This is a genomic window from Ensifer adhaerens (assembly GCF_020035535.1).
Lineage (GTDB): Bacteria > Pseudomonadota > Alphaproteobacteria > Rhizobiales > Rhizobiaceae > Ensifer.
In genome coordinates, this window is sequence record NZ_CP083349.1 from 3,643,912 (window position 1) to 3,759,254 (window position 115,343).

Below are 115,343 nucleotides of genomic sequence, written 5' to 3' on the forward strand. Positions count from 1 at the left end.
TCCGGCAACAGCGGCTGTGCCGTTCTTCTGCAAACGATGAAGGACAAGGAAACGCCGGGTGCAATCGTCGGCGCAACGGCCGTGCTCGCCGGCCCGCAGGGCAAATTATAGCCCGGCGAGACGCAAGGGGGTGGTTCGGCCCGGCAGCATCGAGGGGCTGGGGCTGAGGGTTCGAAGTTACCGGACCGAACCGGCCATGGCTGCGTTCGGTGAACTCCCGCAGCATGACGACCTGACCGGACATACGGTGGCAACGACTCTGTCCGTCAGCGCCCGCGAGTTTTGCGGTGAATTGGGGCGGCGATTTGACTGAATTGGGGCAGACGTAAGAAATGCCCTCATCGTCCAACGGCTTCCGGCTTGCTTTTCGGCTCATGTCAGGCACACTGTTATCGTTCTGTCACAACAGAAGGCCGGATTGCCGATGACCGATGAGCCGGATTTGCCGCAAGGCGAGGCGCGCCATCAGCGCGAGACCACTTCCGAAGTGGTCGTCGATCTTCACGAATACAAGAACGCCAAGAACCCTCCCCCCATCACATTCCATCGTCGTGAGTTGGACCAGATCCTCTGGGTCTACGGGCGCATGGTCGGCGAAGGCGAGTGGCGGGACTACGCCATCGACCACCTGAAGGACCGTGCGGTCTTCTCGGTGTTCAAGCGCTCAGGCGAAATGCCGCTCTACCGGATCGAGAAGAGCCCGAAACTGGCGGCGAAGCAGGGTGCTTACAGCGTGCTGAACATTCACGGCACGATCCTGAAGCGCGGCCACGAGCTCGCCCAGGTGCTCAAAGTGTTCGACAAGGTTCTGAAGCTGGTGGAAACCTGAGGCCTGTTTCACACCGGCGTTCCGGTGAGATGCGCGGCGACGTCTCCGGCGCAGCGTGTTGATCTGTCCCGGGACGGCTGACTACAAGCAGCGCATGTCGAACGTCCGCCGAACGTTCGACGATCACTGATAGAGCGTGTCCGGATAGACGTCTTCCGGCGGGTCGCTCGTCTGACCCTCTCCGAGGGCAAGCTGCATGATCGCCGTATCGAGCCAGCGGCCATGCTTGAAACCGGTCGCATTCATCGTGCCCTGATATTCGAAGCCGAGGGAGCGGTGCACCGCGATCGAAGCCGGATGGGCGCCGCCGATCACGGCCACCATCTGCCGAAAGCCAAGCTCCGTGCAACGCCGGATCAGTTCGGCGAGCAACGCCTTGCCGGCTCCCTTACCGCGCGCTTCCGGCGCCAGATAGATGGAATCCTCGACCAGGAACCGATAGGCCGTGCGCGTGCGAAAACCGGACGCATAGGCATAGCCGACGATCGTTCCACCATCGTCAACGGCAACCATATAGGGATAGCCATTGCCGATGATCGTCTCGAACCGCGCCCGCATCTCCGTTTCGGAAGGTGGGTCGATCTCGTAGGTCGCAACGCCATTCAACACGGATTCGCGATAGATCGCAGTGATGACGGGAAGGTCGGCCAAGGTGGCGTCACGCAGGCTCAGGGACATGGCGGTAGACTGTATCTCGAGGTTTCGGTGTCCTTAACTCCCACGGAGCCCGGACGCGATCAACATTTCTCCGGCAACAAAAAAGGCGGCCGAGGCCGCCTTTTTCGTCATTCGTTTCAACCTTAGTTGTTCCGGTTGCCCATGAACTGGAGCAGGAACATGAACAGGTTGATGAAGTCGAGGTAGAGCGTCAGCGCGCCCATGATCGCCTTGCGGCCGGCAACGGTGCTGTCATCGGCTTCGTAGTACATTTCCTTGATCTTCTGCGTGTCGTAGGCGGTGAGGCCAGCGAAGACCAGAACACCGATCACGGAGATCGCGAAGCCGAGGGCCGACGAAGCAAGGAAGATGTTGACGATCGACGCGATGATCAGGCCGAAGAGACCCATGATCAGGAACGTGCCGAAGCCGGACAGGTCCTTCTTGGTCGTGTAGCCGTAAAGCGACAGAGCGCCGAACGAAGCGGCCGTTACGAAGAACGTCTGCACGATGCTCTGGCCGGTGAAGACCAGGAAGATCGACGACAGGGACAGGCCCATCAGGGCCGCGTAGATCCAGAACGTCGTCTGTGCTGCGGAGACGCTCATCGAATTAATGCGGAAGCTCATGAAGAAGACCATCGCCAGCGGCGCCAGCATCACGACCCACTTCAGGGGCGAAGCGTAGATGAGCTGGGCGAATGCCGGATTGGAGGCGGCAAGCGCATAGGTTCCGTAAGCTGCCACGCCGGTGATCGCCAGGCCAAAAGCCATCAGGTTGTAGACCTTCAGCATGTACGCGCGAAGGCCCTCATCGATCACGGCACCCGCCTGAGCGCCGGCGGGCGACATTCGGGTTTGGTAGTTTCTCAGATCAGCCATTGTTTCCTCATTTAAGCTCCGGTGGAAGTTACGGTGTCGGGCGGCGAACGGTCTCGCTTTGGAAGGCAGGCTTCCACGCCCAGGCGCCGCTGCGGAGCTCCAGCATGCCTGTGGATAAATATGATGCCGAAACCTTTTCCGTACAAGACCCGAACCCCCTGGATTCGAACGCATCCGGCCGTTTCCGGCAAGGGCGACAGGGATTTACGGTTAACTTGACCGCCTCAAAGCTCCCGCAGCACCGGCGCCGCCTTCTGTCCGAGAATACGCCACGTGCCGGCAAGACCGATGCCGACGGTCACTACCAGCGCCCCGAGGACCGTCAGGATGGCGACATCCGGCAGGAAACTTGACGGCAGCTTCATGATACGGCTGACCACGAACCAGGCGGCAACGCCACCGGCAAACAGCGCGAAAACCGCGGTTGCGAGGCCGAGAATGGCATATTCGTAGCTGAACGCCCGAATGAGCGTCGCGCGCGTCGCACCCAGCGTTTTGAGCACGACGGCGTCATGGACGCGGGCCCGGTTGCCGGCGGCAAGCGCACCGGCAAGCACCAGGATGGACGCGACGAGCGCCACCGCGGCCGCCGCCCGGATGGCTGTTGCCAATTGCCCAAGCAGGCCGTTCACGATGTCGAGAGCATCCTTTACCCGCACACTGGTGATCGTCGGATAGGCGTTGGTGACGGCTTTCAGCACCGCCGCCTCTTCTTCCGGCGTCGCTGCCGGATCGATGACCGTCGCCAGCCACGCATGTGGCGCACCGGCGAAGGTGTTCGGCGAAAACACCATGACGAAGTTGATCGAAAGCGATTCCCACTCGACGTTGCGGAAATTGGCGATTTTGGCGGTGATGTTTCGGCCAAGCACGTTGACGGTCACGGTGTCGCCGATCTTCAGCCCGAGCTCGCCCGCCTCTTCTGCCGAGAACGAGACCAGCGGCTCACCACTATAATCGGCCGACCACCATGTGCCTTCGGAAAGCGTCGAGTTCTCCGGCTTGTTCTTGGCATAGGTGATGCCGCGGTCACCGCGCAGCACCCATTGGCCGCCAGGCGGAACATTGCGGCTGTTCACGTCCTCGCCGTTGAAGGCGACGATCCGGCCGCGCAGCATCGGCACCTCGATGACCTTGCCCTTTGGGATCGCCTGGTTCAGCACCGAGCGGAAACCTTCGATCTCGCTGCCCTGGATATCGACGAAGAAGAAGTTCGGCGCCCGCTCCGCCATGCTTCCGGTGAGTTCGCGGCGTAGATTGCCGTCGATCAGCGCCAACGTCACGAGCAGGGCGAGCCCCAGGCCGAGCGACAACACGACCGAGGACGTCAGCGCACCGGGACGATGGATGTTGCCGATCGCCAGCCTGAGAGCCGGCGAGCTGACCCGCGGGCTACGGCGCGCAAGCCAGGCTATCGCGAGCGCAACGACACGCAGGACAATGAAGGCAAAGGCGATCGCCCCTAGGAACACCAGCGAAATATAGCGGTCATAGGCCGTCCAGATGGCCAACCCCGCCAGCGCGGCAAGGCAGGCAACGGCACCGAGCAGATAGGGCCATGCCGGAAAGCCGGCGGGATCGAAGCCCTGTTGGCGGAAGAGTGCGGTCGCCGGAATGGCCCGCGCCCGGCCGAGTGGCAGGATGGCGAAGGTCAGCGCCGTCAGCACGCCGAAGAGCGCTGCGAGGCCGAGCGCGCCCGGATAGAGATGGAATTCGGTCGAGATCGGCAGCAGGTCGGCTAAGAACTGCGCCGCGATGAAGGGGATCAGCATGCCGAGGGTCAGACCGATGACGATACCGATGAGGGCGATCATCAGGATCTGTGCCAGGTAGATCATCGCGACCAGCGACGCCGGCGCCCCCAGGCATTTGAAGGTCGCGATCACGCTGCGCTTCTGATCGAGATAGGCGCGCACAGCGTTGGCGACACCGACACCGCCGACGATCAGCGCCGTCAGGCCGACAAGCGTCAGGAATTGCGAGAAGCGGGTGATGTTGGCCGTCAGCGACGGCGCGGCGTTGGCGCTGGTGCGGATCGACCAGCCGGCCGACGGAAAGCGCTTTTCGGCATCGGTACGAATGGCCGCAACCTGCGCCGGATCGGCAACTTTCACCTTGTAGCTATGCTCGACCAGGCTTCCGGTCTGCACCAGGCCACTGGCAGCCAGCGCGTCGGCCGAAACCATCAGGCGCGGCGCAAACCCGAAGCCGTCGGACAAGGCGTCCGGCTCACGTACGATCGTGCCGGCGATCCGGATCCTGGCGTTACCGAGAAGAATTTCAGCTCCGATCTGCACGCCCAGGCGGTCGAGCAGCAGCGGTGTCACGACGGCGCCGAAGGCCTCGCCATCGCTCGCCAGCAACTCATGCAGCGGGCGGTTCGGTTCGCTTTCGAGTGCACCATAAAGCGGATAGGCGGCATCGACCGCCTTCAGCTCCACCAGCGCCTGGTTGGAACCGTCGGGCAGCCGCGCCATCGAGCGCAGGCCGGCGGACTCTGAAACAGTCCCGAGACTGTCGAGATAGGTTCGCTCCTCGGTCGTCGCCACGCGATTGTTGAGCTCGAAGCGGATATCGCCGGCGAGCAGTTCCTGCCCCTGCGTGGCGATCGTCGCGGTGATCGATTGCGACAGCGAATTGATGCCGGCAATCGCTGCCGTACCGAGCGCGATACAGGTGAGGAAAATATAGAAGCCCCTGAGCCCGCCGCGCATTTCGCGCAGCGCCAGGCGAAAGGCAAGCAGCGGCCGCAGCCGAACCGATGAAGCGCCGCTCATGCCGAGGCCGCCTCCTGGCGTGGCGCCACCGCAACCGGCCCCGCCTCGCCACCCGCGACGATCTCGCCGGAGCGCACGCGCACTTGCCGCACGCACCGAGCGGCAAGTGCAGAATCATGCGTCACGAGGACGAGTGTCATGCCGCGGTCACGCTGTTCGGCGAAAAGCAGATCAGCGATCTGGCGTCCGGTTTCGGCGTCGAGGTTGCCGGTCGGCTCGTCGGCGATCAGCAGTTTCGGCGAAGGCGCCAAGGCGCGAGCGATCGCCACGCGCTGCTGCTCGCCACCGGAGAGTTGGCCGGGATAGTGACTGAGCCGCTCGCCGAGACCAACGGCGACGAGTTCCTTGCGCGCAATCTCGAAGGCGCCTGAGACATTGGCGAGTTCGAGCGGCACGGCGACGTTCTCGAGCGCGGTCATGTTGGGGATGAGGTGGAAGGACTGGAAGACGATGCCGATGTTGCGCCCGCGAAAATCTGCCACCCGGTCCTCGTTCAACCGATGCAATGGCGTGCCGTCGATGACGATCTCGCCGCTATCCAGCCGCTCGAGCCCGGCAAGCACCATCAGCAAGGTCGACTTGCCCGAACCCGACGGACCGACGATGCCTACGGACTGGCCGGCATCGATCGTCAGGTTCATGCCCTTCAGCACATGCACCGAGGCCGCCGCCTCCCCAAGGGTCAGATCCGCGTTTTTGAGTTCGATGATGGTGCTGGCCAAGCGAAACAACCCTATATGAACGAAGTGGGGAACAGAAACGGCATTCGGGATTTAGGAACAGGCCCATGGCATTAAAAGGATTTCAACGGGTTTTCTTGGCACTCATGATGACATTTGCGTTATCATCGACAGCACGCGCCGAGACGATCAGCCTCGTGGGGTTCGGCGACAGCCTGATGGCGGGCTACCAGCTCCCGCCGGAGGACGCTTTCCCCGCTCGGCTCGAAAAGGCGCTGAAGGAAAAGGGCCTGGACGTGACGATCGCGAACGCCGGCGTTTCCGGCGACACTTCATCCGGCGGACTTGCCCGCATCGATTGGTCCGTGCCTGACGGCACGAAGGGCGTGATCCTCGAACTCGGCGCAAATGATGCGCTACGCGGTATCCCGCCGGAAGAGACCCGCAAGAACATCGAGGCGATGATCACCCGCCTCAAGGACCGCGGCATCGCGGTGCTGTTGGCCGGCATGATGGCACCGCCGAACATGGGCGCCGACTATGCCGCCCGCTTCAACCCGATTTACCCTGAACTCGCTCAGAAATATGGGCTGGAGCTCTATCCGTTCTTCCTCGACGGCGTGGTGACCGAGGCCAAGCTCAAGCTTGAGGACGGCATGCATCCCAATGGCGACGGCGTCGGTGTCATGGTCGAGAAGGCACTGCCTGTCGTCGAGCGCTTCCTGGCAACACTGAATAAGACGGAGTGATGACACCATCCACAGTTAAGAGAACGTTAATATTCGTAAGCGTCAAATAGTAGTTGCCTGCAGACTCGATGCGTGATTCGCTGAGACATCTGCAAGAGATTCGGGGAGCTCGCCATGCCGAGACTATTCACCGCCCTCGAAATTCCGCGCAATGCAGCAATGAGTCTTTCGTTGCTGCGCGGAGGACTTCCCGGAGCTCGCTGGATAGATGTGGAGAACTACCACATCACCTTGCGCTTCATCGGTGACGTCGACTGGCGCACCGCCGACGAGATCATCGACAAGCTCGATCGGATCGAAAGACCGGAATTTCCGCTTCAATTGACCGGCACCGGCGCCTTCGGCTCCAAGAAACCGCATTCGGTCTGGGCCGGCGTCACCAACCAGCCGGAAATGTACGCGTTGCAGGCCGAGATCGAGCGCATCTGCCAGCGGCTCGGATTGCAGCCGGATCCACGCAAGTTCACCCCGCATGTAACGCTCGCCCGGCTGCGCTCCAGCCGCGTCGAGGATGTCGTCGAATACCTTTCCGGGCGCGGCAACTTCATGACCTCGCCCTTCAACGTCTCCCGTTTCGTGCTTCTGTCATCACGCGATTCGGTCGGCGGCGGCCCTTACCTGACGGAAGAAGTCTTCCCGCTTCACGAGGCGCGTTCGCCGAACCTTTCGAGCAACGACGAGCATCCGGCCTCGAGCATCTGGTAGAGCGCCTCGAAGGCTTCCGGCCCTTCGTAATAAGGATCCGGCACGTCCTCGCTGCGGCCTGAGGCATAGTCCAGGAAGAGACGCACCTGTTCTGCCGCACCTTCAGGCGCCAGCCGCCTGAGCGTGCGCACATTGTTCGCGTCCATGCCGAGGATCAGATCGAAATTCCGGAAATCTTCCGGGCGAACCTGGCGCCCGCGGAGCTCAGAGATATCGATGCCATGCCGTCGCGCAGCCTCTATCGAGCGGCGGTCTGGCGGATCGCCGATATGCCAGGCGCCGGTTCCTGCCGAATCCACCTCTAGTGCCGGTGCCAGCCCCTTTTTCTCCGCCAAGGCGCGCAACACACCCTCGGCGAGTGGCGACCGGCAGATGTTGCCGAGACAAACGAAAAGAACTCTGACCGGTTTCATGCTATTCAGTAGTCCAAGGTATTGCGGCGACCATCGCGTGTATTGAAAGACGCGCGGCGCTGTGGAGACGAGGCACGTTTATACGCGGCAGTTCGGCCTTCGAACAGGCTGATACGAGGGAGAGAGACGATGACAGCGGAGAAACTCGACGAGGCGACGATTGCCGAAAACCTGCACAAGATGGAAGGCTGGGTGCGGGCCGAAGACGGCAACTCGATCTGGAAGGCATTCCGCTTCAAGAACTTCGTCGAGGCGTTCGGTTTCATGACCGAGTGCGCGATCGTCGCGGAGAAGCTCAACCATCACCCCGAATGGTTCAACGTCTACAATCGTGTCGACGTGACGCTGACCACGCACGACGCCGGCGGGCTCACGGAGCTCGACTTCAAGCTGGCAGCCCGCATGGACAGGGCAGCAGCCGGCCGCATGCCCGATCATTTGAAATAGAGGGGCCGATCACCATATCAAAGCATGTCGCGCAAAAGTGCGTAGCGGTTTTGCGGTAACGATATGCGAAAAATCAAGTGCTTAAAGCGCAAGGAGCGAATCTGAATGATCTCGGCACTTTAGGAACGCTGCAACAGCGAAAGCGGGACGATGGACGACATCAAGATTGGTGAAATTCTCTTGCCTGGTGAAGAATCCGAGCAGGAGCGCAGGGAAAAGCGCGTGAAGCGCCGCTTCTGGCCGACCTTCCGCCGTGCCGCACGCCAGATCCCGTTCAGCCGCGACCTCGTCGCCGCCTATTATTGCGCCATCGACCCGCAGACGCCGACGCGGACGCGCGGCATCCTGCTTGCCGCCCTCGCCTATTTCGTGCTGCCGATCGACATCATCCCCGACATGCTGGCCGTGGTCGGCTTTTCCGATGACGTTGCCGTTTTGACCGCGGCATTCGCCGCCATCAGCGGCCAGATCAAGGAAACCCACTACACCAAGGCCGACGAGACCCTTGCCGACGCTCCGCAAGACTGAACGGAGACCGGCCTTCCGGGTTGTGGCGCCCCATTCCTGCCCGAAAGTCAAACTCTTGCCCGATTCTTTGTGGCATAGACATGCGAATGACGGCGTTCGCGCGCTTTAGTGAGTCCGACGTCATTCAATGGCTTGGGGCAGGAATCCTTCTGGAGCAGCATTCCGAAGCGCGGCAAATCCGGCATCGACCTCGGTTCGACGATAATGCGAATCACCGGTCGAAAGGCGCCGGGCAATGGAGCAAACCGCTCCGATTCGGGGCTAAACGGGCGGTTTTCGGCCATCGTTGACGGTTTGGTAACCTGAATTAAGTCAAAACAAATTCAAATGATGACTACGCGTCGCCCGTCTGACCTGTTCGGGTGATCCAAGAGCAAAAAAAGCGGCAGGACCTCATGTTTGTAAGAAAGATCGCAACCGCAATCGCACTCGTTCTGGCGACCGCCAGCATGGCTGCCGCCCAGTCTCCGACGCGCATCCAGCAGTTCAACGCCTGGGGCGCCTATTCCTACAACGCCGGCGGCGGCAAGGTCTGCTACGTGCTCTCGGTTCCCAAGGACAAGAGCCCGGCCGGCGTCGACCACGGCGACATCTTCTTCCTGGTTTCCCAGCGCCCTGGCCAGAACATCAGCTACGAGCCGCAGGCCATGATGGGCTATCCCCTCCAGGAGAACTCCAAGGTCAACGTCGTCATCGACGGCCGCACCTTCGTGATGTTCACCAAGGGCAATTCCGCCTGGGTCGAGAACGCCGCCGAAGAACCGGCGCTCGTTGCCGCGATGAAGAACGGCAAGGCCATGTCGGTCAACGCCAAATCGCGCAAGGGCACGGCAACCTCCTACTCCTACTCGCTCTCGGGCATCTCCGCTGCACTGAAGCAGATCGAGGCCTGCAAGTAATCACGAGACGACACGTCACGTGCAAAGGGCCGGCTGCAAAGCCGGCCTTTTGCGTTCAGGAAGCCTGCCTCGTGACTCCCGGCCAAAACAATGCTAAAGCGCGGCCAACTTGAGAGCCTCCGCGCCACGATTGGCCGCTTTCGATGGCTCGACCGATTTCAATTCGCGCATCAGGACGATTTCCGGACCCGCTCTCCGGACGGCCTCACGCCGTATGACAGGACATCATGAGCATGGCAGCCACTGAAATTCTGAACCGGGTGGAAATCGCCAAGGCGCCGCAGGTGCGCACGGCCGCGCAGGCGGAGAAGCCGTCGCTGATCGGCCTGCTGCGCGAGGACATGGCGAAGGCCCTTGTCGAAAAGGGCGTGCCGGAGCGTCAGGTCAAGATGCGCGTCAGCCAGCTTTGGCATTGGCTCTATGTGCGCGGCGTCTCCGACTTCGACCATATGACGAACGTGTCGAAGGACATGCGCGAGATGCTGAAGCAGCATTTCACGATCGCCCGTCCTGAAATCGTCGAGGAACAGATCTCCGGCGACGGCACCCGCAAGTGGCTCCTGCGTTTCCCGGCTCGCGGCGCCGGCCGCCCGGTCGAAATCGAGACCGTCTACATACCCGAGGAAGGCCGCGGCACACTCTGCATTTCGAGCCAGGTCGGCTGTACGCTCACCTGCTCCTTCTGTCACACCGGCACCCAGAAGCTCGTGCGCAACCTGACGGCCGAGGAAATCCTGGCACAGCTGCTGCTCGCCCGCGACCGCCTGGGCGATTTCCCCGAGCGCGACACCCCGCAGGGCGCGATCGTGCCGGCCGAGGGCCGCAAGATCACCAACGTCGTCATGATGGGCATGGGCGAGCCGCTCTACAATTTCGAGCAGGTGAAGACCGCGCTTCTGATCGCGTCCGATGGCGAGGGTCTGTCGCTCTCCAAGCGCCGCATCACGCTGTCGACCTCCGGCATCGTGCCCGAGATCTATCGCACCGGCGAGGAAATCGGCGTGATGCTGGCGATCTCCCTGCATGCGGTGCGCGACGACCTGCGCGACCTGCTCGTTCCGATCAACAAGAAGTATCCATTGAAGGAACTGATGGACGCCTGCCGTGCCTATCCGGGTCTTTCCAACGCCCGCCGCATCACCTTCGAGTATGTGATGCTGAAGGACGTCAACGACAGCCTGGAAGACGCCAAGGAACTGGTGAAGCTCCTGAGGGGCGTGCCGGCGAAGATCAACCTCATCCCCTTCAACCCCTGGCCGGGCACCAACTACCAGTGTTCCGACTGGGAGCAGATCGAGAAGTTCGCCGACTTCATCAACCAGGCCGGCTATGCTTCGCCGATCCGCACGCCCCGTGGCCGCGACATCCTCGCCGCCTGCGGCCAGCTGAAGTCGGAATCCGAGCGCATGCGCAAGGTCGACCGCCTCGCCTTCGAAGCGATGATGATCGCCAATCACGGTGAAGACTGAGACGGAACGCCACTCTGAAATCCACGGGCTCCTCGGTCCGCCGCCGCGTGATCAATGAAGAACTTTGATGGATGATGCAGATCCTATCGATTGATTTCATGTCACCGGTTTCCTAAGAAGGCGGAAATCAATTCAGGAGGACAACCCATGCGCTCACTTCTCATCGCCCTTGCCGCCACGGTGGCATTCGCCCTGCCCGCCCGTGCCGATGAGGTGACCGTTGCCGTGACCGCGATCGTCGAGCATCCGGCGCTCGATGCCGCTCGCGATGGCGTGAAGGATGCGCTGGCCGCCGCCGGCTACAAGGAGGGCGAGAACCTCAAGTTCCTCTACGAGTCGGCCCAGGGCAACCCGGCAACCGCAGCCCAGATCGCCCGCCAGTTCGCCGGCGAAGCCCCGAACGTGATCGTTCCGATCTCGACGCCGTCGGCCCAGGCGGTCGTCTCTTCGACCCGCGATATCCCGGTTGTCTTCACCGCCGTTTCCGACCCGGTCGGCGCCCAGCTCGTCAAGGACATGAACAAGCCCGGCGGCAACGTCACCGGCCTCTCGGACATGTCGCCGGTTGCCGAGCACGTCGCTCTGATCAAGGAAATCCTGCCGAACGCCAAGTCGATCGGCTACCTCTACAACTCCGGTGAAGCCAACTCCGTTTCGCTGCTCGCGGTGCTGAAGACCGAAGCCGAAAAGGCTGGCCTGACCGTCGTCGAATCCGCCGCCACCAAGTCGGCTGAAGTCCAGGGTGCGGCCCGCGCCCTCGTCGGCCGCGCCGATGCGATCTACGTCCCGACCGACAACACGATCATCTCCGCCCTCGAGGGTGCCGTCGCCGTCGCCGAAGAAGCCAAGCTGCCGCTCTTTACCGCCGACACGGACTCGGTTGCTCGCGGCTCGCTCGCAGCCCTCGGCTTCAACTACTACGACGTCGGCAAGCAGACCGGCGAAATCGTCGTTCGCATCCTCAAGGGCGAAAACCCGGGTGACATCGCCGTGAAGGTCGCCGCCGGTTCCGACCTGGTGATCAACAAGAAGGCCGCCGAAAAGATGGGCGTCACCCTTCCCGAAAGTGTCGTAAAGCGCGCAACCCGCGTCGTTGAATAACGCTTTCGACCTTTTCAGGTTCAAGTTTGTTGCGTTTTTCCCGCCTCCGTTCCATACGGGGGCGGTTCGCTATGAGGGGCCTGCATCCTTATGCACAGGGCCGCTCCAAAGTTCTAAGCCGCACATGTGCCCCATTGCAGACGGCCCTGTGCCAAGCGGGAGCGTCGCGCCCATAAAGACAACCACGCGCGACAGGTAGAAAAGAGGGTCTGGGTTTGAGTCTAATCGCTTTCTGGGGAGCCGTGGAACTGGGGCTGGTCTACGCCTTCGTCGCCCTTGGCGTCTTTCTCGCATTCCGGGTGCTCGATTTCCCCGACCTGACCGTCGACGGATCGTTTCCGCTGGGGGCTGCCGTCACCGCCGTGCTGATCATCGCCGGCGTCAACCCATGGCTCGCCGCCTGTGTCGCCATGGTGGCGGGTGCCGCCGCCGGTATCGTCACGGCGATGCTCAACGTGCGCTTCAAGATCCTCAACCTGCTCGCCTCGATCCTGACGATGATCGCGCTGTTTTCGGTCAACCTGCGCGTCATGGGCAAACCGAACGTCGCGCTGATCAATGCCGACACGATGCTGTCGCCCTTCTATGGCCTGGGCTTGCGCGATTTCTACGTCCGGCCGCTGTTCATCGGCGTGCTCGTGGTTGTCGCGGTCATCATCGTCTGGCGCTTCCTTGAGAGCGATGCCGGCCTTGCAATGCGCGCTACCGGCGCCAATGCCCGCATGGCCCGCGCCCAAGGCGTCGACACCAATCGGCAGATCTATCTCGGCATGGCGATCTCTAACGCGCTCGTCGCTTTCGGCGGCGCGCTCTTCGCCCAGACCAACGGTTTTGCCGACGTCACCTCGGGCGTCGGCACCATCGTCGTCGGCCTTGCCGCCGTCATCATCGGCGAGACGCTGCTCGGCGCCCGCGGCATCCTGATCGCGCTGATCGGCTGCGTGCTCGGTTCGATCCTCTACCGCATCGCCATCCAGCTGGCGCTGTCGACCGACATGCTGGGGCTGCAGGCCTCCGACCTCAACTTCGTGACGGCGGCACTCGTCACCTTCGCCCTCGTCCTTCCCCGCCTGCGTCGTGGAGGTGCGGCATGATCAGCGTCAACAACATCCAGGTCATCTTCGGCAAGGGCACGCCGCTGCAGAAGCAGGCGCTGAACGGCGTCAGCCTGACGATCGAACAGGGTTCCTTCGTCACCGTCATCGGCTCCAACGGTGCCGGCAAGTCGACGCTTCTCGGCGTGCTCGCCGGCGACGTGCTTCCGAGCGCCGGCCAGGTGATGATCGGCAAGACCGACGTCAGCCGCAAGGGTACCGCCGCCCGCGCCGGCCTCGTCGCCCGCGTCTTCCAGGATCCCCTGACCGGGAGTTGCGGCGCACTCTCGATCGAAGAAAACCTGGCGCTCGCCGCCAAGCGTGGCGAGGCACGCGGCCTCACCGCAGCACTCGGCCCGAAGCGGCGCGAGCATTTCCGCGAGCGCATCGCCGAGCTTAATCTCGGCCTCGAAAACCGCATGGGCGACCGCATGGATCTGCTGTCGGGTGGCCAGCGCCAGGCGGTTTCGCTGGTCATGGCGACGCTCGCAGGCTCCGAAGTGCTGCTGCTCGACGAGCATACGGCCGCGCTCGATCCGGGCATGGCCGAGTTCGTGATGAACCTCACGCAGAAGATCGTCTCCGAGCGCAAGCTGACGACGATGATGGTCACCCATTCGATGCGCCAGGCGCTCGACTACGGCCACCGCACCGTCATGCTCCACGGCGGCGAGATCGTGCTCGATGTTGCCGGCGACAGCCGCAAGGAACTGCAGGTCGAGGACCTCATCGCCATGTTCCGCCGCATCCGCGGCCAGACGCTCGACGACGACGCGCTGCTGATCGGCTGATCCGGCCGCCCTGCCCAGCCCCTACCCCTCATCTGCCTGCCGGCATTTTCTCCCCGTCAACACGGGGAGAAGAGGACGTGCCGTGCCATGCGGTAAACCATATCAGCGAATGCGAAGAAGCAACGTCTTCTAGTCCAGACCACGACCGCGCTGGCGGTTATGTGGGCCAAGGCGGGCAGATGAGGGGCCGAACCGTCGAGCGAGACTACCGCGCCGTCGTCATGAAGATCTTCACCGCAAACACCGAGAAGACGCCGGCGAAGCTGAAGTCGAGCGCCCGCATCGCACCCTTGTTGCGCTGCAGCCAGGAGGCGAGCCAGTCGGCGGTGAAGACGACCAGCATGTTCACCGGCATGCCGATGGTGATGAAGAACAGGCCAAGGAACAAAAGCTTGCCGGTGACCGAAGGATCGTCGGCGCTGACGAACTGCGGCAGGAAGGTCATGAAAAAGATGATGACCTTGGGGTTCAAAAGGTTCACCCAGAATCCGGCGGAGATGTTGGCAAGCGCCGTACCTTCCGGCGCCTCGACTTTCTGGACTGAGATGCTGGAGCCGAAGCGGATCGCCTGCACCGCAAGCCACAGCAGATAGGCAGCGCCGCCGGTCTTGAGGATGGCAAAGGCGGTCGGCGAGGCGGTGATCAACGCCGAGATACCAAAGGCGACGAGAAGCGTATGCACGACGATGCCGAAGCTGGTGCCGAGCACGACGAAGAGCGCGGCCTTCTTGCCCTGGGCAAGCGCGCGGCTGATCGAAAGCGTCATGTCCGGGCCGGGTGTGGCCGCCAGGAGCAGCGTCGCGGCCGCAAAGGTCAGGAGGGTCGGCAGGCTGGGAATGAAGTCCATCATCGTTTCCTCGGCGCGGGGGTCGCCTCCAGTAATCCCGCGCCTGCGCTTTTGCCAGCGGATTCGCTCCGTCAGGCGTTCTAGCGCTTGTATCGCCGCAGGTTCTGGCTAAAGTGCCGCAGATTTGCACGCGGCATCGCCGCCCTCCCCAAGACCAGACGGACGGAAACCATGGCATCGCATAAAGACGTGAAAAAGGTCGTTCTCGCCTATTCGGGCGGTCTCGACACCTCGATCATCCTGAAGTGGCTGCAGACCGAACTCGGCGCGGAAGTCGTCACCTTCACCGCCGACCTCGGCCAGGGCGAAGAGCTCGAGCCGGCCCGCAAGAAGGCCGAGATGCTCGGCATCAAGGAGATCTATATCGAGGACGTCCGCGAGGAGTTCGTCAAGGATTTCGTCTTCCCGATGTTTCGCGCCAACGCCGTCTATGAAGGCGTCTACCTGCTCGGCACCTCGATCGCCCGCCCGCTGATTTCCAAGCACCTGATCGACATCGCCAAGAAGACCGGCGCCGACGCGATCGCCCATGGCGCTACGGGCAAGGGCAACGACCAGGTCCGCTTCGAGCTTTCGGCCTATGCTCTGAACCCCGACATCAAGATCATCGCCCCCTGGCGCGACTGGTCGTTCAAGAGCCGCACCGACCTGCTCGAATTCGCCGAGAAGCACCAGATTCCGGTTGCCAAGGACAAGAAGGGCGAAGCGCCGTTCTCCGTCGATGCCAACCTCCTGCACTCCTCGTCCGAGGGCAAGGTTCTCGAAGATCCGGCCCAGGAAGCACCGGAATACGTGCACATGCGCACGATCTCGCCGGAAGCAGCTCCCGACAAGGCAACCGTCATCAAGATCGGCTTCGAGCGTGGTGACGCCGTTTCGATCAACGGCGTGCGCCTGTCGCCGGCAAGCCTTCTTGCCAAGCTCAACGAATACGGCCGCGACAACGGCATCGGCCGTCTCGACCTCGTCGAGAACCGCTTCGTCGGCATGAAGTCGCGCGGCGTCTACGAGACCCCCGGCGGCACCATCCTGCTTTCCGCTCACCGCGCGATCGAGAGCATCACGCTCGACCGCGGCGCTGCTCACCTCAAGGACGAGCTGATGCCGCGCTACGCCGAACTGATCTACTACGGCTTCTGGTTCTCGCCGGAGCGCGAGATGCTGCAGGCGGCAATCGACAAGAGCCAGGAACATGTCGAAGGCGAAGTGACGCTGAAGCTCTACAAGGGCAACGTCATGGTCACCGGCCGTGAGAGCGACAAGTCGCTCTACTCCGACAAGCTGGTCACCTTCGAAGACGACCAGGGCGCCTACGACCAGAAGGACGCCGCCGGCTTCATCAAGCTCAACGCGCTGCGCCTGCGCACGCTCGCTGCGCGCAACCGCTAAGCCGATACCCATTGAAAAAAGAAGCCTCCGCGACCCCGTCGCGGAGGCTTTTTCGTGTCCTTACTCCGCCGCTTGGCGCAACGGTTCCTCGCGCTCGGCCAGCGCGACCAGCGGCCGTAACCGAACCGTGCGGCGATACCAGACATAGCTGAGAATGCAGACGAGGCCGAAGCTCGGAATGATCGTACCGAGCGCCAGCGCCGGAACACCGACCGCGGCAGCCAGCGCGCCGCCAAGAAGCCCCGATCCCATCTGGATGAAGCCCATCATCGCCGAGGCCGTGCCGGCGATATGCGGAAAGGGCGCCATCGCCGCGGTCATCATATAGGGCATCACGAAGGCGATGCCGAAGGCATAGATACCGATCGGCAACATGACCGAAAGGAAGCTCGGCGAGAGCATGTGCATGGTGTAGGCGAGGATCAGGCTCGCCGCACCGATGAAGACGAGACCGGCCGGCACCAGCGCCTGCGGCGTGAAAACGCGCATCAGCAGGCGCACCACCACCGTACCTGAAAAGAACAGGCCCGACTGCATCAACATGCCGACGCCAAACTCGGTTGGTGTCAGGCCCACCTCGTTGATCAGCACGAAGGGAAGCATCGTCGCCCAGGCATAGAGCGCACCGACCGCGCCGCCGATAACGAGCGTCGAGGACATGAAGCGGCTGTCGCTGACCAATGTGCGATAGGCCGCGACGATCGGCTTCAAGTGCCCCTTGCTCGGGTCCGGCGTTACCGTCTCCGCCATGAAGAATTGCACCGTGATGCAGGCCATGGCAGCGAAGCCGACCATCAGGAAGAAGATCGACTGCCAGCCGAAGAGGCCGAGCGCCAGGCCGCCGAGCGTCGGTGAGACCGCAGGACCGAGTGCCAGCATCATGCCGATCATGTTCATGATGCGCGCCGCTTCGGTCCCGGTGAACTGGTCGCGCACGATCGCACGCGCCACCGTCATGCCGACGGAAGCGCCGATGCCCTGCACCAGGCGCCCGGCCAGAAGTACTGCGATCGAGGGCGCCAAGGCCGCCATCAGGCTGCCGACCAGATAGATTGCCATGAAGATCAACGTGGCACGGCGCCGACCGATGACATCGGAAAGCGTGCCCGACACAAGCTGGGCGAAGGCGAATCCAGCAAAGTAAAGCGACAGCGTCATCTTGATCGCCGCCTCGCTGGACGAGAAGGCGCGCACCAGTTCCGGCATGGCCGGGGTGTAGAGCGCCATGGAAACGGGCCCGAGCGCGACTAGGAAGGCGCCGATGATGCTCGTGCGCCGTTCACTCATGCGACGCGTCATCGCAAGGCTCCGGACTTACCCTCGGGCTTCTCGCCAGTTTCCTTGCCGGCGAGACACGGATCAAGCTCACGCAAGTTGTCGCGCAAGATGCGCAAATTGGCGCAGAGAACCTCGCGAGTCGCCTCGTCAAGTCCTGCGGTATAGGCGTTCATCATCTCCCTGAGCCCCGTCATCAGCTCTGTGAGCAGCGGACCGGCCTTTTCGGTGATGACGACGTTCTTGGCGCGGCGATCCGCCGGATCCGGCACGCGGGCAACAAGGCCCATTGCTTCCAGCCGGTCGAGATAGGCCGAAAGCGTCATCGGCTCGATGCCCATGCGGGTGGCGATTTCGGCCTGCTTGATGCCCTCGGTGAGCGCCACCTGGATCAGCGTGCGCGCCTCGCCGGGCGTGATGCCCAGATCCATGGCATTGACCTTGCGGTCAAAGGCCCCGCGCAACAGGCGCGAGACATCGGTCAGAAGCATTCCAATGGTTTCGGATTCGAGTTTGAATGGCATCAGCATCGTTCACAAATGATATAATAAGTTTTACTTATCATATCATTTGATGCCATTCAACGCACCAGTGGCTGTGGCTTAGCCCTCGAGCTCCTCACGCAGCATTTCGAGTTCCAGCCATTCCTCTTCCATGCGGGCAAGATCCGCACGAAGTTTCTCCAGTTCCTGCGCGAGCTTCGCAAAAGCATTTGGATCTTTTGTGAAAAGGTTGGGATCGGCCATCTTTTCTTCGCGCTTGGCGGCCTCGGCCTCCGCCTTGGCAATTTCCTTCGGCAGATTTTCAAGCGCGAATTTCTGCTTGTAGGAAAGCTTGCCCTTGGCCGCCTTCGGCGCTTCGGCGGCGGGCGCAGCTGCATCAGCCTTGGCCTTTTCCGCCTTTTCGGCCCTGCGCTTCTCTTCAATCGCACCCTTGCGCTGCGTCATCATGTCGGAATAACCGCCGGCATATTCGATCCAGCGTCCATCCGGCGCATCCGGGTTCGCCGGCGCGATCGTCGAGGTGACGGTGCGGTCGAGGAAGTCACGGTCGTGGCTGACGAGGATGACCGTTCCGGCAAACCCGGCGACAATCTCCTGCAGGAGGTCGAGCGTTTCGATGTCGAGGTCGTTGGTCGGCTCGTCGAGGATCAGAAGATTCGTCGCCCGCGCCAGGATGCGCGCCAGCATCAGCCTTGCCCGCTCGCCGCCCGAGAGCTCACGGATCGGCGTGCGTGCCTGCTCCGGCTGGAACAGGAAATCCTTCATGTAGCCGGTGACGTGGCGCTGTTCGCCATTGACCAGCAGGCTCTCGCCGCGCCCGTCCGTCAGGTAATGCGCCAGCGTGTCGTCCAGATTGAGATCTTCGCGCTTCTGGTCGAGTGTCGCCATTTCGAGATTGGTGCCGAGCTTGACCGTACCGGTATCCGGCTCGGTCTGACCGGTCAGCATTTTCAGGAGCGTCGTCTTGCCGGCACCGTTCGGACCGACAAGACCGATACGGTCGCCCCGATGCACCCGGATCGAAAAGGGCGCAACGATGGTGCGGTCCCCATAGGCCTTGCTGATCTTCTCGGCCTCGATCACCAGCTTACCCGATTCCTTGGCGTCGGCGGCCGTCGCCTGCACTGTCCCCTGCGGCCCCTTGTGGCCGCGATAGACGGCCCGCATATTCTGCAGCTCGCCGAGGCGACGCATGTTGCGCTTGCGCCGGGCCGTCACGCCGTAGCGCAGCCAGTGCTCCTCGCGCTCGATCGCCTTGCCGAGCTTGTGCTGTTCCAGCTCTTCGGCCTCAAGCACCTCGTCGCGCCACGCCTCGAAATGGCCAAAACCGCGATCGAGCCGGCGCGACTGGCCGCGATCGAGCCAGACGGTGGCCGTCGACACCTTCTCCAGAAAGCGCCGGTCGTGCGAGATCAAGACGAGCGCCGAGCGGCTGCGGGTCAGTTCGTCTTCCAGCCATTCGATCGTCGGCAGATCGAGATGGTTGGTCGGCTCGTCGAGCAGCAGGATATCCGGCTCCGGCGCCATGACGCGGGCGAGCGCTGCCCGGCGCGCTTCGCCGCCCGAGAGCTGCTTCGGGTCCTCTTCGCCTGTCAGCCCCAGATGCTGCAGCAGATAGGCGACGCGAAACGGGTCGTCGCTCGGCCCCAGGCCCGCCTCGGCATAGGCCTGCACCGTGTCGTAGCCGTCGAAATCCGGCGCCTGGTGCAGATAGCGGATGGTCGCCGACGGATGACGGAACACCTCGCCCGACTGCGCCTCTGCAAGCCCGGCGGCGATCTTCATCAGCGTCGACTTGCCCGAGCCGTTGCGCCCGACCAGGCAGATGCGGTCACCCGGCTCCACTTGCAGGTTCGCGCCGGCCAGAAGCGGCGTGCCGCCAAAGGTAAGGAAGATATCGTCGAGTTTCAGAATGGGAGGCGCCAAGGCTCAGGCTCCGGAAAGATCATAGGGGCGGGCAAGCACGATGGCGCGACCGCTCTTGAGAGTGAAGCGAAGGGGACCCTCCGCAACGTTGGAAACGGTTCGGGACGAGCCGAACGGCAGGGTGAAATCGTCGAGCGGATAGCGCGCATTGACGATCGAAAGGCCGGTAAGTTCGGTCAGACCTAGCACCGAGAAGAGGCAACCCTTCGGCAGGTCGAGCTCGAGCGGACCGGCAAGCAGCGGATAGGCCTCTTCCTCGCCCGAGGTCATCAGCACCGGAAGCCCACGCTCGGCAAGGGCGACAGCATGCAGCAGATGCATGAAGGCGTGGTCGCTGCGGGTGCCGCCGAGCGCGCCCGCGAAAATCAGCCGATCGGCGCCGCGCGATAGCGCTGCCTCAACCGCGATCTCGCCATCCGTCGCCGCCTTTGCCGCCGGATAGGGCTCGCGTGGAACGGAGGCGAACTCGGAAAGCAACGCGTCTTCGGTCGAATCGAAATCGCCGACCCAGACATCGGGTACGACGCCGAGCAAACGGGCATGGCGCATGCCGCCGTCAGCTGCAACGAAGCGGCTTCCGCTCAGCTGTCGTGTCAGCCGGTCGGTCAGCGAAAGGGCGCCGCCAAGCAGAATGGTGAAGGTCGATCGAGCCATGGCAAAGCCCATAGCGCAAAGGACCGCGGAAGGAAAACGAAGAAAACCGTTGGACGACCGGTTCTCGAAATTTTGCTGAAGCCGTCAGTGCCCTTCCGGCACCGGATCTGGAAACAGCATGCCGGCATAGATGCCCGGGGTCGAATCCGGAATCTCGAACGCACCGGCTACCCGCTCGTAGAACTTCGCCGGTCCGACGCCGCCGATGACTGCATAGCCATAGCCGGCCTCGCGCATCGCCGTCAGGCTGGCGATCAGCAGCGCCTCGCCAATCCCCTGGCCGCGCATGCCTTCATCGACGCCAGTCGGACCGAAGAAGCCGAGCGCGGTCACGTCGTGGCACGCAAAGCCGACGATCTTTTCCTCGTGCACCGCGACATGCATGCGCGTCGGGGTGGAAGAGAAGGCCGCTTCCGCCTCGCCCGCCCAGCCGGCACCAAAGGTCTTCTCGATCCAGGAGACGACCAGGCGGCGCTCCGGCGCCATGGCACGGCGAATGCTGATACCCGCTCCAAGCCTCGACTGAGGGTGAGACGGCAGGGCGTAAAGTCGAACGAGCATATCTGGCATGGCGTTTCCTCCTCGCTGCAGTGGTGTAGCGCAGTTGGCGGCTTACGCAAATACGAGCCAATGCCCCGCTCCAAGGCGCCACTTTCGGCTCCCCCCAAACATCGCTTGCCATGGAACCAGCGTGGCGGTAAATCTTTTGCCGCTCTAACGGGGTGCCTCCCGACCGCATAGCGGCCGGAGGCTGAGAGGCGTGCAACGCCAACCCGCGGAACCTGATCCGGCTCATACCGGCGGAGGGATTAGACGCGATCGGATCGATACGCCCTTTTCCCATGCAACAACGAACTTTGGGAGAGGTGCCTGCCATGTCCAATTTATCGCAACACAAACTGTTTAGCCGGCTAGCTCTGGCTGCTACCGCAAGTCTCGTCTTCGCCCACCATGCAACGGCAGCCGACAAGACGCTGACGGTCTATACCTATGAGAGCTTCATCACCGAATGGGGCCCGGGCGCCAAGGTGGCGGAAGCCTTCGAAAAGACCTGCGAGTGCAAGGTCAATTATGTCGGCGTCGCCGATGGTGTCGAATTGCTCACCCGCCTGAAGCTCGAAGGCGACGCCTCGAAGGCCGACATCGTGCTCGGCCTCGATACCAACCTCGTGGCGGAAGCCAAGGCGACCGGCTTCTTCGCGCCGCACGGCGTCGATGCCAAGGAGCTGAAGGTTCCGGGCGGCTTCTCCGACGATACCTTCCTTCCCTATGATTACGGCCACTTCGCCGTCGTCTACGATACCGAAACGTTGAAGACGCCACCGAAGAGTCTGAAGGAGCTCGTCGAAGGCGACCCGTCACAGAAGATCGTCATCGAGGACCCGCGCACCTCGACGCCGGGCCTCGGCCTGCTGCTCTGGGTCAAGGCCGTCTATGGCGACGAGGCCGGCGCTGCCTGGGCTAAGCTCAAGGACCGCGTTCTGACCGTCACTCCCGGCTGGTCGGAAGCGTACGGCCTCTTCACCAAGGGCGAAGCACCGATGGTGCTCTCCTACACCACCTCGCCGGCCTATCACATGGTCGCGGAAAACACCGAGCGCTACCAGGCGGCGGCCTTCTCCGAAGGCCACTACATCCAGATCGAAGTCGCCGGCATGACCAAGCATGCCAAGGAGCCGGACCTGGCAAAACAGTTCCTGAGCTTCATGACCGGGCCGGAGTTCCAGTCGATCATCCCGACGACCAACTGGATGATGCCGGTCGGCGTCACCAGCGAGCCGCTGCCGGATGCCTTCAACAAGCTGGTCAATCCGGAGAAGACCTTCCTGCTGCCGTCGGAAGAAGTCGCGAAGAACCGCAAGGCCTGGATCGACGAATGGCTTGCCGGCATGAGCAAGAGCTGAGGCCGGATTGTTCGCACTGCGCGAAAACCGCATGACTGTTGTCGCCGGGGCGCTCTGCCTCGGCGCCTTCCTGCTCTTCGTCGGCCTGGCGATCGTAGCCTTGCTCGCCCAAACCGGCGGCACGAACGAAGGCAACCTGTTCGACGCCTATATCTGGCGCGTCACCCGCTTCACGCTGCTGCAGGCAACCCTTTCGACGCTCCTGTCGATGCTGTTCGCCATTCCTGTGGCGCGGGCGCTGGCGCGGCGGCCCCGGTTCTTCGGTCGTATCTGGCTGTTGCGGCTTATGGCGCTGCCACTCGGCCTGCCCGTTCTCGTCGGCGCGCTCGGTCTGATCGAGATCTGGGGACGCCAGGGCTTCTTCAACTCCGGCCTGCGCTGGCTCGGCCTCGAGCAACCAATCAGCATCTATGGCCTGTTCGGCATCCTGCTCGCGCATGTCTTCTTCAACATGCCGCTGGCAGCACGCCTGTTCCTGGCCGGGCTTGAACGTATTCCCGCCGAATACTGGCGCAGCGCCGCCAATCTCGGCATGCCCTCCCGTGCGCTATTCCGCTTTATTGAATGGCCTGTCCTGCGTGGCTTGCTGCCGGGCGCGGCCGGCCTCGTCTTCATGCTCTGCGCCACCAGCTTCACGCTCGTGCTGACGCTTGGCGGCGGTCCTGCGGCTAGCACCATCGAGGTCGCGATCTACCAGGCCCTGCGCTTCGATTTCGACCCACCGCGTGCGATCGCGCTATCCGGGCTGCAGATCGCCATGACCGGCGCCCTGCTCCTCATTCTGCGACGTCTGGCAACGGAGCCGGAAGAGGGCGTGACCGGCGGTCGCGCGGTTCGCCGCTTCGATGGCGCAAGGCCCGTCGCACGGCTAAACGATAGCGCCTGGATCATCCTCGCACTGCTCTTCCTCATTGCCCCGTTGATCGCGGTCGTCGTCTCGGGCCTGCAGGCCGATCTCCTCAAGCTTGCGCGCGATCCGAACGTGCATCGGGCACTGGTGACGAGCGCTTCGATCGCGCTTGCCTCGGCGCTCGCCTCCGTCGCCATGGCAGCCGTGATGATCCGTGCTGCGGCCACGGTTACCGCCCCACGCCACACAGGTACGTTGGCACGCGGCTTTGCCGACACGATCGGCGCCAGCACCTCACTGATCCTGCTGGTGCCGCCAGTCGTGCTCGGCGCCGGCTGGTTCCTGCTTCTCCGCCCCTTCGGCGATGTCGCGCGCTTTGCGCCTGTCGTCGTCGTGGCGATCAATGCCCTGATGGCCCTCCCCTTCGTCCACCGGATCCTCGCGCCGGCCATGGCCACGCACGCGGCGCGCTCCGAACGGCTGACGGCAAGCCTCGGCATCCGCGGGTTTCATCGCCTGCGATGGATCGATCTTCCCGCCCTTCGCAAACCGTTGCTGATGGCGCTCTCCTTTGCCATGGCGCTATCGCTCGGCGATCTCGGCGCGGTGGCCCTCTTCGGCTCGCAGGACATGGTGACGCTTCCCTGGCTGCTCTATAGCCGGATGGGCAGCTACCGCACCGCCGATGCGGCTGGCCTTGCCCTCTTCCTCGGGCTTCTCTGCCTGATCTTCACCATCCTCGGCACGGCGGAAGACGTCCGCCGGCGGCAAGGACGCAAAGCATGACCGAGCCCAACCCTGCCATCGAACTGCGCAATGTCGAAGTTCGCTTCGAAACGACCACGCTACGCTTCGATTGCACAATCGCGGCCGGTGGCATCGTCGCCGTTGCCGGCGCCTCCGGTTCCGGCAAGTCGACGCTCTTTCACCTGATCGCCGGCTTTGAGGATCCCGACCAGGGCGAGGTCCATATCCTCGGCCAGCAGGCTGGCAACCAGGCACCTTCGGAGCGCCCGGTCTCGATGATCTTCCAGGACAACAATCTCTTTGCCCATCTCGATGTCGCGACCAATGTCGGCCTGGGCATCAACCCGGCGCTTCGCCTGACGGACGAAGACCGCAAGAGGATCGAGGAGGCACTTTGCCGCGTGGGACTTGAAGGCTTCGAACGACGACTGCCGCCCACGCTGTCCGGCGGTGAACGCCAGCGGGTCGCGCTCGCCCGCGCGCTCGTGCGGCGTCGCCCCATCCTCTTGCTGGATGAACCTTTTGCGGCCCTCGACCCCGGAATGCGCGCCGGCATGCGTACGCTCCTTGGCGAGCTTCACGCGGAAGAAGGCAACACCATCCTGATGATCACGCACCATCCCGAAGACGTGAAGGCGCTGGCCGATAGCGTGCTTTTTCTCGACCAGGGGCGTATCATTGCACACGATACACTCGACCGCTTCCTGGAGCGGCGTGACAATGCGGCAGTCGACCGTTTTCTTGGCAACGCCTGAAGGAGGGCCTCGTTTCTCGTCGCCCCCAGCCGATTGCCACAATTTGACCGCGGCGCCATGCGACGCGCGAAATATCCGGCGAAGGCGTGAATATTCGCGCATCCGTTGCCGTGATACCACGGGGCAACTATTTCTACCGAGACAAACTAGGCAGGTGGCGCTGAAATCAGATACAGCAAGACCAGGGCTGAACAGTCGCGGCGGAGCAACGCTGCCGGACTGAAAAAGTAGGACTTTCAACGCTGTCGCTCCATCGACCCGCCGCATGCGGGCGGAGCGGCAGACGGGAAACGGGCTGAGGCATGGAGAGGCATACAGTCACACACGACCGGTTCCCGCCGAAGCGCGGGCGGCTGCGTGGACGCGTCGTGGTTGCATTGCTTGCGGCCACGCTTCTCTCCGCATGCCAGTCTGTGATCGAGCAATCCTACGAGCCGACGGTTTCGCCCTCGTCCAATCCGCAGATTGTCGACGAGGTTCAGAAGAACGATCCCCGCGCCAAGATGGGCGCACGCGAACATCCGCGCATCGTTGCAAGCTATGGCGGCGAATACAAGGATGCCAAGACGGAACGGCTGGTCGCCCGCATCGCCGGCGCGCTGACCGCCGTCTCGGAAAACCCGCAGCAGTCCTACCGCATTACCATCCTGAATTCGCCGGCAATCAACGCCTTTGCGTTGCCGGGTGGCTATCTCTACGTCACCCGCGGCCTGCTCGCGCTTGCCAACGATGCCTCCGAGGTCGCCGCCGTCCTCTCGCACGAGATGGCGCACGTCACCGCCAACCATGGCATCGAGCGCCAGCAGCGCGAAGAAGCGGAAGTCATCGCCAGCCGCGTGGTCTCCGAAGTGCTGTCGTCCGATCTCGCCGGCAAGCAGGCGCTCGCCCGCGGCAAGCTGAGGCTCGCAGCCTTCTCGCGCAACCAGGAGCTCCAGGCTGACGTCATCGGCGTACGCATGCTCGGCGAAGCCGGCTACGATCCCTACGCGGCCGCACGCTTCCTGGATTCGATGGCCGCCTATAGCCGCTTTACGGCCGTCGACCCGGAATCCGACCAGAGCCTCGACTTCCTGTCGAGCCATCCGAACGCGCCGCAGCGCGTCGATCTCGCACGCCGCCACGCCCGTGCCTTCGGCCCGGAAGGCACCAGCGGCGATCGCGGTCGCGACTATTACCTCGCCGGCATCGACGGCCTGCTCTACGGCGACAGCCCCCAGGAAGGCTATGTCCGCGGCCAGACCTTCCTGCATGGTCAGCTCGGCATCCGCTTCGAGGTCCCGACCGGCTTCCAGATCGACAACAAGGCGGAGGCGGTTCTGGCGACCGGACCCGGCGATATCGCCGTGCGTTTCGACGGGGTGGCGGACACGGGTGGACGCAGCCTGACCGACTATATCGCCAGCGGCTGGGTCACCGGCCTGCAGCCCGACACGATCAAGCCGATCAACGTCAATGGCTTGGAAGCTGCAACCGCGCGTGCCTCGGCCGATCGCTGGGATTTCGATGTCACGGTCATCCGCATCGACAGCCGCATCTACCGCTTCCTGACCGCCGTTCCCAAAGGTTCGAATGCACTGGAGCCGACCGCGAACCAGCTGCGCAGCTCGTTCCGTCGCATGACGCAGGGCGAGGCCCAGTCCTTGAAACCGCTGCGCATCCGCGTCGTGACGGTAAGACCTGGCGAAACGATCGCGACGCTTTCCGCCCGCATGATGGGCACGGATCGCAAGTTCGACCTGTTCCGGGTGATCAATGCGATGCAGGTCACCTCGACGGTGAAGCCGGGCGACAAGGTCAAGATCGTTTCTGAATAAGCCAGTGGTCGTGAGCGTAGGCGAGGAAGCCCCACAACAGGCCACCGCGTGCGTCGAGTTTGTGCGGGGCAGCGCACCGCGAACGCATCACAGGCCGATTTGCGGCGGGGAAGCCCCTGCGAACGCTACCAATGCATGCCGCGCATGAATGCGGCCGGCTCGCGATACGGCACGTGAGCAATCAAAGGCCAAAGCGGGGTTGCGCCGGAAAGATCGCGACGCGCTTCAGTGGATGCCAGCGGTCAGGGCTGGCGCCTTTGTCGCAAGCGCAGCTCTCAGCTTTTCGAGCGCCCGGGTTTCGATCTGTCGCACTCGTTCCTTGGAAATGCCAAGATCGAGGCCGAGCTCTTCGAGCGTCGCACCATCCTCTGACAGTCGCCGTGCGCGGATGATCCGCATTTCCCTTTCGGTCAAGGCACCCAGCGCATCGCGCAGCCACACTCGGGCGCGCTCTCCGTCAATCATGTCGCTGACCTGTTCGTCCGGCAGGGGCGCATCGCTGGCGAGGAAATCCAGCCGCTCGCCGCCATCGGAATCGGCGCCGCCGACGGGCGCTTGCAACGAGGTGTCGCTACCGGAAAGCCGGGCATCCATAGTCTGCACATCGGCGATGCTGACACCCAGGGCCGCCGCGATCTCTTCATGCATCGCCTGCGATGTAAGCTGCCGGTCGCCCTGGGCCAGACGCGCGCGCAAGCGCCGCAGATTGAAGAACAGGGCCTTCTGGGCCGAACTCGTTCCGCCCCGCACGATCGACCAATTGCGCAGGACATAGTCCTGCATCGATGCCCGGATCCACCAGGTCGCGTAGGTCGAGAAACGCACTTCGCGGCTCGGCTCGAAGCGGGCGGCCGCTTCCAGCAAGCCGATATGACCTTCCTGGACCAGGTCGCCCATCGGCAGGCCGAAGTTGCGGAATTTCGCGGCCATCGAAATCACCAGCCGCATGTGCGACATGGCGATCTTGTTGCGGGCTTCCTGATCATGGTCGTTTCGCCACGCCTGTGCCAGCGCGTGCTCCTCGTCGCGCTCGAGATAGGGCGCTTCCATTGCGATCTTGATCATCCGCCGGTCTGCAGTGAGAGTCTTCATCGATCACTCCGTGACTGGCGCCGGGCGCCATTGCGCGTGAAGTCCAAAAGGCCAGACGGATGAGGCGTCCGGCAGCAGGGGCGTCTCGCGCCGCGACGTCGAAACTTGAAGAAACGACGCGGCGCCCTAACTTCCAAGTCACGAACCTGAACGGTGATGGATCACAGAACCAAGATCGCCCGGCGCGAAAGCGGCGCATTTCTGCCGGCTAATGTAAATGCGCGTTGGCGCGAAAGGTTCCATTCGGTCAAAGAAAAAGCCCGGCACGACGGCCGGGCTTTTTGCAGGTACTGATTTCGGGCGAAACGCGCTTAAGCGGCTTCGTCCTGGGCGTCGTCTTCTTCGATCGACTTGCCACGCTTCGGACCCTTGCTGAGGTTAGCCTCGACGAGGCGAACGGCTTCGGTCTCCGACATCTTGTTGACGGCAGCGATTTCGCGCGCCATGCGGTCGAGGGCAGCTTCATAGAGCTGGCGTTCGGAATAGGACTGTTCCGGCTGGTTTTCGGCGCGATAGAGATCGCGGACGACCTCAGCGATGGAAATCAGGTCGCCGGAATTGATCTTGGCATCGTATTCCTGGGCGCGGCGCGACCACATGGTGCGCTTCACGCGAGCCTTGCCCTGCACAACCTTCAACGCGCGATCGACGAAATCGGTTTCGGACAGCTTACGCATGCCAATGCTGACAGCCTTGGCTACCGGCACCTTCAGACGCATCTTGTCCTTCTCGAAATCGATGACAAAAAGCTCAAGCTTCATGCCGGCGACTTCCTGCTCTTCGATCGCGACGATCTGGCCAACACCGTGGGCCGGATAGACGATCGATTCACCGGTCTTGAAGCCCTGGCGTGTCGAAGATTTTTTCTGCTGGGTCGTCATTCGTTTCAAAAACTCCCTGTTTCGCACCCGGCCATTCTGGCCGGGGCCGGGTCAGTGAGGCCCGGGATAGACGGGGATACCGCCGGGTGGGTACATCCTGGTCCGTCCAAGGAACGCAAACAGCCTCATGAAATGCGGTCACAACAGAGCAAAGCCATGTTGCGTAAAGAGGGAGACCGCGTTTTGGAGATCGTTTGCTTTCGTGATGGTTTTCGGGCGCGCAAAAACACCCTCTGTGGATCAGTAGAAGGAACCTATCACAAAAAAGTGCCGAAATCAATAATTTGCTGCATGGCAGCCATCAAGCCACCATTCTCGCAACTGCGAGCGCAGTGCGTGTTTTCCCCAGGTTTGGCGCGCGGGGCCGCTCTTGCTTCGTCAGCCTCGACGAACGATGGAAATCGTCCGTCTCAGTCGCCCTGACCCGGCTCAGCCGAGAAGAACTTGTCATATTTGCCTTCGACGCCGTCCATCTCCTTGGCCTCCGGCATCGGGTCGCGCTTGACCGTGATGTTCGGCCACTTGCTGGCAAAATCAGCGTTCAATTTCAACCACATATCAAGGCCCGGCTCGGTGTCCGGCTTGATCGCCTCGGCAGGACATTCCGGCTCGCAAACGCCACAGTCGATGCACTCGTCGGGATGAATGACGAGAAAATTCTCACCCTCATAGAAGCAATCCACGGGGCAGACTTCGACACAGTCGGTATACTTGCAGCGAATGCAATTGTCGGTCACGACATACGTCATGAGGTACTCCAGCCAATGCTCACGTTTGATGGCAGACGGCAATCAATGGTGATGCTCGTCGTCCGCGCATGCTAGGAATGTCCGGCGCGCATAGCTGCCGAAGCAAACCCGATGCACCCTACGTGGGTCTGTCAGGTAAAGGCTTTATGGGCCCTTTGCAAGAATATTCAATGCGCGAAACGCCGCGTCAAAGGCAGAGTTTTCTAAAGCATGTTGCGCAAAAGTGCGCCGTGGTTTTTGCGGTGCGATCTGCGAAAAATCAGAACGTGAAACGCAAGGAGCGGATCTGAAAGATCGCGACGGACGTCAATCCTCGCGCGGATCGAAATCGGGTTTCAGCCGATCGGTTTCCCGCCGTTCCTTCTTCGTCGGACGCCCTGCCCCGCGGTCGCGCGTAGCGAGATCGAAAGCCGAGCGTTTCTCCTTCGGCTGCTCGGGCGTGAGATCGTCGTAAAGAAGCCGCGCTTCCTCGTAAGGGCCGCGCCGTTCCCCCGGCGCAAGAACGCGCACGATCAGATTGCGCCGGTCGAGGGCGAGTTCAAGCATATCGCCCGCCTTGACCTGAAACGACGACTGCGTCACGCGCTCGTCGTTGACGGCCACGCGGCCATCCTCGATCGCCTTTTGCGCAAGCGATCGGGATTTGATCAGCCGCGTAAAAAACAGCCACTTGTCGAGACGCTGGCGCGATGCCGGGTTGGACGCGGGCTGTTTTTCCATGACCTGCCTTACTTCTTCATCTGCTCCTTGAGCGCAGCGAGCTTGGCGAAGGGCGAATCCGGATCCACCGGCTTCTCGCGACGCGGCGGACGCGCCTCGAACTTGCCCTGGCTCGGCTTGCCGCCGCGATCGTGACGCTCATGACGGTCGCCGCGGTCCTGGCGTGGCCCGCCTTCCGACTTGCCGCCTTCGTGTCGCTTGCCGCGCGCCGGCGGGCCGCCCTTGCGTCCGCCTTCACGTCCTTCGCCCTGGCCCTGGCCCTGGCCTTGACCATGCCCGTGGCGCTGACCGCCGCGACGCTGGTCGCCCTGGTGGCGGCCACCGCCCTGGCGCTGGTTGTCCTGACGGGTGCCGGGACGCCAGAGCAGAACCGGCTTGGCTTCAACCGGTTCCCCGGCCTCGGTGAGTTGACTTTCGGCAGGCTGCGCCTCGCTCGTAGCGACTTCGCCTTCAGCCGTTTCAGTCTCGGCGGCAGGCGCCTCAGCGGCAGCAGCCTCGACTTCAACCGCGCTGTCACCAGCGTCAGCGTCATCGACGACGGCGACCGGCTCGGAAGCGGCAGCCGTTGCGGCCGGTGCACCGTCATGGCTGGCGAGGAAGGCTGCAGCCTCCTCGGCCTTGACTGCGTCGGCGCGATAGCCGAGGCCCTTCAGAATCTCTTCCATATCGTCGGGCGTCGCGCCGAGGATCGAGAGCATCGACGTGGTCGCGGTGAAGCGGCGGCCGTCATAGGCACCTTCCGGACGCGGCTGCGCGCCGGGCTTCCACTGCAGCAACGGCCGGATGAGATCGGCCAGGCGCTCCAGGATGTCGATGCGGACGGCACGCTTTCCGAGGAAACGGAAACCGGCGAGCTTGTAGAAGGTCCGCTCGAAGGACGGATCGGTGACGACGGACGTGCGACCGGCGGCGAGCATCGGAATGAGGTCGCCGTAGCCGGGCTTGTCGAGGCCGTCGTTCTTCAGTGCCCAGAGCAGCGTGATGAGCTCGGCCGGAGCCGGCTTCAGGAGCGCCGGGAGGAAGATATGGTAGGCGCCGAAGCGAACGCCGTACTTGCGGATCGAAGCGCGACCGTCCTGATCCAGCGACTTGACGTCGTCGGCGACATCGCGGCGGAAGAGCACACCGAGGTTTTCGACGAGCTGGAACGCAAGGCCCTTGGCCAGGCCTTCGAGATCCTCGGCACGCGAGATATCGTCGAGCGGCTTCAGCACCGTACCGATGTGATGGTTCACGAAACGCTCGACGCGCGCCAGGACGTGCTCGCGAGCATTCGCCTGGAGCTGATCGTCGGCAAGCAGGATGACGCGCGGGCGCATGACGTGGTCGCTCGCAGCGAGACGGGCGACGGGATCGCCGAGCCAGCGCACCAGACCGTCCGACGAAAGCGCCAGGTCGTTGTTGCCCGAGGCGTGCAGACGTGCAGCCCGCGCCTCGAACTCGAGTGCCAGCGCCTTCTGGGCAGCCCCCTGCACGGCCTTGGCATCCGGGCCGTCGCCACCGGTCGCCAGCGTAAACCGGAAACCGGTTAGTTGTCCTACGTGGTGTCCTTCGACGAAGACATCACCATTCACACTGATTTCAGCTTCCAGCATAGCATTCTCTCTCAGGCGCTTCATGAGCACAGATGTCCTGCGATCAACAAAGCGTTTCGTCAACCGTTCATGTAGTGCGTCGGATAATCGATCTTCAATTTCCCGCGTCTTTTCTTGCCAGTGTGTCGGATCGGCCAGCCATCCCGGTCGGTTCGACACATAGGTCCAGGTTCTGATCTGCGCGATTCGCGCCGAAAGTGTGTCGATCTCGCCGTCGGTGTGATCGGCACGCCTGACCTGTTCGGCCATGAAATCTTCGTTCACCGCACCCCGGCGAACGAGATCTGCGTAGATCGTCGAGATCAGATCGGCGTGCTGCGCGGGCGTGATGCGCCGATAGTCCGGCAGCGCGCAGGCTTCCCATAGTTTTTCCACGCGCTCGGCATTGGTCGTGATATCGACGACCTCCGGGTAGCGGGTCAAATGTTCGAACGCTTGCTGGTCTACCGCAGGTAGCGCCCGGGCAAGGCCAGGAACCGTTGGCGCTGCTTCGAGGCTCTTCTTCAGGGCGGGAAGCGACGAATAGTCGAACGCCTTCGAGCGCCACTGCAGCACCTTCACCGGATCGAACTCGTGCGCCTCGATGCGATGGACCAGTTCGTTGTCGAAAGGATCGACGCGACCCGTCACTCCGAACGTGCCATCGCGCAAGTGCCGACCGGCGCGGCCGGCGATCTGCGCAAGCTCGGCCGGATTCAAATTGCGGAACTGGTATCCGTCGAATTTGCGGTCCTGTGCGAAGGCGACGTGATCGACGTCGAGGTTGAGCCCCATGCCGATCGCGTCGGTCGCGACCAGGTATTCGACATCGCCTTCCTGATAGAGCGCCACCTGGGCATTGCGGGTGCGCGGCGATAGCGCGCCGAGAACCACGGCGGCACCACCGCGCTGGCGGCGGATCAGCTCGGCGATCGCATAGACCTCGTCGGCGGAGAAGGCGACGATCGCCGAGCGATGCGGCAGGCGGGTGATTTTCTTCGAGCCGGCATACAGAAGCTGCGACATACGCGGCCGCTCGACGACGGTGATGCCGGGCAGCAGCTGCTCGAGGATCGGCCGCATCGTTCCGGCGCCCAAGAGCAGCGTCTCTCCCCGTCCTCTCAGATGCAAGATCCGGTCGGTGAAGATGTGGCCGCGCTCGAGGTCGCCGGCAAGCTGCACCTCGTCGATTGCGACGAAGGACGCCGTGGTCTCGCGCGGCATCGCTTCGACGGTGCAGACCGAAAAGCGGGCGCGATGCGGCGTGATCTTTTCCTCGCCGGTGATCAGCGCGACATTGTGGTGGCCGACCCTTTCGACAAGGCGCGTATAGACCTCGCGCGCCAAGAGGCGCAGCGGCAGGCCTATGACGCCGCTCTCATGCGCGATCATGCGCTCGATCGCGTAGTGCGTCTTGCCGGTATTGGTTGGCCCGAGCACCGCGGTTACGCCGCGGCCGCTCAGGATCATGGGGTGAACGGACACGTCATCGATCCCGGGCATTCAGAAATTACGGCAGCGTCTTTTCACGCTGGCGGCAAACACATGCCCACGCACCGAGCCAAACGCAAGGGGCGCCGACAACTAAAACCATCGTTCTATGCTCTCATCCCATTGCACCACCTGTTGTGGTTGGCGCAATCGAGAATCGGAACAGCCATGGAACGAATCGGCGACGAATCGAAGACTTATCGCGATTCACTGTATGTTCACGACTACATATAGATTTCAACACCCGACGTTGCACCACATGCTGAATCTGGTGCGGATTCCATGCCATGGGGCTCACGACTCGCCTCGATCCGGGCTGTACCATTGCCAGACAGGTCCAAGGATTCGGAATCCAAGACTCTGGAAAGCTTGGAAAATTTTTCACGAAATTCGTCGGAGATTCACCGGATGGGGAGAATGAGAATCGCATTCCGCATCCTCGACCAATGCGAGCGTATCTGATGGCGACTCGTGATCCGCGCATCATTCCGCTTTTGTTCTCCACAAGATATAGTGTCTACGCCGTGCGCCGGCAACACGATCGGGGGCGCAACTTCGCGATTCAAGCCCGCGGGTGAACAGGCGCCTGCTTCCTCCACCCCGCATAAGAACGGCGCCCCGAAGGGCGCCGCTTGAAAACGCTAGAGAGATGGGAAGATCAGACGACAAACTGTCCGCCATTCGCCGAAATCGTCGAGCCGGTGATGAAGCCGGCATCGTCGGAGGCCAGGAACACCACGCAGCGGGCGATTTCTTCCGGTTCGCCGAGGCGACCGACGGGGATCTGCGGAATGATCCGCTCGTTCAGCACCTTCTCCGGCACCGCCCGCACCATTTCCGTGCCGATATAGCCCGGGCAGATGGCATTGACTGTGATGCCCTTGGCAGCACCTTCCTGGGCGAGCGACTTCGTGAAGCCGAGATCGCCAGCCTTGGCCGCCGAATAGTTGGCCTGGCCCATCTGGCCCTTCTGGCCGTTGATCGACGAGATGTTGATGACGCGGCCGAAACCGCGGTCGCGCATGGCGGACCAGAGCGGGTGGGTCATGTTGAAGAGACCGGTAAGGTTGGTGCCGATCACCTCGCCCCATTGTTCGGGCGTCATTTTATGGAACATCGCATCGCGGGTGATGCCCGCGTTGTTGACCAGTACCTCGACCGGGCCGAGATCGGCCTCGACCTTGGCGATCCCCTCGGCGCAGGCCTGATAACTGGAAACGTCCCACTTGTAGACCGGGATGCCGGTTTCCTGCTTGAAGGCCTGGGCCTTCTCGTCATTGCCGGCATAGTTGGCAGCCACCTTGTAGCCGGCATTCTTGAGTGCGATGGAAATTGCAGCACCAATGCCGCGCGACCCACCCGTGACCAATGCTACCCTGCTCATGCACGCCTCCCACTTGATCAATTCAGTTTCTCAAAGGCCTTCTTCATCAGCTTTTCGCCGATCTGTTGCCCGTAGAGCTCGGCGGCCGCCTGAAACTGCGGCGTCGCGAGCATAGGCATTCCCACCTCGCACTTGGTGAGCGCGAGTTCCATCATCAGTGTACTGAGTTGTTCCAGCGACGCCTTCAGCGCACCACTGTCATCGTTCAAGGCGGCAACCATCACGTCCTTGAACACGCCCTCCTCATCAGAAGTCGTATGTTCCAGCATGCACTGAACCAACCGCGCCTCCTCGAGAGGCGCGGGATTGGCATGTGCAGAAACGATCGGCGAACCGGCCAGCAAGAGGGAAAACGGAACCCACCTGGCGCTGTTCATGCCGCCAAACCGACTAGAGCCGTTCGACGCACATGGCGACGCCCATGCCGCCGCCGATGCAGAGCGTTGCAAGCCCCTTGGAAACGCCGCGGCGCTTCATTTCGAAGAGAAGCGTGTTGAGCACGCGCGCACCGGAAGCACCGATCGGATGGCCGATGGCGATCGCGCCGCCGTTGACGTTGACGATCGACGGATCCCAGCCGAGGTCCTTGTTGACCGCGCAGGCCTGGGCAGCGAAGGCCTCGTTGGCTTCCACAAGCTCGACGTCACCGATCGCCCAGCCAGCTTTCGCCAGCGCCTTGCGCGATGCCGGGATCGGGCCGGTGCCCATGACCTGCGGATCAACGCCGGCCGTTGCCCAGGAAACGATGCGGGCAAGCGGCTGGATGCCGCGCTTGGAAGCCTGCGCTTCGGTCATCAAAAGTGTGGCGGCGGCGCCGTCATTGAGGCCGGAGGCGTTGCCCGCGGTGACCGTGCCTTCCTTGTCGAAGGCCGGACGAAGCTTCGTCATCTGGTCGAGCGTTGCACCGTGGCGGATGTATTCGTCCTGGTCGACGGTGACGTCGCCCTTGCGACCCTTGACGATGAACGGGATGATCTCGTCGGCAAAGCGCCCGGCCTTCTGGGCCGCTTCTGCCTTGTTCTGCGAGGCGAGCGCGAAGGTGTCCTGCTCTTCGCGGCTGAGCTGCCACTGGCGGGCGACGTTCTCGGCGGTGATGCCCATGTGATAGCCGTAGAAGGCGTCGGTCAGGCCGTCCTTGATCATCGTGTCGATCATCTTGAAGTCGCCCATCTTCACGCCGCCGCGAAGATGCGAGCAATGCGGCGCCATCGACATCGACTCCATGCCGCCGGCGACGATGATATCCGCATCACCGGTTGCAATCTGCTGCATGCCGAGTGCGACCGCACGAAGGCCGGAACCGCAGAGCTGGTTCATGCCCCAGGCGGTCTTTTCCTGTGGGACACCCGCCTTCATCGCTGCCTGGCGCGCCGGGTTCTGGCCCTCGCCGGCCTGCAGGACCTGGCCGAGGATCACTTCGTCGACTTCGCCCGCTTCGACACCTGCGCGCTCGAGCACGCCCTTGATGACGGCGGCGCCGAGCTCATGTGCCGGGGTGTTGCCGAACGCTCCGTTGAAGGATCCGACCGCGGTGCGGCCGGCGCTGGCGATCACGATGGAGGGGTTGCTCATGGGACGTTTCCTCAGATCTTTCTTGCCTAATGAAAGCAGACTGGCAAAGCGCGCGACGCAAGTCAAACGCCTTGATGCAGTGCCACAAAACCGTCACTCAAGACGCAGCCGCAAGATTTCGCACTTGCGTCGTCGCAACGCACAAAGACATTGTCAGCGGCGCTCTTTTGCGGATACTCTGAAAAACGCAATAAAGACGGGATGATGGGTGAGAGGAGACCCTGATGGCGAAGCACGAAGGCCAGATCGTTATAAAAAAATATGCGAACCGGCGGCTCTACAACACCGGGACCAGCACCTATGTCACGCTCGACGACCTGGCTGTCATGGTGAAGAAGGGCGAAGATTTCATCGTCCAGGACGCGAAGTCCGGAGAGGACATCACCCATTCCGTGCTGACGCAGATCATCTTCGAGCAGGAATCCAAGACCGGCAATACGCTTCTGCCGATCTCGTTCCTGCGCCAGCTGATCTCGTTCTACGGCGACCAGATGCAGATGGTGGTGCCGAGCTATCTCGAGCACTCGATGCAGGCTTTCACCGAACAACAGTCGCAGATGCGCGAGCAGATCAACAAGGCCTTCGGCGACACGCCGCTCGGCAAGAACCTGCAGGCTCCGTTGCAACTTGTCGAAGAGCAGGTCCGTCGCAATACCGAGATGTTTCATCAGGCGATGCAGATGTTCTCGCCCTTCATCACCGCTCCGCCGGTGAAGGAAACCAAGAAGGCCGAGGCTAAGGATATCGACGAGCTCAAGGAGCAGCTTCGCGCGCTCCAGACCAAGCTCGACAATCTCGGCTAAGCACGCCTTTTTCGCAAAGGCGGGTGAACCACCCGCCTCATTTGCTTGCGTTCGTACGTGCCCTGGACTGGGTTACGCCCAGGATCGGGTCGGCTCCTAAAGACCGATCGAGACGTCGCGGCCGGCCGAACGCATCGAGACGGCAAAACCGGCGATGACATCGATGAAGCTGATCGTCATCAGGATGAAGAAGAGCTGGGTGGCGGCCGGTGCCAGCAACAGGAATTCGATCAAAAAGACGATGAACAGGATCATCGACAACAGGTGATCCATCAGCGCACGCGTGCTCGTGCGGGTCGCCTTCAGCAATTCGACGAAGAGCAACAGCAGTGCAACGACGATCAGGAGGTCGCCGAAGCGCATCGTCCAGGTCGCGCCCGACAGCATGGACAACGACAACATCTCGGCATTCAGCCCGGCAATACCGCCGAACATTCCAATCATCGCGAGATTGTAGATAACGAAAGGCAGGATCAGCAGCGGCACGGCAGCGAGCATCGGGCACGAACTCCTTTGCCGCGTCTTGCGGCGTCTTCAGGCCTAGGGCGCTGTGCGGTCGTTTGAACGCACCAAGGACGCTCCAGCACTTAGGGTGTAAAGCACCTCTCCGCTTCCAGCGACTTCACTTGCAGCGTGATGCTCTAGCTCCTGCGGATAGCACAGGGTCCAAGCGAGAAAATGTCAGACGCAAAACAAAAGGGCCGGCAGAGCCAGCCCTTTGAACCATTCCACGAACGGAAACGCTTATGCGCTTTCCTTCGGGGTCAGAACCTGACGGCCACGGTACATGCCGGTCTTCAGGTCGATGTGGTGCGGACGGCGCAGTTCGCCCGAGTTCTTGTCTTCGACGTAGGTCGGAGCCTTGAGGGCGTCAGCGGAACGGCGCATGCCACGCTTGGACGGGCTCGTTTTTCTTTTAGGTACAGCCATTTCATTCTCCACTTATCGGGCAAACACTGTTCAGCAGCCGAAATGGCCGTGTTAAACAGATGTCAATCACGGAAATTTGGCGCGCTTATACATGGCCAACTCCCGCTTGACCAGTCCCCAGCCGCAATTTTTCGACTCAAGATCTGGCGGAACCGATTCAGACCTCGTCTTCGGGAACGACCCACGGCTCGGCGCGGGCCGCCTCTTCCCACTTTCGGTAGGCGGGATGCGCCTTCATCCGTTGCATGTATCCGAGCGATTCCTGATCCGCAACGAGATCATAGACGTCGAAACGGCTAACCACAGGAGCGTACATCGCGTCTGCTGCACCGAAGGCGCCGAAGAGGAACGGGCCGCCGGATCGGGCAAGCGCTTGCTTCCAGATTTGCTCGATGCGGGCGACATCGGCGCGAACGTCGGCATCCACCTCAAGAGCCTGCTTCTCCCGGCGGACATTCATCGGGCAGGCACCGCGTAACGCCCGGAAACCGGAGAGCATCTCTATGGAATAGCTGCGCGCCCGGGCGCGGGCCTCACGATCCGCGGGCCAGAGCCCGGCATTGGGAAAGAGCTCGGCGACGTATTCGATGATCGCCAGCGATTCCCAGACGAGCAGTTCGCCATGCCGTAGCAACGGCACACGCCCCGTCGGCGAGACCGCACGGATTTCGGGATTGCCCGCCGCAAAGTCGAAGGGAATGACCACGTCCTCGAAATCGATGCCCGCGGCGCTCATCGCCATCCAGGGCCGCATCGACCAGGATGAATAGTTCTTGTTGCCGACGTAAAGGATAAGTCCGGTCATTTCTGTTCCTTGGCTAAGGTCTGTCCGAGAAAACGATCAGTTCCTCGAAATGGTTCATGTCCTCGAAGGAGCAGAAAGCCGGCGGATCGAGCTCGATCACCGGCACCCGTTCCCTGAGATAGGCAAGTTGGTCGCTCAACATCTCCTGCCAGCGCGGCAGTGCCGCGTCATCGAGCCAGTCGATGACATAGGCGAAGGTGATGTGAAACGCGTAGTTGTCATGATCCGGATGCCGATAACCGAAGACCGCGGCGAAAGCATCTCGCCAAGCCTTGAGATGAGCGCGATCGGCAGCGCTATCGCCCTCGAGCGCAAGACCGGTCGGCGTCACATCCGTCACCCGCGCCCGGAAGGGCTGCAGCGGCGCAAAATTCTTGAGCCGTGCGCAGTAGTGTTCGGTCATCGCGTCGATCGACGTGTCGAAGGGCATGTCAACGGGCCAATAGGGCAGCCTGCGGCGATACTCGATGATGCCCTGGAAGATCGTCATGTGCAGGCTGGACGGATCGGTGAAGGCGAACTGCTCCGCCTCGGGCATCGCCAGCAGACGATCGCGCACTGCGAGCACGGCAAGCTCTGACGGCGATCCGGCGGTGACGTGGGAGACAACCGTGTTGCCCGGCTCGCGCAGGAAACAGCCGTCGGTGCCGTAGCGGGTTCCAAGATGTTTCGGCGGAGCATCATTGGCGCTGCGGCCGAAGGCGAGAAGCGAAGGAGAGATCGAAATCATGGCAGAGACGAGGCCTTTCAAACGGAGAGAGGCCCAGATGGCAGAACTCTACTACGCGAGGATGACATCGGCCGGCGACGGCATCCAATGAAAAGGTCTGATCCTAATCATAAAGGCAGGTGATGTAGCCGCCGGAGCGGCTGGCGCGGCGCTCGATCAGGTTCGCCAGACGCTTGAGCCCGCGGCCCGGCTTGCCGGCGTTGCGCTCCTTCGGGTTGGGCAGCGAAACCGCGAGCAGTGCTGCCTGCCGGCGCGAAAGCTTCGACGCGGAAACCCCGAAATGGTGGCGAGCCGCAGCCTCGATACCGTAGATCCCGTCGCCCCATTCGGCGATGTTCAGGTAGATCTCCATCATCCGCCGCTTGCTCCAGACGAAATCGGCGGCGACAGCCAGCGGCAATTCCATGCCTTTGCGCAGGAAGGAGCGACCGTTCCAGAGGTAGAGGTTCTTGACCGTCTGCATCGGGATGGTGCTGGCGCCGCGGGTCGATTCCCCTTCGAGCGCATCTTGGACCACGCCGCGCATCTGGCCCCAGTCGACGCCGTCATGGGCGCAGAACTGGCCGTCCTCCGACATCATCACCGATTGCACCAGCACCGGCGCGATGTTGTCGAACTCGACCCACTGACGATCGTAGCCGCGAAGCAGGACGAGATCTCGCAGCATCAGCGTCGAAACCGGGTGAATGAACTCGACAAGATAGAGAACGATCAGCACATAGGGCAAGGCGACAAAGCCGAGGACGGCCAGGATGATCTGGCGGCGTCTCGTGCGTAACGTGCGGCGAAGCGAAGACCAGCGACTGGAAGGCACTTCGCCCTCCTCGCGCGCTTCCGGAACGACGTTCACGGCCTGACTGTTCACCTCGCTGTCCATCCGCTTCTCTTAGTGCATGCGCCGGCAGAGTTGAACGGGCTTTATGGCAAAACGCAAGGCGCCCACACAGCTGTCCCAGGGAAAGCGCGCGGCTGCGACACGAATCCCCGTTGAAAGCCCTCTTCGCCCGTGCCAAAGAGCGCGCATGAGCCAGGAAACATCGCCTTTCATCCTCCGTCTCGCCGGCAATGCCCGCGCTGTCGAAGCTCTACTCGAGCGCCTGCTCGGCCCGACGACGGCGGCGGGCGAGATCACGCGACCGGCCAACCTGCTCGCCGCCATGCGCCACGGGGTGCTGAACGGCGGAAAGCGGCTCCGCCCCTTCCTGGTGATCGAATGCGCCGATCTTCTCGGTGGCAATGCCGATGCATCCGTGCGCGTTGGTGCAGCACTCGAATGTGTGCACTGCTATTCCCTCATCCATGACGACCTGCCGGCGATGGACGACGACGACATGCGCCGCGGTCAGCCGACCGTGCACAAAGCCTACGACGAGGCGACGGCGATCCTTGCCGGCGACAGCCTGCTGACCTTCGCCTTCGACATCATAGCAGCACCCGAGACAAGGCTTTCGGATGCGCAGAAGGTGGAACTGGTTCTGGCGCTCGGACGCGCCGCCGGTCACGGTGGCATGGCTGGTGGACAGGCACTCGATCTGGCGGCGGAAAAATCGGCGCCGGACGAAGCCGGCATCGTCACGCTGCAGGCAATGAAGACGGGCGCCCTCATCCGCTTTGCCTGCGAGGCCGGCGCCATCGTCGCCGGAGCGTCGAAAAGCGACCGCGCCCGGCTCCGTGCCTTCGGCGAAAAGATCGGCCTTGCTTTCCAGCTTGCCGACGACCTGCTCGACCTTACCGCCGATGCAGAGACTATGGGCAAGGCAACCGGCAAGGATGCTGCCCGTGGCAAGGGCACGCTGGTTGCGCTGCACGGCCAGGCCTGGGCGGAAGACCGGCTGGAGCAACTGGTCACAGAGGCCGAAGCCCTGCTTGAGCCCTATGGCGAGCGCTCGGCCATTCTCGTCGAAACCGCCCGCTTCATCGCCAACCGCAGGAGCTAGCTCCATGAGCAAGTACTGGTCGCCGATCGTCTCCAAGCTGAAGCCCTATGTGCCTGGCGAACAGCCGCGCATCGCCAATCTGGTGAAGCTCAACACCAACGAATGCCCCTATGGCCCCTCTGGGAAGGTGCTCGACGCGATCGGCGCTGCAGCGAGCAGCGACCTCCGCCTCTATCCCGACCCGCTGGCGCTGAAGCTGCGCCAGGCGATTGCCACGCGCTATGACGTGACGGCGGACGAAGTCTTTGTCGGCAACGGCTCGGACGAGGTATTGGCGCACATTTTCGCCGGCCTGCTCAAGCATGACGCACCGCTGCTCTACCCGGATATTTCCTACAGCTTCTATTCGACCTATGCGCGGCTCTTCGAGATCGACGCGGTCGAGATCCCGCTCAGTGATCGCTTCGCGATCGATATTGCCGACTATGACCGGCCCTGCGGCGCGATCATCCTGCCGAACCCCAATGCGCCGACCGGCATTGCCCTGCCGCTCGCCGAGATCGAGCGGCTCGTCGCGGCGCACCCGGATCATCCCGTCGTTATCGACGAAGCCTATGTCGACTTCGGCGGAGAGACCGCCGCAACGCTGGTTTCGAAATACGAGAATCTGCTGGTCGTTCAGACCTTCTCCAAGTCGCGTGCGCTTGCGGGCCTGCGCGTCGGCTTCGCCATCGGTCAGCGCCCGCTGATCGAGGCGTTGGAGCGGGTGAAGGACAGCTTCAATTCCTATCCGCTCGGCCGTCCGGCCCAGGCCGGAGCCGTCGCCGCGATCGAGGACGACGCCTGGTTCGAGGAAACCCGCGCCAAGATCATCGCGTCGCGCGAGCGCCTTGCGGCCGATCTGACGACGCGCGGCTTCGAGGTTCTGCCCTCGTCGGCAAACTTCGTTTTCGCCCGCCATCCCGACCATAGCGGTGAACCGCTGATGAAGGCGCTGCGCGAGCGTGCCGTGCTGGTGCGCCATTTCGCCAAGCCGCGCATCGGCGATTTCCTGCGCATCACCATCGGAACCGATCAGGAATGCGCCCGTCTGATCGAGGCGCTCGACGAGATTCTCTGACATCTTGTCTCGGTGACATTTCGCCGTTTCAAACCGGCGATGAACTGATCTAGCCTTCGGCAACCGAGCCGGAGCTTGTCACATGTTCGACCCTACGCCCTATCTGCCACAGCTTCTCATCGCCTGGACTGCGTATCTGATCGCGACCGCTTCGCCGGGGCCAGCGATCCTCGCGATCATCACCACGTCGGTCAGCCAGGGACGGAAAGCGGGCCTGGCGCTTGCCCTCGGCGTACTCACCGGAAGCTACACCTGGGCGATGCTCACGGCGTCAGGCCTCTCGGCTCTCATCCGCGCCTATGGCCATGCGATCGTCGTGCTCAAGATCGCCGGCGCCTGTTATCTCTTCTGGCTTGCCTATAACGCGCTGCGAGCCGCCATGCGCACCGACAGAAGCACGATCGTGCCGGTGGCGAAGGCGCAGACATCGCTGAAGCGGCTCTATCTCAAGGGGCTCGGCATCCACCTCACGAACCCCAAGGCGATCTTCTCCTGGATCATGCTGGTTTCGCTCGGCATGCCCGAAGGTGCGCCCGTCGGCGTCACTGCCACCTTCATCGGCGGCTGTATGGTTCTGGGCTTGATGACCTTCTGCGGCTTTGCGATCGTCTTCTCGCTGTCACCGGTCCACCGTGCCTATCTCAGGTCCAAGCGGGTGATCGAGAGCCTTATGGCCGGCTTCTTCGCCTTTGCGGGGCTGAAGTTGCTGACGTCGCGGCTTTAGGTCTGAGGCCGTCCAGTCTCGGACTGCACCCGTTTACTCAGCAGCCGCCTGGCCACGGCCGTAGCGCTTCTCGATATAGTCGGACACGAGCGTCTCGAAGTCACCGGCGATGTTGGGACCACGCAACGTCATCGCCTTCTCGCCGTCGATGAAGACCGGAGCTGCCGGCATTTCGCCGGTTCCGGGCAGCGAGATGCCGATATCGGCATGCTTGCTTTCACCCGGGCCGTTGACGATGCAGCCCATGACCGCGACCTTCAGCCCCTCGACGCCGGGATACTTCTCACGCCAGACTGGCATGTTGCGGCGGATATCGTCCTGAATCTTCTGGGCGAGTTCCTGGAACACCGTGGACGTGGTGCGGCCGCAGCCGGGACAGGCGGCAACGACGGGAATGAACTGGCGGAAGCCCATGACCTGCAGCAGTTCCTGCGCCACCTGCACCTCGCGGGTGCGGTCGCCGCCGGGCTCCGGCGTCAGAGAGATGCGGATCGTGTCACCGATGCCCTGCTGCATCAGGATGCCGAGCGAGGCCGACGAAGCGACGATGCCCTTGGTGCCCATACCGGCTTCGGTGAGGCCGAGATGCAGCGCATGGTCTGAACGGGCCGACAGCATGGCGTAGACGGCGATCAGGTCCTGAACGCCCGAGACCTTGGCCGAGAGGATGATGCGGTTGCGCGGCAAGCCGATCTCTTCGGCAAGTTCAGCCGACAGCAACGCCGATTGCACGATCGTTTCGCGCGTCACTTCTTGGGCGGTCAGCGGAAAGCCGTTAGCCTTGTTCTCGTCCATCAGCCGCGTCAGCAGCTCCTGATCGAGCGAACCCCAATTGACGCCGATGCGCACCGGCTTGTCGTAGCGGATCGCCATCTCGACGATCTCGGCGAACTGCTTGTCCTTCTTGTCCTTGAAGCCGACATTGCCCGGATTGATGCGGTATTTCGCCAGCGCCTCGGCGCAGGCCGGATGGTCGGAAAGCAGCTTGTGGCCGATATAGTGGAAATCGCCGACGAGCGGGACATCCAGGCCGAGGCGCTCGAGCCGCTCGCGGATCTTCGGCACGGCGGCAGCGCTTTCGTCACGGTCGACGGTGATGCGCACCAGTTCCGAGCCGGCCTTGTGGAGCGCGGCCACCTGGGCCACGGTCGCATCGATATCGGCCGTGTCGGTGTTGGTCATCGACTGGACCACGACCGGCGCCCCGCCCCCGACGATGACACCACCGACGTCGACGGCAACGGAGGCGCGGCGGGGCTGCGGGTCGTAATCGAAGGCGGAAGACATGAAGGCCTCTTCGTAGGTCACTAAGCCGGGCGCGGATGCGGGTACAACCCACATGGACTTTCCTCAACCCGCCCTGGCCATTTGCCTTTCAGGTGGATGAGGAAAGCCTGATTGTCAACGGCGACATCATGCCCTGACGGCGATTTGATGGCGGCCTTTCGCTGAAGGCGCACTTGCGACCCGCGCAGAACAAGCACGTCCGCGGCCCAATAGATCATTCGTGCCCCTTGGCGTGATCCGCATGCACCGCATGGTGCGACAGCGAAAGCACCACGACGAAGAGCAGCGGCACCGATGCGAAGATGATGGCAAAGCCCGTATGCTCGGCGACGAAGCCGATCAGCGACGGCGCGAACAGCATGCCGGAATAACCCATGAAGGTCGCGACCGAGAGGCCGATGCCCGGCTGCAGACCCGGCATGTTGCCGGCGGCCGAGAACGCGATCGGCACCATGTTGGAGATGCCGATGCCGGCGATGGCAAAGCCGAGGATGGCGACATAGGCATTGGGTGCGGTGCCCGCGATGACCATGCCGACGAGGGCCGTCACCGTGCAGATGCGCAAGGTGCGCTTGGCGCCGAAGCGGTCCCGGACGAAATCGCCGGCAAAACGCATGGTCGCCATGGTGGCGGAGAAGGCGGCAAAGCCGAAGCCGGAAAGCTCCACCGAAGCGCCAAGTTCGTTGCGCAGGTAAAGCGCACCCCAATCGAGCACCGTGCCCTCCGGTACCATCGAGAACAGCGCCATGATGCCGATCAGCCAGGGAAGCGGCGTCATTGGCAGGCGCAGTTTTTCCTTGGCAGCACCCGGATGCGGCTTGTCGGCCAGGATCATCGGCCAGGCGGCGACGATCAGTGCCAGGCAGATCGCAGTGACGACGAGGACATGCGGCAGCACGCCGAAGCGGGCCATGAGGAAGCCGCCGATTCCGGCACCGATCAGGCCGCCGAGGCTCCAATAGGCATGGCAGGACGACATGATCGCCCGGCGCATGGATTTTTCGACCTCCACCGCGTTGGCGTTCATCGCGACGTCCATTGCGCCAGCGAAGCCACCAAGCAGGAACATGGCGACGGCGGCCGTCCAGACATCGGGGACTAGAGTCAAGAGCAGAAGCAACGGCGACAGAATGATGGCGGTGACCTTGACCACCTTCTGAGACCCCACGCGGGCGATATAGCCGCCGGCAATCGGCATCAGCACCAGCGAGCCGATACCGAACATCAGGATCAACAGGCCGAGCACGCTTTCGCTGATGCCGAGCCGGTCCTTGAATTCAGGGATCTTCGGCGCCCAACTGCCGATGACGAAGCCGTTCAATAGGAAGAGCAATGAGACTGCCAGCCGGTTGCGGGTCATATAGCCCTGGCGGATGGGCGCGGTGGGAGAACGTTGGTCCATGGTCTTGCCTCTGTGCCGGATCGTCCGGCTCAAACTGTGATTTCGATCAGATTTCCGTCGGGGTCGCGCAGGACCGCCTCATAGAAGCCGTCACCGGTAAAGCGCGGCTTCGCAACCAGTATGCCCTCGGCCTCGGCACGCGCCGCCATCGCGTCAACCGCCTGCTCGCTGCCGAGCGACAGTGCCACATGGGCAAGGCCGGTACGCTCCTGCGCCGGATCGCCCGGCGCAACCCAAGGGCCTTCCATGATCTCGACCGCGGGCCCATCGCCGAGCCTCAGGAAACGCGAACGGAAGCCCGGACGGCGCCGGCTCTCGTAGATTTCGCCGACGGAGGCGCCGAAGAAGGACGACCAGAAACCGGCAATGCCCTCGAGGTCGCGGGTCCACAGCGCCACATGGGTAATCGTCATTGCTCAGGCCCTCCCGCCATCAGAATATCTGCGCCCGTCGCCTTGAACGCCGCACAATGCTCAGCCGGAGCATCCTCTTCCAGCACCAACGTCGCCCTCTCGTCGATGCTGGCGATGGTGTGGGGGGCTGCGGTCCCGAGTTTGTCGCTGGTGATGGCGACGACGAGACGCCGGCTGCGCTGGGCGACGAGCCGCTTGAACTCCGCATCCTCGAAATAGATTGCCGTCAGGCCGGCGACAGCATCGGCGCCGCAGGTGCCGAGATAGCAGAGGTCGGGCCGGAGCAATTCCGCATCGCGTTGCGCCCGCGCACTGATCGCCGCCCCAACTGCCCGGTTGAGCGGTCCGCCGAGCAGGATGAGATCCACCCCTGGCTTTTCCATGAGGGCCGCGGCAATCAGCGGCGTATTGGTAACGACGGTCACCTGCAGGTCCGGCTCGATCAGTTGCGCGATCGCAAGATTGGTCGAACCGGCGTCGAGAAACACGGTCATGCCCGGCTTGATCAGCCCGGCGGCAGCACAGGCAAGGGCGGCCTTGCGCTCCGGCGCCATCGCCACCCGCTCCCTCAAAGTGCTGTGCGCCGCCGGAACGACCGGGAGCGCACCACCGTAAACGCGCTCGCAGAGACCGGCCGCCGCCATTTCCCGGAGGTCACGGCGAATGGTGTCTTCGGAGACATTGAGCTCAGCGGCAAGATCGACAGCCAGCACCCGGCCATTGGCCTTCAGCCGCTCCTGGATCAGCGTCTTTCGCTCGCGAAGAAGGAGTTCGCCCGACATTTTCACCAACCGTGTACAAACGTGCATGAATCGCTACAAATGTGCATATCCAATTTTGAAACCGATTTCAAGTCGCGAAAACCAGCCAAATCGCGAAGGACCTGAAAATCCGCAAACCGAGCTCTTTGCGCGCAAACGGCACCATTTCGAAGAAAATTCTTCATCAAAACGCTCGGGAATTGGTGTTTTATACGCTCAGATCGCCGATCTTTTATGCGATTGTCCGCTCAATCCGGACGACGGGCCGGGCCAGAAAGAAGATGGAAAATCACGATGAAACTCCTCCCCACGCTGTTTGCCGCTGCTCTGATGCAGGTTGCCGCGCTTGGCTCCGCTGAAGCCGGCGAGAACCTCAACGCGATCAAATCTGCCGGTGTGCTGAAAATCGGCACCGAGGGCACCTATGCGCCCTTCACCTACCACGACGCCTCCGGCGCGCTCGTCGGCTTCGACGTCGAGATCGGCCAGGCGGTCGCCGAGAAGCTCGGCGTGAAGGCCGAATTCCTCGAAGGCAAGTGGGACGGCTTGATCGCCGGCCTCGACGCCAACCGTTACGACACGGTCATCAACCAGGTCGGCATCACCGAAGAGCGCAAGAAGAAGTACGACTTCTCCGAGCCCTACATCGCCTCCAAGGCCGTGCTGATCGTCAAGTCGGACAACGAGGAGATCAAGGGCTTCGATAACCTCAAGGGCAAGAAGTCGGCCCAGTCGCTGACTAGCAACTTCGGCAAGATCGCAACCGCGTCCGGCGCCGAACTCGTCGGCACCGACGGCTTCGACCAGTCGATCCAGCTCGTCTTGACCGGCCGCGCCGATGCGACGATCAACGACAGCCTCTCCTTCCTCGACTTCAAGAAGAAGAAGCCCGACGCCCCGGTGAAGATCGCCGCCGAGCAGGCCGACGCCGACTTCTCCGGCATCATCATCCGCAAGGGCGAGCCGGAACTCCTGGAAGCGATCAACAAGGCGCTGGTCGATATCAGGGCCGACGGCACCTACGACAAGATCTCGCAGAAGTACTTCGGCGCCGACGTCTCGAAGTAACCCCCGACCGACATTGCGGCCGGTTTCTCAGCCGGCCAATCTCGGCTATGAAAAGCGATCCGTTCCGGCCTCCGGGGCGGATCGCGCTTTTTGAAAGGCCCGCCCTTGACCACCTGGCTCCCACTGATGCTGGAATCCCTGCCGTCCCTGCTGTGGGCCGGCCTGACATTCACCATCCCGCTGACGCTGCTTTCCTTCGTTTTCGGTCTGATCCTCGGTCTCGTCACCGCCGTTGCCCGGCTCTTCGGACCGGCACCGGTCGCCTTGATCGCGCGCTTCTACGTGTGGGTGATCCGCGGCACGCCGCTGCTCGTGCAGCTCTTCGTGATCTTCTACGGCCTGCCGAGCGCCGGCATCCTGCTCGATGCCTTCACGGCCGCCCTCATCGGCTTCTCGCTGAATGTCGGCGCCTATACGTCCGAGATCATTCGCGCCGTGATTTCCTCGGTCCCGCGCGGGCAATGGGAGGCGGCCTATTCGATCGGCATGAGCTGGAGCCAGGCGATGCGCCGCACCATCCTGCCGCAGGCGACGCGCGTCGCCGTGCCGCCGCTATCGAACACCTTCATCTCGCTGGTGAAGGACACCTCGCTTGCCGCCGCCATCACCGTGCCCGAGATGTTTCAGACGGCACAGCGCATCGTCGCCACCACCTATGAGCCGCTGATCCTCTATATCGAGGCGGCGCTGATTTATCTCGCCATGAGCTCGGTGCTTTCCGCCCTGCAGGTCAGACTGGAACGACGCTTTGCTCGATATGGCGGCTTCCTGGAGGCACGCACTTGATCGAGCTCTCCCACATCGAAAAGCGCTTCGGCGACAATCCCGTGCTGAAGGATATCTCGGTCGCGCTCGCCGAGGGTACGGTGACTGCGCTGGTCGGCCCGTCCGGCGGCGGCAAGAGCACGCTGCTGCGCTGCATCAACCTGTTGGAGATCCCGACCTCCGGATCGATCAAGCTCGGTGACGAGAAACTCGAATTTGCCACCGGCCGCAAGATCGGCTGGGCGGCGGTCCAGCGGCTGCGCCGGCAGACCGGCATGGTGTTCCAGAATTTCCAGCTCTTCCCGCACCAGACAGCACTCGGCAACGTCATGGAAGGCTTGGTCACCGTCCTGAAGTGGCCGGCCGACAGGGCGAAGTCCCGGGCAATGGAGCTTCTCGAAAAGGTCGGCATGGCGCACAAGGCCGATGCCTGGCCGGCCACCCTTTCCGGCGGCCAGCAGCAGCGCGTGGCGATTGCCCGTGCGCTTGCCCCGTCACCGCGCGTGCTTCTCTGCGACGAGCCGACCTCGGCGCTCGATCCGGAACTGGCGGAAGAAGTGGTCGAAGTCCTGAGCCGGCTCGCGCGCGAAGGCACGACCATGGTCATGGCGACCCACGATCTCCGCCTTGCCTCTCGCGTTGCCGACAAGGTGATCTTCCTCGACGGCGGTGTCGTCGTCGAAAGCGGCGCCCCGAAGACGATCTTCTCGGCGCCCGAGCGCGAGCGAACCAAGAAGTTCATCGCCTCGCTAAGCGCCCCGCACGACTACGAGATCTGAGACGCCGAAAAGCACAAACGGAAACGGCCGGACTCGCATCCGGCCGTTTCTCTATGTCTGAACGGAGCCTTAGGCGCCGAAGACGATCAGCAGGTCCTTGGCGTCGATCTGATCGCCAGCGCGTACCAGCACCTCGGAAACCGTGCCGTCCTTCTCCGCGTGCAGTGCCGTTTCCATCTTCATCGCCTCGATCGAGAGCAGCACGTCGCCGGCCTTGACCGCCTGACCGGCGGCAACGGCAACGGTCGAGATGACGCCCGGCATCGGCGCGCCGAGTTGGGCTGCATTGCCGCCTTCGGCCTTGCGGCGTACGGCGCTTGCGGCACTGCGGTTGCGATCCGGAACCTTGATCAGGCGCGGCTGACCGTTGAGTTCGAAGAACACCTTGACCATGCCCTTCTCGTCCGGCTCGCTCTTGGCCTGGTGCAGGATGACCAGCGACTTGCCCCGCTCGATTTCCGGCTGCAGCTCCTCGCCCGGTGCCAGCCCGTAGAAATAGGCCGGGGTCGGCAGCACGCTGACCGGACCATATGTGTCGGCGGCAACCGCATAGTCGGTGAAGACCTTGGGGTACATCAGGTAGGAGGCGAACTCGAAGTCGTCGACCTTGCGCTCGAGCTTGTCCTCGATCGCCTTGCGCTCCGCGTCGAGATCCGCCGGCGGTAACAGCGAACCCGGAACGGCGGTATAGGCCTTCTCACCCTTCAGCGCCTTCTTCTGCAGCGCTTCCGGCCAACCGCCCGGGGGCTGGCCGAGATCGCCCTTCAGCATCGAGATGACCGAATCCGGGAAGGCGATGTCCTTGGCCGGGTTCTCGACGTCGGCAACCGTCAGATCCTGGGAAACCATCATCAGCGCCATGTCGCCGACGACCTTCGAAGACGGCGTCACCTTGACGATATCGCCGAACATCTGGTTGGCATCGGCATAGGCCTGGGCGACGCGGTGCCACTTGGTCTCAAGCCCGAGCGAACGGGCCTGTTCCTTGAGGTTGGTGAACTGGCCGCCCGGCATTTCGTGCAGGTAGACTTCCGACGCCGGTCCCTTGAGATCGCTTTCGAAGGCGGCGTACTGGTAACGCACCGCTTCCCAATAGAAGGAGATGCGGCGGATCCATTCGGGGTCGAGGCCCGGATCACGCTCCGAGCCGCGCAGCGCTTCGACGATAGAACCGAGGCAGGGCTGCGAGGTGTTGCCGGAGAGCGCGTCCATTGCCGCATCGACCACGTCGACGCCGGTCTCAACCGCAGCAAGCACGGTCGCAGCCGCGATGCCCGAGGTGTCGTGCGTGTGGAAATGGATCGGCAGATCCGTCGCTTCGCGCAGTGCCTTGAAGAGCACGCGCGCTGCCGCCGGCTTCAACAGGCCCGCCATGTCCTTGACGGCGATCATGTGCGCGCCGGCCTTTTCCAGCTCGGCCGCCAGCGCCGTGTAGTACTTGAGATCGTACTTCGGACGCGCCGAGTTGAGGATGTCGCCGGTATAGCAGATCGCCGCCTCGCAGATGCGATTCTCCTCGGCAACGGCCTCCATCGACACGCGCATGTTGTCGACCCAGTTGAGGCAGTCAAAGACGCGGAAAACGTCGATGCCGCCCTTCGCCGCCTGGCGGACGAAGTACTTCACGACGTTGTCGGGGTAGTTCTTGTAGCCGACGCCATTGGCGCCGCGCAGCAGCATCTGGAGAAGCAGGTTCGGCGCATCCTCGCGAATGCGGGCAAGACGATCCCACGGGTCTTCGGTGAGGAAGCGCATGGAGACGTCGAAGGTCGCGCCACCCCAGCATTCGAGCGAGAAGAGCTGCGGCAGGGCGCGAGCGTAGGTGCCGGCGACACGAGCGATGTCATGCGTGCGCATGCGGGTCGCAAGAAGTGACTGATGGCCGTCGCGCATGGTGGTGTCGGTCAGGAAAACCTGCTTTTCACCGCGCACCCATTCGGCGAATTTCTTCGGGCCGAGTTCGTCGAGCTTCTGCTTGGTGCCGGCCGGAATGTCCCCTTGAATGAACGGCACGACGGGCTTGGCTGCATCCGCCGGCGGCTTCGGGCGCCCTTTTGCTTCCGGATGACCGTTGACGGTGACGTCGGCGAGGTAGGTCAAGAGCTTCGTCGCACGGTCCTGGCGCCTGACCTGCTGGAAAAGCTCCGGCGTCGTGTCGATGAAGCGGGTGGTGTAGGTGTTGTTGCGGAACTGCTCGTGGCCGATGATCGCCTCGAGGAAGGTGAGGTTGGTGGCAACGCCGCGGATACGGAACTCGCGCAGCGCCCGGTCCATGCGGCTGATCGCTTCCTGAGGCGTGCTGCCCGAAGCCGTGACCTTGACCAGCAGCGGATCATAGTAGCGGGTGATGTAGGCGCCGGTGTAGGCCGTGCCGCCGTCGAGACGGATGCCGAAGCCGGCCGCCGAGCGATAGCCGGTGATACGGCCGTAGTCGGGAATGAAGTTCTGTTCCGGATCCTCGGTGGTGATGCGGCACTGCAGCGCGTGGCCGTTTAGGCGGATGTTCGCCTGGTCAGGCACACCCGATTCCGGCGTGCCGATCGCCTCGCCGTCGAGAATGTGGATCTGCGCCTTGACGATATCGATGCCGGTCACCACTTCGGTAACGGTGTGCTCGACCTGGATGCGCGGGTTTACTTCGATGAAGTAGAATTTGCCGGTACTGACGTCCATCAGATACTCGACCGTGCCGGCGCCGACATAGTTGGTCGCTTTGGCGATCTTCAGCGAATAGTCGGCCAGTTCCTGGCGCTGCGCATCCGAGAGATAGGGCGCCGGCGCGCGCTCGACGACCTTCTGGTTGCGGCGCTGGATCGAGCAATCACGCTCGAAGAGGTGCACGACATTGCCGTGGGTATCGCCGAGGATCTGGCTTTCGACGTGGCGGGCGCGTTCGACCAGCTTTTCGAGATAGACCTCGTCCTTGCCGAAGGCGGCCTTGGCCTCGCGCTTGGCTTCGGTCACCTCGCGGATCAGGTCCTTCGGGTCGCGAATGGCGCGCATGCCGCGTCCGCCGCCGCCCCAGGAGGCCTTGAGCATGACCGGATAGCCGATCTCGGCGGCAAGGCGATGGATTTCCTTTTCGTCTTCCGGCAGCGGATCGGTGGCCGGCACGACCGGCACGCCGACGGAAATGGCGAGGTTGCGCGCCGCGACCTTGTTGCCGAGCTGGCGCATGGTCGCCGGGCGCGGGCCGATGAAGATGATGCCGGCGGCGTCACAGGCATCGACGAATTCGGGGCTTTCCGAAAGCAGGCCGTAACCCGGATGGATGGCGTCGGCGCCCGAGAGCTTGGCGACGCGGATCACCTCGTCGATCGACAGATAGCTTTCGATCGGGCCGAGGTCGCGGCCAAGGTGCGGCCCGCGGCCGATCTGATAACTTTCGTCCGCCTTGAAGCGGTGCAGCGCCAGTTTATCTTCTTCCGCCCATATCGCGACCGTTTTCAGACCGAGTTCGTTTGCAGCGCGGAAAACGCGGATGGCAATTTCAGAACGGTTGGCAACAAGGATCTTCGAGATAGGCAAGTCGGTCTCCTCAATGACTTGAAATTGCGGGAAATGCTGCACCCGCGAAATAAAGTATTAGCGGGTCACTGAGCGGAGCGCAATTTCAGATGCGACAGGAAACCGAAAGCCTTTGACTCCTAGGAGATGAGCCCGAGCCGGAAGGCAATCGCTACGACGTGATGGCGGTTCTTGCCCTTCAGCTTCTCCTGGATGCCGTTCATGTACCAGTCGACCGTGTGGCTCGAAATATCGAGCACCTTGCCGATGTCGTTGGACGTCATGCCGTCGGCCAGATAGTTGAGCGCCTCCATTTCGCGCCGCGTCATCTGCACCTCGACGCGCGAGCCGAGCTCGGCCGAAACCTCGGGATCGGTCAGGTCCAGGAGCTTCCAGAACAACCGCTTGGCGATGGCGTCAAAGAGGCTGATCTCGACCGGGCTGAGATCGACGACGCGGCCGCCGACCGTAAGGTTGCCGAGCAGGCCGCGCCGGCCGTGAACCGGGAAGATATAGCCGTCGTAGAGACCGTGATTGCGGGCCTCGATCATCATGCTTTCCATGCGCTTGCGATGCGGATCGGAGCGGAAGGCAAAGAGTGTGTCGCGCCAGCGGAAGCCGCGCTGCGCATGGCCGAGGTAGCGGATGGTCGGGTCGATCACCACGAACTTCTTGCGGATGTAGATCTGCGGCCAGCCTTCCGGCCAGCGACCGGCGAGAAGCAGCCTGAGCGGATTGTCATGCGGCTTGGGCTGGCGAACGACGCCGTAGAAATCGAAGCCGCAGCGATCGAGCAGGCGCTCGAACTCCGGGATGATTTCCTCGCGTGTCTTCATCTCCTCCAGAAGCGCGAGAAACTGTACGAGCAGCGTAATGTTCATGGATCACCTTCCAGGTAGATGCATATGGTCGCATTTCCGAATCCGGACATAAAGGCACCGTTCAGCGACCATTCATGTTGCACCCGCGATAATCCGTCATACCACGCCCGGTCTTATGCGAAATATGCAAGAAATCGGAGTTGGCACGACAGATAGCAGACTATGGAGTTTCTCGCCAAGCTCACTCTCGAGCGAAACGGGAAAACGAGAGTGGCTGTCCATGCGTCCGGCTACGGCTTCCCTGTGCCGCCAAAGACCGTCTCAGCGCGGCTGCGTAGCCTGAAGAGCGGAGCTCATTGCCCGCCAAAACAGGTTTCGAGGTCGCGGGTGCATCCGCCGCAGAAGGTCTGTGGCGCGTCAAATCCGATACCCGGAAGGGGTGAGACAGTGTCATTGTTCCAGGTGTATGCAAGAGCGCTCCAGTATCTTGCGGTTCACAAGTTCCGTGTCTCGGCGATCGTTCTTGCCAACATCGTTCTGGCAGCCATCACGATTGCCGAACCGATCCTGTTCGGTCGCATCATCGACGCCATTTCGTCGAAGGGCGAAGTCACGCCGATGCTGCTCATGTGGGCCGGCCTCGGCGTCTTCAACACCGTCGCTTTCGTGCTTGTCGCCCGCGAGGCGGACAGGCTGGCGCATGGCCGCCGCGCAACGCTCCTGACGGAAGCCTTCGGCCGTATCGTTTCCATGCCGCTCGCCTGGCATAGCCAGCGCGGCACGTCGAACGCGCTGCACACGCTGCTGCGCGCCTGCGAAACTCTCTTCGGCCTCTGGCTCGAATTCATGCGTCAGCACCTGGCGACGGCCGTCGCCCTCATGCTGCTCGTGCCAACCGCCTTCGCCATGGATGTGCGCCTGTCGCTCGTTCTCGTCGTGCTCGGCGCGCTCTATGTGCTGATCAGCAAGGTGGTGATGAGCCGCACCAAGGAAGGGCAGGCTTCGGTCGAGAACCACTACCACACGGTTTTCTCGCACGTCTCCGACGCCATCAGCAACGTTTCGGTGGTGCACAGCTACAACCGCATCGAGGCTGAAACCCGCGAGCTGAAGAAGTTCACCGAACGCCTGATCTCCGCCCAGTTCCCGGTACTCGACTGGTGGGCGCTGGCAAGCGGGCTGAACCGCGTCGCCTCCACCATTTCGATGATGGCGATCCTCGTCATCGGCACCGTACTGGTACAGCGCGGCGAACTCGGCGTCGGCGAAGTCATCGCCTTCATCGGTTTTGCCAACCTGTTGATCGGCCGCCTCGACCAGATGAAGGCCTTCGTGACGCAGATCTTCGAAGCCCGTGCCAAGCTTGAGGACTTCTTCCAGCTCGAGGATGCCGTCCGCGAGCGGGATGAGCCGGCAGGTGCGACCGAACTGCCGACCGTTGCCGGCGAAGTCGAGTTCCGCAATGTCTCCTTCGACTTTGCCAACACGAACCAGGGCGTGCACAACGTCTCGTTCACGGCAAAGGCCGGCCAGACGATCGCCATCGTCGGCCCGACGGGTGCCGGCAAGACGACGCTCGTCAACCTGCTGCAGCGCGTCCACGACCCGCGTGACGGCCAGATCCTGATCGACGGCAACGATATCGCGAAGGTGACGCGCAAGTCGCTGCGCCGCTCGATCGCCACCGTCTTCCAGGATGCGGGCCTGATGAACCGCTCGATCTCGGACAATATCCGCCTCGGCCGTGACGATGCGACGATCGAGGAAGTCATGGCCGCCGCGGAAGCTGCCGCCGCCTGCGACTTCATCGAGGGCCGCACGACCGGTTACGACACTGTGGTCGGCGAACGCGGCAACCGCCTGTCGGGCGGCGAACGCCAGCGTGTGGCCATCGCCCGCGCCATCCTCAAGAACGCACCGATCCTGGTGCTCGACGAGGCGACCAGCGCGCTCGACGTCGAAACCGAGGCCCGCGTGAAGGATGCGATCGACGCGCTGCGCAAGAACCGCACGACCTTCATCATCGCCCACCGCCTGTCGACGGTGCGCGAGGCCGACCTGGTGATCTTCATGGATCAGGGCCGGGTCGTCGAAATGGGCGGCTTCAACGAACTCAGCCAGAGCAACGGCCGCTTCGCAGCCCTGCTCCGTGCCAGCGGCATCCTGACGGACGAGGACGTCCGCGCGAGCCACACGGCAGCTTAAGACGCTCGCGTCAAGCCAAGCGAACGAGCTTCAGACCACCCGCAGCCAACTGCGGGTGATTTTTTTCGGCATTCCGACAACGTCCCATCAGGTGGGCTTGTCATTCTGAGGATTGCTGATAGACGGGAATTCCGGCTTCAATTCCAAGGGAATCATCATGCCGGATATCTCCACACTCGCAGTTTTCGCCGCGGCGAGCCTCGTACTGACCGCCACGCCCGGTCCCGACATGCTGCTCATCGCTTCTCGCAGCGTGAGCCAGGGGCGCGCAGCCGGGTTCCTGACTTATGCAGGTATCGCAGCGGGCACCTATTGCCACGCGTTGGCCGCAGCACTCGGCCTTTCCCAGCTTTTCGTCACCGTGCCTGTTGCCTATGAGATCGTGCGCTGGGCGGGCTGCGCCTATTTGCTCTATCTCGCCTACAAGACCATCCGGTCGGACGCGTCGAGCGCATCACCGCTTTCGACGCTCAAGCGGCTTTCCAATAGGCGGATCTTCGGGGAGGGGTTGATGACCAACCTGCTCAATCCGAAGATGGCGCTCTTCGTATTGGCGCTGTTCCCACAGTTCGTGGACCCGAAGAGTGGGTCGATGGGCGCGCAGATGCTTCTTCTGGCGACCGTGTTGAACGGGATCGGCCTCCTGGTGAACGGCTCGGTGATCCTGGTCGGCAGTCATCTGCGCGCGCGGCTTTCTGGCTTCCGGCGTTTCCCGAAGCTGCCGCAATACCTTCTCGCCACCGTATTCACGGCGCTTGCCTGCCGGCTTGCCCTTGGCGCCAGGAACTAGAGGCCCGGCAAGGGCGGCGTATTCTTACGCCGCCCGCAGCGGCTTTGCCGTAGCGATGCCGCGCAGCCATTCGAGATAATAGGCGTAGGCGAAATGCAGTCCTATGCCGGCGAGCACGAAGAGGCTGCCGAAGATCGGATTTCGCCCGGTGACGAACAGCAATACCTGGCCGGACATCGCCAGGATCGTGCCGAATATGAAGATCGGCAGGGAGTGACGCCCGACGACGGAGAGCGGATGATCGCTGTCGAGTTTGGCGAGGTTGCTGAGCCGGGGCGTCACCGCAATGATATAGGCGAGCGCCAGCACGTGCAGCAGCCGGGGCCCCGACAGGAAGGTCTTGTCGAAGCCGGTCAGGACCGCTGGAAGACCGAAGGAGAGGTCGATGCTCCAGAGGGAGAAGAGCACCCAGACGGCGGAAACCGCGAGATAGGCGCCCGACAGGACGATAAGCCAGGGCCATCGTGGCAGCTGTCCGCCATTGCGCACGAAGGTCATCAGGACGATGCCGATGACGAACAGAAACTGCCAGGACCAGGGATTGAGGAACCAATAGCCCTCGTCGAGGAAGTTCGACGGCACGAATTTGAAGACGCCTGCGGTCAGCCACAACGCGGCCGAGAGCAAGAGCAGCGATTTCTTGCTGACACCGTTCAGCCAGAGAATTCCCGGCAGCATCAGGAACAGCGCCGCATACATCGACAGGATGTTGTTGTAGCCGAGCTGATGCCCGAGCAGCACCATGGCGACGATGCCCTGTTCCGTTCGTTCCACCATTGGACGAATGTTGATCTCGCTGATCAGATCCTGCCGGCCGAAATAGATCGCACCTGCCGCAAAGATCGCCAGCGTCACGATGCTGGTCATGATGTGGGCGATATAGAGCGCCAGCGCCCGGCGCCAGATCTTGAGCGTCATTGCCAGCCGTCCGCCGGCGGCGAACTTGCCGCCATAGGCAATCCCGACCGAGAGGCCAGAAATCAGCACGAAGGCTTCTGCGGAATCGGAGAAGCCGAAGTTCTTGTGCGTCAGATATTCGAGATATTGTCCCGGAACGTGGTTGACGAAGATCGTCAACAGACACAGCGCCCTGAACACGTCGAGGCGTGTGTCACGCTCCTTGGGAACCATTCGGGCGGACGTCGGGTTGACACCACCCTGAAAAGTCTTTTGCAGCATGCGGTCCGTTTTCCAGGATTTGGCGCCCCTGCCCCATCCCTGTTGAAACGGGCACCGACAACCCGCACCGTCTTTCAAGCGCGGGATAGCCGGCACCATGAACTGGAGTGGGATGAGGAATATGTTGCGGCTCTCCGCCCGCATCCCGCTCCGGTGATTTAGAGCACCCCGCCTTCAAGTGAAGTCACTGGAAGCGATAAGATGCTCTGGCTTCAAAGTGTTAGAGCGGCTGGTGCGCAGATCTGAGCACACGGCACTCCGAGAAACGACGCTCAGCCGTCGAGGTCGTCCGCCGGCTTCTCCGCAAAGAAAAACCGGCTTTGCCCTTGCGGGAACAAAGCCGGTCTCACCCTGTCTTCAATGCCGGCCGTTACAGCAAAATGCCTTCATGCGCGTTTTTTGTGACACTATTGTTTATGCTGACGATCGGCTCGCCACTTTTCTGGTCGCGCTTCACCGAAATCTTGTGCCGCGCGCCGTTGAGCGTCACTTCCGCAGAGTAGCCGTCCCAGGCCGCCGGCAGGACCGGCCGGATGACCAGCTTGTCGCCCTGTCTGCGGATTCCGAGAATACCTTCGACGCCCACGCGGTAGAGCCAGCCAGCCGAACCGGTGTACCAGGTCCAGCCGCCGCGTCCCGCGAGATCGCCTTCGCCGTAGATATCGGCGGCGACGACGTAGGGCTCGACGCGGTAGTGCTCCGCCGCCTCGCGGCTTTCGGCATGCGAGACCGGGTTCAGCATCTGGAAGACGCGCCAGGCCTCTTCCGCCCTGCCCTGTTCGGCAAAGGCCAGCGCCACCCAGGTGGCCGCATGGGTATATTGCCCGCCATTTTCGCGCACGCCCGGCGGATAGGCCTTGATGTAGCCCGGATCCTGCGACGTCCGTTCGAGCGGCGGCGTGAACAACCGCACGATGTGCTGGTCCGGATCGACCAGTTCGGCCATCACCGCGTCCATCGCCTTCAGCGAGCGCTGCTCATCGCCCTCGCCTGACAAGACGCTCCAGGACTGACCGATCGAATCGATCCGGCACTCCAGTGCCTCGCTCGTGCCGAGCGGGGTGCCGTCGTCGTAGTAGCCACGGCGGTAGTAGTCGCCGTCCCAGCCTGCAGTGTCGAGCGCCTTCTTCAGGGCTTCGAGATGGGCCTCCCAGCGGGTGACGCGGGACTGGTCCTTACGCTCACGAGCGTAGGGCAGGAAGCCCCGCAGGGTGCCTGCAAGGAACCAGCCAAGCCAGGTGCTGGTGCCCTTGCCGGCAGCGCCGACACGGTTCATGCCATCGTTCCAGTCACCGCCGAGGATCAGTGGCAGGCCGTTCTCGCCGGTCCGCTTGATCGCGAGATCGAGCGCACGAGCGCAATGCTCGTAGACGTCGGCGACCTCCTCGGAGATTTCCGGCTTGTAGAAGGCATCGTGCTGGCCCTCTTCGAGCGCCGGACCGCTGATGAAGGCGATCTGTTCGGCCAGGATGTCGGACGTGCCGGTCACCGAGCAGTAGTGCGTGACGGCATGGGCGAGCCAGACGACGTCGTCGGAGATCATCGTGCGCACGCCGGCGCCGGTTCCCGGCAGCCACCAATGCTGTACGTCACCCTCGACGAACTGGCGGGCCGCGGCGTTCAGGATCTGCGCCCGGGCAAGCTCCGGCCGGTGGATCAGGAAGGCCAGCGTGTCCTGCAGCTGGTCACGGAAGCCGAAGGCACCGCTTGCCTGATAGAAGGCGGAGCGCGCCATGATACGGCAACCGAGGCTCTGGTAGGGCAGCCAGTTGTTGATCATGGCGTCGAAGGCCGGATCCGGCGTTTCCACCTTCACGATATCGGTGAAATCGCGCCAGAACGTCTTTGCGGACTGAAGGACGGTGTCGAACGCGGTCTCGCGCAGTTCGCCGATCACCGCACGAAGCTGATCTTCATTGTCGGCATCGCCGAGAATGAAGACGATCTGCTGCTCGGCACCGGGTTCGATGGTCAGATCGGACGCGATGACGGCGCAGGGATCGCCGTCGACCTCGACGGAGCCCGAGAGTTCGGTGCCCGAAAGCGCCGCATGCGGCACGAGGATGCCGCCAAGCGAGCCCAGGAATTCCCGCCGGCTCGCAGTGTAGCCGGCAGCCTGTCCACCATTGACTGTGAAGAACGCCGAGCGGCCGGCATAGTCGATGCTGTAGGGGTTGGTCGCAACCAGCGCCGTTGTCTCCTCATCCCACTTCGAGAGGATGAAAGGCGCCGAGCGGGCGCGGTTGTTGCCGAGCACCCACTCGTTGTAGCCGTAGAGCCTCAGCCGCCGCGCCGTCGCCGCACGGTTGCGGATCGAGACGCGGATGAGCTTTGCCGGCAGGCTCCGGTGCACCGTATGGGTCGCCTCGATCTCGAGATCGTCCTGGGTGCTGCGGAAGCTCGAATAGCCGAGACCGTGCGCCGTTTCGAACACGACTGAGCGGCGACGCGAGAGCGACGCATAGGGCGTCGACACCGAACCGCTCTCCATGTCACGGATGAAGATCGCCTCGCCCGGACGGTTGATGACCGTGTCGTTGGTCCACGGCGTCAACTGGTAGTCACGCGAGTTGCGGCTCCAGGAGAAGGCGGCGCCTTCCGCCGAAACGTGGAAGCCGAACTGCTCGTTGGAGATGACGTTGATCCAGGGCTGCGGCGTCGCTTCGCCGCCACGCAGGCGCACGACATATTCGCGGCCGCCTTCGGCAAAGCCACCGAAGCCGTTCCAGAACGACAGGCCATCACCCTTGATCTCCGCCGGGGCAACGTCCGCCTTCTCCTGCGGCGCCGCCAGCAGCGGTCCGACAAACTCGCCACTCTTCTCGGCGCCCTTCACCGGTGCCGGCGAATAGAGCGAGTTGGCGCGGGCGATCTGATCGGAGATAGTGCCGTTGCGGGCATGGAAGACCGCGCGCGAGGCCGACAGCAGGGTCGACCACGTTTCCGCCTCCATCAGGTCGCGGCGCACCGAGAAGATGTGCTGGCGCGGACCATCCGAAAGGCCGCGAAGCCTCAGGTTCTCGCACATGGAATCGAGCGCATGCTGCATGTCCTGGGCATAGGACGAGGCCCGCTCGTTGATGATCACGAGATCGGCAGTGATGCCACGGGCGCGCAGGTATTCCTGGGCGCGCAGCGCTTCACGGGCAATGCCGAGATCGCCGTCGTCGTTGATGCGCAGGCAGAAGATCGGGTAGTCGCCCGAGATCGCCAGCGGCCAGAGTTTCGACTGGGAGTCGAGGCCGGCCTGCACCGTCGCCGTATCGGCACGCAGGTGCATGTCCGGATAGACGAGGTAACGGCCAAGCATCTGGAAGCTCGCAGCCTCCTGTGACGTGACGCCGACATGGCGCATCTGCACCTGGCTGCGGGTCCAGGCGTGGATGAGCTCCTGGTTGAAGGTCTCCGGATGGCGATAGCGGTCGATCGCCCGATCGACCTCCTCGCGGCTCGGCGCGGCGATCGTCCAGAAGACGACACTGACCTTCTTGCCGGCGGGCACGCGCACGACGCGGCGCAGCGACATGATCGGATCGAGCGTGAACCCATCGGTGCCCGAAAGCACCGCATCGGTATCGAAGGCGGCCGCTTCGGCAAGCGTCCGGCCCGGGCCGATAAAGCGGCGACGATCCGTCTCCGCCTCCGTGTGGCGGTCGCTGCCGGCATTGTCGGTAACGAGATGCGCCACTTCCACATCCGGGTCGCTGGAACTGCGCTTGTTGCGGCTGACGCGGATGACGTCGCCGCGGCGGCTGATTTCCGTGCGCACGAACATCTTCGAGAAGGCCGGGTGAGCACTGTCGGCCTCATCGGTCGAAAGCACGGGCTCGGCATAAGAGGTCACTTCGATGAAGCGATCCTGCGTGCCGGTATTGAGCAGGATGACACGACGGCCTTCGGCGTCGTGCTCGGTGGCGACGATGCACTCGACCTCGCTGGTGAGGTCGCCGACCGTCTTGACGAATTCCGCCTTGTCGTCGCCGAAGCGGGTCAGCATCTTTTCACCCGCGGCGCGCCGCGGCTCCGCAGTCGACGACCACCAGTCGCCGGTCGTCGTGTCGCGCAGGAAGATGAAGGTACCGCTGCGGTCCTCCACCGGATCCGGCTTCCAGCGGGTGACGGACTGGCCGTTCCAGCGGGCATAGCCGGCGCCATTGGCCGTCAACATCACCGAGTAGTGGCCGTTGGAGAGAAACACGGTCTCGCGGTCCTGCGAAAGCGGGTTCTCGATGACCCGGACTTCCGGGCGCAGGAGATCGTCCTGGCCCTTGCCGACCGATTCTGGCTCGCGCTTGGCATTCATGATCGGAATGTCGCGCGGCGCCTTTTCCTGCAGCAGCAGTTCGGCAGCTTCGATTACCGGATCGGCGTGGAACCACTCGCGCAGGCGGCCATTGAAGACGACGTTGGCGACAGCCGCGATCGACATGCCATGGTGGTGCGCATAGTAGTTGCGAACGACCGCGCACTTCTGGCCCTCAGGCACGCGCGTCGGCGTGAAGTCGACGGCATCGTGGTAGCCATACGCGCCGAGCGCGCCGACTTCGCGAAGGCGTGCCAGGTTGGCGAGCGCCGACTTCGGATCGTACATGCAGGCGAGGATCGAGGCGTAGGGCGCAATGACCGCGTTCTGGCCGAGACCGCGCTTCAGGCCGAGCGTCGGCACACCGAAGTTGGTGTACTGGTAGGTGAGTTCGTGGTCGCGGGCATTGAACGCGGCTTCGGAAATGCCCCACGGCGTGCCGAGGCGGCGGCCATGGTTGATCTGCTCCTTCACCACCAGATTGTTGGTCTGGTTGAGGATACCGCCCTGCCGCTCCTGCATGACCAGCGGCGGCATCAGGTATTCGAACATCGAGCCCGACCACGAGATCAGCGCACCGCGTGCACCGATCGGCACGATCGGACGGCCGAGCTTGTACCAGTGTTCCGTCGGCAGATCGCCCTTGGCGATGGCAAACAGGCTGGTGAGACGCGCTTCCGAGGCGAGAAGGTCGTAGCAGGCCTCGTCGAGCTCGTTGGCGTTGACCCGGAAGCCGATCGACAGCAGGCGCCGTTCCGGCCGGAACAGGAAGCCGAAATCCATCGAGAAGGCGATATCGCGCGCACGGTCCTTCAGCACCAGCAGACGCTGGCGCAGGGATTCGATGGCGCCGAGATCGAAGACACCATCGGCGATATGGGCTTCACAGGTGCTGACAAGCGTGTTCGCCCACTTCGTCACCTCATTGCTTTGCGGCGTGCGCACCTCATGGTCGAGGTTGACGGTGAGCTTGTGCATGTCGCGCGCCAGAACCGCGAGGTTGATCACGCGGATCGACGCGAACTCGCGCTCACGCTTGACCGCGGCAAGCGCGTTCTGGAAGCCGACGATGCGTTCCTCGATCAGACGACGCAGCGGCCGGACTGTCTTGCGGTCGTCGGGCAGGTCACGCAGCACCTCCTGAAGGATCGCCACGACGTCGCCGATGCCGTCCAGACTGCCCTGGACGTGCGCCGACGGCGCCTCGGCCCAGTCACGGCACATCGACGATACGGCGATCAGGTGGCCGGCAAGGTTGCCGCTGTCGACCGACGAGATGTAGCGCGGTTCCATGGTGTCGAGCGTGTTGGTCCGATACCAGTTGAACAGGTGGCCGCGATATTTCGGCAGGCGGTCGACGGTGGCGATCGTCTGCTCCAGGCGGGTAATCGTCTCTTCGAAGCCGATCCAGCCGAAATCGCGCGCCGACATGACCGACAACAGGTAGACGCCGATATTGGTCGGCGAGGTCCGTTCGGCCAGAACCGGTTGCGGCGTTTCCTGGAAGTTGTCCGGCGGCAGGAAGTGCTGCTCGGCGGTGACGAACGTCTCGAAATAGCGCCAGGTGCGGCGGGCGATCAGACGCATCTCGTCGATCGCCTCGTCGGAGACGACGAGCTGGTCCTCGGTTTCGGCCGACTGGCTTACGAACCAGGCGACGGCAGGCGACAGCGCCCAGAGCAGTGCAAAGGGAATGCCGATGAACGGCAGGCCAGTGTCGGAAATCGCTGCAAGCGCCAGCGAAATCGCCGAAAGCGCTGGTGCGATCCACATGGCCCGATAGTAATCGCCGATCGAGCCGTGACCGGCACTCTGCACCTGCGCGGCCGTGCGCCATTCCAGCATCAGCTTGCCGCTGACGAAGGTGCGGTAGAGCGAGCGCACGATCGCGTCTCCCATCATAGCCGCATTATGGGCGATGAAGACGATGCGGAGCGCAACTTGCGCATTGGCGGCACGGACTTCGGTAAGCACCGCGTGAAGGTGAGCGCGCGCGACAATGTCGTTGCGACGCGGCAGGAGGCCGTTGATCAGCGACAGGGTCGGCGCCACGAACAAGCTGAAGATCAGCACGATCTGCCAGATCAGCGCTTCAGTCGGCTCCATGTAGTACCAGCCCATGACCGACGCGACGAGCCAGGCAAGCGGAATCAGCGAACGACGCAGGTTGTCGTACATCTTCCAGCGCCCGAGCATCGGTAGCCCGTTCGAGAAATTGAAGATGTAGGGCAGAAGCTGCCAATCGCCGCGCGCCCAGCGATGCTGGCGCGACATCTCGACCTCGTAGCGGGTCGGGAAGTCCTCGACGAGTTCGACGTCGGTCACCAGCGCGCAACGCACATAGGAACCTTCGAGCAGATCGTGGCTGAGAACGGCGTTTTCCTGGATTCGCCCCTTGAGCGCCGCCTCGAAGGCGTCGACATGATAGAGGCCCTTGCCGGTGAAGCTGCCTTCGCCGGCGATGTCCTGGTAGACGTCGGACACGGTGAAGACATAGGGGTCGATACCGCGGTTGGAGGAGAAGATGCGCTGGAAGGCGGAGGCGTCGCTTCCCGTCGTCAGCGACGGTGTTACCCGCGGCTGCAGCAGGCTGTAGCCGGCGATCACATTCTGCGTCTTGGGATCGACCACCGGGCGGTTGATCGGATGGTACATCTTGCCGACGAGCTTCGTCACCGCATCGCGCATCAGGCGCGTGTCGGAATCGAGCGTCATGACGTATTGCACGTTGTCCGGCACCGTGTTGGCACCCTGCAGGAACGAGGTGTCGCGGTCGCCGCGCAAGAGCATGTTCAGCTCGTGCAGCTTGCCGCGCTTGCGCTCCCAGCCCATCCACACGCCTTCCTGTTCGTTGAACAGGCGGCGGCGGTGCAGCAGGTAGAAGCGGGTCTTTCCGTCATAGGCGTAGCGCGCAGAAAGCTGGGCGATCTCGCGCTTGGCATAGTCGAGCACGTCGGCGTCGGAGCTCGATTCCTCGACCTTGCTGTCGGCCCAGTCGCTGACCAGCGCGAAGTAGATCTCGCCGCGCGGATTGGCGAGATAGTGCACTTCGAGATTGCGCACGAGCTCGTCGACATGGTCGCGCTTGGAAATCAGGCACGGCACCGCGACCAGCGTTCGGGCGTCCTCCGGAATCCCGTCGAGGAACTCATAGCCGACCAGACGCGACGGTTTGACGAACAGCGTCACCAGCGTGTTGAACAGACCCATCGCGCCTTCGGAAGCCGGCAGCGCGAAGAGAAGCAGCATGATCAGCTTCGCCCCGTTCGGGATGTCCATCGGGCTGACGAAGGAGTAGACGGCGATCATCGCCAGGATCGTCAAAAGAATGTTCGGTCCGGCGATTGCAAACCAGTCGAGCTTGCGCCCAACGCGGATAATGGTCTGCAGCAGCGACGGCCGGTAGCCGATCTTCTTTTCGAGCATCTTGCGCTGCTTGCCGACGAGGAACGACCCGACGTTCGGCTGCTGCAGCGGCGCTTCTGTCTCAGCTGCGGTTTCCGCCTCGCGCACCATCTCGATGGCGATCTGCGTCACCTCGTATTCGCTGTGGCCGGAGCGACGCGCCAGCTTTTCGATCGTATCGCGATACTTGTTGCGCGAGCCGAAATCGAGCGCCGCATAGTCGGAGCCTTCACGAAGAGCAGCGTCGATCTTGCTGACGCTTTCGAACCAGACGGCCCAGTCGGTATCGTCGATTTCGCGCAGGCTGCGGATGATGTTGCTCATCGTCGCGTTGCCGGACGACAGGCGGTTCTGCTCGGCGACCAGCGCGTTTTCGACGTCGCTGCCGCGTTTCTCGAGTTGTTCCTCGATCCAGCCGATGACGGCACCCGAGGTCTGCGAGCCATCGCGCATGCGGTAGAGCAGTTGCGCGACGAAGGTGTTGTCGGCAGCCAGCGCTTCCGACTCCGCAAGCAGCGCCCGACATTTTTCCGGGTCGTTCAGGCGGATGATCTGGTCGGCGATATCGTTTGCCTTGCGGCGCATGCCGCGCGAGCGTTCGACGCGGATGGCAATCCGGCGCAGGTTCTCGATCAGCGCAAAGCGCAGGATCGACGGCAGCGCCCAGAGTTCGCCGATCTTGAAGGTCTCGTGCTTCTGGAAGCCCTCGACCATCGCCGTGATGCTTTCGCGCGTCACCGTGCTGTGGGTGTGGGCCACATAGAGCCAGGCAAGCGCCATGGTGCGCGGGATCACCGTGCCCGAAACAGAAAGCGTCGGCAGCTGACGATAGAAGCGGCGCGGAAAATCGCGCCGGACTTCCTGGATCGCCTCTTCGACCACGTGATGGTTGTCGAGCAACCATTCGGCGGCCGGCGTGATCGTCGCCCCGGCCTCCACGTCTGCAGCCGTCGCCCGGTAGACGCGCAGGATCTCGTTCTCGTTTTCACGATGCCGCGGACGGAACTCGAACGGAAAGAAACCCGGCAGCGAGGAAACACCCTTCAATGCGAGGTCCTCGCCGCATTGCCGGAGGTCGTCCATCGAGAAGAAGGTGGCGCGGATCGAATCGTTGTAATCGATCTGCTTTGCTTCCGGTTCGCGCGGAGAGGTGGGCGGCGTAGTTTGAAGCTGCATGGGTACGGGTTCTGAATCCAACCGGGGTTGATCGGCCCGGTCCTCGTGGGGGTTCCGGGTTGGCTGCGGTCCTGAGAACTCAGGCTGAGCCGGCGCATTGCTAGACACGGTCATGTGTCCTCCCATCCACCGTCAATTCCCGCATGTGGGGAACTGGCGGTAACAGGCACCGCCCTCGACTGGGCATCGGAGATCGCAAAGCCGGCGGCGCATTGGTTTTCAAGGCCGCGTGATGCATGAAAATGGCATTTTTTAGCCGTGGTGCCAACAGCTTGCAAGGATTGCTCATACAAGATTGGACGAATTGCGCACAGGCGATTCAGGCCGAAACCGGCCGCTGCGCGCGCCCCCAATGGCACTTCGATACAGCTCTCTCAAATGCCCTCTTCTCAAGCTTCATCGCGGATGGCAGACGAGGCGAAACGTGAAGCGGCGAGGAAGGTTCCCTCGATTCGAAGAAAAGCCTGGATCGTCAGCCTACCTGCTCGGTGATCCACTCGCGGAAAGCCAGGCTGATGGGGTTTTCGAGCTTGCCCTCGGGCACGGCGAGATAATAGCTGTTTTCGGTCTGCATCGGCCGGTCGAGCACGATGCGCAGCGTGCCGGCGGCAATTTCCTGCTCGATCAGATAACGTGGCAGCAGCGCGAAGCCGAGCCCGGCCGTTGCCGCCTCGATCACCATGGAGAATTGGTCGAAACGGTTGCCGCGATAGGCGCCGCGACCGTCCATGTCGTTCGCCTCGAACCATTGCGCCCAGAGCTTTGGCCGTGTGGCGAGGTGCAGCAACGGGCCCGCGACCAGATCCTCGGGCGTCTCGATCGGGTGGTTTGCCAACAGCGAAGGGCTCGCAGCCGGCACGATGATCTCGCTGCAGAGATAGCTGCAGGTGGCACGCGCCCAGACGGGCTGGCCGTAATGAATGGCGAGATCGAAGTTCTGCTCGTCGAAATCGAAGGGCGCCGAACGCGAAGCGATGTTCAGCACCGTGTCCGGATGACGCTTGAGGAAGTCGGGAAGGCGCGGCACGAGCCAACGGCTGCCGAAGGTCGGGAGTGAGGCGATCGAGAGCGTCGAGTCCGCCCGGGCCGAGGCCATCGCCCGTACCATCAGCTCCTCGGTCTGATTGAGAAGACGGCGAACCTCCGGCAGGAACTTCTGGCCGGCGTCCGACAGGATCACCCGCTGGCGCACGCGCTCGAACAGGAGCACGCCGAGCTGGTTTTCGAGGTCCTTGATCTGACGGCTGACCGCACTTTGCGTAAGGTTCAGCTCCGCAGCGGCCTGCGTGAAGCTACCGTGTCGCGCCGCGCATTCGAACGCCTGCAGCGTTGTCACGTCGGGAACCAGCCTGCGGCTTAACTTCATTCCAGCCTCGCATCAACATAGTCAGAAGCAACGCGATCAATGGCCAGTTCGATCGGATATGATCCGAAATGAGAATGACCTTGTCCTTCACCCATAGCGCGAGGCGAGCCCCAGTGAAAGAGAATAGTTTCGTATCGGCCGACGACATTCGCTCGGCCTTTTCCGCAGCCATGTCGGTCATGTACCGCGAAGAGGTGCCTGCCTACGGCACGCTGATGGAACTGGTCGCCAAGGTCAACGACGACACGCTCGCCGCCGACCCGCTCCTCAAGGAGCGTCTCGACGCCACGGATTCGCTCGACCGCATCTCCGAGGAGCGCCACGGCGCGATCCGGCTCGGCACCCCCGCCGAACTCGCAACGATGCGCCGCGTGTTCGCCGTCATGGGCATGTACCCGGTCGGTTACTACGACCTGTCGACGGCCGGCGTCCCCGTTCATTCGACCGCCTTCCGCCCGGTCGGCGAAACGGCGCTGAAGCGCAACCCGTTCCGCGTCTTCACCTCGCTGCTGCGTCTCGACCTCATCGCCGATGAAGCGCTGCGCGCCGAAGCCGAGGTCATCCTGGCAGCACGCCAGATCTTCACCGCCGGCGCCGTGGAACTCACGGAAAAGGCCGAGCGCGAAGGCGGCCTCGACGAGGCCGACGCGGAACGCTTCGTCTCAGAAGTGCTCGAAACCTTCCGTTGGCACGACAAGGCCAATGTCAGCGCCGACATGTACAAGCGCCTGCATGACGCCCATCGCCTGATCGCAGACGTCGTTTCCTTCAAGGGCCCGCATATCAACCACCTGACCCCGCGCACGCTCGACATCGACAAGGTGCAGGCGCAGATGCCGAAATATGCGATCGCGCCGAAGGCCGTCGTCGAAGGGCCGCCGACCCGCAAGTGCCCGATCCTTTTGCGCCAGACCTCGTTCAAGGCGCTCGAAGAGCCGGTCTCCTTCCAGGATGCCGACGGCACCTGGAAGGCCGGCTCGCACACCGCCCGCTTCGGCGAGATCGAGCAGCGCGGCATCGCGCTGACGCCGAAGGGCCGCGCGCTCTATGACGAACTGCTCGACGCCTCGCGCAAGATCGTCCGCCCGGCGGCCGATGGCTCCAACGCTCGCGAATACGAAGCGGCACTTGCCAAGGCTTTCGGGCCCTTCCCGGACACTTGGGCAGGCATCCGCGAAGCGGGACTCGGCTATTTCAGCTACTCGCTGACGGAGAAGGGCCGCAAGACCGGCGTTTCCCCGGCGCGTGACATCGAAGCGCTGATCGCCGCCGGCCTCGTCCAGTTCGACGCAATCGTCTACGAAGACTTCCTGCCGGTCAGCGCGGCGGGCATCTTCCAGTCGAACCTTGGCGACGGCGCCCAGCAGGATTTCGTCGCGAGCCCGAACCAGAAGCGCTTCGAGAGCGATCTCGGCGCGACCGTGCTCAACGAGTTCGACCACTATGCCGGTATCGAGCAGGCATCGATCGAAAGCTGCATCCGGGCCTTGACCGGCGCGATCGCTGCGGAATGATACTGGTCCGATGATCGACAAACGGCACATAGACGCGCTCAACGACATCCTTGGAGACAAGGGTGTCGTGACGCGTCCAGAAGACCTGGAAGCCTACGAGACCGGCGCGCGCTACGATCGCGGCCGGACCTCGCTCGCGCTGCGACCGGCGACGACCGAGGAGGTCTCGGCGGCCGTCGCCTATTGCGTTGCAAACGGCATCGCGCTGATCCCGCAATCCGGAAATACGGGCCTTGTCTCCGGCTCGACGCCGGATCAATCGGGTGACGAAGCCATTCTCAGTCTCGACCGACTGACCAAGTGCTTCGAGCTCGACCTCGACAACCGCTCGGTTCGGCTCGACGCCGGTTTCAGGCTGTCCGATCTCAACCGGCGACTGGAAGAGCACGGCCTGTTCTTCCCGATCGATCTCGGCGCCGATCCGCGCATCGGCGGCATGATCGCCACCAACACCGGCGGATCGCGCTTCCTGAAGTACGGCGACGTGCGCCGGAACACGCTCGGCCTCAAGGTCGTGCTGGCGGATGAGGACGGCACCGTTCTCGACCTGCAATGCGACCTGCGCAAGAACAACACCGGCGTCGACTGGAAGCAGATCTTCTTCGGCACTTCGGGCGCCTTCGGCATCGTCACCGAATGCGTCCTGAACCTCGAACACCTGCCGCAGCAGACGGCAACTGCACTGCTGGTTCCCGCCAGCGGCGCTGCGGTGATGCCGCTGCTGCGCGCCATGGAAGAGCGCCTCGGCGCCTATCTCTCGGCCTTCGAGGGCATGTCGAGCAATGCCGTGAAGGCCGCCTTCGCCCATGTGCCGTCGCTGAAGAACCCCTTCCAGGCTGGCCAAGTCCCTGACTACGTCATCCTCGCCGAGATCAGCCGCACCTGGGCGCCGCGCGAAGGCGAACAGTCGCTCGACGCCGTACTGGAATCGGCGCTCGCCGAGATCTGGGAGATGGAATCGGCCCCGCTCGCCGACGCCTTCGTCGGTCCGCCCCACGAAATCTGGGCGCTGCGTCACGCGCTCTCCGAGGGAGTCAAGCATCTCGGCAAGCTGATCGCCTTCGACGTCTCCTTCCGCAGGGGTGACATCATGGCCTTCTGCGACCATATGAAGGCCGAAATGCCCTCGAAATTCCCGGATGTGACCGTCTGTGATTTCGGCCATATCGGCGACGGCGGCGTGCACTTCAACCTCGTCGTTCCGAAGGACAGCGACCTTCTCAGGGACGAGACCTTCGAACCCCGGCTTCGCGAATGGGTTTTCGCCGTCGCCGTAGAGGAGTATCACGGCAGCTTCAGCGCGGAACATGCGATCGGCCGCCGCAACCAGGCCTATTACGACTTTTATACACCAGATAAACTCAAGGACATGGCCGCGGGCCTGAAGACGCTCACCTCGCCGGGAAAGCTCGGCAGCGTGCGCTTCGGATAGGTCAAGCCAGGAAAACGGGAGTCAGACCATGAACATCGCAACCAAGAAGGTCGACGTGACCAAGGAAGCCGCAGCGCTTCTCGAAAAGATGGGCGTCGCCAAGGAACTCTACACCGGCGGCGACATGCCGTCCTTCAGCCCGGTCACCGGCGAGAAGATCGCGGCCCTCAAGACGGTTTCGGCCGCCGAAGCTGCCGCCAAGATCGACCAGGCCCATGAAGCCTTCAAGGCCTGGCGCCTGGTTCCGGCTCCCAAGCGCGGCGAACTGATCCGCCTGCTCGGCGAAGAACTGCGCGCCTTCAAGGCCGACCTCGGTCGCCTGGTTTCGATCGAAGCCGGCAAGATCACCTCCGAAGGCCTCGGTGAAGTCCAGGAAATGATCGACATCTGCGATTTCGCCGTCGGCCTTTCCCGCCAGCTCTACGGTCTGACGATCGCCACCGAGCGCCCCGGCCACCGCATGATGGAAACCTGGCACCCGCTCGGCGTCGTCGGCGTCATCTCCGCCTTCAACTTCCCGGTCGCCGTCTGGTCCTGGAACACGGCGCTGGCGCTCGTCTGCGGCAACTCCGTCGTCTGGAAGCCGTCGGAAAAGACCCCGCTTACGGCGCTTGCATCGCAGGCTATCTTCGAGCGCGCGCTTGCCCGTTTCGGCGATGCGCCGGAAGGCCTGTCGCAGGTCCTGATCGGTGACCGCACGGTCGGTGAAGTCCTCGTCGACAACCCGAAGGTTCCGCTGGTTTCGGCCACCGGCTCGACCCGCATGGGTCGCGATGTCGGCCCGCGCCTTGCCAAGCGCTTCGCCCGCGCCATCCTCGAACTCGGCGGCAACAATGCCGGCATCGTCTGCCCGTCGGCCGATCTCGACATGGCCCTGCGCGCCATCGCCTTCGGCGCCATGGGCACCGCCGGCCAGCGTTGCACCACCATGCGCCGCCTGTTCGTGCATGAAAGCGTCTACGACCAGCTCGTTCCGCGCCTGAAGAAGGCCTACGGCTCGGTCTCGGTCGGCAACCCGCTGGAAACGACGGCCCTCGTTGGCCCGCTCGTCGACAAGGCTGCCTTCGACGGCATGCAGAAGGCAATCGCTGAAGCGAAGTCGCATGGCGGCACCGTCACCGGCGGCGAGCGCGTCGAGCTCGGCTACGACAACGGCTACTACGCCAAGCCTGCTCTGGTCGAAATGCCGAAGCAGGCCGGCCCGGTTCTCGAAGAAACCTTCGCGCCGATCCTCTACGTCATGAAGTACAGCGACTTCGACGCCGTCGTTGCCGACCACAATGCAGTCGCAGCCGGCCTCTCGTCCTCGATCTTCACCCGCGACATGCAGGAATCCGAACGCTTCCTCGCCGTCGACGGCTCGGATTGCGGTATCGCCAACGTCAACATCGGCACCTCGGGCGCCGAAATCGGCGGCGCCTTCGGCGGTGAGAAGGAAACCGGCGGTGGCCGCGAATCCGGTTCGGACTCGTGGAAGGCCTACATGCGCCGTGCCACCAACACGGTGAACTATTCGAAGGCTCTGCCGTTGGCGCAGGGCGTGTCGTTCGACATCGAATAATCGGCGCACCAGGTAGGTAGGGACCATGACCATCAACGCAACGGTCAAGGAGGCGGGCTTTGAGCCCGCCTCGAGGATTTCCTCGATCGGGGTGTCCGAAATCCTGAAGATCGGCGCCCGCGCGCAAGCCATGAAGCGCGAAGGCAAGCCGGTGATCATCCTCGGTGCGGGCGAGCCGGATTTCGACACGCCCGACTTCGTCAAGGACGCCGCCTGCGAGGCGATCAAGCGCGGAGACACAAAGTACACCGCCCTCGACGGCACGCCGGAGCTGAAGAAGGCGATCCGCGAAAAGTTCCAGCGCGAAAACGGCCTCGCCTACGAGCAGGACGAGATCACGGTTTCGACCGGCGCCAAGCAGATCCTGTTCAACGCCATGATGGCGTCGATCAACCCCGGCGACGAAGTGGTCATCCCGACGCCCTACTGGACCTCCTATTCGGATATCGTCCAGATCTGCGAAGGCAAGCCGGTTCTGATCCCCTGCGATGCATCCTCCGGCTTCCGGCTGACCGCCGACAAGCTCGAGGCGGCGATCACGCCGAAGACACGCTGGGTGTTGCTCAACTCGCCGTCGAACCCATCGGGTGCCGCCTACAGCGCTGCCGACTACCGGCCGCTGCTTGACGTGCTCCTCAAGCATCCGCATGTGTGGCTGCTGGTCGACGACATGTACGAGCACATCGTCTATGACGGCTTCCGCTTCGTCACCCCGGCCCAGCTCGAGCCCCGCCTCAAGGATCGTACGCTCACGGTCAACGGCGTCTCCAAGGCCTATGCCATGACCGGCTGGCGCATCGGCTATGCCGGCGGCCCGCGGGATCTGATCAAGGCGATGGCCGTCGTCCAGAGCCAGGCAACCTCCTGCCCGTCCTCCGTCAGCCAGGCCGCTTCGGTCGCCGCGCTGACCGGCCCGCAGGAATTCCTGAAGGAACGGACCGCCAGCTTCCAGCGCCGCCGCGATCTCGTCGTCAATGGCCTAAACGCCATCGACGGTCTCGATTGCCGCGTCCCGGAAGGCGCTTTCTACACCTTCTCCGGTTGCGCCGGCATGCTTGGCAAGGTCACGCCTTCGGGCAAGAAGATCGAGACGGACGCGGACTTCTGCGCCTACCTGCTCGACGACGCCCATGTCGCCGTCGTTCCGGGCTCGGCTTTCGGTCTCTCGCCCTTCTTCCGCATCTCCTACGCAACGTCGGAATCGGAACTGAAGGAAGCGCTCATGCGCATCGCCGACGCCTGCGCGCGGCTTTCGTAATCAAGTAGTTGTCGGGCACTCTGAACTCGGAAGTGCCCCTCACCCTAGCCCTCTCCCCGCTTGCGGGGAGAGGGGACGCCGTCGAGATCGACGCAGAGACCCCTTTTCCGTCTTCAAAGAGAAGTCTTCTGACCGAGCCTCGGACGAAACGGCGCAGCTCGGCATCCCCTCAGGTCTTGAGAGGAATTGAGGAGCGGGCCGCATGTCCCTTCGCCCCGCCTGCGGGGAGAAGGTCGCGGCAGCGGGATGAGGGGCAGCCCGGAACTCCGCGCTCTCAAAACGTCGGCGGTGTACAGGCGCTGATCACTTCGCAAGGCACCGGCCCCACACATCGGAAGCGATGCGGCCTACGGCTTTCGAAATAATAGGCATCCCCCGGCCCGAGAATGCGACGCTCATCGTCAACGGTCACCTCGATACGGCCCGACAACACGATGCCGCCCTCCTCGCCGTCATGCACCAGCGGTACCTTCCCTGTGTCGGCACCCGGCTGGTAACATTCTTTGAGGATCTGCAGGCTGCGGCCGAAGAGGTTTTCGCCGATCTGGCGATAGGAAATCGGCCCCTTGCCGATCTCCACCAGCTCCTCCGCCGCATAGAACGCCTTGCGCGGTCGTTCCGGCTCGAAGGAGAAGAATTCCGCAAGCCCGATCGGAATGCCGTCGAGAATACGCTTCAGCGCACCGACGGAAGGATTGGAGGCGTTCGACTCGATCAGCGAGATCGTCGAATTGGTGACGCCGGCGCGCTTGGCGAGTTCCCGTTGCGACAGATTGTGCATCAGGCGGAGATGACGAAGCCGGTTTCCGATATCGACGGTCATGTGATCCGAACCTTGGTGTTCAGGTTGTTCGAAATAGCGCAAACACGCTACAACGGTACAATAAATTTCAATGAGTTAACTGACAGCAGAAAAGGACTTGTTTCGCAAATCAAATCATGGCGTCAATCGCCGAACTCAGGAGGATGCCATGAACCAGCACACCAAACCCAACGCCCCCGTTCTCGATAGCTATTGGATGCCGTTTACAGCCAACCGGCAGTTCAAGCAGGCGCCGCGCCTGCTCGCCTCGGCCGAGGGCATGCACTACACCAGCACCGATGGCCGCACGATCCTCGACGGCACCGCCGGGCTCTGGTGTGTGAACGCCGGCCATGGCCGCCGGCAGATCGCCTCTGCCGTCGAACGCCAGCTTTCGACGATGGATTTTGCCCCCTCCTTCCAGATGGGCCATCCGATCGCCTTCGACTTCGCCGAACGCCTCGCCGAAATCGCGCCAGGCCCGGAGGGACAGAAGCTCGACCGCGTCTTCTTCACCGGCTCCGGCTCGGAATCGGTCGACACCGCCCTGAAAATGGCTATCGCCTATCAGCGCGCGATCGGCCAGGGCACCCGCACGCGCCTCATCGGCCGCGAGCGCGGCTATCACGGTGTCGGTTTCGGCGGCATTTCGGTCGGCGGCATCCTCAACAACCGTCGCGTCTTCCCGCAGCTCCCCGGCTCCGACCATCTGCGCCACACCCATGACCCCGCCAAGAACGCCTTCGTCAAGGGCCAGCCGGAGCATGGCGCCGAGCTTGCCGACGATCTCGAGCGGCTGGTGGCTCTGCATGGCGCCGAAACCATTGCCGCCTGCATCGTCGAACCGGTCGCCGGCTCGACCGGCGTGCTCATTCCGCCGAAGGGCTACCTGGAGCGCCTGCGCGCGATTTGCGACAAGCACGGCATTATCCTGATCTTCGACGAAGTCATCACTGGCTTCGGCCGCCTCGGTGCGCCTTTCGCCACCGACTTCTTTGGCGTCACCCCGGATCTCGTGACCACAGCAAAGGGCCTCACCAACGGCGCCATCCCGATGGGCGCGGTCTTTGCCAGCCGCAAGGTCCATGATGCGCTGATGCACGGGCCCGAAAACGCGATCGAGCTCTTCCACGGCTACACCTATTCCGGTCACCCGGCCGCTTGCGCCGCCGGTATCGCGACGCTCGACATCTACCGCGATGAGGGCCTGATGACCCGCGCCGTCGAACTGCAGGATGCCTGGCACGACACCATGCATTCGCTGAAGGGCCTGCCCAACGTCATCGACATCCGCACGATCGGCCTGATCGCAGGCATCGAGCTGCAGTCGCGCGACGGTGCGGTCGGCGCCCGCGCCTATGACGTCTTCGTCGACTGCTTCGAGAAAGGCCTGCTGATCCGCGTCACCGGCGACATCATCGCCTTCTCGCCGCCGCTGATCGCCGAAGAGAAGCATTTCGGTGAGATCGTCTCGATCCTCGGCGACGCACTGAAGCGCGCCAAGTAGGTCCAAGAGACACTGTCAAAAACAACGCCGTCGCCGAAGATCTCGGCGGCGGCGTTTGCATGTCGAGCGCGGAGCCGAATCCGGCTAAGGTCCCTGCGAGAGAGCCGGCGTGCTAACGGATCAGCAGCGCCCGGAAATCATTGACGTTGGTTCCGGTCGGTCCAGGCACGAAGAGATCGCCGCTCGCGTCAAAGGCCGTCCAGGCATCGTGACGGGCGAGATGCAAACGCGGATCGATACCAGCCGCCCGGATGCGGGCAATGCTCTCGCCATCGGCAAAGGCCCCCGCATTGTCTTCCGAACCATCGATGCCATCCGTATCGGCGGCAAGAGCATCGATGCCCGCAACGCCATCGATGTCGAGTGCCAGCGACAACAGGAATTCGCTGTTGCGCCCGCCCTTGCCATAGTCCTTGCCGGAGATCGTCACGGTCGTCTCGCCGCCGGAAAGCAGCACCACCGGCTTGCCGAAGGGCCGGTTCTTGAGTGCCACTTCGCGCGCCAACGCCGCATGCATGCGGCCGATATCGCGCGCCTCGCCTTCGATCGCATCCGAGAGGATGCGCGCCTCGATGCCCAGTTCCCGCGCCTTGGCCGCGGCAGCCTCCAATGAGACGCTTGCCGATGCAATGACGTGGCACTCATGCCCGGCAAATCGAGGATCGTCTGGAGCAGGTGCCGCAGCCGCCTCCGAGCGTAGATGGGCAATCACGCCATCCGGCAATTCCATGCGGTAGCGATTAACAATTTCGAGCGCCTCCGCCGCCGTACTGCGATCCGGAACGGTCGGCCCGGAGGCGACGAAGGCGGGATTGTCACCCGGCACGTCGGACACCACGAGGCTGACGACGCGGGCTGGTGCAGCCGCTGCAGCGAGCCGCCCACCCTTGATCCGCGACACGTGCTTGCGAACGACGTTCATTGCCGAGATCGGCGTGCCCGAGGCAAGCAGCGCCCTGTTGACGGCGATCTCGTCGGCGAGCGTCAGGCCCTCAGGCGGTGCGGGCAGCAGGGCCGAGCCGCCACCGGAGATCAGGGCGATGACCAGATCGTCCGCCGTCAAGCCGGCTACAGCCTTCAGCAACGCATCCGATGCGGCAAGTCCCGCTTCATCCGGAACCGGATGGGCCGATTGCAGCACAGTGATTGTCTCACACTGTTCGACCGGTCCGTGACGGGCCACGACCGTGCCGCTGAAGGGATGCTTCCAGAGCTTCTCGAAGGCAGCCGCCATCTGGCTTGCTGCCTTGCCGGCGCCGACAACCACAGTCCGGCCCTTCGGCGGGTCGGGCAGATGTGCCTTGATCGCCTCATAGGGATCGGCCGCCCGTACGGCGGCCTCGAAGAGCCCTGTCAGGAAGGGGCGCGCTTCGATCATCGCTGCCACTCAGCCGGCAATTTCGATGTCGTAGACGAAAATGCCTGCGATGCCGCCTTCGGCCGCAGCGACGATCTTGGCACCGGTCTTGCGGTGCTCCTCGTCCTCCAGATAGGTGTCGCGCGCCGCTGCGTCAGTGAAGTCGACGATGAAGCCTTCGGCAAAACCCTTGTCCATGCCCTCCTCCGGACTGACATTGGCTCCGATATGGGCGGCAACGAATCCCGGCAGCCGGGACTTCAGCGCAGCAATCTCCCCGAAGATCACCGCCTTCTCCTCGCCGGAAACTTCGGGACGGAAGCGGATGAAGACACAATGGCGGATCATGGGGGACCTCAACGGATATCGGCGCGGGCGCGCGGGCGGCTGTCGTTGCGTTCGTGGGCGAAGATCGCCGGCGGCAGGGGCTGGCGCTCGCGGATGATATCGGCGCCCTTTTCGCCCATCATGATCGTCGGCCCATTGGTGTTGCAAGAGGGAACACGCGGCATCACCGAACTGTCGCAGACCCTGAGTCCTTCGAGGCCGTGCACCTTGAGATCGAGGCCAACGACCGCCGCGGAGTCCGTCCCCATCTTGCAGGTACCGACAGGGTGATGGTCGGTCTTGGCGTTGGCGCAGCCGTATTCGAAGAACTGCTCGTCGCTCATGACCGAGTTGCCCGGCAGGCGCTCGGCCATCACGAAAGGCTTGAGTGCCGCCTGCTGCATGATCTCGCGGGCGAGCTTCAAGCCCTCGATCGACATCCTGCGGTCGTGCGGATCCTCCCAGTAATTCGGGTCGATCAGCGGCGCCGCCGCCGGATCCGAAGAGGAAAGCCGCACGGTTCCGCGCGAGCGCGGGTGCAGATACGCGGAGTTAAGCGTCACGCCGGCATTCTTCAGCTTCTCGACGCCCGCCTCGATGCCGGAACCGAGACCGAGATGGAACTGGATATCCGGCGAGCGGGCATTGGGGTCGGCATACCAGAAGCCGCCGGTCTCGAACAGCGACGACGCCACCGGGCCTGAGCGGAAGAGAACATATTGCAGGCCCGCCCATAGCGTACGATGGAGTTTCGCCACGCCGTCATAGGTGTGATCGCCGGTGCATTCGGAGATGACGAAGAGATCGAGGTGATCCTGTAAATTGCCGCCAACGCCGGGCAGGTCGTGTTTCACCGAGACGCCCACCGATTTCAGGTGATCGGCAGGCCCGATGCCGGACTGCAGCAGCAGCTTCGGCGATCCGATGGCGCCGGAGGAAACAAGCACCTCGCGTTCTGCCCGGATGATCTCGCTGCCCTTGGCCGTGACAACCTCGACGCCGACGGCGCGGCTGCCCTCAAGCACGATTCGGGCGACCCGCGCGCCGGTTCGAACCGTCAGGTTGCGGCGCTCCTTGATCGGCGAGAGGTAGGCAAGCGACGCGCTTGACCGACGACGATTGCGCTGGGTTAGCTGGTAGAAGCCGACACCCGCCTGCTGGCGGCCGTTGAAATCGTGGTTGTAGGGAATGCCGAGTTCCTGGCCGGCGCGGATATAGGCATCGCAGATCGGCAGCGCCGCCGTGGGCATCGAGACACCGAGCGGCCCGCCATAGGCGTGGTAGTCGTCGGCAAAGCGCTGGTTGTCTTCCGAGCGTTTGAAATAGGGAAGCACACTGCGGTAGTCCCAGCCAGCGCAGCCGTCCTCGGAAGCCCAGAGGTCGTAGTCGGCAGCGTTGCCGCGGGTATAGAGCTGGGCATTGATCGACGAGCCGCCGCCGATGACCTTGGCCTGGGTATAGCGCAGCACCCTGCCCTTCATGTGCTTCTGCGGCACCGTATGCCAGCCCCAACTTGCGACACCCTTGGTCATCTTGGCGAAGCCCGCCGGCATGTGAAACAGCGGGTTCCAGTCGCCGCCGCCGGCCTCCAGCAAAAGGACACGGACCGACGGATCCTCCGAAAGCCGATTGGCGAGAACGCAGCCGGCCGGGCCGGCGCCGGTGATGATGTAGTCGTAGCTCATTCCCTGTCTTCCCTCCGCCGCCACCATTTGGAACGTTCCAAATTTTCGACGTGTTCAATTCAAACTTGCTCGTTTCGGCGCGCCGTAGTTTCCTTCGCGGTATTCCTAGAGCCGGCCGATCGAAAGGCCGCCATCCGCCTGGATGACCGAGCCCGTCGCAAAACCGAATTTGCCACCGGCGAGACCGGCCACCATGTTGCCGATATCCTCAGGCTCGCCCCAGCGTCGCATCGGCACCAGCCCGCCATCGATCAAAGCATCGTATTTCGCCGAGACGCCGGCGGTCATGTCGGAACGGATGATGCCCGGCCGGATCTCGAAAACCGAAATGCCGGTATTGGCGAGCCGCAGCGCGAGCCCCTGGCTGAAGGCGGCAAGGCCGGCCTTGGTCATGCAATAGTCGAGACGCTCGGGCGAGGTCATCGTCGCAGAAACCGAGGTGATGTTGATGATCGACCGCGGCGCCGCATCGGCCGGATCGGTCAGCATCGAGACGAGTACGGCCTGGGTAAAGAACACCGTGCCGCGCAGGTTGGTGGCGACGATCGTGTCGAAATTCTCCGGCAGCAGGTCGAGGAAATCGCCCCGCACCACCGAGGCGATGCCGGCGTTATTGACAAGGCAGCGGATTGGGCCAAGCTCGGCGCGGACACGCTCGACGGTCGCCGCATGGCCGCTGACATCGGCCAGATTCGCCTCGATGTAGATAGCCCGTCCGTGGTCGCCGGAAAGTTCCGATAGCGTCTGGGTGGTCGTCGCATCTGCCGTCCCGAGGCCGGTGATCGCGATGTCGAAGCCTTCGCGGGCGAGCGCGCGGGCAACGCCAAGGCCGATGCCGCGGCGGCCGCCGGTGACGATGGCGACGGGACGCGTCGATGACGTCATGATCGGATCTCCTTCGCGAGGATATGGTCGGCGACCCTGAGCGCCTGGGCCGCGACCGTCAGCGCCGGATTGACGGCAGCGGATGTCGGCAGGCAGCCGGCGTCGACGACGAAAAGGTTCGGGTGGTCGAAGGCGCGGCAGTAGATGTCGAGCGGCGCGTCCTTCGGGTCTTTGCCCATTCGCACCGTTCCGCACTGGTGTGACGGCGTACGCTTGTCGAAGGGCTGAGAGAGCACGATCGGGTAGCCAGCAGCCTTGAAATGCGCGCGCATTTTCGCTTCGAGCCCGGATAGCGCCTCCATGTTGGAGCGCCGCCACTGCATGATGATGCCCTTGCCGTCGACCATGATGCGGCTTTCCGGGTTGGGCAGGTCCTCCGTCATCATGTACCAGTCGACCGCATGACCGGCCATGAAGTCGAAGGCTAAGCGTGGCGCCCAGACGGGCGCATTGGCCTTCAGAATGTCAGCATTGATCTTGCCGAGCAGTTGCACATTGCCGAGCGGCAGGCCGTCCCGGCCGCCGGTCAGGTAATAATCGTTCAGCATCAGCGTCTTCTGGTAGACGCTGTCATTGCGCTTGAACGGATTGATCGCCAGCATTGCACTGCAATTGTGGTTCATGAAGTTGCGGCCGACCTGGTCGGAGGCGTTCGCCAGTCCCTTGCCGTCGCCGGAGCGCAAGAGGATCGCAGCCGAGTTGATCGCGCCCGCCGACAGGATCACCAGTTTCGGCGACAGCTTCTTCTTCTCGCCCCTGTGGGTGTAGTGGATCGCCTCGATCCGGCCGCCAGGTCCCGCCTCCAGCGTGTCGACATGCGCCGAGGTGATCAGCTCGATATTGGGGTCCTTCAGTGCGAAAGCGAGCGATGCGGTCTCGGCATCCCTCTTGCCGTTGCCGGTATTCGGGAACCCGTCCCAAGGCGTGCGCCCGCCGGCCAGCCAGGTATCGATGTCGACGCCGAGCGGCAGCGTTGCCGGATGTAATCCCTGCGCCTTCAACTCGGCGCGGGCGCGGGCAATGGCTGGCTCGTCCGGCACCGGGCCATGTGGGTAGGAAGCGCTGTGGAACGGCTCGGTCGGGTCGTCGCCCAACTCTCCGCGCACTGCGAACAGCTGCTCGGCCTTGCCGTACCACGGCTCCAGCTCCTCGTAAGGGAAAGGCCACGCCGGTGAAACGCCGCCGAGATGCTGCATCTCGGTAAAATCCTCGGCACGGTAGCGCAGGAGCACCGCACCGAAGAGCTTGGAATTGCCGCCGACGAAATAGAAGTTTCCCGGATTGAACTCGGTGCCATCAGGCTCGCGCCACATCTCCTTTGGCCGGAAGTGTCCCTTGACGAAGATCGAACTGTAGCTGCGCGCCTCCGGTGTATCGGGCAGGCGCTCGCCGCGCTCAAGGATGGTGATGCGGGCGCCGGAGCAGGCGAGCCCCGCCGCAAGCGTGGAGCCGCCGATCCCCGAGCCGATGATGACGATGTCCGGCTGCTCCTGCATCGTTCGTTACGCGATCCGCTGCTGGCTCTGCGGGTCAAAGAACACCGCCTTGTCGAGATTGAAGGCAAGCCGCGACGTCTGGCCGGGCGCGATGCGAGCGTCGGCCCTGAGCCGCGCAACGATTTCCTTGCCGCCGAGACGGGTGACCGCAAAGGTATCGGAGCCGGCCGGCTCCACCACCTCGATCAGGCATTCGCCCTCGGCGACCACTTTCGCATTGCGGTCGGCGCCGTCAGGATCGGTCAGCGCTTCCGGACGGATGCCGAAGATCACGTCCTTGCCGGCATAGGCCGAAAGCGCGCCATTGGCCTGCGGCACCGCAAGCTTCAGCGGTTCGGAATTGGGGCGTGCCAGCGTGACCGCAATGTCAGCGCCACTCTTTTCGATCCGTGCGGTCAGAAGGTTCATCGCCGGCGACCCCATGAAGTCGGCGACGAACATGTTGGCCGGGTTGTTGTAGATCTCGGCCGGTGTTCCGAACTGCTGAAGCACGCCATCCTTGAGGACCGCGATCTTGGTCGCCAGCGTCATCGCTTCGATCTGGTCGTGGGTGACGTAGACGATCGTCGTCTTCATGCGGTTGTGCAGCCGCTTGATTTCGGTGCGCATGTCGACGCGCAGCTTGGCATCAAGGTTGGAGAGCGGCTCGTCGAACAGGAAGACCTGCGGGTTGCGCACGAGTGCACGGCCCATGGCGACGCGTTGGCGCTGGCCGCCGGAGAGCTGACTCGGCTTGCGGTCGAGCAGATGCCCGATCTGCAGCATTTCCGAGACCTGCTTGATCGCCTTTTCGCGCTCCTCCTTCGGCACGCCGCGGATTTCCATGCCGAAGGCGATGTTTCCGGCGACCGTCATGTTCGGATAGAGCGCGTAGGACTGGAACACCATGGCGATATCGCGCTTCGACGGATGCAGATCGGCAACCGAGCGGCCGTTGATGGCAATCTCGCCTGACGTGATCGGCTCAAGACCGGCGATGGTGTTGAGAAGCGTGGACTTGCCGCAGCCGGACGGACCGACGAGCACGAGGAAACCGCCCTTTTCGATCTCCAGATTGATGTCCTTCAGGATCTCAAGCGAGCCATAGGATTTGCGCAGGTTGCTGATTTTCAAGAAAGACATGAGCTTATCCTTTCACGGCGCCCGACATCAGGCCGCGAACGAAGTAGCGACCGGACACGATATAGACGATGAGCGTTGGCAGGGCGGCGAGGATCGCGCCCGCGAAGTGAACATTGTATTCCTTGACGCCTGTCGAGGACGAAACGAGGTTGTTGAGGGCAACCGTCATCGGCGTCGAATAGGGGCCGGAGAAGGACGCTCCGAACAGGAAGTCGTTCCAGATGTTGGTGAACTGCCAGATGACCGAGACGACGATGATCGGACCAGACGACGGCAACAGGATGCGCCAGAAGATCTGGAAGAAGCTGGCGCCGTCGATCTGCGCCGCACGCACCAGTTCGGTCGGGAAGGCCTCGTAGTAGTTGCGGAAGTAGAGCGTCGTGAAGCCGATGCCGTAGATGACATGGACGAAGATCAGGCCCCAGATCGAACCGGCAATCCCAAGGATGCCAAGGATGCGCGCCATCGGGATGAGCACGATCTGGAACGGGATGAAGCACGAGAGAAGCAGCATGCCGAAGAAGATGTTGGCACCCGGAAAGCGCCACTTCGTCAGCACGTAACCGTTGAGTGCGCCGATGATCGTCGAGATCGCCACGGCCGGAACGACCATCAGGATCGAGTTGATGAAGAAAGGTTTGAGGCCGGTTGGCTGCACGCCGATCTGCGCCGTCGACCAGGCCTGAAGCCAGGGCTCGATCGTAAAGGTCTGCGGCAGGTTAAGCATGCCGCCCTGGCGGATCTCGTCGAGCGGCTTCACCGAGTTCACCAGCATCACGTAGAGCGGCAGCAGCGAATAGAGCGCAAAGAGGATCAGCGCGGTATAGATCAACGCGCGGGTGAGGCGGTTGTGCGAGATGATGTTGTCTGGGCTCGGAGCGCTCATCAGCGTTTTGCTCCCCGGATTTCGGAATAGAGATAGGGCACGATGATCGAGAAGATCATCACCAGCATGATGATCGCCGAGGACGCGCCGATGCCCATCTGGTTGCGGGTGAAGGTGTAGGAATACATGAATGTCGCCGGCAGTTCGGTCGCCTGGCCCGGGCCGCCGCCGGTGAGCGCGATGATCAGGTCGTAGGCCTTGATCGCCAGATGCGCGAGCACCACGAAGGCCGATAGGAACACCGGCCGCATCAATGGAATGATGATCCGGCGATAGATCGTCGAGGTCTTGGCGCCGTCGATCTGCGCCGCCTTGATGATCTCGTTGTCGACGCCGCGAAGGCCGGCCAGGAACATCGCCATGATGAAGCCGGTCGATTGCCAGACGGCAGCAATGACAACGCAGTAGATCGCGTAGTTGCGATCCTTGATCCAGTTGAACGAGAAGCTCTCCCAGCCCCAGAGGTGCATGGTGTTCTCAAGGCCGATGCCGGGATCGAGGAACCACTTCCAGGCCGTACCCGTAACGATGAAGGAAAGCGCCATCGGATAGAGATAGATCGGCCGCAGGAACCCTTCGGCGCGGATCTTCTGGTCGAGCAGGATCGCGAGCCCGAGGCCAAGCACGGAACAGATGGCGATGTAGAGCGCGGCGAAGATTGCCAGGTTGCTCACCGCCCGCCACCAGTGCGGCAGCGCCCACAGCTTCGCATAATTGCTCAAACCGACGAAATTGTAGGACGGCAGCATCTTGCTGTCCGTCATCGACAGAAAGCCGGTATAGGCAATGAAACCATAGACAAAGATCAGGACGATAAGGAAGCTCGGGGCAAGGACCAGCTTCGGTATCAGGTCCTGCAGACGACTGCGGCTATCCATGAACGTTCACCACTTCTGGCGCGGCCGTCGGGAAATCCCCTATATCGGCATCCGCGCGAGGTTCTGGGTATCAAAGCGCCCTTCCCCGCGTCCCATTGGCCACGGCGGTTCGACGGCGCTTGCATGTCGGAATGGGTGTCCGGGGCGCCTGGCAGCGCCGCGCGTCTCTCAAGACGCGCTAAGGTCGCTTCAACACTTAAGTTGCTGCATAATTTTGTCCTCAAATCCAATGCGGATTTAAGGAATTATGCAGTACGCGCCCCGGAACGGGCCCGTTACTTCGCGGCCTCGACGGCCGAGACCAGTTCCTTGACGGCCTCTTCGGACGTCAGTTCGCCGTTGAACTCACGCGTCACGACGTCGTAGATCGCGTTCTTGACGGCAGCCGGGTTTGCATGGCCATGGGCCATGGAGCCGAAGAGCTTGCCGTTGCTGTTGGCTTCGGCCAAGTCCTTGATGCCCTTCTTGCCGCAAGCGTCGAAGGCCGTGTCAGGAACGTCGGTGCGGGCCGGGACCGAGCCCTTGACGACGTTGAATGCCGACTGGAAGGTCGGGCTTTCGATCGCCGAAGCCATGGCGAGCTGAGCCGGGACCTTGTCGTCGGCGACCTTGAACATCGCAAACTGGTCGGAGTTGAAGGTGACGGACCCTTGCGTGCCCGGGAAGCGCATGCAGACGAAGTCGGTGCCCGGCACCTTCTTGGCCTTCAGGAATTCGCCCTTCGCCCAGTCGCCCATGAACTGCAGACCGGCCTTGTTCTCGATGACCATGGCGGAAGCGAGGTTCCAGTCGCGGCCCGAGAAGTTGTCGTCGACATAGGAGCGCAGCTTCGTCATGCGATCGAAGGCTTCCTTCATCTTGTCGCCACCGAGCGCTGCAGGGTCGAGGTCGATGAAGGCCTGCTTGTAGAAGTCCGTGCCGAGCGAAAGTACCACGGCGTCGAAGATCGTCGCATCCTGCCAGGGCTGGCCGCCATGGGCGATCGGGGTGATCCCTTGAGCCTTGAAGTTGTCGAGCAAGGCAACCAGTTCGTCCCAGTTGGTCGGCTCCTTGCCGCCAGCCTTGTCGAGCGCTGCCTTGTTGATCCAGACCCAGTTGGTCGAGTGCACGTTGACCGGCGCTGCGATCCAATGGCCGTCATACTTCGAGAACTGCTGCAGGGCCGTCGGGATCACCTTGTCCCAGCCTTCCTTGGAAGCGGTCTCGTCGAGGTTGCCGAGTGCGCCTTCCTTGGCCCAGTCGAGAATATCGAAGCCGAGCATCTGCACGGCGGTCGGAGCGTTGCCCGCGGTGACGCGCGCGCGAAGCACGGTCATGGCTTCCGTACCGCCACCGCCGGCGACCGGCATGTCGGTCCAGGTGATGCCCTTGCTTTCCAGGTCCTTCTTCAGAACGTCGAGCGCGGCTGCTTCGCCACCGGACGTCCACCAGTGCAGAACTTCCACGTTTTCGGCTGCGCGCGCGGCGGTGGCCGCCATCATCAGCGCCACAACGGCCGTCGTCGTCATCAACTTGCGCATCGTTATCCTCCCGTTTGCAAGTTTTCGAAGTGGAACCTCCTTCCACCCCGGAATTCGCGCCGCTCTAGCCAGCGGCTGGCCATTTAAAACGTTATAAATTCAGCAAGTCAAGCATTCCGCAGTTTTGTATTTTAGCACCTTAAGAACCGTTTGAATTTACTGAATTATATAGCGCATGTTAGCTGCTGCGGTGCAACAAACCATGCCGCAATGCGAGATTTAAAACGTTTTCATGATTCGATTGCCTAAGCGTTCGCACCACGTTACAAAACCCGCTCTCACCCGCTCTCAGGATGACTAGCATTGGCCGATCCCTCCAAGCCCGCCCACCACGAAGACGGTGGCTCCACCGCCAAGCGCGGCAAGCCGACTCTTCGCACGATCGCGGAAATCACCGGCCTTGCGGTCACCACCGTTTCGCGCGCCCTCTCCGACGCGCCACAGATTTCGCTCGATACCCGCAAGCGGGTGCGTGAGGTCGCCGACGAGATCGGCTATTCGCCCGACCGTGCCGCCCAGCGCCTGAAGACCGGCCGCACCAATGTCATCGGCGTGCTGCTCGATCCGCACGAAGAAATCCTCGGCTACGGCACCTCGATCATGAGCGGCATCGCCAAGGCGCTGCAGGGCACCGCCTACCACCTGATCGTCATGCCGAACTTCCTGAACTCGACCAATGTCGAAGCGGTCAACTACATCACCCGCAACGCGATGGCCGATGGATTGATCTTCTCGCGCACGGAACCGCTCGATCCGCGTGTCCGGCTGCTCTCCGATCTCGGCTTTCCCTTCGTCACCCATGGGCGCACGGAGCTCTCGACCCCGCATCCCTATGTCGACTACGACAACTTCACTTTTTCCTACCAGGCGACCAAACGCCTGATCGCCAAGGGCAGGCGTAAACCTGCGCTCATCAGCGGCCCGACCGATTTCACCTTCGCCGGCCATCTGCAGCACGGCTTCATGACCGCGGTGCGCGAGGCCGGTTGCGCCTACGAGATCCTCACCGGCATCGACCTCGACAGCCCCGCCGGCGCTATCCGCGACCGTATCCGCCAGCGCTATGCCGAGCCCGATCCGCCGGATAGTTTCATGTGCGGCGGCGAAGTCTGCGCGCTCGCGACCATCACCGGCATGAGCGATTGCGGGCTTACGCTCGGACGCGAGTACGACATCGTCGCCAAACAGACCTCGCATCTGTTGAGCGCCATTCAGCCGCAGGTCGAGACGATCTACGAAGACCTGACGGTGACCGGCGAAGACATGGGCCGGGTGCTCCTGCAGAAGATCGGCGGCGAGAGCGACGTCAGCAAGCTGCAACTGCTTCTCTGTCCGCAGATTCCATCGAGCTTCGACACGGCCGGCTGAGCGGACGAACACGGCACGCGAGGCGGCGTCGCGTGCCGCTGCCTCCTGCCCAATTGTCCCCCCCGTCGTCCGCATGTCCTCTCCTCCCCTGTTTCAGCCTTGGCGCGGCATCCACCAGCCGGTGCGCGGCCCCATATGCATGTTGAGCGTCTTGGTCTCGGTGTAATCCTCGACCGAATGCCGGCCGAGTTCACGGCCAAGGCCGGACTGGCGATAACCGCCGAAGGGTAGTTCGGACGCACCGTCCATAAAGGTGTTCATCCAGATGGTGCCGGCGCGCACACGGCGGCCGATCGTCAGGCAGGTGTCGAAATCGCGGCTCCAGACGCCGGCCGAAAGGCCGTAGTCGATCGCATTGGCGATGCGGATCGCCTCCTCGGTCGTTTCGAATGTCAGCACCGAAAGAACCGGACCAAAGACTTCCTCGCGCGCCACCGCCATGTCCGGCCGCACGCCCGAAAGGATCGTCGGCGCCATGAACTGACCCATGCCCAGATCGAGCGCCGTGCCGCCATGAGCAACCGCTGCACCGTCCTTGGAAGCAGCAGAAACATAGCCGGCGATCTTTTCCAGATGCTGCGGCGTGATGATCGCGCCGACCTGGGTTTCCGGGTCAAGCGGATCTCCGACCTTCACCTTGGCCGAGAGCTCGGCGATGCGGCGCGTGACCTCGTCGGCGATTTCGCGATGCAGGATCAGCCGCGAGCCGGCATTGCAGCATTCGCCGGCATTGAAGTAGGCACCGAAGACAGCCGCATCGATGAATTCGTCGAGATTGGCGTCCGGGAAGACGATCTGTGGGTTCTTGCCGCCGAGTTCGAGCGAGACTTTCTTCAGCGTCTGCGCAGCATTGGCCATGGTCAGGCGGCCGACGCCGGTCGAGCCGGTAAAGGACACCATATCGACGTCCGAATGCGTCGTCATCGGCGCACCGACCTCCGGCCCCGTGCCGGTGATGATGTTGACGACACCGGCGGGAACGCCGGCGGCTTCCAGAATTTCACCGAGCAGCAGCGTCGAGGCTGACGTCAGTTCGGACGGTTTGACGACAGTCGTGCAGCCCGCCGCAAGCGCAAAAGGAAGCTTCTGGCTGACGATCAGGAACGGGAAGTTCCAGGGCGTGATGATCGAGACGACACCGATCGCCTCACGCAGCACGACGCCAAGCGTGCCGTCACCGAGCGTGTTATAGCTTTCACCGTGCAGGTCGCGGGCGAGAGCTGCGGCGTAGCGCCAGATATCGGCGGCACCGCCCAGTTCGCCCTTGGCCTGGCTGATCGGCTTGCCGGATTCGATTGCATCGAGATAGGCGAGTTCATCAGCGCGCTCGGCAATGATGTCAGCGGCGCGCAGCAGCACCAGCGAGCGCTGCGAAGCGGTCATGTGCGGCCAGCTGCCGTCATCGAAAGCGCGGCGGGCCGCAGCAATCGCCTTTTCGGCGTCGGCCTTGGTGCCCGCCTGATAGCGGCTGACGACGACACCATGACCGGGCGCCACACGCTCGATCGTGCGCCCTTCGGCGCTGTCCACCCATTTGCCGTCGATCAGCATCTGGAAGGCGCGGATCTTATGGTCGCCGAGCGCCTTGGGTTTCACGAACACGGTCATTTACCATTCTCCCTTGAATTGGGCTTGACGCTTCTGCGAGAACGCGGCGACACCCTCCTTGAGATCGCCGGTCTTGGCGACGAGGATCGAGCCGAGCGCTTCGACAGCAGCTCCGTTGTCTTCGCCATTCGCCGAAGCGAGCATCAGTTTCGAAATTTCGAGCGCCGCAGGGCCACGCTTGGCGACACGCGCCGCATAGTCACGAGCAGCAGTCAGCACCGCGCCGGTCTCGACGACGGCATCGACCAAACCCTCATTGCGGGCAACCTCGGCCGTGAACATCTCGCCGCCAAGCACCATGCGCCGGACGATCTGTGCGCCAAAGCGAGAGACCAGACGCTGCGTGCCCGACCAGCCGGGCACCATGCCGAGGCTCGTCTCCGGCAGGCCAATCTTGATCTGCACTTCCGCCAGACGGATATCGGCGGCCGCCGCTAGCTCCAGCCCGCCGCCAAGCGCGTGGCCGTTGAGGGCCGCGATGACAGGCATTCGCAGCGTCGCCAGCCGCTCGAACACACGATGACCGAAACGCACCCAGTCATGCCCGAACGCAGGTGCATCCATGCCGCCCCAGGCCTTGATGTCGCCGCCGGCGGAAAATGCCTTTCCCTCGCCGGTCAGGATGACGACGCGGATATTGCGGTCGGCTTCGACCGTATCGCAGGCGGACGCCAGCGCCTTCAGCATGTCAATGTCGAAGGCATTGAGCTTGTCCGGACGGGCAACCGTCATGGTCGCGATCGGTCCTTCGACCTCGATGCGGATACGGCCTTCAGCCACGGTCGCCTCCCCCAATCCGGCGCGCCGGCTTCTTCGGCAGTTCCAGCCCGATCAGACCTTCCGCAAAAAGCGCCGCGTCCATGGTCTTCAGCCCGTCGGAAACGATCAGCGAGAATTCCGACTGGTCGAGGATATGGGCCTGCAGATCGACGCCCGGGGCGATCTCCGTCAGCATCACACCCTCAGGCGTCAGCTTCATCACGCAGCGTTCGGTCACATAGGTGATGTCCTGGCCCTGCTCGATGCCGCGGCGGCCAGAGAAGGTGACGTGCTCGACTTCGTTGACCAGCTTCTTGAGCTTGCCTTCCTTCTCGATCACCAGCTTGCCATCGGCGATCGCGAGCTTGGCGCCGGCATTGAACATGCCGGAGAAGACGATCTTCTTTGCACGTGCCGTGATGTCGACGAAACCGCCGGCGCCGGCCGTCACATGCGGACGGAAGGAGAGTTTTGACACGTTGACCGAGCCGTTGCGGTCGATCTCGAGGAAGGAAAGCAGCGAGGCATCGAAGCCAGCGCCCTGGAAATAGGTGAACTGGTAAGGCGAGGGCATGAAGGCATCGGCGTTGGAAGCGCAGCCGAAGGCGAAATCGAGCAACGGCACGCCGCCGACGGCACCCTGCTCTATCACCCAGGTAACGGCACCGTGCAGGCCTTCTTCGAGCAGGATACGTGGCACATTGGCCGAAATGCCGAAACCGAGATTGACGGCGCTGCCGGCCTCGAGTTCCTGCGCAACGCGGCGGGCGATCACCTTCTGGATGTTGAATTCCGGAACCCGGAAACTGTCGAGCGGCCGGAAGATCTCGCCTGAAATCGCCGGATCGTAGAGCGTCTGGGTCGTCTGCTTCTGGTCGGGGTCGACGATGACATAATCCACCAGCACACCCGGCACCCGCACGTCATGCGGCTTCAGCGAGCCTTCCTTGGTGATGCGTTTGACCTGGGCAATGACGATGCCGCCATTGTTGCGGGCGGCGAGCGCCTGGTCGAGACCGCCGAGATAGGCGCCCTCGTGCTCATAGGTGAGGTTGCCACGCTCGTCCGCCGTCGTCGCGCGGATGATTGCCACCTGCGGTGCGATCGCCTTGAAATAGAGCCAGTCCTCACCTTCGAACGAGACCTTCTTCACGACGGGCTCGGCCGCAGCCGAAGCATTCATGGCGCAGCCTTCGCGCGACGGATCGACGAAAGTATCGAGGCCGACCTTGGTCAGCACGCCCGGCCGCTTGGCTGCGGCCTCGCGGTGCATGTCGAAGAGGATGCCGGAGGGCACATTGTAGGCAGCCACCTCGTCAGCGCCGATCATCTGCCAGATCAGCGGCGGCTCCGCACTCGACGGACCGGAAGGATAGGAACCGCCGATGATCCTTTTCAGGAGGCCTTTCCTGGCGATGTAGTCGACGCCCCTGATGCCGCTCATGTCGCCGGCGGCAATCGGATGCAGCGTCGTCAGGTCGCGGGGGTGGCCGGTCATCTCGAAGCGCTCGCCGATCGCCTTCAACATCAGGTCGGGGCAGCCGAGGCCACTGGACGAGGAGACCGAAACCACGGCGCCATCCGGGATCAGGGCGGCCGCTTCGGCCGGCGAGATGTGCTTGTTCATCGACATCAGTTCAAAGTCCCGTTTCGATCGCCACGGCCTGGCCGGTCGCAGCCGCCTTGACGACGGCAAGGCCGGTTGCCAACGACCAGACGCCATCCTCACCCGTCGCCGACGGGCTGCCTTCGCCTCTGACGGCGGCATGGAAGGCGGAAAGCGCGGTTTCGTAGAGATTGCGATGGTCGAGCGACAACTCGGTCTCACCATCGGCATTGCGTAGCGTCACGGTTCCGACCGGCCGCTGGGTCATGACCTTGCGGCCAATCAGCGAACCCTCGGTGCCATGCACTTCGAGGCCCGTATCAGCAAAGCGCACGGTGAAGGCATCGTGGAACTGGGCGATGACGCCGGAGCGGAAGTGGAGCACGCCCATGACCCCGTCTTCCAGGCCTTCCTTGCCCATGCCGGCGCTGTGGCTGATGGCGACCGCTTCGATCGGGTCGTCATTGAGAATGAAGCGCAGCGTATCGGCATCATGAACGGTGATGTCGAGGATGACGCCACCGCCGGCATCCGGCCGCTCCAGCCGCCAGCCCTGCAGATGCGGCGGCAAATAGACCGCATGGAAAACGCGGGCGGCAATCGGCCGGCCGATCTTGCCCTCGGCGATCGCATCGCGCATCGCGCGATGGGTGGCAGCGTTGCGCAGGTGGTGATTGGTGGCAAGCACAACGCCCGCCTCCTGCGCCGCCGTCACCATCTCGCGCGCATCCTCGAGCGTCATCGCCAGCGGCTTTTCGCAAAGCACGTGCTTGCCGGCGGCGATCGCCGCCAGCGTCTGCTCGCGATGCAATTCGTTGGTAGTCGAGACATAAACGGCATCGACATCGGGATCGCCGACCAGATCCGCGACCGAGGTCACCGACTTGGCGATGCCGTTCTCTTTGGCGTAGGCCACACCACGCTCGGTGCTGGTGCTCATGACAGAGACAACCTCGCCTCCGGCGGCGCGGATTGCGCCGATCACCCATTCACGCGCAATCGTGCTTGCGCCGATCAGACCCCACCGCGTCATGCCAATGCCTCCTTTTTTCTCTCGACCGCGCCACCGCAGCTCTGGCGGACGACGAGACGGACCGAACCGACGATCGCTTCCGGCTCCGCCTTCCCGGCCTTGATCTGCTTCAGCAGCAATTCGGCAGCCCGCTGGCCCATCCCTTGAGGATCGACGGAAACCGTCGTCAGTGCCGGCACGGCGGTCTTCGCCTCGATCACATCGTCGAAGCCGATGACGGCAAAATCGGCGCCCGGCTCCAGGCGGCGCGCCCTGAGACCGTCGCAAACGCCGAAGGCGACCGCATCGTTGAAGCAGAGCGCTGCGGTCGGCCGGTCGGCGAGCATCATCGCCTGCTCCACCGCCGTCACACCGCCGGCACGCGACGGCGCCGAACCGATGATCAGCGCGTCGGAAACAGCAATGCCGGCCTCGATAAGGGCGTCGCGATAGCCGCGCATGCGCGCCTCGAAGACGGCGGTATCCGGAAAACCGCCGAGGAAGGCGATGCGCTGGTGGCCGCGTTCGATCAAATGCCTGACGGCAGCCATGGCGCCGGCGTGGTTGTCGGAGGTCAGCGAAGAAACATGGGCGCCGGCAATGTCGCGAACGACCAGCACAACCGGCATGCCGCTCGCAACGAGTGGCGCAAGATCGGCCGCTTCCGTGCCGCGCGCCGGCGAGACAATCAACCCGGAAACGCCGTGTTCGCGCATCGAGGCCACCACTTCGCGCTGCCGCTCGATCTTTTCACCCGTGTTGGCGAGAAACTGAACGAAGCCGGCCGATTGCACGACGGTATCGACGCCGACCGCCAGTTCCGCAAAGAAGCTGTTGGTCAGATCGTTGACGACGATGCCGATGATCTTGGACTTCGCCTGGCGAAGATTGGCGGCGCTGCGGTTATAGACATAGCCGAGATCGCGGATGGCGGCATTTACCTTGGCGCGCGTCGCCTCGTTGACCAGCGAACTGCCCTGGAGAACGAGCGACACGGTCGACTTCGACACGCCGGCGGCGCGCGCAATATCGATGACCGTTACCCTCTCCTTGACCACAGCATCCTCCCGAACTTTCTTGCCCGCTTTTCTCTTTCATAATTGGAACGTTCCAATTCCGTCAAGAGTTGGCTGATCACTTTTTTCTCGCCCAGGGACACCGAACGCAACGTCATGAGACCTCAAGGGCGCGCATTCTTGAGCGATGTCGTCTATAATTATTATTAAAAACAACGACATAATGACATGTTGCCGATCGCCGAAGAAGTACGCCACCCCATCCGAAAAACAATGCCGCTTGCCATTTGGAACGATCCAAAGTATTTCAAGGCAAACTTCCGCGGAGGAACCGACCCCAATGACAAGCCTGACGCTGCCGCGCCAAGACGGCTCGCTTGAACAGCATCGCCTGACCGGAACGCCGATCGAGCGGCCCGGGACGCCACCGACCTTCAACCGCATCGCCTATGCGGCCGCCCATGTGGTCTCGGATCCGTTCCGGGATCTTGATCCCTGGGGCAATCCGGCGATCGACTGGGACGCGACCATGGCGTTTCGCCATCACCTCTGGGGCCTCGGCTTCAAGATCGCCGAGGCGATGGACACGGCCCAGCGCGGCATGGGGCTGCCCTGGGCAGGCGCGCAGCAGTTGATCCGCCGCTCTCTTGCCGAAGCGCGGCAGGTGCCGGGCGCCGATCTTGCCTGCGGCGCCGGCACCGATCATCTGGCACCGGCCGATGTGCGATCGCTGGACGACGTGATCGCCGCCTATGAGGAACAGGTCGGTTTCGTCGAAGGCGAGGGGGGAAGGACGATCATGATGGCAAGCCGGGCGCTTGCCCGCGTCGCCCGTTCCGCCGATGACTATCGCCACGTCTATGGCCGCATTCTCGGCCAGGCCAGGCACAAGGTCGTGCTGCATTGGCTCGGCGACATGTTCGATCCGCAGCTTCGGAGATATTGGGGTTCGGAGAATTTCGAACAGGCGCTCGATACGGTGCTTTCGATCATCGAAGCCAACCGCGACAAGGTCGAGGGCATCAAGATTTCGCTGCTCGACAACGCCAAGGAAGTGGCGCTGCGCAATCGCCTGCCCGAGGGCGTGCTGTGCTTCACCGGCGACGACTTCAACTATGCCGAACTGATCGAAGGCGACGGCACGAAGTATAGCCACGCGCTACTCGGCATCTTCGATGCGGTGGCGCCATCTGCCTCCAAGGCCTTGGCGGCGCTGGCCAAGGGTGATCTCGCGACCTTCCGCGGCGTGATCGAGCCGACCGTGCCTCTGTCCCGCAAGATCTTCGAGGCGCCGACACAGTATTACAAGGCCGGCGTCGTTTTGCTGGCCTGGCTGAACGGCCACCAGCGCCACTTCACCATGCCCGCGGGCATGCAGTCCGCACGCGGGGTGCTGCACTACTCGGACATCTTCCGCCTCGCCGACCGAGCCAATGTGCTCGACCGGCCGGAACTGGCGGCAGAGAGAATGAAAAGCCTGCTATCGACCCTCGGCGTGGACCAAAGCGCTTGAGAGAGAGGGGCGCTTGAGAATAGACGGACGGCGCCCGGGAAGGCGCCGTCTGTTCTCGATCGGAAGCCGGCAGGGACCGGCCACCGGATCAGAATGTCGCCGTCAGGCTCATCCAGAAGCGACGGCCTTCCATGACCGTGTTGAAGTCGGTCTCCTCGACCTCCTTGTCGAAGAGATTGTAGACGGCGGCGTTCAGCGTCAGGCCCTCGCCGACATCGTATTTCGTACCGATATCGACGGTCGTGTAGGCGTCGTATCTGCGCCCCTGCTGGCCGTTGATGGTTACCGGCTTGCCGTTGGTGCCGATGCGCGGGCCGGCGGCGATCTCCTCGCCGTGATAGTTGACCGAGGCCCAGGCTTCGAGCCCCTCCACCGGCGTGTACCAATCGGCCCTGAGATTGGCCATGTGCTCCGGTGTGCGCGCCAGCGGGAAGCCGGCAAAGGTGCCGGTCTTCTGTTCCGACTGCGTATAGGTGTAGCTGGCGCGTAGCGTCAGATCGGCCGTCGCATTCCAGGTCGCCGTCAGTTCCACGCCCTGAATGATCGCATCGTCGATGTTGTAGTTGTACCAGAGGCGGTAGTTCGGATCCTCGCTCCAGCGCACCGGATTTCCGGCCGAATCCAGCACCATCGAGTTGGAAATCTTGTCCCTGAAATCCGTGTAGAAGTAGGTGCCGCCGAGGATGACGTCGCCATTGTCCCACACGGCGCCGATTTCATAGCTGGTGCTTGATTCGGCCTTGAGGTTCGGGTCGGCGATGATCACGCCGCAGGTGCCGGTCGGACCGTAGGAGCAACCGCCACCGCCGGTGGTGTAGGCATAGCCCGGGGCGATGCTGCGGATATCGGGCGCGCGGAAGCCGGTGGAGACGCCGCCCTTCACCGTCAGCATGTCGGTCGCGTTCCAGACGCCGTAAATGCGCGGGCTGAGGTGGTAGCCATACTCCTCGTGGTGATCGAGACGCAGGCCCGTGGTCAGCGCGAAATCATCGACCATGCGCCATTCATCCTCGGCAAACAGCGCCCATTGCGTTGCCGAGAAAGTCTCGTTCAGCCCGGTCCGCCGGCCCGGGTTCTGGTCGGAGAGCCGCGCCTCGAAATATTGCCCGCCGGTCACCAGCGTGTGGCTGCCGCCGAGATCGAAGGGGGTCGTGAACTTGCCGTCGACGACGGTGTTGCGCACCTCGGGCGCGCGCGGCTGCTTGACGAAGCGACCGTCTGCCTGGCTGTAGTTATAGTTCCGACGCTCAGCCCATTCCTGCAGAATGGAGAAATCAGACGTCGTCGGTCCCCAGCGCCCCGTATGCGAGAACGACCAGTGATCGCGGTCATTGTCGTTGTAAGTGCTGACGGCGCGCGGTCCCGGCTCGATCGTCCTGCCGACATTCGCATCGCGGCGAAGCCGCGCTGTCCCGCCTTCGAGGAAGAAGTCGTGGTCCTCGTTCGGCGTGTAGGCAAGCCGCGCCGTCAGATCGTGCTCCTTCGAGCCCGTGATGCCGGATAGGAACTTGTCCTCGCTGCGCTTCAGGCCGCGGCCCCAGATCTGCACGCCGAGCGTATCTTTCAGGATCGGGCCGCTGGTGTAGAACGACAATTGCCCCGAATTGCCGAACTGCCTGTGCTGCTGCATCGTGCCGTCGGTAGTGACCGAGCCGGTCCAGCTATCCGAGACCTTGCGGGTGATGATGTTGATGACCCCGCCCATGGCATCGGAACCATAGAGCGACGACATCGGGCCACGGACGATCTCGATGCGCTCGATAGCGGCGGCGGGCGGGATGAAGCTCTGCTCGAAACCGGAATTGCCGTTGGTGCGGGCGTCACGCGTGCTCTGCCGTTTGCCGTCGACGAGGATCAGCGTGTAGGAGCCGGGCAGACCGCGAATGAAGATGTCGCGCTCGTTGGCGACACCTGTCACCGCCACCCCTTGCGCGTCGCGAAGCGCATCGGTGAGATCGCGGAACGACCGCTTCTGTAAGTCCTCGCCCGTGATCACCGTGATGCTCGCCGGTGCATCCTTGACGTTCTGCTCGAAGCCGGTCGCCGTCACCACGATCTGCTCAAGCTCAGTCGCCTTCTCCTTGTCCTTCTCCTTGGCCTTCTGTGCCAACGCTTCCGTCGGTATCGTCAGCGCCGTGCCGGCGAGGCAGGCGCAGACGAAATGACGTGACCATCCGGCCGAGCCGGACCCGCTCCGCCGGGCCCCTTGCCGCTGCCCCTCGGTTTCGGTCGCAAGCCCCAACCGCTTCATCATCTTCGCCCCGCATATATCTTGAGTAATGAACTCCACTTAGTTATTGGCGAGGGAGACGGTCAACGACGCTGTTTTGGAACCGTTCCAAATACGAAACGACGCAAAACAGCGCCCGCGAATATGCCGGATGAGACAGAAAGGCGGGACGGAACCATGGCGAAAGCAACGGCAAGCGTGACAGGAGGCGGGTCGGCCCCGAACGAACGTCAGACGGATCTGGGCAAACTGCGGCTGCTCCTGGCGCTGGACGCACTGCTGCGCGAAAACAGCGTCAGCCGTGCCGCTTCAAGTGTCGGTCTGCAGCCCTCGGCGATGAGCCGTTTGCTCGGTCAATTGCGTGAGGACTATGCCGATCCTTTGTTCCTGCGCACCGGTCATGGCCTGCGGCCGACCCCGCTTGCCGAGTCTCTGCGGCTGCGCGTGCGCGCTCTTGCCGCAGAGACCGAAGCTCTGCTTGACGCCCAGCCCGGTAACGCCGCATCCGCCCCGGTACAGACGAGCCATGCCGGATGGGTAGGGCGGACCCTGACCGATGCGCCTCCACTGGCCGTCCGTCCGAGCCGTCTGCTTGAGGGTGAGCCAGCGCCTGAACAATTCGCGGCAAAGCTCGCCGAAATTGGCGATGACGCCACCCCTGAGCAGCGCCTTGCCCGCTGCATAGCGACCGTCGGCACCGGCGCCGGCCGCAGCCGGCCGCTAAGTGAAAGTGAAGCTGAAGATGCGCTGGCGATCATCCTTGCCGGCGAGGCGGACCCGGTACAGATCGGCGCGCTGATGACGGTACTGCACTATCGCGGGCCGACAGCGGTCGAAGTGGCCGGCTTCGTGCGCGCCATGCGTCGCCATACCGGCGCGATCGCTCCGGGTAGCGGCGTCGCCGATCTCGACTGGCCCTGCTACCTTTCGCCGAAACTGAAGACCGCACCCTGGTTTCTGCATGCGGCACGCCTTGTCGCCGATGCCGGTCATCGCGTCGTGCTGCACGGAAACTATGGTGAGGACAACGAGGAACGGCACAAGCTCGAGATCGCCGCTTCCGCAGCCGGAATCCCGATCTGCGCATCGATCGCGGCGACAAAGCCAGCGCTTGCATCGACAGGTATCGCTTATCTGCCGCTGTCTGCCTTTGCGCCGCAAACCTATCGCTTGCTCGGGCTCTATCGGTTGATGGAGATGCGCATGCCGCTCAACGCCGCTATTCACCTCATCAATCCGATGGGTGGACGCGCAAGCCTGCTTGGCGTCGCCAATCCCTCGAGCCGCACGCTCAGCCGCGACATAGCCATGCTGCTCGGCACGAGAGAGCTGACGATCCTCGGCAACACCCGCGACCACGCCGAGTTCACGCCCTATCGCCAGACGCCGCTATTCCGCCTTGTCGGCGGAGAAGTCTGTGACCTCATCATTCCGGCGAAGATCGCGCCACCGGCCGAACCGCGCACGGGCCTCAGCAGTCGCGAATACTGGCAGGCGGTCTGGACGGGTGCTGCCCGCGACGAACGCGCCGAAACAATCATCATCACGACGACGGCTGCCGCCCTCATCAGTCTGCGCAATCACGATGATTTCAATGCAGCCTGTGAAACAGCAAGCACGCTCTGGAACAACCGATCACGCCGGACGGCGTGATCGGAGATTGGCGCTACTCAGGCGGCCAGACCCTTTTTCGCCAGCATCGCATCCGGGCTCGGCAGCTTGCCGCGGAAGGCCTTGTAGGCATCTTCCGGATCGATCGAGCCGCCGACCGAATAGATGTTGTCCTTGAGGCGAGCGGCCATGGCCGGATCGAAGGCGTTGCCGGTTTCCTCGAAGGCCGCGAAGGCGTCAGCGTCGAGCACTTCCGACCACATGTAGGAATAGTAGCCTGCCGAGTAGCCGTCGCCCGAGAAGACGTGCAGGAAATGCGGACTGCGATGGCGCATGACGATGGATTTCGGCATGCCGATCTCATCGAGCTTCTTGGCTTCGAGCGCCATCGGTTCCGCCGTCACTTCAGCCGTGTGATAGGCCATGTCGACCAGCGCCGACGAGGTGAACTCGACCGTTGCAAAGCCCGAGTTGAAGGTCCGCGCCGCCAGCACCTTGTCGAGCAGCGCCTGCGGCATCGGCTCGCCGGTCTGGTAGTGCACCGCGTAACGCTTGAGGATCTCCGGCACCGTCAGCCAGTGTTCGTAAAGCTGCGACGGCAGCTCGACGAAGTCGCGCGAGACACCCGTGCCGGAAACCGAAGGATAGGTGACGTTGGATAGCATGCCATGCAATGCGTGTCCGAACTCGTGGAAGAGCGTGCGGGCATCATCGAGCGACAACAGCGCCGGCTTGCCTTCGGCGGGTTTGGCGAAATTGCAGACGTTGTAGATGATCGGCAACTCGCCTTCCGCACCGTTCTTCAGCTTGAGCCTGTGCTGCGATTGGAACGAACTCATCCACGCGCCGGAACGCTTCGACGACCGGGCGAAATAGTCGCCGAGAAACAGTGCCACCAGCTTGCCGGATGCGTCCTTGATCTCGAAGACACGCACGTCGGGATGGTAGGCGGCAATGCCCTTCTTCTCCGTGGCTGTAATGCCGAACAGGCGTGTGGCAACGTCGAAGCAGGCCTCGATGATCTTTTCCAGCTGCAGATAGGGCTTGAGTTCGCCTTCGGAGAAATTGAACTTCTCGGCCCGGAGCTTCTCGGCGTAGTGGCGCCAGTCCCACGGCATGACGTCGTGATTGCGCCCTTCGTCGGCAACGAGCCGGGCGAGCTCAGCCTCTTCCGCGCGAGCGCGGGCAACGGCCTTTTCCCAGACCTGCATCAAGAGGCCGTTCACGGCGGCGGGTGTCTTCGCCATGGTGTCGTCGAGCTTCAGCGATGCGAAGTTTTCATAACCGAGCAGCTTCGCCTTTTCGGCCCGCAGCGCCAGCATCTCGGCGATCAGCCCGCGATTGTCGGTGTCGCCGCCGTTTTCACCGCGCGCGATCCAGGCGCGGAAGGCTTGCTCACGAAGCTCGCGATTGTCGGAGAAGGTCAGGAACGGCTCGATGATCGAGCGCGACAAGGTGACCGCGTATTTCCCCTTCTGTCCGCGATCTTCGGCGACCGCCGCCATGGCGTCGCGCAGGAAGTCCGGCACGCCGGCGAGCTGATCTTCGCTCTCCAGGAACAGGACCCAATTCTTCTCGTCGGCCAGCACGTTCTGGCCGAACTTGGCGCCGATACCGGCGAGTTTCTCGTTGATCGCTGCCAGCCGCTCCTGTTCGGGCTTCGCGAGCTTGGCGCCGGATTTGACGAAACCCTTCCAGTGGCGCTCGAGCACGCGCGTCGCTTCGAGATCGAGCCCCAGGGACTGACGCCCTTCCCACAGCGTATCGATGCGCTTGAACAGCGCTGCATTCATGCCGATCTTCGAATAGTGCCGCGACATCTTCGGGGCGATGTCGCGTTCCAGCGCCTGGATCGTCTCGTTAGTGTCGGCGCCGGCCTTGTTCCAGAAGATCGAGGACACGCGCGAAAGTCCGTCACCGGCGATTTCAAGCGCAACGATCGTATTCTCGAAGGTGGGCGCCGCAGGGTTTCCTGCAATCGCGTCGATCTCCGCCTCATGTTCCCTGAAAGCGGCTTCGAAAGTCGAGGCGAAATCCTCGTCCTTGACCAGATCGAAGCGCGGCAGGCCCTCATGGCCGGTCCATGACGTGAGCGCGGGATTGAGCGGGGTGCTGGTGGTCATCAGAAATCCTTTCGCATGCGATCCGGCTTATGACCGGGGAGGGGGCCGCCGACCCATGACATCAGGAAGCGGCGAAAATGAAGGTGGTTGTCGGCGGGATTACCGTCAAGGTTTACGCAGACCGAGAAGGCCAGGGGCGGCGTGCCAGATGGCCTGGAGGGCGAAGCCCATGAAAAGAAGACCGGAGAGCCTGACGATCGCCAGCTCGTGCCGGCGATAGAAGCGCCGCACCACCGAAGCGCCGATGATGACGATGAGGATCAGGTCGGCGACGAGAAAGCCGATCAGCGAAACGCCAAGCAGCGCCGGAAGCGCATCGAAATCGAGCGCGTTGGCGGAACCGGCAAGCAGCGCCGTAAAGGTGGCGAGCGCGACCGGATAGCCTTTGGGATTGGTGAGCCCGAAGATCAGCCCACGCCGCAAGGGGCGCTCGACCGTCAGCAACGCCCGGTTCTCGCCGGCGGGCCGTGCCCGCAGCGCCGTCCAGCCGATCCAGCCGAGATAGACACCGCAGAAGAGGCCGAGAATATCAAAGATCGTGCTACCGACCGAACGCGCGCCGACAATCGCGACCAGCGCCAGCGTCGACCAGAGAATGTCACCGGCAAGATGTCCGCCCATGAACAAGGCGCCCGCCTTGCGCCCCTGGCCGGCGCCGATACCGAGCAGGGCCAGGAAGGCGGGGCCCGGAATGAGCGTGTAGGAGAGGGCGGCGAGAAAGGCTCCGATCAGCAGCGTCTCGGACATGGCATATTCCTGATTGTATCGTCGGCATTCGATCCCGCAGCACCGATTCCGTCAAGAGAAAAGCAAGGCTTTCGATGCCGGCCGTGGCACTGGCGGAATGGGGCGGTGGCGCGCCCCATTCCTTGCATCCTCCTTGCGCTGCCGACCGCTAAGCGGTCACCGTCCGCGACCGCGGCCGACAAAGGTCAGGGCATCGATGGTCGCCTGCAGCATCGCCGTTACGGCGCGGATGAATTTCCGCATGATTGCGCTCCTCTCCCGGTGGGTGAGCCTGCCCTCGGACACGCTCGCACCGGCAGCATTCCATCTGCCCGCGCAACCGCCTGTTTCTCCGGGAACGCACGGCCACGACGGGCGCACAAATCTTTCGTCGGAATGATTTCCCTCGACACGAAGTTGCGCTAAGAACGCGCCCGGCAGCGCCCGTGCGCCTGTTCAGACGCATCAGGGCCGCTGCAGAAGTTCAAAGGGCTGCATGTTTCCTTAAATCGACTGCGATTTCAGGAAACATGCAGCCGGTTTTCCCCGCGAGAAGGACTATCCATGACTGTGCGCAACCTCTTCCTTCTGCCCGGCGACGGCATCGGCCCGGAAGCCATGGCGGAAGTCCGCAAAATCATCGCCTATATGAATGCCGAGCTTTCTGCCGGCTTCGTGACGGACGAGGGCCTGGTCGGCGGTTCGGCCTATGACGCCCACGGCCAGGCGATCTCGGAAGAGGACATGAAGAAGGCGCTGGCCGCCGATGCGGTGCTGTTCGGCGCCGTCGGTGGTCCGAAGTGGGATGCGGTGCCTTATGAGGTTCGCCCGGAAGCCGGTCTGCTGCGTCTGCGCAAGGATCTCGAACTCTTCGCCAACCTGCGCCCGGCGATCTGCTACCCGGCGCTGGCCGCCGCTTCCTCGCTGAAGCCCGAGCTGGTCGAGGGCCTCGACATCCTGATCGTGCGCGAACTGACCGGTGGCGTCTATTTCGGTGAACCGAAGGAGATCATCGATCTCGGCAACGGCCAGAAGCGCGGCATCGACACCCAGGTCTATGACACCTACGAGATCGAGCGCATCGCCGGCGTCGCCTTCGAACTGGCCCGCACCCGGAACAACCGCGTCTGCTCGATGGAGAAGCGCAACGTCATGAAGTCGGGCGTGCTCTGGAACCAGGTGGTGACCGAGACGCACAAGGCGAAATATGCCGACGTCCAGCTCGAGCACATGCTGGCCGACGCCGGTGGCATGCAGCTGGTGCGCCAGCCCAAGCAGTTCGACGTCATCGTCACCGACAACCTGTTCGGCGACATGCTGTCGGACGTGGCCGCGATGCTCACCGGTTCGCTCGGCATGCTGCCCTCGGCCTCGCTCGGTGCACCGGACGGTGTCAGCGGCAAGCGCAAGGCGCTCTATGAGCCGGTGCATGGCTCGGCCCCGGACATTGCCGGCAAGGGCATTGCCAACCCGATCGCCATGATCGCCTCCTTCGCCATGTGCCTGCGTTATTCCTTCAACCTCACAAAGGAAGCCGACAATCTGGAAAAGGCGATCGCCAACGTGCTCGACCAGGGCATCCGCACCGGCGACATCATGGCCGAAGGGGCCAGGAGGGTCGGCACGAGCGAAATGGGCGACGCCATCCTCGCCGAGTTCGAGGCGCTGTCTGCTTAAACCAAAGCTGGCACCCGAAGGCGTCGACCCGCACCTGCCGAAAGCCACGAGAAACAAACACCTCCGGAGCGCATCCGGAGGTGTTTCGCGTTTATCGCCTTGAATTTGCCAAAAGAACCGACACATCGGGAGATGTGCAGCACTCAACAAACAGGGCGGCAGGACGGAGCGTCATGAAACGACCACTTGCGGCCACCGGATGGATTTTGCTGACGACGACCATCCTTCTGTTCGCCCTCGTTCCGCTCGACCCCTTCCTGTCGCAAAAGGCGCAGGGCTTGCCGGCAGGCATTGTCGACTTCAACGAAAAGATCACCGACTTCGGCCGCTTCGGCTGGATGATCTACCTCTCTGCCATCGTCCTGGCCGCCGCTTTCGTCCTGCGCCGCGCCGCCACCCAAGGGCCCTTTCAGCGCAAGGCGAGCACCGCCCGCGATCTTGCGGCCTATTTCCTGCTGACGATCGGCAGCGCCAGCGCACTGGTCCATACGCTGAAGTTTCTCATTGGGCGGGCCCGGCCCGAGCTCTTCGCCGAACTCGGCGCCTATAGCCTGACGCCGTTTGCCACCACCGATCTCTACGAGAGCTTTCCCTCCGGTCATTCGACGGCAGCCGGCGCCTTCTTCGGCGTCTTTGCCATGCTGTTGCCGAACCTCCGGCCGCTCTTTCTGGTCCTCGCGCTGACCATCGGCGTTTCCCGCGTCGTCGTTGGCGCGCATTATCCGAGCGACGTCGCGGCGGGACTGCTGCTTGGCCTTTGGACGTCAGTGATGATGGCGTTTCTCTTTGCCAGGTTCGGTCGGCTGTTCCGCCTGGGTGAGGGCGGATGGCCGCTTGTGGGGCGCAGCGACCCGAGCCCATAAAAAAGCCGGCGCGGAGGCCGCGCCGGAGTCAGGAGAGCCGTGATAGCTCGGGGAAGATCTGGAGCAGTCCCGGCATTTCCGCCGGAACTGCAGCATTTCAGCCTAGTCCATCGCGTGGATGTCGCGGTCCTTCGTTTCCGGCAGGAACAGCAGGCCGATGACCAGCGTGATCCCTGCGAAGACGATCGGGTACCAGAGACCGTAGTAGATGTCGCCCTGGGCCGCGCTCATGGCGAAGGCCGTTGCCGGAAGCAGCCCGCCGAACCAGCCGTTGCCGATGTGGTAGGGCAGCGACATGCCGGTGTAGCGGATGCGGGTCGGGAAGAGTTCGACCAGCAGCGCGGCGATCGGGCCGTAGACCATCGTCACGTAGATGACGAGCACGGTGAGCACCGCAATGATCGTCGTCCAGTTGACGCCGGCCGGGTCAGCGACCATCGCGTAGGTGCCACCGCCGGCAATCGTGTAGACGGCCATTTCGGTGGCAGCGCCGACTTCATCCTTGGTCAGCAGCTTGTCGGCAACCAGCTTGTCGGCCGGAACCATGGTCTTTTCGCCACCGCGAACGGCGGCCGCATCGAGCGACAGTTCCGGATTGGCGGCAACAAAGCCGTCAAGCTTGGATTCCGGAACCTTGGCGGCACCACGAACCAGCGGATAGCCGGCATTGTGGAGGGCCATGTTGACTTGCTTTTCGAAGGCGCCGTTGGCAGCCTTGGCACCATCGCCTGCAGCGACCGCGTCGTAGCTGTTGATCGTGGTTTCGCCGACCTTGACCGTCGCCGCCGTACCGGCCGCAGCCGTCGTCACGACATCATAGGGTACCGAGTTCTTGGTGAGGAATGCGGTTGCGATATCGCACGAGGTGGTGAACTTCGCCGTGCCGGTCGGGTTGAACTGGAATTTGCAATCGCCGGGGGCCGCGGTCACCGTCGCGCGGACGCTTGCCTGGGCTTGAGCCAGTGCCGGGTTACCGGCCCAGGTCAGCGCCTTGAACAGCGGGAAGTAGGTAAGCATGGCAAGCAACAGACCCGCCATGATGATCGGCTTGCGGCCGATCTTGTCGGAGAGCCAGCCGAAAAGCACGAAGAAGCCCGTACCGATCAACAGCGAAACGGCAACCATGATGTTGGCCGACTGGCCGTCCACCTTGAGCACGCCGGTCAGGAAGAACAGCGCATAGAACTGTCCGGAATACCAGACGACGGCCTGGCCGACGACAGCGCCGAAGAGCGCCAGCAGCGCGATCTTGGCGTTCTTCCACTGGCCGAAGGCTTCCCTCAGCGGCGCCTTGGAGGTTTTGCCCTCTTCCTTCATCTTCTTGAAGGCCGGCGATTCGTTCATCTTCAGACGAATCCAGACCGAGATGCCGAGCAGCACGCACGACAGCAGGAACGGGATGCGCCAGCCCCAGGCGGCAAAGGCTTCCTTGCCGAGGGCGAACTGCACGAGCAGGATCACCACCAGCGACAGGAACAGGCCGAGCGTCGCCGTGGTCTGAATCCAGGAGGTAAAGTAACCACGGCGCCCATTTGGCGCGTGCTCGGCCACGTAGGTCGCGGCACCGCCATATTCCCCGCCGAGCGCCAGGCCCTGCAGCATGCGCAAGACGATGAGCAGGATCGGTGCAGCGATGCCGATCGAGGCGGCGCCGGGCAGGATGCCGACCAGGAAGGTCGACAGACCCATGATCAGGATCGTTACGAGGAAGGTGTACTTGCGGCCGACGAGGTCACCCAGGCGACCGAAGACCAGCGCGCCGAACGGACGAACCAGGAAGCCCGCAGCAAAGGCCAGAAGCGCGAAGATGTTGCGCGTCGTTTCCGGGTAGGAACTGAAGAAGGTCGCGCCGATATAGACGGCGAGCGAACCGTAGAGATAGAAGTCGTACCATTCGAACACGGTACCAAGCGACGAGGCGAAGATGACCTTCTTCTCCTCGCCGGTCATCGGACGCGTTTTTGCGTCGTCCGCTGTTGCGACATTTGCCATTTTGTTTATCCTCCACTCCAAAACAGCTTGTTGGAGCGCCCATTGGCTGGTCCGGCATTCCTCCCTAGAACGTCCGGACGTGGTGCGCCTGGTGAAGAGGATGTCAGAAAACCACCGGCGCAGGCAGAGATGCTTTCGGCTTATGACTTTCGTCTAATGCGGCGATCAACCGCGGCGGCGCCCGGGAAGGCGTTGCCGTACCACGGTGTCTTGACTCTTCCTCAAAACCGCGTAAGAGCAGCGACGAACGAGGAAATCACCACCATGCGACCGATCGGTCCAGCCATCGCTGCTTTGATCCTGCCGGCTCTTGCCGCGGGGCAGGATGTCGATTTTTCGTTCGCTTGCAAAACAACGGCCAAAACGACGACGAAAACCGTCTGACGTCTCTGGCCCTCCGCTCTCTCCCCGGTTTGGCCGGGGACAGGAACCCTCGCGGCAGATCGCGCGGTTTCCCCCTCACCCGACGAGGAGAGACAGAAAAGAGAGCTTAGATCATGGGTTTCAAGATTGCAGTTGCAGGCGCCACCGGCAATGTCGGCCGGGAGATGCTGAACATCCTTTCCGAACGCGGCTTTCCCGCGGATGAAGTGGTCGCGCTTGCTTCCGCCCGCTCCCAGGGCACGGAAGTCTCCTTCGGCGACAAGACCCTCAAGGTCAAGAACCTAGAAAACTACGATTTCTCCGACACCGATATCTGCCTGATGTCGGCTGGTGGCGCAGTTTCGCTCAAGTATTCGCCGAAGATCGGCCAGCAGGGCTGCGTCGTCATCGACAACTCTTCGGCCTGGCGTTACGACGCCGAAGTGCCGCTGATCGTGCCGGAAGTGAACCCGGACGCGATCACGCAGTTCACCAAGAAGAACATCATCGCCAACCCGAATTGCTCGACCGCCCAGCTGGTCGTCGCGCTGAAGCCGCTGCACGATCATGCCAAGATCAAGCGCGTCGTCGTCTCGACTTACCAGTCGGTTTCCGGCGCCGGCAAGGACGGCATGGACGAGCTCTTCAATCAGACCCGCGCGGTCTTCGTTGCCGATCCGATCGAATCGAAGAAGTTCACCAAGCGCATCGCCTTCAACGTCATCCCGCACATCGACGTGTTCATGGAAGACGGCTACACCAAGGAAGAGTGGAAGGTTCTGGCCGAAACCAAGAAGATGCTCGATCCGAAGATCAAGGTGACCTGCACCGCCGTGCGCGTTCCTGTTTTCATCGGCCACTCGGAATCGGTCAACATCGAGTTCGAAAACGAGATCACGGCCGACCAGGCGCGCGACATCCTGCGCGAGGCGCCGGGTTGCCTTGTCGTCGACAAGCACGAGAACGGCGGCTACGTCACGCCTTACGAAAGTGCCGGCGAAGACGCGACCTACATCTCGCGTATCCGTGAAGACGCGACCGTTGAAAACGGCCTCAACATCTGGGTCGTTTCCGACAACCTGCGCAAGGGTGCTGCACTGAACGCGATCCAGATCGCCGAGCTCCTGGTCAACCGTGGCCTCATCAAGCCGCGCAAGCAGGCAGCCTGAAAGAAACGGCAGAGCAGTTCATCCCGCCGAGCCCATTCGGGCTTGGCGGGTTTCCTGTTTCACGATCGCGGGTAATATCGCCCGGCTTCACGTGAAACCACGAAAAAGTTACCGCCGCTTCCGGCAGGTGACACGGCCGGCGAAGGCTGGCATTTTTGAAAGCGATGAGATTCGGGCTATGACGGGGTATTTCATGCACAGGGCAAAGTGCGTAGCGGTAGGGCTTGTTGCCCTGGTTTCGACTGCAGTTTTTCCGGCGGTGGCATCCGCCGCCCAATGCGGCAATGACGGCAGCGGCTTTTCCGCCTGGGTACAGAACTTCAAGCAGGAGGCCTCCGGTAACGGCATCAGCCCCCAAGTGCTCGATCGCGCCCTGTCCAGCGTCACCTACAACAAGGCGACGATCCGCGCCGACCGCGGCCAGAAGAGCTTCAAACTGTCGCTCGACCAGTTCATGCAGAAGCGCGGCGGGCAGGTAATCATTTCGCGTGGCAAGAAGATGAAGCAGCAGAATGCTGCGCTCTTCACCAGCATCGAACGCCGTTTCGGCGTGCCGGCCGGCCCACTGATCGCCATCTGGGGCATGGAAACCGGTTTTGGCGGCTTCATGGGCAAGGAGCATACGCTCTCGGCGGTATCGACGCTCGCCTATGACTGCCGTCGTTCGGACTACTTCACCGACCAGCTCTATGCCGCCCTGCAGCTCGTGCAGCGCGGTGACCTGAGCCCGGATGCGCGCGGTGCTGCCCATGGCGAGATCGGCCAGACGCAGTTCCTGCCGGCCAACGTGCTGAAATTCGGCGTCGATGGCGACGGCAACGGCCATATCGACATGGTTCGCTCCAAGGCAGATGCGCTGGCCTCGACCGCCAACTTCCTGCGCGGCCACGGCTGGCAGCCCGGCGCCGGCTATCAGCCCGGCCAGGCGAATTTCGTTGCTATCCAGGGCTGGAACGCGGCAACCGTCTACCAGCAGGCGATTGCCATCATCGGCGCCGAGATCGACGGTCTCTGAGCGCCCCCAATTAGTGCATCCCTTGTGATGCGCTATGCTTTTCGAAAGAATGCAAAGCCCGGCTCTCAGGAACCGGGCTTTTTGCTGACTACATGCCCGGGCGCGAGAAGTCGCCGGTCGTGGGATCCATGACCCAGAGCTCGCCGGTCGAGATGTCGAACCAGGCGCCATGCAGATGCAGCTTGCCCTTGGCTTCCAGAATCTGGACGCAGGGGAAGGTACGCAGGTTGGCAAGGGAGTTGCGGATCGAAACCCGCTCCAGGGCGCGCTGCCGCTCCCCCTGGGTCATGACGTCGTTGCTCTGGATCTGCTCGGCGGCCGGCTTCAGGAGGTTCATCCAGCGACCGATGAAGTCACCCGGCGACAACGGCTCCGCATCCGGATCGAGCGCCGCCTTGATGCCACCGCAGCGGCCATGGCCCATCACGACGATATCGCTGACGCGCAGGGACTGCACGGCGAACTCGAGCGCCGCCGAAGTCGAATGGTAGTGACCGTCGGGCTCGTAGGGTGGCATGAGATTGGCGACGTTGCGCACGACGAAAAGTTCGCCCGGTCCGCTGTCGAAGATAGTTTCCGGCGCGGCGCGCGAATCGCAACAGGCGACGACCATCGTCCTCGGTTTCTGGCCGGTTTCCGCCAGCGCCTTGTAGCGCTTCTGCTGTTCGCTGAAACGGCCGTTCATGAAGTTGTGGTAGCCGTTCAGAAGGTGATCCGGAAAACGCTGCTGCTGCTTGTCCATCGGTTGCTCCGCTGCTGCTTCAGGCTGGGTGCCGGCTTTCGCCTGCGTCCAGCTCCGAGTCATGAAAGTCATCATGATCTAAAGTTCATCGACGATGTCTTCCAGGCATCGTCGATGAACAGCTTCTTCTATTTTCGCCGTATCTGATTTGGATGCACCAGCCGGCGCATCTGCACCATCGCCATCGGCGTCGAAAGGCTGGACGCATCCTGCTCGATCGTCAGTTCATCCGCGCCGCGCTTGACACTACGGGCGATGATTTCAAATACGCTCGCGGTCGCCATTTGCAATGCGCGCTCCTCCGACAATCCTTCGAGAAGTCGCGCCAGGAAGACGGCGGTCAGCAAGTCTCCAGTACCGTTCGGCGGGTTCTCAACGAGCCGATGTTCGGCGAGCAGCGCGTGATTGCCCGAAAGGAAGAGATTGCCGGTACCGCCGCTCATCATCGGCACCGCCGATGTCACCAGCACGCGGGCCGGGCCGAGGCCAAGCGCGGCATCGAGGATCGCCGTATTCGTTTCCAGCGTCGCGCCGGCGAGCCAGGCAAGCTCGAAGCGGTTCGGCGTCGCCAGATTGGCAAGCGGCAGCAACTGGTCGCGAATGGCCGTCGCCGTCGCCTCCGGAACATAGAGCCCGCCGGCGTCGCCAATGACAGGGTCGCAGGCATAGATCAGCTTGGGATTGCGCTCCTTCAGCGCCGTCACCAGCCGGGAGACGCCTTCAGCCTGCCCGGACGAGCCGAGATAGCCCGAAAGCACGGCGCGCACCTCGCCAACCCAGGGCGCCGCAATGAGATCGTCGATCACCGACTGGAAGTCGGTGTCCGAGATGGTGACGCGGGTCGAGCGTCCGTGCCCAGGATGCCAGGGGAGAATGACTGTCGGCAAGGCCCAGACCGGGTGTCCCAGCGTCTCCAACGCGAACACCGCAGCCCGGTTGCCGACCTTGCCACGCACGACATGGCTCGAGATGACGATGACGGCGCCGGGCAGGGAGGGCATTTCGGGCATCGATGAGTCCAATCCTTCGGTCTAGAAACTCTGATCACCCGACTGTCACTGCCCTGTCAACAGGCGATGGCAGATAGGTCCCGTCGAAGCCGCTAGCGTTTTCGTGCTTTTTCATCGATTTTCGAGCAATTTTCGCGAATTTGCCTTCGATTTAAATGGATTTAAGCTGTTTTCACGTGAAATTCTCCAATTTTGGGCTCGATTTTGCCGAAATCGGCGTAAAAAGCGGTCGCCATTAGCCATGGTTCTGATAGGGTTTGGCCTATCATGAATGGGAGAGACTTCATGGGCGTGAAATACAATCCGAAGCGGGACAGACACATCGACGCAGCAAAGGCGGCCGCCATCAAACTGGGCGTCGACGGGCTGGCGCCGGAGATCCTCTTCGGTGGGGCCAGCAACGACGACCTCGATCTTTATTCGGCGGACATGCTGGCGCTGATTGCAGCCCACGCGCATCGGGAACTCACCCGCTGGGACGGTGGCAAACCACAGGTTTCGGTCGAGAGTGTCGAAGGCGTCGCGCCTGGCGGCACCGAGGTCTCGATCATCGCGATCACCGAACACAACATGCCCTTCCTCTATGATTCGATCATGGGGGAGATCACCAGCACGCACCGCGACATTCACCTCGCGATCCACCCCATTCTGGTCAAGGAACCGGGCAAACCGGCAAAACTCTTCGATCCGGAAGAGGAAAGCGATCCCTCGCACCGCGTCAGCCACATCCAGATCCACCTGACGAAGCTGGCCCCCGTCGAAGCCGAGCAACTCAGCAACCGCATCCGCGACGTGCTGGAGCAGGTCCATCAGACCGTGCACGACTGGCCGGCGATGACGACGTTGCTTGACCAGGCCATGCAGGAGCTCGAAGCCTACAACGCGTCGCGCAAGAAGAGCGACCGCGACGAGGCGCTCGCCTTCCTTCGCTGGCTGCGAGACAACAACTTCACATTCCTCGGCATGCGCGAATACACCTATTCGGGCAAGGGCGAGAAGGCAGCCGTCGAACGCGGCAAGGGCAGGGGCCTCGGCATCCTTTCCAACCCCGACGTGCGCGTCTTGCGCCAGGGCAAGGACGCGGTGCTGACCACACCTGAAATCCTCGCCTTCCTGGACGGCCCGGATTTCCTGATCGTTACCAAGGCCAACGTGAAGTCCGTCGTGCATCGGCGCGCCTATATGGACTATATCGGTATTAAGCGGTTCGACGCCGACGGCAATGTCACCGGGGAACTGCGCATCGTCGGCCTGTTCACCTCGACCGCCTATACGCGCCAGGCAGCAGAAATTCCGCTGTTGCGCCACAAGATCGAGAAGATCGTCGATCATTTTGGCTACGACCCGCAGAGCCACTCCGGCAAGATGCTCGCCAACACGCTGGAATCCTATCCGCGCGACGACCTGTTCCAGATTGATGTCGGCCTGCTTGCCGCCTTCTGCGAGCAGATCAACGAACTCGGCGACCGGCCGCGCATCCGCGTCCTGCCGCGGATCGACCATTTCGACCGTTTCGTCTCGGTCATCGTCTTTGTGCCGCGCGAACAGTACGATTCGGATGTCCGCGAAAAGATCGGCGACTACCTGAAGACGGTCTATGACGGCCGCGTCTCCGCCTACTATCCGGCCTTCCCGGAAGGGGGCCTCGCCCGTGTCCACTTCATCATCGGCCGCTCCGCCGGCAAGACGCCGCGCATTCCGCAGGCCAAGCTCGAAGAAGCGGTGCGCGGCATCGTCACCCGCTGGATCGACCGGTTCGACCTGCTCGCCCGCAAGGACGGCATCGAGCTCGATGTCGACAATGCCTACCAGTCGTTCTTCACGCCGGCGGAGGCCTATGCCGATCTGGCCGATATCGCGGCGTGCAAGGGCCCGGATCCGATCCGGATCTCGTTCTACAACTATCCCCGCGCGGTCATGCGTGCCGATACGGCCGAGCTGAAGATCTTCCACGCCGGCGAACCGGTATCGCTGTCGCGCCGCGTGCCGCTGCTCGAAAACCTCGGCTTCCGGGTGATCAGCGAGCAGACCTATGACATCGGCGTCAACGCCCACGGCGAAGAACAGCGCAAGGTCGTGCTGCACGACATGGAGCTGATCCACCGCGACGGACACGCGCTGAACCTCGACAAGACAGGCCCGGCCCTCGAAGAAGCCTTCCTGGCCGCCTGGAACGGCTCGATCGAGGACGACAACTTCAACCGGCTGATCCTGCTTGCAGGCCTCAACGCCCGCGAAGTGACGGTGCTGCGCGCCTATGCCCGCTATCTGCGCCAGGCCGGCATCACCTACTCACAGGGCTATATCGCCGACACGCTGAACAAGTATCCGGCGATTGCCGCCGATATCTTCAAGCTGTTCGTGACCCGCATGGATCCGAAGCTCGAGGAAAAGCCGCGCGCCAAGAAGTGCAACGCACTGCTATCTGCGATCGAGGACGCGCTCTCGGCCGTTCCGAGCCTCGACGAAGACCGGATTCTGCGCCGCTACGTCAACGCGATCGAAGCAACGCTTCGGACCAACTACTTCCAGCATGACGCCGACGGCAAACCGCGCGCGGTCCTTGCCTTCAAGCTGGACCCCAAGCAGCTCGACGGCCTGCCGGAACCGCACCCGTTCCGCGAAATCTTCGTCTACGGCACCGAGGTCGAGGGCGTGCACCTGCGCTTCGGCAAGGTCGCCCGTGGCGGACTTCGCTGGTCGGACCGCGCCCAGGACTACCGCACGGAAGTGCTCGGTCTGGTAAAGGCGCAGCAGGTCAAGAACGCCGTTATCGTGCCCGTCGGCGCCAAGGGCGGCTTCTATCCGAAGCTGCTTCCGGTGGGCGGCACCCGCGACGAAATCTTCAAGGCCGGTACCGAAGCCTACAAGACCTTCATCCGCACGCTTCTGTCGGTCACCGACAACATCGTCGGTCAGGACGTCGTGCCGCCGGCCGATACGCAGCGCCATGACGGCGACGACCCCTACTTCGTCGTTGCCGCCGACAAGGGCACCGCGACCTTCTCCGACACGGCCAACGGCCTGGCGCAGGAAGCGGGCTTCTGGCTCGACGACGCTTTCGCATCGGGTGGTTCGGCCGGATACGACCACAAGAAGATGGGCATCACCGCCCGCGGCGCCTGGGAAACCGTCAAGCGGCACTTCCGCGAGATGGACACCGACATCCAGACGACGCCCTTCACGGTTGCCGGCGTCGGCGACATGTCGGGCGACGTTTTCGGCAACGGCATGCTTTTGTCTGAAAAGATTCGCCTGATCGCCGCCTTCGATCACCGCGATATCTTCATCGATCCGAACCCGGATATCGATGGCTCCTTTGCCGAGCGCAAGCGCATGTTCGCCCTGCCGCGTTCGAGCTGGCAGGACTATGACCGCAAGACGCTGTCGGAAGGCGCGATGATCATTTCGCGTACTGAGAAGTCGGTGACGCTGACGCCGCAGGCGATGGCAGCCATCGGCCTCGACAAGCAGAAGGCAACGCCCTTCGAGATCATGAACGCGATCCTGAAGAGCCAGGTCGATCTGCTCTGGTTCGGCGGTATCGGCACCTATGTGCGCGGCAGCAACGAAACGGATGCGGAAGTCGGCGATCGCGCCAACGACGCCATTCGCGTGGCAGCCGAAGAGGTCCGCGCCCGCGTCATCGGCGAAGGCGCCAACCTTGGCGTCACTCAGAAAGGCCGTATTGGCTTCGGCCTGAATGGCGGCCGCTGCAACTCGGATGCCATCGACAATTCGGCCGGCGTGAACTCGTCCGACGTCGAGGTCAACATCAAGATCGCGCTTGCCTCGGCCATGCGCGATGGTCGCCTGACCCGTCCGAAGCGCAATACGCTGCTCGCCTCGATGACCGAGGAAGTGGGTCACCTGGTGCTGCGCAACAACTACGAGCAATCGCTGGCGATCTCGCTGACCGCGATGCAAGGGCTCGGCAACCGCACGACGCTCGGCCGTCTCATGACGCGACTGGAGGCCGACGGCCATCTCAACCGCAAGGTCGAGACGCTTCCCACCGACCAGGCAATGACCGAGCGCTACCAGGCAGGCAAGCCATTGACCCGCCCGGAGATCGGCGTGCTGCTCTCCTACTCCAAGCTCGTCCTCTTCGATGAGCTGATTGCGAGCGAGTTGCCCGACGATCCGTACTTCACGGCGACGCTGGAGCGTTATTTCCCGGGCAAGATGCGCAAGACCTATGCCGGCGACATCCACGGGCACCGCCTGCGCCGCGAGATCATCGCGACGATCCTCGCCAACGAGGTCATCAACCGCGGCGGTCCCGCCTTCGTCTCGACCCTGACGGACGCCACCGGCTTCCTCTCGGCCGACGTCGTCAAGGCGGCC

Annotated in this window: 94 protein-coding genes and 1 riboswitch (2 of these 95 only partly in view); of the genes, 40 read left to right on the forward strand and 54 right to left on the reverse strand. The window is 62.9% G+C overall.

Features of this window, described 5'->3' with window-relative positions; translation table 11 throughout:
- Together LAC81_RS17810 and LAC81_RS17815 are read left to right on the forward strand one after the other, a co-directional pair.
- Positions 1–111: the 3' portion of a DUF1223 domain-containing protein gene (locus tag LAC81_RS17810; protein WP_223725864.1), read on the forward strand. 663 nt of this gene lie to the left of the window's left edge; 111 of the gene's 774 nt are visible here — the last part of the coding sequence; its start codon lies off the left edge, out of view; the stop codon is at positions 109–111.
- A gap of 313 nt (positions 112–424) precedes the next feature.
- The gene (locus tag LAC81_RS17815) at positions 425–829 is read left to right on the forward strand and encodes a DUF2794 domain-containing protein (RefSeq protein ID WP_223727852.1); all 405 of its coding nucleotides are present in this window, start codon (positions 425–427) and stop codon (positions 827–829) included.
- A gap of 123 nt (positions 830–952) precedes the next feature.
- On the opposite strand, the gene LAC81_RS17820 is transcribed toward LAC81_RS17815, so the two are convergent.
- From LAC81_RS17820 to LAC81_RS17835, 4 genes are all read right to left on the reverse strand, one after another.
- On the reverse strand, positions 953–1,507 hold the full coding sequence (locus tag LAC81_RS17820) for a GNAT family N-acetyltransferase (protein ID WP_223725865.1): 555 nt from the start codon (positions 1,505–1,507) through the stop codon (positions 953–955).
- Between the two features lie 122 nt (positions 1,508–1,629).
- Positions 1,630–2,367 (reverse strand): Bax inhibitor-1/YccA family protein, encoded by a 738-nt coding sequence (locus LAC81_RS17825; RefSeq protein ID WP_113535358.1) that lies wholly within the window; start codon positions 2,365–2,367, stop codon positions 1,630–1,632.
- 224 nt (positions 2,368–2,591) lie between these two features.
- Positions 2,592–5,144: an ABC transporter permease gene (locus LAC81_RS17830; protein ID WP_223725866.1), complete on the reverse strand. Its 2,553-nt coding sequence runs from the start codon at positions 5,142–5,144 to the stop codon at positions 2,592–2,594.
- Positions 5,141–5,866 (reverse strand): ABC transporter ATP-binding protein, encoded by a 726-nt coding sequence (locus LAC81_RS17835; RefSeq protein WP_223725867.1) that lies wholly within the window; start codon positions 5,864–5,866, stop codon positions 5,141–5,143. Before LAC81_RS17835 ends, LAC81_RS17830 begins: the two co-directional genes overlap by 4 nt.
- A 65-nt stretch (positions 5,867–5,931) precedes the next feature.
- On the opposite strand from LAC81_RS17835, the gene LAC81_RS17840 reads away from it, so the two are divergent.
- Positions 5,932–6,573, forward strand: coding sequence for an arylesterase (locus LAC81_RS17840; protein ID WP_223725868.1), 642 nt, complete (start codon positions 5,932–5,934; stop codon positions 6,571–6,573).
- Between the two features lie 114 nt (positions 6,574–6,687).
- Positions 6,688–7,278 carry an RNA 2',3'-cyclic phosphodiesterase gene (gene thpR / locus LAC81_RS17845; RefSeq protein WP_223725869.1) on the forward strand — a complete coding sequence of 197 codons (591 nt, stop codon included), beginning with the start codon at positions 6,688–6,690 and terminating at the stop codon, positions 7,276–7,278.
- Here thpR and LAC81_RS17850 read toward each other — a convergent pair.
- Positions 7,215–7,691: a low molecular weight protein-tyrosine-phosphatase gene (locus LAC81_RS17850; RefSeq protein ID WP_223725870.1), complete on the reverse strand. Its 477-nt coding sequence runs from the start codon at positions 7,689–7,691 to the stop codon at positions 7,215–7,217. The two genes, thpR and LAC81_RS17850, sit on opposite strands and share 64 nt — an antisense overlap.
- A gap of 129 nt (positions 7,692–7,820) precedes the next feature.
- Here LAC81_RS17850 and LAC81_RS17855 point away from each other — a divergent pair, with 129 nt between their 5' ends.
- The 7 genes from LAC81_RS17855 (at position 7,821) to LAC81_RS17885 (ending at position 14,020) form a co-directional block, all read left to right on the forward strand.
- Entirely contained in the window at positions 7,821–8,138 is a 318-nt protein-coding gene (locus tag LAC81_RS17855; RefSeq protein WP_223725871.1) for a 4a-hydroxytetrahydrobiopterin dehydratase, read from the forward strand.
- 150 nt (positions 8,139–8,288) lie between these two features.
- Positions 8,289–8,666 carry a YkvA family protein gene (locus tag LAC81_RS17860; RefSeq protein WP_113535364.1) on the forward strand — a complete coding sequence of 126 codons (378 nt, stop codon included), beginning with the start codon at positions 8,289–8,291 and terminating at the stop codon, positions 8,664–8,666.
- A 395-nt stretch (positions 8,667–9,061) separates the two neighbouring features.
- The gene (locus LAC81_RS17865) at positions 9,062–9,565 is read left to right on the forward strand and encodes an invasion associated locus B family protein (protein WP_113535432.1); all 504 of its coding nucleotides are present in this window, start codon (positions 9,062–9,064) and stop codon (positions 9,563–9,565) included.
- Between the two features lie 233 nt (positions 9,566–9,798).
- Entirely contained in the window at positions 9,799–11,034 is a 1,236-nt protein-coding gene (rlmN, locus tag LAC81_RS17870) for a 23S rRNA (adenine(2503)-C(2))-methyltransferase RlmN (protein WP_223725872.1), read from the forward strand.
- Positions 11,035–11,181: 147 nt separating this feature from the next.
- The gene (locus LAC81_RS17875) at positions 11,182–12,135 is read left to right on the forward strand and encodes an ABC transporter substrate-binding protein (RefSeq protein WP_223725873.1); all 954 of its coding nucleotides are present in this window, start codon (positions 11,182–11,184) and stop codon (positions 12,133–12,135) included.
- 215 nt (positions 12,136–12,350) lie between these two features.
- Complete coding sequence (locus LAC81_RS17880; protein WP_043622284.1) at positions 12,351–13,229, forward strand: ABC transporter permease; 879 nt, start codon at positions 12,351–12,353, stop codon at positions 13,227–13,229.
- Positions 13,226–14,020: an ABC transporter ATP-binding protein gene (locus tag LAC81_RS17885; protein WP_223725874.1), complete on the forward strand. Its 795-nt coding sequence runs from the start codon at positions 13,226–13,228 to the stop codon at positions 14,018–14,020. The genes LAC81_RS17880 and LAC81_RS17885 overlap by 4 nt, the downstream gene beginning before the upstream one ends.
- A gap of 205 nt (positions 14,021–14,225) precedes the next feature.
- On the opposite strand, the gene LAC81_RS17890 is transcribed toward LAC81_RS17885, so the two are convergent.
- Positions 14,226–14,867 carry a LysE family translocator gene (locus tag LAC81_RS17890; protein WP_223725875.1) on the reverse strand — a complete coding sequence of 214 codons (642 nt, stop codon included), beginning with the start codon at positions 14,865–14,867 and terminating at the stop codon, positions 14,226–14,228.
- Positions 14,868–15,038: 171 nt separating this feature from the next.
- On the opposite strand from LAC81_RS17890, the gene LAC81_RS17895 reads away from it, so the two are divergent.
- The gene (locus tag LAC81_RS17895; protein WP_113535370.1) at positions 15,039–16,256 is read left to right on the forward strand and encodes an argininosuccinate synthase; all 1,218 of its coding nucleotides are present in this window, start codon (positions 15,039–15,041) and stop codon (positions 16,254–16,256) included.
- 60 nt (positions 16,257–16,316) lie between these two features.
- On the opposite strand, the gene LAC81_RS17900 is transcribed toward LAC81_RS17895, so the two are convergent.
- The 5 genes from LAC81_RS17900 to LAC81_RS17920 form a co-directional block, all read right to left on the reverse strand.
- Positions 16,317–17,555: a multidrug effflux MFS transporter gene (locus LAC81_RS17900; RefSeq protein ID WP_223725876.1), complete on the reverse strand. Its 1,239-nt coding sequence runs from the start codon at positions 17,553–17,555 to the stop codon at positions 16,317–16,319.
- Positions 17,552–18,055 (reverse strand): MarR family winged helix-turn-helix transcriptional regulator, encoded by a 504-nt coding sequence (locus LAC81_RS17905; protein ID WP_223725877.1) that lies wholly within the window; start codon positions 18,053–18,055, stop codon positions 17,552–17,554. Before LAC81_RS17905 ends, LAC81_RS17900 begins: the two co-directional genes overlap by 4 nt.
- A 78-nt stretch (positions 18,056–18,133) precedes the next feature.
- Positions 18,134–19,960 (reverse strand): ABC-F family ATP-binding cassette domain-containing protein, encoded by a 1,827-nt coding sequence (locus LAC81_RS17910; RefSeq protein WP_223725878.1) that lies wholly within the window; start codon positions 19,958–19,960, stop codon positions 18,134–18,136.
- 3 nt (positions 19,961–19,963) lie between these two features.
- Complete coding sequence (locus LAC81_RS17915) at positions 19,964–20,614, reverse strand: thiamine diphosphokinase (protein WP_113535434.1); 651 nt, start codon at positions 20,612–20,614, stop codon at positions 19,964–19,966.
- A gap of 84 nt (positions 20,615–20,698) precedes the next feature.
- The gene (locus LAC81_RS17920) at positions 20,699–21,184 is read right to left on the reverse strand and encodes a GNAT family N-acetyltransferase (RefSeq protein WP_223725879.1); all 486 of its coding nucleotides are present in this window, start codon (positions 21,182–21,184) and stop codon (positions 20,699–20,701) included.
- 138 nt (positions 21,185–21,322) lie between these two features.
- A riboswitch (TPP riboswitch) is annotated at positions 21,323–21,440 on the forward strand.
- 49 nt (positions 21,441–21,489) lie between these two features.
- Between LAC81_RS17920 and thiB the strand changes: the two genes are divergently transcribed.
- From thiB to LAC81_RS17940, 4 genes are all read left to right on the forward strand, one after another.
- Entirely contained in the window at positions 21,490–22,518 is a 1,029-nt protein-coding gene (gene thiB / locus LAC81_RS17925) for a thiamine ABC transporter substrate binding subunit (RefSeq protein WP_223725880.1), read from the forward strand.
- A 31-nt stretch (positions 22,519–22,549) separates the two neighbouring features.
- Positions 22,550–24,154 carry a thiamine/thiamine pyrophosphate ABC transporter permease ThiP gene (thiP, locus tag LAC81_RS17930; RefSeq protein ID WP_223725881.1) on the forward strand — a complete coding sequence of 535 codons (1,605 nt, stop codon included), beginning with the start codon at positions 22,550–22,552 and terminating at the stop codon, positions 24,152–24,154.
- Entirely contained in the window at positions 24,151–24,870 is a 720-nt protein-coding gene (gene thiQ / locus LAC81_RS17935; protein WP_223725882.1) for a thiamine ABC transporter ATP-binding protein, read from the forward strand. The genes thiP and thiQ overlap by 4 nt, the downstream gene beginning before the upstream one ends.
- 302 nt (positions 24,871–25,172) lie before the next feature.
- Positions 25,173–26,684, forward strand: a complete 1,512-nt coding sequence (locus LAC81_RS17940; protein ID WP_223725883.1) for a M48 family metalloprotease — start codon at positions 25,173–25,175, stop codon at positions 26,682–26,684.
- A 225-nt stretch (positions 26,685–26,909) separates the two neighbouring features.
- Here LAC81_RS17940 and LAC81_RS17945 read toward each other — a convergent pair whose 3' ends face one another.
- From LAC81_RS17945 to LAC81_RS17980, 8 genes are all read right to left on the reverse strand, one after another.
- Positions 26,910–27,776 (reverse strand): RNA polymerase factor sigma-32, encoded by an 867-nt coding sequence (locus LAC81_RS17945; protein WP_113535377.1) that lies wholly within the window; start codon positions 27,774–27,776, stop codon positions 26,910–26,912.
- 311 nt (positions 27,777–28,087) lie between these two features.
- Positions 28,088–28,657: a CarD family transcriptional regulator gene (locus LAC81_RS17950; protein WP_113535378.1), complete on the reverse strand. Its 570-nt coding sequence runs from the start codon at positions 28,655–28,657 to the stop codon at positions 28,088–28,090.
- 410 nt (positions 28,658–29,067) lie between these two features.
- Positions 29,068–29,406, reverse strand: a complete 339-nt coding sequence (gene fdxA / locus LAC81_RS17955; RefSeq protein WP_113535379.1) for a ferredoxin FdxA — start codon at positions 29,404–29,406, stop codon at positions 29,068–29,070.
- 306 nt (positions 29,407–29,712) lie between these two features.
- Complete coding sequence (locus tag LAC81_RS17960) at positions 29,713–30,126, reverse strand: RNA-binding S4 domain-containing protein (RefSeq protein ID WP_223725884.1); 414 nt, start codon at positions 30,124–30,126, stop codon at positions 29,713–29,715.
- 8 nt (positions 30,127–30,134) lie between these two features.
- Positions 30,135–33,170 (reverse strand): helicase-related protein, encoded by a 3,036-nt coding sequence (locus LAC81_RS17965; RefSeq protein ID WP_223727853.1) that lies wholly within the window; start codon positions 33,168–33,170, stop codon positions 30,135–30,137.
- A 679-nt stretch (positions 33,171–33,849) separates the two neighbouring features.
- Positions 33,850–34,575 (reverse strand): beta-ketoacyl-ACP reductase, encoded by a 726-nt coding sequence (locus tag LAC81_RS17970; RefSeq protein ID WP_113535381.1) that lies wholly within the window; start codon positions 34,573–34,575, stop codon positions 33,850–33,852.
- A 17-nt stretch (positions 34,576–34,592) separates the two neighbouring features.
- A complete protein-coding gene (locus tag LAC81_RS17975) occupies positions 34,593–34,952 on the reverse strand; it encodes a hypothetical protein (RefSeq protein WP_223725885.1) in 360 nt (119 codons plus the stop codon).
- Positions 34,953–34,965: 13 nt separating this feature from the next.
- Positions 34,966–36,147, reverse strand: a complete 1,182-nt coding sequence (locus tag LAC81_RS17980; protein ID WP_113535383.1) for an acetyl-CoA C-acetyltransferase — start codon at positions 36,145–36,147, stop codon at positions 34,966–34,968.
- A gap of 224 nt (positions 36,148–36,371) precedes the next feature.
- Between LAC81_RS17980 and phaR the strand changes: the two genes are divergently transcribed.
- Complete coding sequence (phaR, locus tag LAC81_RS17985) at positions 36,372–36,950, forward strand: polyhydroxyalkanoate synthesis repressor PhaR (RefSeq protein WP_113535384.1); 579 nt, start codon at positions 36,372–36,374, stop codon at positions 36,948–36,950.
- A gap of 96 nt (positions 36,951–37,046) precedes the next feature.
- On the opposite strand, the gene LAC81_RS17990 is transcribed toward phaR, so the two are convergent.
- The 5 genes from LAC81_RS17990 to mtgA form a co-directional block, all read right to left on the reverse strand.
- Positions 37,047–37,448 (reverse strand): hypothetical protein, encoded by a 402-nt coding sequence (locus tag LAC81_RS17990; RefSeq protein ID WP_113535385.1) that lies wholly within the window; start codon positions 37,446–37,448, stop codon positions 37,047–37,049.
- Between the two features lie 246 nt (positions 37,449–37,694).
- Entirely contained in the window at positions 37,695–37,880 is a 186-nt protein-coding gene (rpmF, locus tag LAC81_RS17995) for a 50S ribosomal protein L32 (protein WP_003543812.1), read from the reverse strand.
- 157 nt (positions 37,881–38,037) lie between these two features.
- Complete coding sequence (locus LAC81_RS18000) at positions 38,038–38,685, reverse strand: glutathione S-transferase family protein (RefSeq protein ID WP_223725886.1); 648 nt, start codon at positions 38,683–38,685, stop codon at positions 38,038–38,040.
- A 13-nt stretch (positions 38,686–38,698) separates the two neighbouring features.
- Positions 38,699–39,415 (reverse strand): DUF1868 domain-containing protein, encoded by a 717-nt coding sequence (locus LAC81_RS18005; protein WP_223725887.1) that lies wholly within the window; start codon positions 39,413–39,415, stop codon positions 38,699–38,701.
- Between the two features lie 103 nt (positions 39,416–39,518).
- Positions 39,519–40,292 carry a monofunctional biosynthetic peptidoglycan transglycosylase gene (gene mtgA / locus LAC81_RS18010; protein WP_419195782.1) on the reverse strand — a complete coding sequence of 258 codons (774 nt, stop codon included), beginning with the start codon at positions 40,290–40,292 and terminating at the stop codon, positions 39,519–39,521.
- Between the two features lie 145 nt (positions 40,293–40,437).
- Here mtgA and LAC81_RS18015 point away from each other — a divergent pair, with 145 nt between their 5' ends.
- The 3 genes from LAC81_RS18015 to LAC81_RS18025 all read left to right on the forward strand — a co-directional run bounded on the left by LAC81_RS18015 (position 40,438) and on the right by LAC81_RS18025 (position 43,136).
- On the forward strand, positions 40,438–41,352 hold the full coding sequence (locus tag LAC81_RS18015; protein ID WP_223725888.1) for a polyprenyl synthetase family protein: 915 nt from the start codon (positions 40,438–40,440) through the stop codon (positions 41,350–41,352).
- A gap of 4 nt (positions 41,353–41,356) precedes the next feature.
- Positions 41,357–42,412 (forward strand): histidinol-phosphate transaminase, encoded by a 1,056-nt coding sequence (gene hisC, locus LAC81_RS18020; RefSeq protein WP_223725889.1) that lies wholly within the window; start codon positions 41,357–41,359, stop codon positions 42,410–42,412.
- Positions 42,413–42,494: 82 nt separating this feature from the next.
- The gene (locus LAC81_RS18025; RefSeq protein ID WP_223725890.1) at positions 42,495–43,136 is read left to right on the forward strand and encodes a LysE family translocator; all 642 of its coding nucleotides are present in this window, start codon (positions 42,495–42,497) and stop codon (positions 43,134–43,136) included.
- A gap of 33 nt (positions 43,137–43,169) precedes the next feature.
- On the opposite strand, the gene ispG is transcribed toward LAC81_RS18025, so the two are convergent.
- The 4 genes from ispG to LAC81_RS18045 all read right to left on the reverse strand — a co-directional run bounded on the left by ispG (position 43,170) and on the right by LAC81_RS18045 (position 47,020).
- Positions 43,170–44,423, reverse strand: coding sequence for a flavodoxin-dependent (E)-4-hydroxy-3-methylbut-2-enyl-diphosphate synthase (gene ispG / locus LAC81_RS18030; RefSeq protein ID WP_113535437.1), 1,254 nt, complete (start codon positions 44,421–44,423; stop codon positions 43,170–43,172).
- A 214-nt stretch (positions 44,424–44,637) separates the two neighbouring features.
- Positions 44,638–45,825: an MFS transporter gene (locus tag LAC81_RS18035; protein ID WP_223725891.1), complete on the reverse strand. Its 1,188-nt coding sequence runs from the start codon at positions 45,823–45,825 to the stop codon at positions 44,638–44,640.
- 29 nt (positions 45,826–45,854) lie between these two features.
- Positions 45,855–46,238 carry a VOC family protein gene (locus LAC81_RS18040; protein ID WP_223725892.1) on the reverse strand — a complete coding sequence of 128 codons (384 nt, stop codon included), beginning with the start codon at positions 46,236–46,238 and terminating at the stop codon, positions 45,855–45,857.
- Complete coding sequence (locus tag LAC81_RS18045; protein ID WP_223725893.1) at positions 46,235–47,020, reverse strand: DeoR/GlpR family DNA-binding transcription regulator; 786 nt, start codon at positions 47,018–47,020, stop codon at positions 46,235–46,237. The genes LAC81_RS18040 and LAC81_RS18045 overlap by 4 nt, the downstream gene beginning before the upstream one ends.
- Positions 47,021–47,045: 25 nt before the next feature.
- On the opposite strand from LAC81_RS18045, the gene LAC81_RS18050 reads away from it, so the two are divergent.
- The 4 genes from LAC81_RS18050 (at position 47,046) to LAC81_RS18065 (ending at position 49,611) form a co-directional block, all read left to right on the forward strand.
- Positions 47,046–47,297, forward strand: a complete 252-nt coding sequence (locus tag LAC81_RS18050) for a hypothetical protein (RefSeq protein ID WP_223725894.1) — start codon at positions 47,046–47,048, stop codon at positions 47,295–47,297.
- Positions 47,294–48,067: an amino acid ABC transporter substrate-binding protein gene (locus LAC81_RS18055; protein ID WP_223725895.1), complete on the forward strand. Its 774-nt coding sequence runs from the start codon at positions 47,294–47,296 to the stop codon at positions 48,065–48,067. Before LAC81_RS18050 ends, LAC81_RS18055 begins: the two co-directional genes overlap by 4 nt.
- A 105-nt stretch (positions 48,068–48,172) precedes the next feature.
- A complete protein-coding gene (locus LAC81_RS18060) occupies positions 48,173–48,853 on the forward strand; it encodes an amino acid ABC transporter permease (RefSeq protein ID WP_113535395.1) in 681 nt (226 codons plus the stop codon).
- Positions 48,850–49,611: an amino acid ABC transporter ATP-binding protein gene (locus LAC81_RS18065; protein WP_223725896.1), complete on the forward strand. Its 762-nt coding sequence runs from the start codon at positions 48,850–48,852 to the stop codon at positions 49,609–49,611. Before LAC81_RS18060 ends, LAC81_RS18065 begins: the two co-directional genes overlap by 4 nt.
- Positions 49,612–49,680: 69 nt before the next feature.
- Here LAC81_RS18065 and pyc read toward each other — a convergent pair whose 3' ends face one another.
- The gene (gene pyc / locus LAC81_RS18070; protein WP_223725897.1) at positions 49,681–53,139 is read right to left on the reverse strand and encodes a pyruvate carboxylase; all 3,459 of its coding nucleotides are present in this window, start codon (positions 53,137–53,139) and stop codon (positions 49,681–49,683) included.
- Positions 53,140–53,258: 119 nt separating this feature from the next.
- A complete protein-coding gene (locus LAC81_RS18075; protein ID WP_113535398.1) occupies positions 53,259–53,999 on the reverse strand; it encodes a helix-turn-helix transcriptional regulator in 741 nt (246 codons plus the stop codon).
- 387 nt (positions 54,000–54,386) lie between these two features.
- Between LAC81_RS18075 and LAC81_RS18080 the strand changes: the two genes are divergently transcribed.
- Together LAC81_RS18080 and LAC81_RS18085 are read left to right on the forward strand one after the other, a co-directional pair.
- Positions 54,387–56,144, forward strand: a complete 1,758-nt coding sequence (locus tag LAC81_RS18080) for a glucan ABC transporter ATP-binding protein/ permease (protein ID WP_223725898.1) — start codon at positions 54,387–54,389, stop codon at positions 56,142–56,144.
- Between the two features lie 157 nt (positions 56,145–56,301).
- Positions 56,302–56,934: a LysE family translocator gene (locus LAC81_RS18085; protein ID WP_223725899.1), complete on the forward strand. Its 633-nt coding sequence runs from the start codon at positions 56,302–56,304 to the stop codon at positions 56,932–56,934.
- A 24-nt stretch (positions 56,935–56,958) separates the two neighbouring features.
- On the opposite strand, the gene LAC81_RS18090 is transcribed toward LAC81_RS18085, so the two are convergent.
- The 3 genes from LAC81_RS18090 to LAC81_RS18100 all read right to left on the reverse strand — a co-directional run bounded on the left by LAC81_RS18090 (position 56,959) and on the right by LAC81_RS18100 (position 68,363).
- Positions 56,959–58,113 carry an OpgC family protein gene (locus LAC81_RS18090; protein ID WP_223725900.1) on the reverse strand — a complete coding sequence of 385 codons (1,155 nt, stop codon included), beginning with the start codon at positions 58,111–58,113 and terminating at the stop codon, positions 56,959–56,961.
- Between the two features lie 370 nt (positions 58,114–58,483).
- Entirely contained in the window at positions 58,484–67,111 is an 8,628-nt protein-coding gene (gene ndvB, locus LAC81_RS18095) for a GH36-type glycosyl hydrolase domain-containing protein (RefSeq protein ID WP_223725901.1), read from the reverse strand.
- Positions 67,112–67,469: 358 nt separating this feature from the next.
- Positions 67,470–68,363 (reverse strand): LysR family transcriptional regulator, encoded by an 894-nt coding sequence (locus LAC81_RS18100; protein ID WP_113535402.1) that lies wholly within the window; start codon positions 68,361–68,363, stop codon positions 67,470–67,472.
- Between the two features lie 113 nt (positions 68,364–68,476).
- On the opposite strand from LAC81_RS18100, the gene LAC81_RS18105 reads away from it, so the two are divergent.
- Genes LAC81_RS18105 through LAC81_RS18120 form a run of 4 tightly spaced genes read left to right on the forward strand, consistent with a single transcriptional unit; the run spans position 68,477 to position 74,128 of the window.
- A complete protein-coding gene (locus tag LAC81_RS18105) occupies positions 68,477–69,877 on the forward strand; it encodes a VOC family protein (protein WP_223725902.1) in 1,401 nt (466 codons plus the stop codon).
- Positions 69,878–69,887: 10 nt separating this feature from the next.
- Positions 69,888–71,309: an FAD-binding oxidoreductase gene (locus tag LAC81_RS18110; protein ID WP_223725903.1), complete on the forward strand. Its 1,422-nt coding sequence runs from the start codon at positions 69,888–69,890 to the stop codon at positions 71,307–71,309.
- 28 nt (positions 71,310–71,337) lie between these two features.
- Entirely contained in the window at positions 71,338–72,870 is a 1,533-nt protein-coding gene (locus tag LAC81_RS18115; protein WP_223725904.1) for an aldehyde dehydrogenase family protein, read from the forward strand.
- Positions 72,871–72,895: 25 nt separating this feature from the next.
- Positions 72,896–74,128 carry a pyridoxal phosphate-dependent aminotransferase gene (locus tag LAC81_RS18120; RefSeq protein WP_223725905.1) on the forward strand — a complete coding sequence of 411 codons (1,233 nt, stop codon included), beginning with the start codon at positions 72,896–72,898 and terminating at the stop codon, positions 74,126–74,128.
- Between the two features lie 274 nt (positions 74,129–74,402).
- Here the strand turns inward: LAC81_RS18120 and LAC81_RS18125 are convergent, their stop codons facing one another.
- Positions 74,403–74,951: a cupin domain-containing protein gene (locus LAC81_RS18125; protein WP_053251695.1), complete on the reverse strand. Its 549-nt coding sequence runs from the start codon at positions 74,949–74,951 to the stop codon at positions 74,403–74,405.
- A gap of 148 nt (positions 74,952–75,099) precedes the next feature.
- Here LAC81_RS18125 and LAC81_RS18130 point away from each other — a divergent pair, with 148 nt between their 5' ends.
- Positions 75,100–76,437, forward strand: coding sequence for an aspartate aminotransferase family protein (locus tag LAC81_RS18130; RefSeq protein WP_223725906.1), 1,338 nt, complete (start codon positions 75,100–75,102; stop codon positions 76,435–76,437).
- A 112-nt stretch (positions 76,438–76,549) separates the two neighbouring features.
- Here the strand turns inward: LAC81_RS18130 and LAC81_RS18135 are convergent, their stop codons facing one another.
- The 9 genes from LAC81_RS18135 to LAC81_RS18175 all read right to left on the reverse strand — a co-directional run bounded on the left by LAC81_RS18135 (position 76,550) and on the right by LAC81_RS18175 (position 86,581).
- Positions 76,550–77,815 (reverse strand): glycerate kinase type-2 family protein, encoded by a 1,266-nt coding sequence (locus tag LAC81_RS18135; protein ID WP_223725907.1) that lies wholly within the window; start codon positions 77,813–77,815, stop codon positions 76,550–76,552.
- Positions 77,816–77,824: 9 nt separating this feature from the next.
- Positions 77,825–78,142 (reverse strand): Dabb family protein, encoded by a 318-nt coding sequence (locus tag LAC81_RS18140; protein ID WP_223725908.1) that lies wholly within the window; start codon positions 78,140–78,142, stop codon positions 77,825–77,827.
- 8 nt (positions 78,143–78,150) lie between these two features.
- Positions 78,151–79,806: a GMC family oxidoreductase gene (locus LAC81_RS18145; protein WP_223725909.1), complete on the reverse strand. Its 1,656-nt coding sequence runs from the start codon at positions 79,804–79,806 to the stop codon at positions 78,151–78,153.
- A gap of 105 nt (positions 79,807–79,911) precedes the next feature.
- Positions 79,912–80,691, reverse strand: coding sequence for a 3-ketoacyl-ACP reductase (locus LAC81_RS18150; RefSeq protein ID WP_223725910.1), 780 nt, complete (start codon positions 80,689–80,691; stop codon positions 79,912–79,914).
- A complete protein-coding gene (locus tag LAC81_RS18155) occupies positions 80,688–82,187 on the reverse strand; it encodes a GMC oxidoreductase (protein ID WP_223725911.1) in 1,500 nt (499 codons plus the stop codon). Before LAC81_RS18155 ends, LAC81_RS18150 begins: the two co-directional genes overlap by 4 nt.
- Positions 82,188–82,193: 6 nt before the next feature.
- Complete coding sequence (locus LAC81_RS18160) at positions 82,194–83,309, reverse strand: ABC transporter ATP-binding protein (protein ID WP_113535412.1); 1,116 nt, start codon at positions 83,307–83,309, stop codon at positions 82,194–82,196.
- 4 nt (positions 83,310–83,313) lie between these two features.
- The gene (locus tag LAC81_RS18165; RefSeq protein WP_113535413.1) at positions 83,314–84,195 is read right to left on the reverse strand and encodes a carbohydrate ABC transporter permease; all 882 of its coding nucleotides are present in this window, start codon (positions 84,193–84,195) and stop codon (positions 83,314–83,316) included.
- Complete coding sequence (locus LAC81_RS18170; RefSeq protein ID WP_065374030.1) at positions 84,195–85,073, reverse strand: carbohydrate ABC transporter permease; 879 nt, start codon at positions 85,071–85,073, stop codon at positions 84,195–84,197. Before LAC81_RS18170 ends, LAC81_RS18165 begins: the two co-directional genes overlap by 1 nt.
- Positions 85,074–85,348: 275 nt before the next feature.
- Complete coding sequence (locus tag LAC81_RS18175; protein WP_419195831.1) at positions 85,349–86,581, reverse strand: ABC transporter substrate-binding protein; 1,233 nt, start codon at positions 86,579–86,581, stop codon at positions 85,349–85,351.
- Positions 86,582–86,896: 315 nt separating this feature from the next.
- Between LAC81_RS18175 and LAC81_RS18180 the strand changes: the two genes are divergently transcribed.
- Complete coding sequence (locus tag LAC81_RS18180; protein ID WP_223725913.1) at positions 86,897–87,961, forward strand: LacI family transcriptional regulator; 1,065 nt, start codon at positions 86,897–86,899, stop codon at positions 87,959–87,961.
- Positions 87,962–88,054: 93 nt separating this feature from the next.
- On the opposite strand, the gene LAC81_RS18185 is transcribed toward LAC81_RS18180, so the two are convergent.
- The 5 genes from LAC81_RS18185 to LAC81_RS18205 are packed head-to-tail and all read right to left on the reverse strand — an operon-like array spanning position 88,055 to position 94,004.
- Positions 88,055–89,569 carry an aldehyde dehydrogenase family protein gene (locus LAC81_RS18185; protein WP_223725914.1) on the reverse strand — a complete coding sequence of 505 codons (1,515 nt, stop codon included), beginning with the start codon at positions 89,567–89,569 and terminating at the stop codon, positions 88,055–88,057.
- Positions 89,570–90,349 carry an enoyl-CoA hydratase/isomerase family protein gene (locus LAC81_RS18190; RefSeq protein ID WP_223725915.1) on the reverse strand — a complete coding sequence of 260 codons (780 nt, stop codon included), beginning with the start codon at positions 90,347–90,349 and terminating at the stop codon, positions 89,570–89,572.
- The gene (locus LAC81_RS18195; protein WP_223725916.1) at positions 90,342–91,961 is read right to left on the reverse strand and encodes an acyl CoA:acetate/3-ketoacid CoA transferase; all 1,620 of its coding nucleotides are present in this window, start codon (positions 91,959–91,961) and stop codon (positions 90,342–90,344) included. Before LAC81_RS18195 ends, LAC81_RS18190 begins: the two co-directional genes overlap by 8 nt.
- Before the next feature lie 4 nt (positions 91,962–91,965).
- The gene (locus tag LAC81_RS18200; protein ID WP_223725917.1) at positions 91,966–92,967 is read right to left on the reverse strand and encodes a Gfo/Idh/MocA family protein; all 1,002 of its coding nucleotides are present in this window, start codon (positions 92,965–92,967) and stop codon (positions 91,966–91,968) included.
- Positions 92,964–94,004 carry a LacI family DNA-binding transcriptional regulator gene (locus tag LAC81_RS18205; protein WP_223725918.1) on the reverse strand — a complete coding sequence of 347 codons (1,041 nt, stop codon included), beginning with the start codon at positions 94,002–94,004 and terminating at the stop codon, positions 92,964–92,966. Before LAC81_RS18205 ends, LAC81_RS18200 begins: the two co-directional genes overlap by 4 nt.
- A gap of 298 nt (positions 94,005–94,302) precedes the next feature.
- Between LAC81_RS18205 and LAC81_RS18210 the strand changes: the two genes are divergently transcribed.
- Positions 94,303–95,475 carry a dihydrodipicolinate synthase family protein gene (locus LAC81_RS18210; RefSeq protein ID WP_223725919.1) on the forward strand — a complete coding sequence of 391 codons (1,173 nt, stop codon included), beginning with the start codon at positions 94,303–94,305 and terminating at the stop codon, positions 95,473–95,475.
- Between the two features lie 88 nt (positions 95,476–95,563).
- Here LAC81_RS18210 and LAC81_RS18215 read toward each other — a convergent pair whose 3' ends face one another.
- Positions 95,564–97,729 carry a TonB-dependent receptor domain-containing protein gene (locus LAC81_RS18215; protein ID WP_223725920.1) on the reverse strand — a complete coding sequence of 722 codons (2,166 nt, stop codon included), beginning with the start codon at positions 97,727–97,729 and terminating at the stop codon, positions 95,564–95,566.
- A 153-nt stretch (positions 97,730–97,882) separates the two neighbouring features.
- Here LAC81_RS18215 and LAC81_RS18220 point away from each other — a divergent pair, with 153 nt between their 5' ends.
- Positions 97,883–99,358, forward strand: a complete 1,476-nt coding sequence (locus tag LAC81_RS18220) for a glycosyl transferase family protein (RefSeq protein ID WP_223725921.1) — start codon at positions 97,883–97,885, stop codon at positions 99,356–99,358.
- A gap of 17 nt (positions 99,359–99,375) precedes the next feature.
- Here the strand turns inward: LAC81_RS18220 and LAC81_RS18225 are convergent, their stop codons facing one another.
- Positions 99,376–101,439: a M3 family metallopeptidase gene (locus tag LAC81_RS18225; RefSeq protein WP_223725922.1), complete on the reverse strand. Its 2,064-nt coding sequence runs from the start codon at positions 101,437–101,439 to the stop codon at positions 99,376–99,378.
- A gap of 105 nt (positions 101,440–101,544) precedes the next feature.
- The gene (locus LAC81_RS18230) at positions 101,545–102,186 is read right to left on the reverse strand and encodes a LysE family translocator (RefSeq protein ID WP_223725923.1); all 642 of its coding nucleotides are present in this window, start codon (positions 102,184–102,186) and stop codon (positions 101,545–101,547) included.
- Positions 102,187–102,729: 543 nt separating this feature from the next.
- On the opposite strand from LAC81_RS18230, the gene leuB reads away from it, so the two are divergent.
- Positions 102,730–103,842 (forward strand): 3-isopropylmalate dehydrogenase, encoded by a 1,113-nt coding sequence (gene leuB / locus LAC81_RS18235; RefSeq protein ID WP_223725924.1) that lies wholly within the window; start codon positions 102,730–102,732, stop codon positions 103,840–103,842.
- Positions 103,843–104,015: 173 nt separating this feature from the next.
- Positions 104,016–104,705 carry a phosphatase PAP2 family protein gene (locus LAC81_RS18240; RefSeq protein ID WP_223725925.1) on the forward strand — a complete coding sequence of 230 codons (690 nt, stop codon included), beginning with the start codon at positions 104,016–104,018 and terminating at the stop codon, positions 104,703–104,705.
- 102 nt (positions 104,706–104,807) lie between these two features.
- Here LAC81_RS18240 and LAC81_RS18245 read toward each other — a convergent pair whose 3' ends face one another.
- Positions 104,808–106,697, reverse strand: coding sequence for an MFS transporter (locus LAC81_RS18245; protein WP_223725926.1), 1,890 nt, complete (start codon positions 106,695–106,697; stop codon positions 104,808–104,810).
- Between the two features lie 42 nt (positions 106,698–106,739).
- Between LAC81_RS18245 and LAC81_RS18250 the strand changes: the two genes are divergently transcribed.
- The 3 genes from LAC81_RS18250 to LAC81_RS18260 all read left to right on the forward strand — a co-directional run bounded on the left by LAC81_RS18250 (position 106,740) and on the right by LAC81_RS18260 (position 109,244).
- Positions 106,740–107,081, forward strand: coding sequence for a hypothetical protein (locus LAC81_RS18250; RefSeq protein ID WP_223725927.1), 342 nt, complete (start codon positions 106,740–106,742; stop codon positions 107,079–107,081).
- 113 nt (positions 107,082–107,194) lie between these two features.
- Positions 107,195–108,229 carry an aspartate-semialdehyde dehydrogenase gene (locus LAC81_RS18255; protein WP_113541269.1) on the forward strand — a complete coding sequence of 345 codons (1,035 nt, stop codon included), beginning with the start codon at positions 107,195–107,197 and terminating at the stop codon, positions 108,227–108,229.
- Between the two features lie 193 nt (positions 108,230–108,422).
- A complete protein-coding gene (locus LAC81_RS18260) occupies positions 108,423–109,244 on the forward strand; it encodes a lytic murein transglycosylase (protein WP_223725928.1) in 822 nt (273 codons plus the stop codon).
- An 88-nt stretch (positions 109,245–109,332) separates the two neighbouring features.
- On the opposite strand, the gene LAC81_RS18265 is transcribed toward LAC81_RS18260, so the two are convergent.
- Both LAC81_RS18265 and pdxY read right to left on the reverse strand, forming a co-directional pair.
- Positions 109,333–109,986 (reverse strand): carbonic anhydrase, encoded by a 654-nt coding sequence (locus LAC81_RS18265; RefSeq protein ID WP_113541270.1) that lies wholly within the window; start codon positions 109,984–109,986, stop codon positions 109,333–109,335.
- Between the two features lie 128 nt (positions 109,987–110,114).
- Positions 110,115–110,996 (reverse strand): pyridoxal kinase PdxY, encoded by an 882-nt coding sequence (gene pdxY / locus LAC81_RS18270; protein WP_223725929.1) that lies wholly within the window; start codon positions 110,994–110,996, stop codon positions 110,115–110,117.
- 285 nt (positions 110,997–111,281) lie between these two features.
- Between pdxY and LAC81_RS18275 the strand changes: the two genes are divergently transcribed.
- Positions 111,282–115,343, forward strand: partial view of an NAD-glutamate dehydrogenase gene (locus LAC81_RS18275; protein ID WP_223725930.1) — the 5' portion only. 732 nt of this gene lie beyond the right edge of the window; the window shows 4,062 of its 4,794 coding nt (coding positions 1–4,062); its start codon is at positions 111,282–111,284; the stop codon falls past the right edge of the window.

Excerpts from the sequence above, each read along its gene's own strand:
- LAC81_RS17815 (WP_223727852.1), top strand. The coding sequence starts at position 425 with ATGACCGATGAGCCGGATTTGCCGCAAGGCGAGGCGCGCCATCAGCGC.
- LAC81_RS17820 (WP_223725865.1), bottom strand. The coding sequence starts at position 1,507 with ATGTCCCTGAGCCTGCGTGACGCCACCTTGGCCGACCTTCCCGTCATC.
- LAC81_RS17825 (WP_113535358.1), bottom strand. The coding sequence starts at position 2,367 with ATGGCTGATCTGAGAAACTACCAAACCCGAATGTCGCCCGCCGGCGCT.
- LAC81_RS17830 (WP_223725866.1), bottom strand. The coding sequence starts at position 5,144 with ATGAGCGGCGCTTCATCGGTTCGGCTGCGGCCGCTGCTTGCCTTTCGC.
- LAC81_RS17840 (WP_223725868.1), top strand. The coding sequence starts at position 5,932 with ATGGCATTAAAAGGATTTCAACGGGTTTTCTTGGCACTCATGATGACA.
- thpR (WP_223725869.1), top strand. The coding sequence starts at position 6,688 with ATGCCGAGACTATTCACCGCCCTCGAAATTCCGCGCAATGCAGCAATG.
- LAC81_RS17850 (WP_223725870.1), bottom strand. The coding sequence starts at position 7,691 with ATGAAACCGGTCAGAGTTCTTTTCGTTTGTCTCGGCAACATCTGCCGG.
- LAC81_RS17855 (WP_223725871.1), top strand. The coding sequence starts at position 7,821 with ATGACAGCGGAGAAACTCGACGAGGCGACGATTGCCGAAAACCTGCAC.
- LAC81_RS17860 (WP_113535364.1), top strand. The coding sequence starts at position 8,289 with ATGGACGACATCAAGATTGGTGAAATTCTCTTGCCTGGTGAAGAATCC.
- LAC81_RS17865 (WP_113535432.1), top strand. The coding sequence starts at position 9,062 with ATGTTTGTAAGAAAGATCGCAACCGCAATCGCACTCGTTCTGGCGACC.
- rlmN (WP_223725872.1), top strand. The coding sequence starts at position 9,799 with ATGGCAGCCACTGAAATTCTGAACCGGGTGGAAATCGCCAAGGCGCCG.
- LAC81_RS17875 (WP_223725873.1), top strand. The coding sequence starts at position 11,182 with ATGCGCTCACTTCTCATCGCCCTTGCCGCCACGGTGGCATTCGCCCTG.
- LAC81_RS17885 (WP_223725874.1), top strand. The coding sequence starts at position 13,226 with ATGATCAGCGTCAACAACATCCAGGTCATCTTCGGCAAGGGCACGCCG.
- LAC81_RS17890 (WP_223725875.1), bottom strand. The coding sequence starts at position 14,867 with ATGGACTTCATTCCCAGCCTGCCGACCCTCCTGACCTTTGCGGCCGCG.
- LAC81_RS17895 (WP_113535370.1), top strand. The coding sequence starts at position 15,039 with ATGGCATCGCATAAAGACGTGAAAAAGGTCGTTCTCGCCTATTCGGGC.
- LAC81_RS17900 (WP_223725876.1), bottom strand. The coding sequence starts at position 17,555 with ATGACGCGTCGCATGAGTGAACGGCGCACGAGCATCATCGGCGCCTTC.
- LAC81_RS17905 (WP_223725877.1), bottom strand. The coding sequence starts at position 18,055 with ATGCCATTCAAACTCGAATCCGAAACCATTGGAATGCTTCTGACCGAT.
- LAC81_RS17915 (WP_113535434.1), bottom strand. The coding sequence starts at position 20,614 with ATGGCTCGATCGACCTTCACCATTCTGCTTGGCGGCGCCCTTTCGCTG.
- LAC81_RS17920 (WP_223725879.1), bottom strand. The coding sequence starts at position 21,184 with ATGCCAGATATGCTCGTTCGACTTTACGCCCTGCCGTCTCACCCTCAG.
- thiB (WP_223725880.1), top strand. The coding sequence starts at position 21,490 with ATGTCCAATTTATCGCAACACAAACTGTTTAGCCGGCTAGCTCTGGCT.
- thiP (WP_223725881.1), top strand. The coding sequence starts at position 22,550 with ATGACTGTTGTCGCCGGGGCGCTCTGCCTCGGCGCCTTCCTGCTCTTC.
- thiQ (WP_223725882.1), top strand. The coding sequence starts at position 24,151 with ATGACCGAGCCCAACCCTGCCATCGAACTGCGCAATGTCGAAGTTCGC.
- LAC81_RS17940 (WP_223725883.1), top strand. The coding sequence starts at position 25,173 with ATGGAGAGGCATACAGTCACACACGACCGGTTCCCGCCGAAGCGCGGG.
- LAC81_RS17945 (WP_113535377.1), bottom strand. The coding sequence starts at position 27,776 with ATGAAGACTCTCACTGCAGACCGGCGGATGATCAAGATCGCAATGGAA.
- LAC81_RS17950 (WP_113535378.1), bottom strand. The coding sequence starts at position 28,657 with ATGACGACCCAGCAGAAAAAATCTTCGACACGCCAGGGCTTCAAGACC.
- fdxA (WP_113535379.1), bottom strand. The coding sequence starts at position 29,406 with ATGACGTATGTCGTGACCGACAATTGCATTCGCTGCAAGTATACCGAC.
- LAC81_RS17960 (WP_223725884.1), bottom strand. The coding sequence starts at position 30,126 with ATGGAAAAACAGCCCGCGTCCAACCCGGCATCGCGCCAGCGTCTCGAC.
- LAC81_RS17965 (WP_223727853.1), bottom strand. The coding sequence starts at position 33,170 with ATGATCCTGAGCGGCCGCGGCGTAACCGCGGTGCTCGGGCCAACCAAT.
- LAC81_RS17970 (WP_113535381.1), bottom strand. The coding sequence starts at position 34,575 with ATGAGCAGGGTAGCATTGGTCACGGGTGGGTCGCGCGGCATTGGTGCT.
- LAC81_RS17975 (WP_223725885.1), bottom strand. The coding sequence starts at position 34,952 with ATGAACAGCGCCAGGTGGGTTCCGTTTTCCCTCTTGCTGGCCGGTTCG.
- LAC81_RS17980 (WP_113535383.1), bottom strand. The coding sequence starts at position 36,147 with ATGAGCAACCCCTCCATCGTGATCGCCAGCGCCGGCCGCACCGCGGTC.
- phaR (WP_113535384.1), top strand. The coding sequence starts at position 36,372 with ATGGCGAAGCACGAAGGCCAGATCGTTATAAAAAAATATGCGAACCGG.
- LAC81_RS17990 (WP_113535385.1), bottom strand. The coding sequence starts at position 37,448 with ATGCTCGCTGCCGTGCCGCTGCTGATCCTGCCTTTCGTTATCTACAAT.
- rpmF (WP_003543812.1), bottom strand. The coding sequence starts at position 37,880 with ATGGCTGTACCTAAAAGAAAAACGAGCCCGTCCAAGCGTGGCATGCGC.
- LAC81_RS18000 (WP_223725886.1), bottom strand. The coding sequence starts at position 38,685 with ATGACCGGACTTATCCTTTACGTCGGCAACAAGAACTATTCATCCTGG.
- LAC81_RS18005 (WP_223725887.1), bottom strand. The coding sequence starts at position 39,415 with ATGATTTCGATCTCTCCTTCGCTTCTCGCCTTCGGCCGCAGCGCCAAT.
- mtgA (WP_419195782.1), bottom strand. The coding sequence starts at position 40,292 with ATGGACAGCGAGGTGAACAGTCAGGCCGTGAACGTCGTTCCGGAAGCG.
- LAC81_RS18015 (WP_223725888.1), top strand. The coding sequence starts at position 40,438 with ATGAGCCAGGAAACATCGCCTTTCATCCTCCGTCTCGCCGGCAATGCC.
- hisC (WP_223725889.1), top strand. The coding sequence starts at position 41,357 with ATGAGCAAGTACTGGTCGCCGATCGTCTCCAAGCTGAAGCCCTATGTG.
- LAC81_RS18025 (WP_223725890.1), top strand. The coding sequence starts at position 42,495 with ATGTTCGACCCTACGCCCTATCTGCCACAGCTTCTCATCGCCTGGACT.
- ispG (WP_113535437.1), bottom strand. The coding sequence starts at position 44,423 with ATGTCTTCCGCCTTCGATTACGACCCGCAGCCCCGCCGCGCCTCCGTT.
- LAC81_RS18035 (WP_223725891.1), bottom strand. The coding sequence starts at position 45,825 with ATGGACCAACGTTCTCCCACCGCGCCCATCCGCCAGGGCTATATGACC.
- LAC81_RS18040 (WP_223725892.1), bottom strand. The coding sequence starts at position 46,238 with ATGACGATTACCCATGTGGCGCTGTGGACCCGCGACCTCGAGGGCATT.
- LAC81_RS18045 (WP_223725893.1), bottom strand. The coding sequence starts at position 47,020 with ATGTCGGGCGAACTCCTTCTTCGCGAGCGAAAGACGCTGATCCAGGAG.
- LAC81_RS18050 (WP_223725894.1), top strand. The coding sequence starts at position 47,046 with ATGAATCGCTACAAATGTGCATATCCAATTTTGAAACCGATTTCAAGT.
- LAC81_RS18055 (WP_223725895.1), top strand. The coding sequence starts at position 47,294 with ATGAAACTCCTCCCCACGCTGTTTGCCGCTGCTCTGATGCAGGTTGCC.
- LAC81_RS18075 (WP_113535398.1), bottom strand. The coding sequence starts at position 53,999 with ATGAACATTACGCTGCTCGTACAGTTTCTCGCGCTTCTGGAGGAGATG.
- LAC81_RS18085 (WP_223725899.1), top strand. The coding sequence starts at position 56,302 with ATGCCGGATATCTCCACACTCGCAGTTTTCGCCGCGGCGAGCCTCGTA.
- LAC81_RS18090 (WP_223725900.1), bottom strand. The coding sequence starts at position 58,113 with ATGCTGCAAAAGACTTTTCAGGGTGGTGTCAACCCGACGTCCGCCCGA.
- ndvB (WP_223725901.1), bottom strand. The coding sequence starts at position 67,111 with ATGACCGTGTCTAGCAATGCGCCGGCTCAGCCTGAGTTCTCAGGACCG.
- LAC81_RS18100 (WP_113535402.1), bottom strand. The coding sequence starts at position 68,363 with ATGAAGTTAAGCCGCAGGCTGGTTCCCGACGTGACAACGCTGCAGGCG.
- LAC81_RS18110 (WP_223725903.1), top strand. The coding sequence starts at position 69,888 with ATGATCGACAAACGGCACATAGACGCGCTCAACGACATCCTTGGAGAC.
- LAC81_RS18115 (WP_223725904.1), top strand. The coding sequence starts at position 71,338 with ATGAACATCGCAACCAAGAAGGTCGACGTGACCAAGGAAGCCGCAGCG.
- LAC81_RS18120 (WP_223725905.1), top strand. The coding sequence starts at position 72,896 with ATGACCATCAACGCAACGGTCAAGGAGGCGGGCTTTGAGCCCGCCTCG.
- LAC81_RS18125 (WP_053251695.1), bottom strand. The coding sequence starts at position 74,951 with ATGACCGTCGATATCGGAAACCGGCTTCGTCATCTCCGCCTGATGCAC.
- LAC81_RS18130 (WP_223725906.1), top strand. The coding sequence starts at position 75,100 with ATGAACCAGCACACCAAACCCAACGCCCCCGTTCTCGATAGCTATTGG.
- LAC81_RS18135 (WP_223725907.1), bottom strand. The coding sequence starts at position 77,815 with ATGATCGAAGCGCGCCCCTTCCTGACAGGGCTCTTCGAGGCCGCCGTA.
- LAC81_RS18140 (WP_223725908.1), bottom strand. The coding sequence starts at position 78,142 with ATGATCCGCCATTGTGTCTTCATCCGCTTCCGTCCCGAAGTTTCCGGC.
- LAC81_RS18145 (WP_223725909.1), bottom strand. The coding sequence starts at position 79,806 with ATGAGCTACGACTACATCATCACCGGCGCCGGCCCGGCCGGCTGCGTT.
- LAC81_RS18150 (WP_223725910.1), bottom strand. The coding sequence starts at position 80,691 with ATGACGTCATCGACGCGTCCCGTCGCCATCGTCACCGGCGGCCGCCGC.
- LAC81_RS18155 (WP_223725911.1), bottom strand. The coding sequence starts at position 82,187 with ATGCAGGAGCAGCCGGACATCGTCATCATCGGCTCGGGGATCGGCGGC.
- LAC81_RS18160 (WP_113535412.1), bottom strand. The coding sequence starts at position 83,309 with ATGTCTTTCTTGAAAATCAGCAACCTGCGCAAATCCTATGGCTCGCTT.
- LAC81_RS18165 (WP_113535413.1), bottom strand. The coding sequence starts at position 84,195 with ATGAGCGCTCCGAGCCCAGACAACATCATCTCGCACAACCGCCTCACC.
- LAC81_RS18170 (WP_065374030.1), bottom strand. The coding sequence starts at position 85,073 with ATGGATAGCCGCAGTCGTCTGCAGGACCTGATACCGAAGCTGGTCCTT.
- LAC81_RS18175 (WP_419195831.1), bottom strand. The coding sequence starts at position 86,581 with ATGACGACGACGGCCGTTGTGGCGCTGATGATGGCGGCCACCGCCGCG.
- LAC81_RS18185 (WP_223725914.1), bottom strand. The coding sequence starts at position 89,569 with ATGACCGTGTTCGTGAAACCCAAGGCGCTCGGCGACCATAAGATCCGC.
- LAC81_RS18195 (WP_223725916.1), bottom strand. The coding sequence starts at position 91,961 with ATGTCGATGAACAAGCACATCTCGCCGGCCGAAGCGGCCGCCCTGATC.
- LAC81_RS18200 (WP_223725917.1), bottom strand. The coding sequence starts at position 92,967 with ATGACGCGGTGGGGTCTGATCGGCGCAAGCACGATTGCGCGTGAATGG.
- LAC81_RS18210 (WP_223725919.1), top strand. The coding sequence starts at position 94,303 with ATGACAAGCCTGACGCTGCCGCGCCAAGACGGCTCGCTTGAACAGCAT.
- LAC81_RS18215 (WP_223725920.1), bottom strand. The coding sequence starts at position 97,729 with ATGATGAAGCGGTTGGGGCTTGCGACCGAAACCGAGGGGCAGCGGCAA.
- LAC81_RS18220 (WP_223725921.1), top strand. The coding sequence starts at position 97,883 with ATGGCGAAAGCAACGGCAAGCGTGACAGGAGGCGGGTCGGCCCCGAAC.
- LAC81_RS18225 (WP_223725922.1), bottom strand. The coding sequence starts at position 101,439 with ATGACCACCAGCACCCCGCTCAATCCCGCGCTCACGTCATGGACCGGC.
- LAC81_RS18230 (WP_223725923.1), bottom strand. The coding sequence starts at position 102,186 with ATGTCCGAGACGCTGCTGATCGGAGCCTTTCTCGCCGCCCTCTCCTAC.
- leuB (WP_223725924.1), top strand. The coding sequence starts at position 102,730 with ATGACTGTGCGCAACCTCTTCCTTCTGCCCGGCGACGGCATCGGCCCG.
- LAC81_RS18240 (WP_223725925.1), top strand. The coding sequence starts at position 104,016 with ATGAAACGACCACTTGCGGCCACCGGATGGATTTTGCTGACGACGACC.
- LAC81_RS18245 (WP_223725926.1), bottom strand. The coding sequence starts at position 106,697 with ATGGCAAATGTCGCAACAGCGGACGACGCAAAAACGCGTCCGATGACC.
- LAC81_RS18255 (WP_113541269.1), top strand. The coding sequence starts at position 107,195 with ATGGGTTTCAAGATTGCAGTTGCAGGCGCCACCGGCAATGTCGGCCGG.
- LAC81_RS18260 (WP_223725928.1), top strand. The coding sequence starts at position 108,423 with ATGCACAGGGCAAAGTGCGTAGCGGTAGGGCTTGTTGCCCTGGTTTCG.
- LAC81_RS18265 (WP_113541270.1), bottom strand. The coding sequence starts at position 109,986 with ATGGACAAGCAGCAGCAGCGTTTTCCGGATCACCTTCTGAACGGCTAC.
- pdxY (WP_223725929.1), bottom strand. The coding sequence starts at position 110,996 with ATGCCCGAAATGCCCTCCCTGCCCGGCGCCGTCATCGTCATCTCGAGC.